93 protein-coding genes and 8 pseudogenes (2 of these 101 running past the window's edge) are annotated in these 112,424 nt (G+C 69.8%); 68 read left to right on the top strand and 33 right to left on the bottom strand.

Going from position 1 to position 112,424, the window contains the following annotated elements:
* The 4 genes and pseudogenes from ACN28I_RS27240 to ACN28I_RS27225 form a co-directional block, all read right to left on the bottom strand.
* Positions 1-802: the 5' portion of an FG-GAP repeat domain-containing protein gene (locus ACN28I_RS27240; RefSeq protein ID WP_420944854.1), read on the bottom strand. 26 nt of this gene lie to the left of the window's left edge; only the first 802 of its 828 coding nucleotides appear in the window; the start codon lies at positions 800-802; the stop codon falls past the left edge of the window.
* 73 nt (positions 803-875) lie between these two features.
* Positions 876-1,805 (bottom strand): annotated as a pseudogene (locus ACN28I_RS27235) (fibronectin type III domain-containing protein); the annotation flags it as partial.
* 406 nt (positions 1,806-2,211) lie between these two features.
* Positions 2,212-3,246 carry an AmmeMemoRadiSam system radical SAM enzyme gene (amrS, locus tag ACN28I_RS27230; protein WP_420948723.1) on the bottom strand — a complete coding sequence of 345 codons (1,035 nt, stop codon included), beginning with the start codon at positions 3,244-3,246 and terminating at the stop codon, positions 2,212-2,214.
* 66 nt (positions 3,247-3,312) lie between these two features.
* Positions 3,313-3,780 carry a ferritin-like domain-containing protein gene (locus tag ACN28I_RS27225; protein WP_420944853.1) on the bottom strand — a complete coding sequence of 156 codons (468 nt, stop codon included), beginning with the start codon at positions 3,778-3,780 and terminating at the stop codon, positions 3,313-3,315.
* Positions 3,781-3,994: 214 nt separating this feature from the next.
* Between ACN28I_RS27225 and ACN28I_RS27220 the strand changes: the two genes are divergently transcribed.
* Together ACN28I_RS27220 and ACN28I_RS27215 are read left to right on the top strand one after the other, a co-directional pair.
* Positions 3,995-4,738, top strand: coding sequence for a hypothetical protein (locus ACN28I_RS27220; RefSeq protein WP_420944852.1), 744 nt, complete (start codon positions 3,995-3,997; stop codon positions 4,736-4,738).
* 50 nt (positions 4,739-4,788) lie between these two features.
* Entirely contained in the window at positions 4,789-5,712 is a 924-nt protein-coding gene (locus ACN28I_RS27215) for a WD40/YVTN/BNR-like repeat-containing protein (RefSeq protein WP_420944851.1), read from the top strand.
* A gap of 84 nt (positions 5,713-5,796) precedes the next feature.
* On the opposite strand, the gene ACN28I_RS27210 is transcribed toward ACN28I_RS27215, so the two are convergent.
* Entirely contained in the window at positions 5,797-6,483 is a 687-nt protein-coding gene (locus ACN28I_RS27210; RefSeq protein WP_420944850.1) for a suppressor of fused domain protein, read from the bottom strand.
* A 267-nt stretch (positions 6,484-6,750) separates the two neighbouring features.
* Between ACN28I_RS27210 and ACN28I_RS27205 the strand changes: the two genes are divergently transcribed.
* The 3 genes from ACN28I_RS27205 (at position 6,751) to ACN28I_RS27195 (ending at position 11,860) form a co-directional block, all read left to right on the top strand.
* Entirely contained in the window at positions 6,751-7,734 is a 984-nt protein-coding gene (locus tag ACN28I_RS27205; RefSeq protein WP_420944849.1) for a hypothetical protein, read from the top strand.
* A gap of 39 nt (positions 7,735-7,773) precedes the next feature.
* Complete coding sequence (locus ACN28I_RS27200) at positions 7,774-8,313, top strand: hypothetical protein (RefSeq protein ID WP_420944848.1); 540 nt, start codon at positions 7,774-7,776, stop codon at positions 8,311-8,313.
* Positions 8,314-8,542: 229 nt separating this feature from the next.
* Entirely contained in the window at positions 8,543-11,860 is a 3,318-nt protein-coding gene (locus ACN28I_RS27195; protein ID WP_420944847.1) for a hypothetical protein, read from the top strand.
* A 1,056-nt stretch (positions 11,861-12,916) separates the two neighbouring features.
* Here ACN28I_RS27195 and ACN28I_RS27190 read toward each other — a convergent pair.
* Positions 12,917-13,102, bottom strand: coding sequence for a hypothetical protein (locus ACN28I_RS27190; RefSeq protein WP_420944846.1), 186 nt, complete (start codon positions 13,100-13,102; stop codon positions 12,917-12,919).
* Between the two features lie 159 nt (positions 13,103-13,261).
* On the opposite strand from ACN28I_RS27190, the gene ACN28I_RS27185 reads away from it, so the two are divergent.
* Positions 13,262-14,542: a hypothetical protein gene (locus tag ACN28I_RS27185; protein ID WP_420944845.1), complete on the top strand. Its 1,281-nt coding sequence runs from the start codon at positions 13,262-13,264 to the stop codon at positions 14,540-14,542.
* Between the two features lie 173 nt (positions 14,543-14,715).
* Here the strand turns inward: ACN28I_RS27185 and ACN28I_RS27180 are convergent, their stop codons facing one another.
* The gene (locus tag ACN28I_RS27180; RefSeq protein ID WP_420944844.1) at positions 14,716-15,405 is read right to left on the bottom strand and encodes a glycosyltransferase; all 690 of its coding nucleotides are present in this window, start codon (positions 15,403-15,405) and stop codon (positions 14,716-14,718) included.
* A 246-nt stretch (positions 15,406-15,651) separates the two neighbouring features.
* Positions 15,652-16,830, bottom strand: a complete 1,179-nt coding sequence (locus ACN28I_RS27175) for a GNAT family N-acetyltransferase (protein ID WP_420944843.1) — start codon at positions 16,828-16,830, stop codon at positions 15,652-15,654.
* A 119-nt stretch (positions 16,831-16,949) separates the two neighbouring features.
* Here ACN28I_RS27175 and ACN28I_RS27170 point away from each other — a divergent pair, with 119 nt between their 5' ends.
* Both ACN28I_RS27170 and ACN28I_RS27165 read left to right on the top strand, forming a co-directional pair.
* Complete coding sequence (locus ACN28I_RS27170; RefSeq protein WP_420944842.1) at positions 16,950-19,253, top strand: AAA family ATPase; 2,304 nt, start codon at positions 16,950-16,952, stop codon at positions 19,251-19,253.
* Entirely contained in the window at positions 19,217-22,366 is a 3,150-nt protein-coding gene (locus tag ACN28I_RS27165) for an ATP-binding protein (protein ID WP_420944841.1), read from the top strand. The genes ACN28I_RS27170 and ACN28I_RS27165 overlap by 37 nt, the downstream gene beginning before the upstream one ends.
* Before the next feature lie 8 nt (positions 22,367-22,374).
* On the opposite strand, the gene ACN28I_RS27160 is transcribed toward ACN28I_RS27165, so the two are convergent.
* A complete protein-coding gene (locus tag ACN28I_RS27160) occupies positions 22,375-23,199 on the bottom strand; it encodes a class I SAM-dependent methyltransferase (RefSeq protein WP_420944840.1) in 825 nt (274 codons plus the stop codon).
* Between the two features lie 207 nt (positions 23,200-23,406).
* On the opposite strand from ACN28I_RS27160, the gene ACN28I_RS27155 reads away from it, so the two are divergent.
* Positions 23,407-24,669 (top strand): M20/M25/M40 family metallo-hydrolase, encoded by a 1,263-nt coding sequence (locus ACN28I_RS27155; RefSeq protein ID WP_420944839.1) that lies wholly within the window; start codon positions 23,407-23,409, stop codon positions 24,667-24,669.
* Positions 24,670-24,803: 134 nt separating this feature from the next.
* Here ACN28I_RS27155 and ACN28I_RS27150 read toward each other — a convergent pair whose 3' ends face one another.
* Positions 24,804-25,175, bottom strand: coding sequence for a DUF3565 domain-containing protein (locus ACN28I_RS27150; RefSeq protein ID WP_420944838.1), 372 nt, complete (start codon positions 25,173-25,175; stop codon positions 24,804-24,806).
* Entirely contained in the window at positions 25,172-25,654 is a 483-nt protein-coding gene (locus ACN28I_RS27145) for a c-type cytochrome (protein ID WP_420944837.1), read from the bottom strand. The genes ACN28I_RS27150 and ACN28I_RS27145 overlap by 4 nt, the downstream gene beginning before the upstream one ends.
* Positions 25,655-25,817: 163 nt before the next feature.
* Here ACN28I_RS27145 and bioA point away from each other — a divergent pair, with 163 nt between their 5' ends.
* From bioA to ACN28I_RS27100, 9 genes and pseudogenes are all read left to right on the top strand, one after another.
* The gene (gene bioA, locus ACN28I_RS27140; RefSeq protein ID WP_420944836.1) at positions 25,818-27,155 is read left to right on the top strand and encodes an adenosylmethionine--8-amino-7-oxononanoate transaminase; all 1,338 of its coding nucleotides are present in this window, start codon (positions 25,818-25,820) and stop codon (positions 27,153-27,155) included.
* Between the two features lie 60 nt (positions 27,156-27,215).
* On the top strand, positions 27,216-28,349 hold the full coding sequence (locus ACN28I_RS27135) for an NIF family HAD-type phosphatase (protein ID WP_420944835.1): 1,134 nt from the start codon (positions 27,216-27,218) through the stop codon (positions 28,347-28,349).
* 117 nt (positions 28,350-28,466) lie between these two features.
* Positions 28,467-28,718, top strand: coding sequence for a GlsB/YeaQ/YmgE family stress response membrane protein (locus ACN28I_RS27130; RefSeq protein WP_420944834.1), 252 nt, complete (start codon positions 28,467-28,469; stop codon positions 28,716-28,718).
* Positions 28,719-29,216: 498 nt separating this feature from the next.
* Positions 29,217-29,954, top strand: coding sequence for an alpha/beta hydrolase-fold protein (locus tag ACN28I_RS27125; protein WP_420944833.1), 738 nt, complete (start codon positions 29,217-29,219; stop codon positions 29,952-29,954).
* 99 nt (positions 29,955-30,053) lie between these two features.
* A complete protein-coding gene (locus tag ACN28I_RS27120) occupies positions 30,054-30,746 on the top strand; it encodes a DUF1338 domain-containing protein (RefSeq protein WP_420944832.1) in 693 nt (230 codons plus the stop codon).
* A gap of 136 nt (positions 30,747-30,882) precedes the next feature.
* Positions 30,883-31,233, top strand: a pseudogene (locus tag ACN28I_RS27115) (PAS domain-containing protein); the annotation flags it as partial.
* 20 nt (positions 31,234-31,253) lie between these two features.
* Positions 31,254-31,496 (top strand): annotated as a pseudogene (locus ACN28I_RS27110) (PAS domain-containing protein); the annotation flags it as partial.
* A gap of 28 nt (positions 31,497-31,524) precedes the next feature.
* Positions 31,525-33,276: pseudogene (locus tag ACN28I_RS27105) on the top strand (PAS domain S-box protein); the annotation flags it as partial.
* 373 nt (positions 33,277-33,649) lie between these two features.
* Positions 33,650-34,519, top strand: a complete 870-nt coding sequence (locus ACN28I_RS27100) for a GAF domain-containing sensor histidine kinase (RefSeq protein ID WP_420944831.1) — start codon at positions 33,650-33,652, stop codon at positions 34,517-34,519.
* Here the strand turns inward: ACN28I_RS27100 and ACN28I_RS27095 are convergent.
* Entirely contained in the window at positions 34,482-35,066 is a 585-nt protein-coding gene (locus tag ACN28I_RS27095) for a GNAT family N-acetyltransferase (RefSeq protein ID WP_420944830.1), read from the bottom strand. The genes ACN28I_RS27100 and ACN28I_RS27095 overlap by 38 nt on opposite strands.
* A gap of 111 nt (positions 35,067-35,177) precedes the next feature.
* On the opposite strand from ACN28I_RS27095, the gene ACN28I_RS27090 reads away from it, so the two are divergent.
* The 6 genes and pseudogenes from ACN28I_RS27090 to ACN28I_RS27065 all read left to right on the top strand — a co-directional run bounded on the left by ACN28I_RS27090 (position 35,178) and on the right by ACN28I_RS27065 (position 39,033).
* A complete protein-coding gene (locus ACN28I_RS27090; RefSeq protein ID WP_420944829.1) occupies positions 35,178-35,645 on the top strand; it encodes a macro domain-containing protein in 468 nt (155 codons plus the stop codon).
* A gap of 27 nt (positions 35,646-35,672) precedes the next feature.
* Positions 35,673-36,410, top strand: a complete 738-nt coding sequence (locus ACN28I_RS27085) for a TIGR02269 family lipoprotein (RefSeq protein ID WP_420944828.1) — start codon at positions 35,673-35,675, stop codon at positions 36,408-36,410.
* A gap of 7 nt (positions 36,411-36,417) precedes the next feature.
* Positions 36,418-37,137, top strand: coding sequence for a double-CXXCG motif protein (locus ACN28I_RS27080; RefSeq protein ID WP_420944827.1), 720 nt, complete (start codon positions 36,418-36,420; stop codon positions 37,135-37,137).
* 26 nt (positions 37,138-37,163) lie between these two features.
* Positions 37,164-38,051, top strand: coding sequence for a 5'-3' exonuclease (locus tag ACN28I_RS27075; RefSeq protein WP_420944826.1), 888 nt, complete (start codon positions 37,164-37,166; stop codon positions 38,049-38,051).
* Positions 38,052-38,115: 64 nt separating this feature from the next.
* Positions 38,116-38,574 (top strand): group II truncated hemoglobin, encoded by a 459-nt coding sequence (locus tag ACN28I_RS27070; protein ID WP_420944825.1) that lies wholly within the window; start codon positions 38,116-38,118, stop codon positions 38,572-38,574.
* A 4-nt stretch (positions 38,575-38,578) separates the two neighbouring features.
* Positions 38,579-39,033 (top strand): annotated as a pseudogene (locus ACN28I_RS27065) (YaiI/YqxD family protein).
* Here ACN28I_RS27065 and ACN28I_RS27060 read toward each other — a convergent pair.
* On the bottom strand, positions 39,020-40,177 hold the full coding sequence (locus tag ACN28I_RS27060) for a hypothetical protein (protein ID WP_420944824.1): 1,158 nt from the start codon (positions 40,175-40,177) through the stop codon (positions 39,020-39,022). The pseudogene ACN28I_RS27065 and the gene ACN28I_RS27060 overlap by 14 nt on opposite strands.
* A 289-nt stretch (positions 40,178-40,466) precedes the next feature.
* On the opposite strand from ACN28I_RS27060, the gene ACN28I_RS27055 reads away from it, so the two are divergent.
* Positions 40,467-44,117 carry a hypothetical protein gene (locus ACN28I_RS27055; protein ID WP_420944823.1) on the top strand — a complete coding sequence of 1,217 codons (3,651 nt, stop codon included), beginning with the start codon at positions 40,467-40,469 and terminating at the stop codon, positions 44,115-44,117.
* 161 nt (positions 44,118-44,278) lie between these two features.
* On the top strand, positions 44,279-45,049 hold the full coding sequence (locus ACN28I_RS27050; RefSeq protein WP_420944822.1) for a DUF4184 family protein: 771 nt from the start codon (positions 44,279-44,281) through the stop codon (positions 45,047-45,049).
* On the opposite strand, the gene ACN28I_RS27045 is transcribed toward ACN28I_RS27050, so the two are convergent.
* Both ACN28I_RS27045 and ACN28I_RS27040 read right to left on the bottom strand, forming a co-directional pair.
* Positions 45,044-47,212 carry a response regulator gene (locus tag ACN28I_RS27045; RefSeq protein WP_420948722.1) on the bottom strand — a complete coding sequence of 723 codons (2,169 nt, stop codon included), beginning with the start codon at positions 47,210-47,212 and terminating at the stop codon, positions 45,044-45,046. The genes ACN28I_RS27050 and ACN28I_RS27045 overlap by 6 nt on opposite strands.
* 328 nt (positions 47,213-47,540) lie before the next feature.
* Positions 47,541-48,329: pseudogene (locus ACN28I_RS27040) on the bottom strand (PAS domain-containing protein); the annotation flags it as partial.
* A gap of 192 nt (positions 48,330-48,521) precedes the next feature.
* On the opposite strand from ACN28I_RS27040, the gene ACN28I_RS27035 reads away from it, so the two are divergent.
* Genes ACN28I_RS27035 through mtnC form a run of 4 tightly spaced genes read left to right on the top strand, consistent with a single transcriptional unit; the run spans position 48,522 to position 52,444 of the window.
* A complete protein-coding gene (locus tag ACN28I_RS27035) occupies positions 48,522-50,543 on the top strand; it encodes a S9 family peptidase (RefSeq protein ID WP_420944821.1) in 2,022 nt (673 codons plus the stop codon).
* Positions 50,544-50,602: 59 nt separating this feature from the next.
* Positions 50,603-51,223 carry a methylthioribulose 1-phosphate dehydratase gene (locus tag ACN28I_RS27030; protein WP_420944820.1) on the top strand — a complete coding sequence of 207 codons (621 nt, stop codon included), beginning with the start codon at positions 50,603-50,605 and terminating at the stop codon, positions 51,221-51,223.
* Complete coding sequence (locus ACN28I_RS27025; protein WP_420944819.1) at positions 51,220-51,762, top strand: 1,2-dihydroxy-3-keto-5-methylthiopentene dioxygenase; 543 nt, start codon at positions 51,220-51,222, stop codon at positions 51,760-51,762. Before ACN28I_RS27030 ends, ACN28I_RS27025 begins: the two co-directional genes overlap by 4 nt.
* Positions 51,763-51,766: 4 nt before the next feature.
* Positions 51,767-52,444, top strand: a complete 678-nt coding sequence (gene mtnC, locus ACN28I_RS27020; protein WP_420944818.1) for an acireductone synthase — start codon at positions 51,767-51,769, stop codon at positions 52,442-52,444.
* Between the two features lie 15 nt (positions 52,445-52,459).
* Here mtnC and ACN28I_RS27015 read toward each other — a convergent pair whose 3' ends face one another.
* The 3 genes from ACN28I_RS27015 to ACN28I_RS27005 form a co-directional block, all read right to left on the bottom strand.
* On the bottom strand, positions 52,460-53,140 hold the full coding sequence (locus tag ACN28I_RS27015; protein ID WP_420944817.1) for a hypothetical protein: 681 nt from the start codon (positions 53,138-53,140) through the stop codon (positions 52,460-52,462).
* 366 nt (positions 53,141-53,506) lie between these two features.
* A complete protein-coding gene (locus ACN28I_RS27010) occupies positions 53,507-53,770 on the bottom strand; it encodes a DUF378 domain-containing protein (RefSeq protein ID WP_420944816.1) in 264 nt (87 codons plus the stop codon).
* Positions 53,771-53,878: 108 nt separating this feature from the next.
* The gene (locus ACN28I_RS27005) at positions 53,879-57,160 is read right to left on the bottom strand and encodes a GAF domain-containing protein (protein WP_420944815.1); all 3,282 of its coding nucleotides are present in this window, start codon (positions 57,158-57,160) and stop codon (positions 53,879-53,881) included.
* 266 nt (positions 57,161-57,426) lie between these two features.
* Between ACN28I_RS27005 and ACN28I_RS27000 the strand changes: the two genes are divergently transcribed.
* Positions 57,427-59,340 (top strand): potassium transporter Kup, encoded by a 1,914-nt coding sequence (locus ACN28I_RS27000; RefSeq protein WP_420944814.1) that lies wholly within the window; start codon positions 57,427-57,429, stop codon positions 59,338-59,340.
* On the opposite strand, the gene ACN28I_RS26995 is transcribed toward ACN28I_RS27000, so the two are convergent.
* On the bottom strand, positions 59,341-60,192 hold the full coding sequence (locus ACN28I_RS26995) for a class I SAM-dependent methyltransferase (RefSeq protein ID WP_420944813.1): 852 nt from the start codon (positions 60,190-60,192) through the stop codon (positions 59,341-59,343).
* 301 nt (positions 60,193-60,493) lie between these two features.
* Here ACN28I_RS26995 and ACN28I_RS26990 point away from each other — a divergent pair, with 301 nt between their 5' ends.
* Complete coding sequence (locus ACN28I_RS26990; RefSeq protein WP_420944812.1) at positions 60,494-62,710, top strand: HYR domain-containing protein; 2,217 nt, start codon at positions 60,494-60,496, stop codon at positions 62,708-62,710.
* A gap of 49 nt (positions 62,711-62,759) precedes the next feature.
* Here ACN28I_RS26990 and ACN28I_RS26985 read toward each other — a convergent pair whose 3' ends face one another.
* Positions 62,760-63,494, bottom strand: coding sequence for a metallophosphoesterase (locus tag ACN28I_RS26985; protein WP_047854606.1), 735 nt, complete (start codon positions 63,492-63,494; stop codon positions 62,760-62,762).
* 206 nt (positions 63,495-63,700) lie between these two features.
* On the opposite strand from ACN28I_RS26985, the gene ACN28I_RS26980 reads away from it, so the two are divergent.
* The 4 genes from ACN28I_RS26980 to ACN28I_RS26965 all read left to right on the top strand — a co-directional run bounded on the left by ACN28I_RS26980 (position 63,701) and on the right by ACN28I_RS26965 (position 67,889).
* Positions 63,701-65,302 carry an N-acetylmuramoyl-L-alanine amidase gene (locus ACN28I_RS26980; RefSeq protein WP_420944811.1) on the top strand — a complete coding sequence of 534 codons (1,602 nt, stop codon included), beginning with the start codon at positions 63,701-63,703 and terminating at the stop codon, positions 65,300-65,302.
* A gap of 12 nt (positions 65,303-65,314) precedes the next feature.
* Positions 65,315-66,463 (top strand): TolB family protein, encoded by a 1,149-nt coding sequence (locus tag ACN28I_RS26975; protein WP_420944810.1) that lies wholly within the window; start codon positions 65,315-65,317, stop codon positions 66,461-66,463.
* Positions 66,464-66,750: 287 nt separating this feature from the next.
* A complete protein-coding gene (locus ACN28I_RS26970; protein ID WP_420944809.1) occupies positions 66,751-67,266 on the top strand; it encodes a hypothetical protein in 516 nt (171 codons plus the stop codon).
* Positions 67,263-67,889, top strand: a complete 627-nt coding sequence (locus ACN28I_RS26965; RefSeq protein WP_420944808.1) for a hypothetical protein — start codon at positions 67,263-67,265, stop codon at positions 67,887-67,889. The genes ACN28I_RS26970 and ACN28I_RS26965 overlap by 4 nt, the downstream gene beginning before the upstream one ends.
* On the opposite strand, the gene ACN28I_RS26960 is transcribed toward ACN28I_RS26965, so the two are convergent.
* From ACN28I_RS26960 to ACN28I_RS26930, 7 genes and pseudogenes are all read right to left on the bottom strand, one after another.
* Positions 67,882-68,247 (bottom strand): hypothetical protein, encoded by a 366-nt coding sequence (locus tag ACN28I_RS26960; protein ID WP_420948896.1) that lies wholly within the window; start codon positions 68,245-68,247, stop codon positions 67,882-67,884. The two genes, ACN28I_RS26965 and ACN28I_RS26960, sit on opposite strands and share 8 nt — an antisense overlap.
* Positions 68,248-68,317: 70 nt before the next feature.
* A pseudogene (locus tag ACN28I_RS26955) lies at positions 68,318-68,935 on the bottom strand (NAD(P)/FAD-dependent oxidoreductase); the annotation flags it as partial.
* Positions 68,936-69,019: 84 nt separating this feature from the next.
* Positions 69,020-69,457, bottom strand: a complete 438-nt coding sequence (locus ACN28I_RS26950) for a hypothetical protein (protein WP_420944807.1) — start codon at positions 69,455-69,457, stop codon at positions 69,020-69,022.
* A 154-nt stretch (positions 69,458-69,611) separates the two neighbouring features.
* Positions 69,612-70,361, bottom strand: a complete 750-nt coding sequence (locus ACN28I_RS26945; protein WP_420944806.1) for a carboxypeptidase-like regulatory domain-containing protein — start codon at positions 70,359-70,361, stop codon at positions 69,612-69,614.
* Positions 70,362-70,651: 290 nt separating this feature from the next.
* Positions 70,652-71,941 carry a hypothetical protein gene (locus ACN28I_RS26940; RefSeq protein ID WP_420944805.1) on the bottom strand — a complete coding sequence of 430 codons (1,290 nt, stop codon included), beginning with the start codon at positions 71,939-71,941 and terminating at the stop codon, positions 70,652-70,654.
* Between the two features lie 137 nt (positions 71,942-72,078).
* On the bottom strand, positions 72,079-72,750 hold the full coding sequence (locus tag ACN28I_RS26935) for a DsbA family oxidoreductase (protein ID WP_420944804.1): 672 nt from the start codon (positions 72,748-72,750) through the stop codon (positions 72,079-72,081).
* Between the two features lie 138 nt (positions 72,751-72,888).
* Positions 72,889-73,929: an ATP-grasp domain-containing protein gene (locus tag ACN28I_RS26930; protein WP_420944803.1), complete on the bottom strand. Its 1,041-nt coding sequence runs from the start codon at positions 73,927-73,929 to the stop codon at positions 72,889-72,891.
* 69 nt (positions 73,930-73,998) lie between these two features.
* Here ACN28I_RS26930 and ACN28I_RS26925 point away from each other — a divergent pair, with 69 nt between their 5' ends.
* The 10 genes from ACN28I_RS26925 (at position 73,999) to ACN28I_RS26880 (ending at position 88,392) form a co-directional block, all read left to right on the top strand.
* Positions 73,999-75,447 (top strand): sigma 54-interacting transcriptional regulator, encoded by a 1,449-nt coding sequence (locus ACN28I_RS26925; protein WP_420944802.1) that lies wholly within the window; start codon positions 73,999-74,001, stop codon positions 75,445-75,447.
* Positions 75,448-75,549: 102 nt separating this feature from the next.
* On the top strand, positions 75,550-76,221 hold the full coding sequence (locus tag ACN28I_RS26920; RefSeq protein ID WP_420944801.1) for a TadE family protein: 672 nt from the start codon (positions 75,550-75,552) through the stop codon (positions 76,219-76,221).
* A 135-nt stretch (positions 76,222-76,356) separates the two neighbouring features.
* The gene (locus ACN28I_RS26915) at positions 76,357-77,952 is read left to right on the top strand and encodes a pilus assembly protein TadG-related protein (RefSeq protein ID WP_420944800.1); all 1,596 of its coding nucleotides are present in this window, start codon (positions 76,357-76,359) and stop codon (positions 77,950-77,952) included.
* Complete coding sequence (locus ACN28I_RS26910; RefSeq protein WP_420944799.1) at positions 77,946-78,905, top strand: hypothetical protein; 960 nt, start codon at positions 77,946-77,948, stop codon at positions 78,903-78,905. Before ACN28I_RS26915 ends, ACN28I_RS26910 begins: the two co-directional genes overlap by 7 nt.
* Positions 78,902-79,630: a hypothetical protein gene (locus ACN28I_RS26905; protein WP_420944798.1), complete on the top strand. Its 729-nt coding sequence runs from the start codon at positions 78,902-78,904 to the stop codon at positions 79,628-79,630. Before ACN28I_RS26910 ends, ACN28I_RS26905 begins: the two co-directional genes overlap by 4 nt.
* Positions 79,631-79,731: 101 nt before the next feature.
* Positions 79,732-82,626: an isoleucine--tRNA ligase gene (ileS, locus tag ACN28I_RS26900; RefSeq protein WP_420944797.1), complete on the top strand. Its 2,895-nt coding sequence runs from the start codon at positions 79,732-79,734 to the stop codon at positions 82,624-82,626.
* A 167-nt stretch (positions 82,627-82,793) separates the two neighbouring features.
* A complete protein-coding gene (locus ACN28I_RS26895; RefSeq protein WP_420944796.1) occupies positions 82,794-83,921 on the top strand; it encodes a hypothetical protein in 1,128 nt (375 codons plus the stop codon).
* 181 nt (positions 83,922-84,102) lie between these two features.
* Positions 84,103-85,365 (top strand): ABC1 kinase family protein, encoded by a 1,263-nt coding sequence (locus tag ACN28I_RS26890; RefSeq protein ID WP_420944795.1) that lies wholly within the window; start codon positions 84,103-84,105, stop codon positions 85,363-85,365.
* A 14-nt stretch (positions 85,366-85,379) separates the two neighbouring features.
* Positions 85,380-86,837: an FAD-dependent oxidoreductase gene (locus tag ACN28I_RS26885; RefSeq protein WP_420944794.1), complete on the top strand. Its 1,458-nt coding sequence runs from the start codon at positions 85,380-85,382 to the stop codon at positions 86,835-86,837.
* 13 nt (positions 86,838-86,850) lie between these two features.
* A complete protein-coding gene (locus ACN28I_RS26880; protein WP_420944793.1) occupies positions 86,851-88,392 on the top strand; it encodes an FAD-dependent oxidoreductase in 1,542 nt (513 codons plus the stop codon).
* A gap of 10 nt (positions 88,393-88,402) precedes the next feature.
* Here ACN28I_RS26880 and ACN28I_RS26875 read toward each other — a convergent pair whose 3' ends face one another.
* Positions 88,403-89,413 carry a hypothetical protein gene (locus tag ACN28I_RS26875; protein ID WP_420944792.1) on the bottom strand — a complete coding sequence of 337 codons (1,011 nt, stop codon included), beginning with the start codon at positions 89,411-89,413 and terminating at the stop codon, positions 88,403-88,405.
* Between the two features lie 98 nt (positions 89,414-89,511).
* Between ACN28I_RS26875 and ACN28I_RS26870 the strand changes: the two genes are divergently transcribed.
* The 5 genes from ACN28I_RS26870 (at position 89,512) to ACN28I_RS26850 (ending at position 93,649) form a co-directional block, all read left to right on the top strand.
* Positions 89,512-90,270, top strand: coding sequence for an SDR family NAD(P)-dependent oxidoreductase (locus tag ACN28I_RS26870; protein WP_420944791.1), 759 nt, complete (start codon positions 89,512-89,514; stop codon positions 90,268-90,270).
* Between the two features lie 105 nt (positions 90,271-90,375).
* On the top strand, positions 90,376-91,128 hold the full coding sequence (locus tag ACN28I_RS26865; protein WP_420944790.1) for an AHH domain-containing protein: 753 nt from the start codon (positions 90,376-90,378) through the stop codon (positions 91,126-91,128).
* Between the two features lie 45 nt (positions 91,129-91,173).
* Entirely contained in the window at positions 91,174-91,764 is a 591-nt protein-coding gene (locus ACN28I_RS26860) for an imm11 family protein (RefSeq protein ID WP_420944789.1), read from the top strand.
* Positions 91,765-91,840: 76 nt separating this feature from the next.
* Positions 91,841-92,875, top strand: coding sequence for a hypothetical protein (locus ACN28I_RS26855; protein WP_420944788.1), 1,035 nt, complete (start codon positions 91,841-91,843; stop codon positions 92,873-92,875).
* A gap of 75 nt (positions 92,876-92,950) precedes the next feature.
* Positions 92,951-93,649, top strand: coding sequence for an Imm49 family immunity protein (locus ACN28I_RS26850; RefSeq protein ID WP_420944787.1), 699 nt, complete (start codon positions 92,951-92,953; stop codon positions 93,647-93,649).
* Positions 93,650-93,732: 83 nt separating this feature from the next.
* Here the strand turns inward: ACN28I_RS26850 and ACN28I_RS26845 are convergent, their stop codons facing one another.
* Positions 93,733-94,485, bottom strand: a complete 753-nt coding sequence (locus ACN28I_RS26845; RefSeq protein ID WP_420944786.1) for a Mut7-C RNAse domain-containing protein — start codon at positions 94,483-94,485, stop codon at positions 93,733-93,735.
* Entirely contained in the window at positions 94,482-94,829 is a 348-nt protein-coding gene (locus ACN28I_RS26840) for a hypothetical protein (RefSeq protein WP_420944785.1), read from the bottom strand. The genes ACN28I_RS26845 and ACN28I_RS26840 overlap by 4 nt, the downstream gene beginning before the upstream one ends.
* A 138-nt stretch (positions 94,830-94,967) precedes the next feature.
* Between ACN28I_RS26840 and lspA (ACN28I_RS26835) the strand changes: the two genes are divergently transcribed.
* The 9 genes from lspA (ACN28I_RS26835) (at position 94,968) to ACN28I_RS26795 (ending at position 101,102) form a co-directional block, all read left to right on the top strand.
* Entirely contained in the window at positions 94,968-95,591 is a 624-nt protein-coding gene (gene lspA / locus ACN28I_RS26835) for a signal peptidase II (RefSeq protein ID WP_420944784.1), read from the top strand.
* Positions 95,592-95,600: 9 nt separating this feature from the next.
* Entirely contained in the window at positions 95,601-96,230 is a 630-nt protein-coding gene (gene lspA / locus ACN28I_RS26830; protein WP_420944783.1) for a signal peptidase II, read from the top strand.
* A 111-nt stretch (positions 96,231-96,341) separates the two neighbouring features.
* On the top strand, positions 96,342-97,640 hold the full coding sequence (locus ACN28I_RS26825; RefSeq protein ID WP_420944782.1) for a prolipoprotein diacylglyceryl transferase: 1,299 nt from the start codon (positions 96,342-96,344) through the stop codon (positions 97,638-97,640).
* Positions 97,641-97,681: 41 nt separating this feature from the next.
* Complete coding sequence (locus ACN28I_RS26820; RefSeq protein ID WP_420944781.1) at positions 97,682-98,740, top strand: MXAN_5187 C-terminal domain-containing protein; 1,059 nt, start codon at positions 97,682-97,684, stop codon at positions 98,738-98,740.
* Between the two features lie 11 nt (positions 98,741-98,751).
* Complete coding sequence (locus tag ACN28I_RS26815; protein ID WP_420944780.1) at positions 98,752-99,231, top strand: hypothetical protein; 480 nt, start codon at positions 98,752-98,754, stop codon at positions 99,229-99,231.
* Between the two features lie 201 nt (positions 99,232-99,432).
* Positions 99,433-99,801: a hypothetical protein gene (locus ACN28I_RS26810; RefSeq protein ID WP_420944779.1), complete on the top strand. Its 369-nt coding sequence runs from the start codon at positions 99,433-99,435 to the stop codon at positions 99,799-99,801.
* A gap of 86 nt (positions 99,802-99,887) precedes the next feature.
* A complete protein-coding gene (locus ACN28I_RS26805; RefSeq protein ID WP_420944778.1) occupies positions 99,888-100,145 on the top strand; it encodes a hypothetical protein in 258 nt (85 codons plus the stop codon).
* Positions 100,145-100,861 (top strand): hypothetical protein, encoded by a 717-nt coding sequence (locus tag ACN28I_RS26800; RefSeq protein ID WP_420944777.1) that lies wholly within the window; start codon positions 100,145-100,147, stop codon positions 100,859-100,861. Before ACN28I_RS26805 ends, ACN28I_RS26800 begins: the two co-directional genes overlap by 1 nt.
* Positions 100,862-100,886: 25 nt before the next feature.
* Positions 100,887-101,102, top strand: a complete 216-nt coding sequence (locus ACN28I_RS26795) for a hypothetical protein (protein ID WP_420944776.1) — start codon at positions 100,887-100,889, stop codon at positions 101,100-101,102.
* A gap of 1 nt (position 101,103) precedes the next feature.
* Here ACN28I_RS26795 and ACN28I_RS26790 read toward each other — a convergent pair whose 3' ends face one another.
* Positions 101,104-102,033 carry a DUF6929 family protein gene (locus tag ACN28I_RS26790; RefSeq protein ID WP_420944775.1) on the bottom strand — a complete coding sequence of 310 codons (930 nt, stop codon included), beginning with the start codon at positions 102,031-102,033 and terminating at the stop codon, positions 101,104-101,106.
* Between the two features lie 110 nt (positions 102,034-102,143).
* On the opposite strand from ACN28I_RS26790, the gene ACN28I_RS26785 reads away from it, so the two are divergent.
* Together ACN28I_RS26785 and ACN28I_RS26780 are read left to right on the top strand one after the other, a co-directional pair.
* Positions 102,144-103,595 carry a WD40 repeat domain-containing protein gene (locus ACN28I_RS26785; RefSeq protein WP_420944774.1) on the top strand — a complete coding sequence of 484 codons (1,452 nt, stop codon included), beginning with the start codon at positions 102,144-102,146 and terminating at the stop codon, positions 103,593-103,595.
* The gene (locus tag ACN28I_RS26780) at positions 103,573-105,126 is read left to right on the top strand and encodes a hypothetical protein (RefSeq protein WP_420944773.1); all 1,554 of its coding nucleotides are present in this window, start codon (positions 103,573-103,575) and stop codon (positions 105,124-105,126) included. Before ACN28I_RS26785 ends, ACN28I_RS26780 begins: the two co-directional genes overlap by 23 nt.
* A 25-nt stretch (positions 105,127-105,151) precedes the next feature.
* On the opposite strand, the gene ACN28I_RS26775 is transcribed toward ACN28I_RS26780, so the two are convergent.
* Positions 105,152-106,282, bottom strand: coding sequence for a HEAT repeat domain-containing protein (locus ACN28I_RS26775; RefSeq protein WP_420944772.1), 1,131 nt, complete (start codon positions 106,280-106,282; stop codon positions 105,152-105,154).
* Between the two features lie 3 nt (positions 106,283-106,285).
* Complete coding sequence (locus ACN28I_RS26770; RefSeq protein WP_420944771.1) at positions 106,286-107,329, bottom strand: hypothetical protein; 1,044 nt, start codon at positions 107,327-107,329, stop codon at positions 106,286-106,288.
* Between the two features lie 184 nt (positions 107,330-107,513).
* Here ACN28I_RS26770 and hemL point away from each other — a divergent pair.
* The 6 genes and pseudogenes from hemL to ACN28I_RS26740 form a co-directional block, all read left to right on the top strand.
* Positions 107,514-108,810, top strand: a pseudogene (gene hemL, locus ACN28I_RS26765) (glutamate-1-semialdehyde 2,1-aminomutase).
* Between the two features lie 73 nt (positions 108,811-108,883).
* Positions 108,884-110,188 carry a serine/threonine-protein kinase gene (locus ACN28I_RS26760; RefSeq protein ID WP_420944770.1) on the top strand — a complete coding sequence of 435 codons (1,305 nt, stop codon included), beginning with the start codon at positions 108,884-108,886 and terminating at the stop codon, positions 110,186-110,188.
* Between the two features lie 195 nt (positions 110,189-110,383).
* The gene (locus ACN28I_RS26755; protein ID WP_420944769.1) at positions 110,384-111,253 is read left to right on the top strand and encodes an STAS domain-containing protein; all 870 of its coding nucleotides are present in this window, start codon (positions 110,384-110,386) and stop codon (positions 111,251-111,253) included.
* A 14-nt stretch (positions 111,254-111,267) separates the two neighbouring features.
* Positions 111,268-111,669, top strand: a complete 402-nt coding sequence (locus ACN28I_RS26750; RefSeq protein ID WP_420944768.1) for an STAS domain-containing protein — start codon at positions 111,268-111,270, stop codon at positions 111,667-111,669.
* Positions 111,670-111,673: 4 nt separating this feature from the next.
* The gene (locus ACN28I_RS26745; RefSeq protein ID WP_420944767.1) at positions 111,674-112,054 is read left to right on the top strand and encodes an anti-sigma regulatory factor; all 381 of its coding nucleotides are present in this window, start codon (positions 111,674-111,676) and stop codon (positions 112,052-112,054) included.
* Positions 112,045-112,424, top strand: partial view of an ATP-binding SpoIIE family protein phosphatase gene (locus tag ACN28I_RS26740; RefSeq protein WP_420944766.1) — the beginning only. Its footprint extends 634 nt past the window's final position; the window shows 380 of its 1,014 coding nt (coding positions 1-380); it begins with the start codon at positions 112,045-112,047; the stop codon falls past the right edge of the window. Before ACN28I_RS26745 ends, ACN28I_RS26740 begins: the two co-directional genes overlap by 10 nt.

Raw genomic sequence — 112,424 nt, 5'->3', positions numbered from 1 at the left:
CGGTGACGGTGTTGCTGCCGTAGTTGGCGACAACCAGGTCCGGCCTGCCATCGGCGTCGACGTCGGCGGCGCTGAGCCCCACTGGCGACGTGCCGACCGCGGCCGTCCGCGGGGCCATGAAGCCGCCGGCGCCGTCGCCCGCGAGCACCAGCACGGAGGCGGTCCGGTAGCTGGTCATCGCGACGTCGAGGTGACCGTCGCCGTTGAAGTCCGCGCTGGCCAGCGCGGTCGGGCTGTCGCCTTCGCGGAGCGGGACCACCGGCTCGGCGAAGCTGCCGCCACCGCTGCTCCACAGCGCCTCCAGGCGGTTCCAGCCGCGCGGGTTGTCGAGGAAGTTGGCGCTGAGAATGTCGAGCCAGCCGTCCGAGTCGAAGTCGGCGGTGACGAAGTCCTGGACCCACGGGCTCGCGTCCACCAGCGTCGTCGCCCAGAACTCGCCGCGCGAGTAGAAGATCAGCGCCACCCGGCCGAGGATGGAGAAGGCCGCGAGGTCGGGCCTGGTGTCGCGGTCGAAGTCGCCGATCGCGAGACGGTCGGTCCCGGAGCTGGTGCCGGCGTAGACGTTGCGGTACGCGGCGAACGTGCCGTCGCCCCGCCCTGCCAGGAAGCTGATCGCACTGGAGCCGGAGCAGCACCCGGCGCCCGTGTTGGCCACCGCGAGGTCCAGCTTCCCGTCTTGATTGAGGTCGGCGGAGACGATCGAGGCCGGCCTGGGGCCGGTGGCGTAGCTGGTAGCGGCGCCGAAGGCGCCGGCACCGTTGCCGAGCAGCACGCTGATGGTGTCGCCGCCGAAGTTCACCACCGCGAGGTCCTGCAGCTCCGTCAGCGTCGAAGTCTCGAGCCACCAGCGAATGCGGCCTCGTGCCCACGATGTAATTGCTGGCGGGGGCCAGCGCGCCGCCTCCGGTGCCCAGGAACACGCTGACGGTGTTGGTCCAACTGTTCACCGCGGCGACGTCGAGAATGCCGTCCGCGTCGAAGTGCGCGGTGATCACGTCCTTGGGCTCGACCTCGGTGGCCGCGGTCGCTGCGGTCGAGAACTGGATGTCGCAGGGGGTGGTGGCGCGGGCTGGCGTGGACGCGGGCCCTTCGCCGGCGGCGTTCGTGGCGCGCACCGTAAAGGTGTACTCCGTGCTGAAGCCCAGCGGCTCGATGGTGGCGGACGTCGCGGTCGCAGGCAGCGTCACGTGGCCTCCGCCCGGCTCGTACGAGACAACGTAGCCGGTGAGCGGCGTCCCTCCGTTGAAGGGGGGCGCGCTCCAGGTCAACCGGGCGCTGCCCGGGAACACGGTGGCCGCCAGGCCGCCAGGCGGCGAGGGCGCTGCGAACGTGGTCAGCTCCGGGGTGGCGACCGCCGCCGACTCGGCGAGACCGTTGAGCGCGACGAGCTCCACCACGTACGGTGTCCCGTCCCGCAGGCCGGTGATTTGCGCGGTCGTGCCCGAGATGGCGATCATGGCCGCCGGCTCCGACGGCACCGAGACGCGGTAGGTGACGGGTGGGCCGCCGGAGTCGGCGGGCGCCGTCCACGAGAGGCTGATGGAGCGCACGCCGGCGGTGGCAGCGACCTCGGTGACCGGCCCCGGCGGACCGTACGGGCGCAGCGGCCGGGTCGGCGCGGAGGCCTCGCTCGTGCCGTGTGCGTTGCTCGCGGTGATCACGAACGTGTACTCGGTGGCGCGCGACAGCCCGTCGAAGGTGAGCGACGTTTGCTCGGTGGTGCGGGACAGCGCGCCCGGCGTGGCCACCACGGTGTAGTGGGTCACCGGCGACGTCCCCTCGTCCCGCGGAGCCTGCCAGGTCATCCGCATCCCGCCGAGCGTCGGCGTCGCCTCCACCTGCTGGGGCGCCGACGGTTTGCGCGGGTCGTCCGCCAGCACGCAGCGGCGCTCCACGCACTCGAAGTGCTGGCCGGTGGGAGGCGGCTCGCGGCACTCGCTGGCGTCATCGCAGCCGGGCTCCGGGTCCACGACTGTTGGGCAACCGATCAGGAATAGCGCGGCAAGGACCACGCTGAGGCAATACGCGGACGTGCTCATTCGAAGCTCAGGCGGAGACTGCGGCAAGCGGACGGTAGCACGCCGACGGGTCGCAGAACCAATCAGGGCAGGTTGAGGAGGCCTGGCAAGTAGACTTCATGTTCCAGCCTGTGCAGACGCGCCGGGGTGCCGAGCAGTACGAGCGCGAACCAGGTGGGGCACCTGGGCGGAGTCACATCACCGCGATGGGGACGCGGCGGCGCCCGAAGTCTCCCGGCTTCGCGTCGAAGTGGCCCGGAATCTTCGTTCCGCAGTCCGGGCACTTGCCCTCCTCCGTCAGCCGGTAGGTGAGGATGGAGTGCCAGTCCCGCACGATGAGGTCCTTGCCACAGTCCGGGCACAGCGTCGTCTCGCCCGCCGGGTCGTGCGTGTTCCCCGTGTACACGTAGCGCAGCCCCGCCTTGCGTGCGATGTCCCTCGCCCGCCTCAGCGTCTCCGGTGGCGTCGGCGGGAGGTCCCGCAGCTTGTAGTCCGGGTGGAACGCCGTGAAGAACAACGGCACGTCCGGGCCCAGGTGCTTCAGCAGCCACTCGCTCATCGCCCCCACCTCCGCGTCCGAGTCGTTCTTCCCCGGTATCAGCAGCGTGGTGATCTCCAGCCACGTCTTCGTCTCGTGCCGCAGGTACTCGAGCGTCTCCAACACCGGCTTCAGGTGCGCCGCCGTGAGCTGGAAGTAGAAGTCCTCCGTGAACGCCTTCAGGTCCACGTTCGCCGCGTCCATCTTCGCGTAGAACTCGCGGCGCGGCTCGGCGTGCATGTACCCCGCCGTCACCGCCACCGTCTGGATGCCTCGCGCATGGCACGCGTCCGCTACGTCCATCGCGTACTCGGCGAAGATGACCGGGTCGTTGTACGTGAAGGCCACGCTCCGGCAGCCGTACGCCTCCACCGCCCGCGCAATGGCCTCGGGGCTCGCCTCGTCCGTGAGCCGGTCCATCTCGCGCGACTTGGAGATGTCCCAGTTCTGGCAGAAGCGGCACGCCAGGTTGCACCCCGCCGTCCCGAACGACAGCACGCTGCTGCCCGGGTGGAAGTGCGCCAGCGGCTTCTTCTCGATGGGGTCCACGCAGAACCCCGACGAGCGCCCATACGTCGCCAGCACCATCCGGTCACCCGTGCGCTGGCGCACGAAACACATGCCCCGCTGGCCTTCGTGCAGCTTGCAGTCGCGCGGGCACAGGTCGCACTGGAGGCGCCCGTCCTCCAGGCCGGGCCGCCGTCGGGCGGCCTGCTTTCCACCCAGGCCGCCCTGGCTCCCGGTGCTCCGGATGCCCTACGGCTGCACCGGCGTCTGCTCCCAGATGCGGTTGCGCAGCGCCGCCTCGATGAAGGCCAGGTGCCGCTGCTCGTCCGAGAAGTTGCGCTCGATGATGGCGCGCGTCTCGGGGCTCCACTCCTCGTCCAGCGCCATGCGGTAGGTGCGGTTGGTGAGCAGCTCGTTGCCCCGCATCGCCTGGAGCGCCGCCTCGTTGCCCATCATCGACGTCACCGCCGTGAAGCCCTTGAGGATGAAGCCCATGGTGTCCGGCTTCGTCCGGGGCGTGCCGCCCAGGGTCACCACCACCCGCGACAGCTCCTGGATGTGGCGCTCATGGTCCGCCTGGAATCCCCGCAGGCTCATGCGCAGCGACTCCACGTCGATGCGGTTGATGGCCGCCTCGTACGCCCCCACCGCGTCGTGGTCGAGTGCGATGAGGTCATTGAGCCGTTCGATCATCCTGTTCAGGTCCATCGCCGCCATGCCGTCCTCCTCCTGAGTGACGCGGGAAGTCCCGCGCCGCGCAAAACTGGGGCGGTGCACGAGGCGTCTCAAGGGGCCCTGGAGGACAATTCCCTACTTCCTGGACGCGCGGTTGCCCGGCGAGCGGGCAGGCCCAGGCCCTCGGCGCACACTCCGCGTATGAGTTGCCACCCAGGTGGAAACTTCTGGAGGGATTTCGCGATAATCCCAAATCATGAGGATTCAACGCCCGGCGATCTCCCCCCCCCGGACCCAGGCTACCCCCACGGAGCCTGCTGTCACCCAGAAGAACACGGTCCGCTCGCCGGCCACCGCCTCGCCCGCGGCCCCGGCGCATTCCACCGATGCCTTCGAGACCACCACCCGCGCCACGGCCCGGGCGGTCACCCCCGGCCGCAGCAACGCCGCGCGCAACCTCCCCGCCGAGATTCCCACCGGCACCCGGGACTACTACAAGAAGCGCTACGACGACTTCGTCCGCCGCAACCCCGGCATGAAGCCGCCCGACTACTACCTGGAGTACGGCCAGAAGTACTGCGACCGCTTCTCCAAGCTCGGGCCCAAGGACCTCACCCCCCAGGGCCTCGAGTGGCGCGACCGCTGCCTCAAGTCCCTCCAGGAAGCCATCGAGACCAAGCGCATGGAGGACCCGGTCGGCTTCGCCCAGCTCGAGCGCGACCCCGAGGCCTTCAAGAAATTCGCCTACGACTCGCACCCGGACGCCTACGTGCAGTCCGGCCTCTACGACCTGCCCGCCCAGGATCTGTTGAAGATCGGCACCACGCCGGACCTCAAGGACCTGTTCACCAAGGACGGCGTCCGGCAGATCTTCGTCGCGCTGGGCAAGATGCGGCCCGGAGACGTGGCGGACGTGGCCAAGGAGTCCGCCAAGGAGGCGTGGAAGGACGTCAAGAGCACGTTCACCGACCTCATCAAGCTGCCCAAACTTCCCTGGTAGCCGGAGGGCTGGCATCTTCGCTCCCGGATTCGAGCTTCCGAGGTTGACGCGTGCCGGAGAAAGACTGGGAGAGGCTGGGAGAGCTGTCCGAGGGACTGAAGGTCGGAGCGGTGGCCGCGAGCCGTGAGGGCTTCGCCCTCATCGGCGCCGTGGCGGAGCCGCCCGGCATCAGCCTGCTGGAGCGGATGAAGGCCCGCCGCGGCCAGATTCATCGCGCCACCGCCGGGGCCGTGACGAAGACCTGGGAGGGCCCGGGCTGGATTCAGGCCCTGGACTGCCACGGGGCGCTGTGCGTCGCCATCGGCGGCTCGCTCAAGCCCTCGGGCTCGGGCTCGGACTACCACCTGCTGGTGTCCACGGACGGTGGCCAGCAGTGGCAGGGCCGCGGGCTGGTGGGCGCGCCGAGCCTCGGCCAGGTACTGGCCCTCGGCGAGCGGGACATCTGGGTGCTGGGCGCCTTCTTCCTGGGACGCACCACGGACGGCGGCGCCTCGTGGATGGAGCTGGAACTGGAGGGCGAGCGCAACCCGCACACCGAGCGGCTGCGGCGCGTGGAGGGCGGAGTGGCCCTGCTGGGCAAGACGCTCTCCGTCAGCACGGATGGCGGTGCCACATGGAGCCAGCTCAACGTGGGCGCGGCCCGCGTGGTGGACGTGGACGGGGCCTTCGTGGCCGCGGTGGTGGACGGACAGGCCCGCGTGGGCGAGCGCCAGGGCTCCGAGGTTCGCTGGCTGGAGCCGCTGCCCCAGGGCCGTGAGCCGCTGCGCCTCGTGGCCACCGAGGGCGTGCTGCGCCTGCTCACCCGTGGCGCGGACCCCTCGAAGGGCGCGGACCCGGCGCTCCATGTGAGCGAGGACGGGGGGCGCACGTGGGCGAGCTACTCGCTGCCGCTCGGGCCCCAGGTGGACATCGCCGGCCGCGAGTGGGGCGTCGGCGTGGACATCCGTGGCGGCATCTACGGCCGCGTGGGGTGAGAGGGTCCCCGGACGGGGAGACCCTCCGTCCCGCCCCTCTCCCCGTGAGGAGAGGGGGCTGGAGGTGGGGGGGAAGCGCGGGGACTAGAGCTGCACCTGCTTGCGCTCCGGGTGGGTGATGTAGCCGGTTCCCGCGGCCACCAGCTTCGCCATCAGCCGATCCATGCCGTTGGAGCGCGAGAAGGCCATCTCGTTCTTCGTCACGCCCACCAGGGTGAGGAGCTGCACCTTCCCCGACTCGAGCTGGAAGTGCGAGGGGCGCGAAGGGTCGGTTACGAAGACGAAGCCGTTGAGCTCGGACTCACCGCCCGTCAGCGTGCCCTCCACCGGGTAGCGATGCCCCACCGCGAAGGCCCGCATGCACACCAGGTTGTAGGCCATCATGTCCAGCAGTCGCAGCACCGGCCACTTCGCCTCCTCGGTGGTGTGGATGACCATCTCGTACCCGACGCCGCTGGGGCCGTTGGGGTCCACTTCCTCTCCCGGGGCCAGCGTGATGGGGTTGGACAGACCGCTCGTCACGTACGTCCAGTAGGGGTACTCGGGGCTCGGCGGCGCCACGCGCACGCCCATGCCTCCCCAGTTGGGATCCAGCTCCTTCACCTCGGCCAGCTCGCTCTCGAGCCAGGCCTCCAACGCACCAGTCTGCTCCAGCGTGTAGACCTCTTCGCTGATGGTCCCGAAAAGCTTCGGGTACTCCACCTCGTCACGATCCGCCCAGCAGTCCTCATACCACTGGCAGAAGGCCTCATCCGTCTCAGGCGCTTTCATAGCCAGGGGACTCTAACGGGTTGTTCCCTCGCGATTCACTTTTCCTTCGTGTGGAACTGTTAGCTCCCAAGGTGGGCAACCTCCTTCCCACCCCGTGGCGCACCGCTTCCCAACCCAGGGCAGGCAGGCAAGCACCGGTGTCGCACGCTGTACCCACGAGGCGACCTCCGGTGGACGAAGTGGGTGTCCGGGTGCCCGGTATGGGTCGTGAAAGGGAGTGGAACGACGAGCAGCCAGGGCGCTCGGGTCCACAACTGGAGGAGCGACATGCAGAGGGGATGGAAGGCCATGGCCATGGCCGTGGTGCTGGGCGGGGCGGGGGCGGCGAGTGCTCACGAGTTCACCTGTGACAAGCGCGTCCACGTGAAGGGCGAGGGGCAGCCCAGACCGGGCGAGGCGCCCCGGGTGACGAAGTTTCCGGCCACGCTGCGCTTCCAGTACAAGCTGAGGAACGTCCACCCGAAGGGGGAATCGGTGGCGGACCTCGTGGAGGACCCGCTGCTGGCGCCCTACGGCTTCGGCTCGCCGTTCCCCACGCCCATGGCGATTGGGGTGGGGGAGGGGCGCGACGCCACCTTCGAGCTGAAGCTGGACTCGCCCGAGGCCTGCCAGGCCCTGGCGGCGAGCGATGGCCGGGTGGATGACAGCTTCGACAGCGCGCTGCGGGTGAAGTGGGCCCTGGGCGAGACGCAGTGCGCCGCGCGCGTCACCTGCTGCGAGCCCTTCGTGGACTGCGAGCTGACGTGCCCGCCGGATGATCCGTACTGCGCGGAGCCGCCGGGCCCGGGAGCGCGGGGGCCCTCGCGCAACGCGGGCTTCTTCAAGGTGCACGAGCAGGCGCTGGGGCAGTGCGTGGCCGCGGGCCGCATGGACCTGGGCGTGGCGCGGGTGGAGACGCTGGAGCAGGCCCTGGGCCTGTTGTGGGCGAGCCCCGGCCTGGACCGCAATGGAGGGGTGCGCAGCGAGGCGGACGCCCGGCGTTTCGAGCTGGCGCGCGAGGCGCTGGTGGCCACGTGCAACGAGCGGCTCTTCGGTGCGAGTGAGAAGCGGGGCCGGGCGCTGGACGAGGCCCTGCGCACCCTGCGGGGCGCCTCGGGGGACGAGGGGCAGGCGCGGCTGGTGAGGGAGCTGGGCCGCCACAACGACGCGGGGATGCGCCAGCCGCTGCCCGGGGGCTTCGATGCGGGGCGGGCCACGCCGGCGCACGCGGCCAGCATCGCCACGGATCCGCTGGAGCCGGGCCGCGAGTAGCGCCGCTTCCTTCACACACCTTCCAGGAGAACACTCACCATGAAGAAGCTGATGCTGTCGGTGTTGGGAGCGGTGGCGCTCGGGCTCGGGGGCTGCGGTGGGGCGTCCGGGACACAGGAGGCCACGGGCCCGCGCCCGGACTTCCCCGCGGATGCCCAGGGCCAGCGTTTCGAGCTGCGCCTCAAGGGGGTGAACAACCCCGGCTATGACTCGGCGCTGGTGCAGGTGCGCCGTCTCTCCGTCACCACGGAGAAGGGCGAGGCGCTGCCGGTGCGCCTCAAGTCCCGCTTCCCGATGGAGCTCACGCACGCGGAGCAGGCACACCTGGTGGGCCTCTTCCTGGTGCCCGAGGGCGTGGAGCGGGTGAAGGTGGAGGTGACGTTCGACGACTTCGGCGGCTACGAGGCGGCGTCGGAGGGCGGAGTCATCGACACGCGGGTGGCGCCGCTGCGCTTCGAGGCGCCGTTGGCGTACCTGTCCGAGCACGGCCGCGCGGTGGTGCACCTGGACCTGACCCAGTCGCTCCAGGCCCAGGGCGAGGCGAAGCTGCTGATGCCGAGCCTGGACGTGCGCTACTGAGCGGGCCGCCCGCCGTTCCAAGAGACCCTCGGCGGGAGTGTCCAGCGGGCCTCCTCGCCGAGGATGAGGTTCCTCCTCGCACTTTCGCTCCATGACCACTTCCGATCCTGATGGGCCCGGGCATCTCCGCCGTGAGGCCGCGCCGCTCGATTTCGAGCAACTGACCAGCGACCAACAGCGTGCCGGAGTTCAGGCGGCTAGGCTCCTCGCGGAGATGTCCGAGAGTAGGTTGAGCGAGCCGGAGAGCAGCAGCCGGCATTCCTATCTGCCGGAGATCGATCCCATCCGGGACAACCACGTGGTCCTGATCGATGGGCGGCGTGGCTCGGGCAAGTCCTTGTTGCTGCTCACGTTGTTGAAGTCCTACCGGGATGCGGCCACGGAATCTGAGGTGGTGGCGGATTTCGAGGGCCACATCCGCTCTCGGCATTCCATCATCCCGGTGGGGTTGATCGACCTCCAACCGCTCCCAGAAGACACGAACCTGCTCTTCTACATCCTGGGGCACCTCGAACGCGTGGTGGAGGCCATCGAGGGCAATCAGGGAGAGCCACGCCAGCGGGTCCCCGAAGCCTGGGAGGAGGTGGATACGCAGGAGCTGCAGTCGCGTCGGCGCTGGCGTGAGCTCGCCCGTGCGGCGGCCTTTGGCTGGGGAGGCAATCTCAAGGAGCGAAAGGCCCGGCTGGATCCCGAGTCCTATGCGGTGGAGATGGAGCACGGGGAGCTGCAGCGCCTCGATGCCATGCACCGCTTCCGGCTGTTCATGGAAGCGCTGGTCTCGGACTATCAGCAATGGAGGCGCTGGGAGCGCAACCGCCTGCCCTTCTTTCTGCTGACCATTGATGACGCGGACATGAATCCAGATCGCTCCGGAGAGCTGTTGGAACTCGTCCGCAAGCTCTGGCACCGGCGGCTGGGATTCCTCCTCACGGGGGATAGCAACCTGTTCATCGCCAAGCTGCGGGCCGAGTTCGAGACGAAGATGAGCAAGGGGGACTCGAGTCGGGCACAGCATCTGGCGTACGACGTCTACGCGAAAATCATCCCCATACGGCAGCGCTGCGCACTCCCTCCGATCGATCTAGACGAGGTGTTGCTGTTGCCACAACCCACCCCCATCCGGACGACCCTCCAGCAATTTCCCGTGCGGAGGGGGCTGGGGGTCATGGCCGCGCAAGGAGTGCAGGAACTGGCGGCATTCTTCGACGAGAGTTCGCAGATGCGCGCGGCCCTTCCGGATCGGATTCGCAGCCTCCTGTCGATGCAGGAGGAGTTGAAGTCTCTCCTCCACCGGCGGGACGGGGCTGCCACGAGCACGTGGGCCGTGCTCAAGATCTGGGAGAATGCGCTGAACTCTGCACGCGGCGCTGGCTTCGAAACCGAACGCTGGCGGGAGTTGGTACGTTTCGAGGCCGAGAACAAGCTGTTGGTCGTGAAGTCGACCCCCCTGGAAGCGAGCTTCGAGGGGGCTTTTTGGGGGTCCACACAGATTCGGCCACAGTGGGAATACGCTATCAGCGCACCAGGCAATCTGCGGGTCTTCGGGCCCATGCCGAACCGCAAGAATACAGTCGAGTTTCCGCCTCGCGTGTTGGGCTCTTTCCTGCTGGCACACGAGTTCGTGCACGTCGATGAGAATGGTTCGTACGAGGGCTCGATTGTCCCGGAGAACGCGCGGAACTTCTTCGTGGAGATCAGATGGGTACGAGGGGGGTATCAGCCCACACTGGTGTTCAACTGGGTCCTGCCGATGTGGAGTTCCTTTCTCGACTTCCATCGGTTCGTGAAGGGGTGGAAGCGCCTGCTCGAGGCCATTCCTAGTGATAGCTCCCAAAACCTGGATCGACTCGGATGGGGCTTCCTCCAGTTGGCGGTCCAGGTGGCGGCGGGCTCCGAGCGCGAGCCAGGAATCCCCACAGGAGAACCTGACTGGACTCGATGGGGAGAAGCCGTTGTCGAACTGTCGAAGCACCAGAAAACCGAGCGTGCGGTTGCGATGAGGGATTGGGCTTTGAGGCATTCCGCCCAACTCGCCACTCCCGAAGCTGGAACCTCTCCCGCATTCGCGGGGAAGCTCCTAGGGGCGCTTGCAAGCGCTTACGGCCGGGACTGGAAGCAGGTCTCGGAGATACAATACCGGGCGCGCTTGCAGCGCACGGAGCAGGCGCTGGAAAGGGGGCGTGCAAGAGGTGCGCAGCATGCAATGTTCCAGACGGTGACTGCGGATGGTGTCCAGGGAGAAATTGATAGTCAATTCCCCGACCATCCGTTCATCCGCCGTGTTGTGCGTCGCTCCCGCTTACGTTCGGGTGATAAAGAAGAGGCGATCAGAAATCTAGTTGACAATACCCTGGCAAGCATCCGTGTGCCCCTGGCCGAGGAGTGGTTTCGAGCTGGGGATACATCGTTGAGGCTTTATGTCAATTCGTTGAGGCGACGCCTGCTGGAACTCAATCCGCCAAACGTCTTGAGGCAGGCAAGCAAGGCCGTGTACGGGTACACGGAAATCAATCGCGGTGTGGCCTACGCTGTGGTGGCTCTCTGGGAAGAGTTGGTTGTTGCACGCAACCGGAAGAACTTGAAACCGAAGGTCGCATTGGCCGGCGATCGGGTACGCATCAGAGATGCACAATTGCGCCAGGAACTGCACGACAGAATTCGAGCACAGTGGGCACAGGTGCCAAAGTACTCCTGGCAATTGAGAGTTGAGCATGGTCTGAGATTCCATCTCAGCAAGCTAGGTCCGGAGAAGCCCCTGACTCCGTCTGTGCCACTGGGGTTGGAAGCTGTGCTACGGCTGGCTTTCGACTATTCGATGGATCAGGATGACCTCGAAAAGGCACTGCCCCCATCGAACGAGTGGTGGCCGTATGTAAAGGTCACACTTCCAGAAGCAGGAACTTTCGCGCCGTGGCCTGCGATTCCATGGCCTTCTCTTTGGGAATGGGAGGAGCTTCAAGAGACCTGGAAGGAGATATTGAAGAAAGGCAGGTTGCTGGCTCGTCAGGGGGCTGCTGAAACCCTGATCCTTGATGCGCTCGCTTCCTGGCTCGTCAGTGCATATCTCTCATGCAAGACACGCGGCAGGCCGGGGTCCTATCTCCGCGTATCCCAGACCAGGGATGATTGGGTAAGAGCCGCAGTACAATGGAGCGATAACCTCAAAGGGGAGAAGGAGCATGCCAATGGACGGCGGGCCCGCGCCATGCAGGTGGGCCTGGAAAGTCTGATCTTGTTGGCTACTCCTGAGTCGGGTTTGAGCACCGATTCCGCCGAGGGAATTTTGATCGTCCTTGGTCCTGGTTCCCAGCGCGAGGTGACTGACATTGGTCCTGGTTCCCGACGCGAGGTGCCCGACATTTCCCTGCTGAATCAGTTGCGGCTCCGGCGGATGCTGGATGCGGGGATTCCCGAATCAAAGGCTAGGGCTGCGCTGGAGTCCTTGGATCGTGGCTTGGAGGAGCATCCCTGGGTAAAGCGGATGGGCGCGTTCCAACTCCCGAAAGAGGGCGGTGGCCGACGCCCCAAGCCCTCTGACGGGGAATGACGCACAGGACGAAACACCGTGCCGGGTGATGATCGATACCAACGCCTCGTGGCGGAAGCGGAAGCCTGGCCCGTGACCTCGCGGGTCGCGTACGCGCTGCGTGTCTTGCGCCTTGGCCATGCCGCTGCCGGTGTGCTCGATACCAGCACCGCGCGGCTCGCGGATGCACTCGAGCTCCATCTCCGTACCCGGGCGGAAGGGCGGTCACTGGAGACCCTGAGGGGGCTTCGGGAGCATGCGTGGTTCGGAGAGGGGCGTGGCGCGGCGCGGGCGGGAGAGGCCGTGCCGCTCGCGGTCTATCTCCGCACCCTCGCCGGACGATACCTCGCCTGTGACGGGCAGCGGCTGGCCCTTCGAAGCGAATCCATTGGAGGCCGTTCGGACCTGCCCGAACGTGTGGCTCACTGGCGTTGGCTGTCGCTCCGGTTGCCGCCGGATCTGCTCATCGCGGCGCTCCATTCGACCCGAACGGACGATCCGCCTGGGAGCAGCGTGAGCCTGGGCACACCGCACCTGCGGGAAGTGCTGAGCGCGCCCGTGGCGGAGACTCATCTCCATGCGGGAGCCGCCTTCACCTTCACCCAGCTCTGGACGTTCTGGATGGGCTGGTTCACGAAGGATGTACCTCCGGTTGCTCGTATGCGGGGCGACGAGCATTACCCCTTCGGTTCGGCTCGCGGTTTCGTCGCCATGCTCTTCTCTGCGGCGACCGTCCGGTTACTGCTCGCGGCCTTCCTGCGGCAAAGGGACCGGGGCCTCCCGGACTTCTCCTGGTTCTGCGGTGAGGGCCTGCAGCGGCTCTCCCAGCGTGCTCTCTGGCCCCTGGGTGCTGAGGATTGCTACCGGGAATGCCGTCGTGCCATTCGCAGGGTCGTCACAGGGGCCGCGGAGCAACCCCTGGCCGTGTCCCAGCGGCTGTATGGCGCGCTCGCCAGCAGCCCGCTCGGACAGCCGCGGAGCCGGGAGGATATCCACCAGGGGGATCCGCTGTCCCGATGGTTCGCCGCCCTGCCAGGGGAGGCGGTTCCCGAAATCCGCTTCACGAGCTGTGGGCTGTCATACCTGCTGGACGAGGGGCGAGCGGATGCCGCGTTCGCCACCGTCTTCTGGCAGTACCAGCGCGTCCGGTGCGAGGCTCATGCCTTCCTCGTCGAGGAGCCCGGGACGGCGGGGCTCGATTGGTTCCAGACGCACTACCGACGGTTGTCCGCACTGAGGGGGCCGCTCGACCTGCATCTCCATGAGAGCGCTCTCGAACTCGACAGCGAGGATCTGAACCTCGGCTCGCTGGAGGTCCGCACCTCCCCCTCCGATCAATGGTACGCCATCCGAGACGAGGTCCGGCGGCTCGCGAGTAGCGGGCACTCCCGCCGGCCGCCCTTCCCCTCGCACACGCAGGAGGTGCGGCCTCCACAGCGGGGACTGATCCTCCACTTCATCAAGGAGCGGGAGAACCTGAAGGGACGGGGCAACCGGCCGCGGCTTCATGCGGACCCCGCTGGCAGCAGCACCGGCTTTCGTTTTGGCGCCTGGTATCTGGATCGGCGGCGTCAGGCGGATGCCATCGTGTTCGCGCTGGAGAAGCACCCCGAACTGTTGCTCCTCCTCCGCGGATTGGATGTGGCCAGCGCGGAGCTGGCGACGCCGACCTGGGTGACCCTTCCACTCATTCAACACCTTCGGGGTGCTTCCCGGAAAACGGCGGCGATTCTCCGCCGCCAGCGACCCCACTGGAACGTTCCTCCGCTGCGTGTCACCTACCATGCCGGAGAGGAATTCCGCCGGTTGGGGGAGGGCTTCCGCCGGGTCCACGAACTCTTCGACTTTGGGGTCATGCGCGCGGGGGACCGCATCGGTCATGGCCTGGTGCTCGGTGTCCATGTGGCATCCTGGGCGGAACAGGCTCGCCGGGTGGTGCAGCCTGCGGAGGAGCGGCTGGACGACCTGCTCTGGGAGCTGGATCTGTATGGCTCGGGAGTGCTTCCAGCCAACGGGGCACGTGTCGAGCGTACGCGCACCGAGGCCCTGGCACTGGGTCAGGAGATCCATGCCTCGAAGGAGATCAGCCTTGAAGCACTCATCCGGGCCCGCCGCCTCCGGCACCAGCCCGGGGTCCTCGCACGTCTTGGATTTCCCTACCGACGTGCGGAGCCGGTGGGTGTACGCGATGGCTCCCTGCTGCTTGTCTGGCGGCACCTCACCGACGTCGGTGCCTTTCAGCGAGGGCAGCGTCCCGTGGAGGTTCGGGTAGACGAGCGGGAAGTCGCTTTCCTGGAGGATGTCCGGCGTTGGCTTCGCACCCTGCTGCGCGACCAGGAGATCACCATCGAGACCAACCCCTCGAGCAACCTGTTGATCTCGAACATGGTGGGCCTGGAGGACCACCCCGCGCTCTCGTTGGGTCAGGCGCCTCCGATGGTGACGCCGGAACGGGAGTCGGTTCCCCTGCTGCTGTCGATCAATACGGACGACCCCATCACTTTCGCCACCTCGCTGGCGGATGAGTTCGCCTACATTTACTTCGCCATGCTTCGCAGTGGGCTGACCGCCAGCGAGGCTTTGCGCGCCATCGACATCCTGCGGAAGAACGGCTGGCGCTCGCGCTTCACGTTGCCGGCGAGCGCGGATCCGGTTTCCCTCCGTGTGTTCAAGCCTCTCATTCCCGGAGCAGGGACTTCATGAGCCTGCTCAGCTCCCCTGTGGTCCAACCCGCCCAGTACGAGGCGCGTTGAGCGATCCGCAGTCCCAGGAATGCCGTGGCCTGGAGTCGTGCCATCCCATCGTCGCGGTAGGCGTGCCAGCACTCCACCAGATCCCGGGAGAGGTTCCACGGGGAGGGCACCCGGGGACGTAACTCATCTATCCATGACAAGGCGACACCCCTTTCCATAGCGGAAGAAAGTCCGGGCGAAATCGAGCAGCCCCTCACGGTAGTTGTGCCGGACGACTGCCTGGTCCGTGAAGCCGAAGCGGTAGCCGCGTTCACTCAGTGCGAACGAGAGGCCCGGGTCCTCGCCTCCCGCGGTCCTGACGCGCTCGTCGAATCCGCCCACCTCCTCGAGCGCGCTGCGCCTGTAGATGCAGTTGGCGGTGACGAGGTACGAGCACGAGGGTGGTGGCTCCAGGATGCGGTGGTAGGTCATGTAGCGGGAGATCAGCCCGTCTGTTGCTGGCTCCACCCGGCCACCGATTCCCGCGATGTTTGCTGCCGCGTCCGTCAGGGACTGGACCAGGAGCGGGAGCCAGTCGGGATCAGGTTCGCAGTCATCATCGGTGAAGGCGATCAGCTTGCCTCGAGCGGCCCGCCATCCCTGGTTCCGCGCGCAGGCAGGACCCTGGGATTGGGACTGGCGCACGTATTTCAAGTCGAACGGGAGTTCCTCCCGCAGTCTCATGGCAGCCCGTGGCGTGTCGTCGGTCGAGCCGTCATCCACGAGCACGGCTTCGAACGCATTCATGTGTTGCCTGGCCAGCGCGGTCATACAGCGTTCGAGCAGGGCCCGGCGATTGTGCGTGGGGACGACCACCGAGACGAGGGGCGGCATGGCCTCCAATGTATTCATTGCCGCCTGGGCCAATGGTCAGCAGGGTGCTCTAGAGCACATGCCCTCCGGTCCCCTCATTCTGTTCGCTGCCCGACCTGTGAACTCGAGGTGGCAGCATCCGGTGGCGCGGCCGTGCCGTGGCCTGCCTCTTGTTCTTGAGCTCCTGGGCCGGGTGGAGAAGGGGCTGCGTCATGAGCCCATCTTCTCTCTTCCTGGCTTTGATTTCACGCTTGGCCTCGACGTACCTCAGCCGGTGGCGCGGCCCTGGAGGGGCCAGGGCTTGAGGCCGGCGACCTGCTCGGCCTGCTCGACGGCGGGACGCAGGTGCGCGTGCTCGCGACGCAGGAAGTCGCGCACCGCCTTGTCCAGCGTCCTGTCGAAGAGCAGGTGGGCGCTGTGCACCGCCGTGGGCTCGAAGCCGCGGGAAATCTTGTGCTCGCCGCCCGCGCCGGGCTCGAACACCTTGCGCCCCGCCTGGATGCACTCGTCCACCGAGTGGTACAGGCACACGTGGAAGTGCAGGAACGGGTGCTCCTCGTGGCACCCCCAGTAACGCCCATAGAGGCGCTCGGCGGTGACGAGATTGAAGGCCCCGGCGATCACCTTCCCCTTGTGCTCGGCCTGCACCAGCTCCACCGTCTCCGGCAGCGAGCGGAAGGCGCGCACGAAGAAGTCCTCGTTGAGCTGCACCTGGCCCCAGGGCCCCCGGCTCGCGCACGTGGCCTCGTAGAAGCCATAGGCGCGCCGCGCATGCTCGGAGCCCAGCTCCTCGCCTCGCACGGTGCGGATGACGATGCCCTGGTTGGCGGCGGCCCCTCGCTCGCGCTTGATCTGCGAGCGGCGCTTGGAGTCGAAGCGCGCCAGGTAGTCGTCGTAGCCGCGATAGCCCGGGTTCTTCCAGTGGAACTGCAGGGTGATGCGGCGGGCCAGTCCCTGCTCCTCGAGCAACTCCGCCTCGTCCTCGCGGGGATAAAGGAAGTGGACGGAGGAGCAGCCTCCCTCGCGAGCGCTCTCGATGGCGGCCTGGATGAGCGCGAGGCGCAGCGCGGGGACGTCCTCCCCGGCGGCGATGAGGAAGCGCGGACTGGTGGCGGGGGAGAGCGGGGCGCCGACGACGAGCTTGGGGTAGTACTCGATGCCGAGCCGCTCGGCGGCACTGGCCCACGCGAAGTCGTAGATGTACTCGCCCATGCTGTGGTGCTTGCGGTAGGCGGGCGAGGCGGCGACCAACTGCTTCCCGCGCCAGAGCGTCAGGTGCTGGGGCTCCCAGCCCGTCTCCAGCCGGGCGCTGCCACTCTCCTCCATGGCGGACAGCCATGCATGGCGGATGAAGGGCGGGGCGTCGGGTCCGGTGAGGGCGTCCCAGGCGGCGGCGGGGACATCGGCGATGGACTCGAGGATTCGGAGGCGGAGGTCGGCGGCCACGAGGACTCCTATTAACGCGGGTACGGGACGCTCGCCGTGCAACCTTACTTGGAGAGCAGGGAAGCATACGGGTGTTGAATCGGATGGCCGGGGCGGAGGGTTCAATGGAGAATTCCTCCATGAGGCAGTCCCTCGACGTCGCGGCGCCCCCGGCACTCGTCCCCTCCGTTCCTGGCTACCAGGTGGGCGCACTGCTCCACGTGAGCGAGAGGTCCCTCCTCTACCGGGGACACCGTCTGCGAGACAACGCCCCCGTCATCCTCAAGCTGCTGCGCGCCGAGCGGCCCTCGTTCTCCGAACTCCTCCAGTTCCGCAACCAGTACACCATCGCCCGCGGCCTGCAGCTCCCGGGCGTCGTCTCGCCCCTGGCACTCGAGCGCTGCCACAATGGCTTCGCCATCATCATGGCGGACGACGGGTATGTGTCGCTGGAGGACTACCGCGAGACCCATCCGCTCACCCCGCGCCAGGTGCTGGAGATCGGCATCGCGCTGGCCGGGACGCTTGAGGGGCTCTACCAGCACCGCGTCATCCACAAGGACCTCAAGCCCCACAACATCCTCATCCACCCCGGGACGCGCGACGTCAAACTGACGGACTTCAGCATCGCCTCGCGGCTGCCCCGGGAGACCCAGACGCTCGACAGCCCGGAGCTGATCGAGGGCACCCTGGCCTATATGTCTCCCGAGCAGACCGGGCGGATGAACCGGGGCATCGACTACCGCACCGACTTCTACTCGCTCGGCGTGACGCTCTACGAGCTGCTCACGGGCCTTCTTCCCTTCCAGGCCACCCACCCGCTGGAGCTCGCCCATTGCCACCTGGCGCGTCCACCGCTCCCGCCGCGTGCGCTCAATCCCGCCATCCCCGAGATGGTCGAGCGCATCGTCCTCAAGCTGATGGCCAAGACGGCCGAGGAGCGCTACGCGAGCGCGTACGGGCTCCGGCACGACCTGCGCACCTGTCTCGACGCCCTCCAGGCGCAGGGCAGCGTCCCGCCCTTCGAGCTGGCGCGGCGCGACGTCTCCGACCGGTTCCTCCTCCCGGAGAAGCTCTACGGCCGGCGCGAGGAGGTCCGCACGCTGCTCCAGGCGTTCGACCGGGTGTGCCAGGGGCGGATGGAGTTGCTGGTGGTGGCGGGCTTCTCGGGTATCGGCAAGACGGCCGTGGTGCAGGAGATCCACAAGCCCGTCGTCCGCTCCCGGGGCTTCTTCGTCTCGGGCAAGTTCGATCAGCTCGGGCGGAGCATTCCGTACTCGGCCCTGGTGCAGGCCCTCTCCAGCCTGGCGCGGCAGCTTCAGGCGGAGAGCGGCGAGGGTCTCGAGGCGTGGAAGCGGCGGCTCCAGGCGGCCCTGGGCGGGGAGGGCCGGGTGGTGGTGGACGTGCTGCCGGAGCTGGAGTGCATCCTCGGCCCCCAGCCCGAGGTGGCGGAGCTCGCGCCCGCCGCCGCGCAGCAGCGCTTCCACCGGCTCTTCATCCGGCTCTTCCGCGTGTTCGCGACGGAGGAGCACCCGCTCGTGGTGTTCCTCGATGACCTGCAGTGGGCGGACTCGGCCTCGCTGAACATGCTGCACCTGCTGGCCACGGAGCTGGGCACCGCACGGCTGCTGGTGATTGGCGCGTACCGGGACAACGAGGTGGGCCCGGCCCACCCCCTCCTGCGGACGCTGGAGGAGATCCTCCAGGCCGGCGTGCCGGTCCACCCCATGACGCTGGCGCCGCTGACCGAGGCGGCGGTGAACGAGCTGGTGGCGGAGACGCTCTCGTGTCCGCTGGAGCGGGCCCGGCCCCTGACGGAGCTGCTCTACCAGAAGACCCTGGGCAATCCCTTCTTCACCTCCCAGTACCTCAAGCTCCTCTTTCAGCAGGGCCTGGTGAGCTACGACGCCGCCGAGCACATGTGGCAGTGCGACCTCGCCCAGGTGCGCGCGCTGTCCGTGTCCTCGGACGTGGTGGAGTTCCTCGCCGGCCAGCTCCAGCGCCTGCCGGAGGAGACGCGGAAGGTGCTCGAAGCTCGCCGCGTGCATCGGCAACCGGTTCGAGCTGGCGACGCTCTCCCGGGTGTATGGGCGCCCGGAGGCGGACACGGCGGCGGCGCTGTGGCACGCGCTGCGGGAGGGGCTGATCCTCCCCACCTCGGAGGTCTACAAGTTCTACCAGGAGCCCCTGGGCCCGGGCGCTCCCGGCGTGGAGCCCCTCCCGGCGCGCTACCGGTTCCTGCACGACCGGGTGCAGCAGGCGGCCCACTCGCTCATCCCCGAGCAGGACCGGCGGCGGACCCACCTCGACATCGGCAGGCGCCTGCTCGCGACGGCCTCCGCGCAGGAGCGGGAGGCGCACCTGTTCGACATCGTGAACCACCTGAACCTCGCCCGGGAAGCTCCTGGTGGAGGTGGGGGAGCGCCACGTGCTCGCGGGGCTGAACCTGCAGGCCGGCAGGCGGGCCCTGGCGTCAGCCGCGTATGACGTGGCCCGGGAGTACCTGGAGGCGGGGCTGTCGCTCCTGACGCCGGGGAGCTGGGAAACGGACTACGCGCTGACGCTCGCCCTCCACGAGGAGGCGGCGAGCGCGTCCTGGCTCAGCAGACGTTTCTCCCGTCAGGACGAGCTGGTGGATGCCGTGCTGTCCCACGCGCGCACGGTGTTGGACCGGGTGCGGGTCCATGAAATCCGCATCCAGACGGCCATCGCCCAGGAGCGGATGGCCTACGCGCTCGACACGGGGTTGCACCTGCTGAAGGCGCTGGGGGTGGAGTTCCCGGAGTCGCCCCAGCCCGAGGACCTCCAGCGTGGACTCGAGGAGGTCCGGGCCGCGGTGGGAGAAGGGGCCCCGGAGCGCTTCCTCTCCCTGCCGGAGATGACGGATGCCGGGCGGCTCGCGGCGGTGCGGCTCATGACCCTGCTGGCGCCGCCCGCCTACCAGACGAGGCCCGCGCTGTTGCCGCTGCTCGTCTTCCGTACGGTCGTGATGACCACGCGGCATGGAATCTCGCCCATCGCGGCCTCCACCTTCGCGATGTTCGGGCTCATCCTCTGCGGGGTGTTCGACGAGCTCGACGCGGGCTACCAGGCCGGCCAGCTCGCGTTGACGATTCTGGAGCGCTTCAACGCCCGGGAGCCCCGCGCGAAGACGCTCTACGTGGTCAACGCCAAGACGATCCACTGGAAGCGCCACGTGCGCGAGACGTTGCGGCCCCTGCTGGACGCGTATGCCAGCGGGCTGGAGACGGGAGACCTCGAGTTCATGGGGTGGGCGGCGGACTTCTACTGCCACCACTCGTATTTCCTGGGGCGGCCGCTCGGCGCGCTCGCCGGGGAGATGGTCGAGTACCGGCAGGTCCTCGAGCACCATCACCGCGCCGTGACGCTCCGGCAGTACGCGGTGTACCAGCAGGCGGTGCTGAACCTCTCGGGCGAGGGCGAGACGCCCTGGCGCCTGGTGGGGCGGGCCTGGAACGAGGACGAGCAACTTCCGCGCTACCTGGCGGACGGCGACGGCACGGCGAGCTGCATCGCGTACGTCAACAAGCTGATGCTGGCCTACCTCTTCGGGCAGTACCGGCTGGCGGTGGAGAGCGCCGACGCGGCGGAGCCGTTGCTGCCCACGGTGGCGGCCCAGCTCCTCGTTCCCCGCTACTTCTTCTTCGACTCCCTGGCGCGGCTCGCCGTGCTGCCCGGGCTGGAGGCGGCGCAGCGGAGCGCGGCGCTGGAGCGGATTGCCTCGAACCAGCAGCGGATGGAGCGCTGGTCCCGCTCGGCCCCCATGAACTTCCTCCACGCCTACCACCTGGTGGAGGCCGAGCGCTGCCGGGTGCGCGGCGCACGCGCCGAGGCCCTGGAGCACTACGATCGGGCCATCGCGCTCGCCCGGGAGCACGACCAGCCCAACGACGAGGCCCTCGCCCACGAGCTGGCCGCCCGGTTCTTCCTCGAGTGGGGGCTGGGGCACCGCGCGAGGCCCCACCTGCACGACGCGTATGAGGCCTGCTCGCGCTGGGGCGCGCACGCCCTGCTGCGCCACATCTCCGCCCGCTACGCGGAGCAGGGCCTGCCCGCCCATCCCGCCGGAAGTCACGAGCCGCGCGCCTCGGGCGAGACCCGGACCGAGCTGGCCCTGATGGATCTCCAGAGCGTCCTGACGGCCTCCCGCGTGTTCTTCTCGGAGATGCACCTGGACCGGCTCCTGGAGCGGGTGGTGGTCATCCTCTGCGAGAACGCCGGGGCCCAGCGCTGTGTCCTGCTCCGGGAGGAGCGGCAGCACCTCTCCCTGGTCATGGAGCACACCGCCCTCACGGGGGAGACCCGCCGTTACGCGAGTGGCACGCCCGCGGGGGCCGAGCACGTGCCCGCCTCGATCGTCCGGCTCTGCATCCGGACGCAACAGCCCCTGCTGGTGCAGGACCTGTCGCGCGACGAGTTCCTGGGCGAGGACCCCTACGTCCACCGCCAGGCGCCTCGCTCCGTCCTGTCGCTCCCCATCTTCCACCAGGGCCGGCTGCTGCTCGTCGTCTACCTCGAGAACAACCTGGCCCCGGGCGTCTTCACCTCCCGGCACCTGCAGATTCTGACGCTGCTGGCCTCGCAGCTCGCGCTCTCGCTGGAGAACGCGGCGCTCTACGGGAGCCTGGAGCAGCGCGTCCAGGAGCGCACGCGCGAGCTGGAAGCGGCCCACAAGCAGCTCGTGGACATGGCCCACCGCGCGGGCATGGCGGAGATCGCCAGCGGGGTGCTGCACAACATCGGCAACTCCCTCAACTCGCTCGTGGTGACCACCGAGAGCCTGACCCACGATGTGACCCACCTGCCCGTGGACCAGTTGAAGAAGAGCGCCCGGTTGCTCGCGGGCGAGGAGGCGCGCGCCGCCGGGCTGTCCGAGCGGAACTCCCGGACGCGGCTGCTTCCCGAGTACCTCGACAAGCTGGGCGACCGGTTGCGGCGGGACGCCGGCCTCATGCTCGAGGACCTGCGCTCGATGAAGACCAACCTCGAGCAGATCGGCGCGACCATCCAGGCGCAACAGGCATACGCCCATGGCCCGCGGCTCGTCGAGCCGGTGGACGTGGCGGCGCTCGTCGAGGACGCGCTCCGCATGCAGCGGTCCTCGCTGAGCCAGCACCAGGTGCGCATCGAGCGCGACATGGCGCGGCTGCCGGCCGTCTCGCTGGAGCGGCACAAGGCGCTGCACATCCTGGTCAACCTCATCAGCAACGCGAAGCAGGCGTTGCTGGAGACGGGGCGGGAGGACAAGCGCCTCCGCATCGAGGCGCGCCCCAGTGGGCCGGGGCACTTCCAGCTCGTGGTGCGCGACAACGGCGTGGGAATTCCGGCGGAGGACCTGCAGCGCGTCTTCCAGTACGGCTTCACCACGCGCCAGGGGAGCCTGGGCCATGGCCTGCACTGGGCGGCCAACACCGCCCGGGAGATGGGCGGCACCCTGGTGGCGGCCAGCGAGGGGCGCGGGCAGGGCGCGAGCTTCACCCTGGAGCTGCCCCTGGGAGGCCCCTCCGCCGCCGAGTCGCTCCGCCAGACGGTTTGAGCGGCCCTCTACGCCTCCTGCCGGGGCAGGGACGCCTGCGTGCGGCGGGGCAGCCCCACGAGGGTGAGCAACGTCGCGGGGCCGCCAGGCGCCCGCGGGTGGGCGATTTCCCACTGGTAGTCCGGCGCCTCCAGCCCGGCCAGGAGCTCCCTCAGGTCCTCCTCGGTGTACGTGCGCGCGTTCGACACCGCCCCGTCCCAGGCGATGAGCGGCGGGAGCACGGGGAGCAGGTAGGTGAACAGCACCTGCCGCGGCCGGAGCGGGCGGATGAAGGGCGTCAGCAGGAGCACCATCAGGATTCCGATGGGGAAGGCCGTCCACCAGAGCCAGCGCGGCTGGGAGTTGTCGCTGATCTCAAGCACGCAGAGGGCCTGCCGCTTCTCGAACGCGTCCTGGAGGATGCGGCGCGCGACCGGCGGGGGCATGTGGTGGAAGCTGCAGATCATCGTCCGGACGCCCTGGAGCGTGTCGGGGACCTGGCCCGCGTCGACCGGGCTCGGGAGGTAGCGGACCTGCGCCGAGTCCCCTGCCGCGTTGATGCGCGCCGCGGCGTCCGTGTTCGGGTAGAGGTCGGTGAGGGTCACGCTCGGCCGGAGGCCGTGGTCGGCGGCGAGCCGTGCGGTGGTTTGCAGCAGGGGCCCGCCACCCCCGGAGCAGAGGTCCACCACCCGGTCGGTGCCCGAGGCCTCCAGGGCCCGCGCCAGCAGGGGCGCCAGGATCCGCTCGGTGCCGAGCAGGCGGTGCATCGCGGCGATGTAGAGCGTCAGGCACTCCCGGAGGCCGCCCGGGAACCAGTGGAAGTCCTCGAACTCGAACAGCGACATGCGCTTCATGGCGGTGTCTCCCTCTCCGCCCGCGTTCTAGGCCACTGCGCGAAGGAGCAGGTAAGGTTGAAAATCCTACATCGTCGGTTTTTTCAGGACATGTAGGGATTGGACCCCACGCCCTCCGCGGATGCATAAACCCGGCTTCCCTGGGGGCCGGGAGAACTCCGCCCAGCGGAAACCCTTCGAAGAAGCATCCAGACCGAGGAGCAACACATGAGGACGACGAAGTTCGGTGCGGTTGCCTTGATGTTGGTGTGTGCCACGCCGGCGTTCGCGGAGGCCCCCGAGAAGGACAAGGACGTGTGGATCTCCATCGGTGCGGACGCGCTGGAGACGGCGCGGGGCTCGTTCAAGGCGCAGGGCGAGGAGCTGGCCGCGGCGCGCGAGAAGAACGGGGTGGCGGTGCTGCGCGTGCGCGAGTCGCAGCTCGAGAAGCTGTCCAAGGTGATGCACGACAAGCTCAACCGGTGCGCGGGCTTCATCTCCCATGACACCGAGGAGCAGGCGCTGGCGGCGGTGGAGTCGAGCACCTCGCAGCAGGCGGTGGCGTCGCTGATCAGCTACACCATCGACAACGGCACGACGGCCAACTCGCTGATGTCGGCGGTGACGGAGAGCGGCATCCGCAGCACCATCACCACGCTGTCGACGAGCTGGACGACGCGCCGCTACAACCTGCAGTCGGGCATCGACGCGGCCAACTGGCTGAAGAGCCGGTGGACGACGCTGGCCAACGGGCGCACGGACATCACGGTGGCCAACTTCGTGCACCCGACGACCACCTCGCCGCAGCCGTCCGTCATCCTCACCATCCGGGGCACCACGCTGCCCAACGAGGTGGTGGTGCTCGGCGCGCACCTGGACTCCATCAACGGCAGTGGCTCCTCCTACGCCGCGCCCGGCGCGGACGATGACGCCTCGGGCGTGGCCGCGCTCACCGAGGTCATCCGCGTGGCGGTGGCCAAGGGCTACAGGCCGGCGCGCACGGTGAAGTTCATGGCGTACGCCGCCGAGGAGATCGGCCTGAGGGGCTCGGGGGCGATCGCCGCCAACCACAAGAGCACCGGCGTCAACGTGGTGGGCGTGCTGCAGCTCGACATGATCAACTACCGGGGCTCCAGCTACGACATCGTCATGGTGTCCGACTACACCAACGCCGCGCAGAACACCTTCATCCGCAACCTCATCACCCGGTACCTGCCGGGCGTGACCGCGACGAGCACCACGTGCGGCTACGGCTGCTCGGACCACGCCTCGTGGCACAACCAGGGTTACGCGGCCTCCATCCCCTTCGAGGCGCTGATGGGCCAGGACAACCCGTACATCCACACCACGAAGGACACCCTCGCGCAGACGGCCGGCACGGCGACCAACTCGGTGAAGTTCACCAAGCTCGCCGCCGCCTACGTGGCCGAGCTGGCCAAGGGCACCACGTCCATCGCCCTGCAGGCCGAGGACGCCGAGGAGAGCCGCTAGGCCAGGAGGGGGAGGGCCTGTCAGGGGGGAGGTTCCGGCCGCGATGGGGAGCAACTGGTCCGATTGTTGGACCAGTTGGTACGCCGCGCGGCCGGAAGGCTCCCCGTGCGTTCCCGCTGGAGGGGTGTGCCGTTTCAGCCCTCCCGGGGCTTCTGGCCGAGCGCGCGGAGGATGACGGGGGTGAGATCGGCCGCTCTCATCGCATCCAGCGCGAGGTCCCAGCGGCCCTCGGCACAGAGGCCGCTCATGCCGCCCTCCTCGTAGGCTTGCCGTGCCACCGAGGCCAGCGCCTCGCGCACCGCCTCGGCGACCGCGCGGCCGGCCTCGTCGCAGCGTTTGCACTCGAGCTCGATGCCCAGACGGCTGCGCCGGCCCTCTTCCGTGAGGATCCACGGGCGCTCCATCCACGGGGGGTCATGGCGCATGTGCTGCCGGTGGCCACACGCGAGGTCGGCGACCCAGTGGTTCTCCTCGTCGAGGTGGAAGCCTGTGATGGGCTGCTTCATGGAGCGGGGTTGCCGGCCTTGATCCACTGGGCGAGCGCGAGGGCTTCCGCGGTGGAGAGGCGGCCGGTGAAGCTGGGCATCAGCGTCCCGGGTTTGACCTTCTGGGGATCGAGGATCCACATGGCGACCACCTCCGCCGGTCTGCCGCGGGAGTTGGCGAGGACGGGGGCATAGGCCCTGCCCGGCCCATGGCAGGCCGTGCAGCCCAGGCTGAAGAAGAGCTGCTCCGGCGTCCGCGCGGCGGCGGCGGGAGGCTCGCTGGCCTGCTGCGGCGTGGGCGTGGGGGCCGGAGTGCCCGTGGGCGCTGGAGCGTCCGTGGGCGCCGCTGGGGTGGGCTGAGCGGGAGCCGCCGGCGGGGGGGCATTCCGGGAGACGGACGAAGGTGGCTTCTCCTGCCGCTCGGAGCAGGCGGAGAGGGCCAGGGCCATCGACAGGGACGCGGTGCGCGCCAGCAGGACGGAGGGGTGCTTGCGGTTCAAGGTCGTTCCCATACGGGCGAGGTGTTGGCTCGACGAGCCGTCTCTCTACCGCCCCGGTGCCAGGAGCGCCATGTCCGGGTGGCACGTCCCTGGGAGATTGTCAGGCTCCAGTCCCTTCGCGGTGCGTGATAGGGAGGGCCGCGCAGCGGGAGGAGCAACCGGCATGGAGCGCGCGGACATCGTCGCGTTGGACAAGCGGTACGTGTGGCACCCGTACACCGCGATGGACGAGTACATCGCGAAGACGGACCCGCTGGTGGTGGTGGGCGCCGAGGGGCCGTACCTCCACGACGCGGACGGCACGCGCTACCTGGATGCGAACGGCTCGTGGTGGGTGTCCACGCTGGGGCACCGGCACCCGAGACTGGTGCGCGCGCTCACCGAGCAGGCCGGCACCTTCCCGCACACCTCGCTCGCGGGCGTGACGCACGAGCCGGCGGCGCGGCTGGCGCAGGAGCTGGTGGCACTGGCACCGGGCGCCGGACGCGCGGACGTGCCGGAGGGGGAGCGGCTCTCGCGCGTCTTCTACTCGGACAACGGGAGCACGGCGGTGGAGGTCGCCATCAAGATGGCGGCGCAGCACTGGGCGCAGAATGGCCGGCCCCGGCGCACGCGCTTCATCACGCTCTCGGGAGCCTTTCACGGCGAGACGATCGGCTCGACGAGCGTGGGCGGGGTGGAGCTGTTCCGCGACATCTTCGGGCCGCTGCTCTTCGACGTGGTGCACGTGCCGTCCCCCGCGGAGCCGGAGGGCTGGGAGCGTGCCTTCGCCCGGGTGGAGGCCGCGCTGCGCGAGCACCCGGACGAGATCGCCGCCGTCATCCTCGAGCCCGTCATCCAGGGCGCGGCGGGCATGCGGATGTACGCGCCCGAGTTCGTCCGGGCGGTGCGCGAGGCCACGCGGGCGGTGGACACCTTCCTCATCGCCGATGAGGTCTTCACGGGCCTGGGACGCACGGGGGCGCGCTTCGCGTGCGACCTGGCGGGAGTGGTGCCGGACTTGCTGTGCCTGGCGAAGGCGCTGTCCGGAGGGCTGATGCCCTTCGCGGCGACGCTGGCCACCGAGCGGGTATTCGCGGGCTTCGGCGGGGGGCGGGAGCGGGCGCTGTATTACGGGCACTCGTACTGCGGCAACCCGCTGGGCGCGGCGGTGGCGCGCGAGGTGCTCGCGGTGTACCGGGACGAGGACGTGCTGGGGCAGGTGGCGCGCAAGGCGCCGAAGGTGAAGGCCGCCTTCGAGCGGATGGCGGCGACGATTCCCGGGGTGAAGCAGCCGCGGGCCCTCGGCATGGTGGGCGCGGTGGACCTGGGCGGTGGTGGCTACCTGGCGCGTGGGGGTTGGCGCGTGTACGAGGCCGCCCGGCGCCGGGGGCTGTACCTGCGCCCCCTGGGAGACACGGTATACGTAGCCCCCGCCCTCAACATCCCGGACGCCGCCCTGGACGAGCTGCTCGCCGGGGTGGAGGCCAGCCTCCGCGAGGTGGCGGCCGGTCAGTCCTGAGCATTGCCCGACTGGTCCGATGGTCGGACCAGTCCGAGACCTTCGATTCCCGGAGACCCCATGCCCCGCTTTCCCCTGCTCCTGCTGCTCACCGCGCCGCTCCTGGGTTGTGCGGCGGGCTCGTCCTCCCAGCGCGCCGAGGCTCCACCCGCCGCCACGTCCACCTCCACCACCGGCCTCACGTCACGCGCCGAGCTCGACGCGCTCACCATCCCGGCGCTGCCCGGCTGGGTGGACAAGTACGCGGGCCCGAACGAGGAGGAGCGCCGCTTCTTCAACATCAGCCGCCTGATGGAGCGCTTCCAGCTCGCCCGGGTCCAGGCCGTCGAGCTGCAGAACCACTACCGCGACCTCATCCGTCTCGAGCCCGCCCCCGGCCCGGTGGACGCCTTCAACACCGCCCTCGAGCGCGTCCGCCGGGGCGAGCTCGAGAGCCGGCTCCAGCCCGAGAAGCTCGCCAAGGCCCGTTTCATCGTCGTCTTCGACCTCGATGAGACGCTCCTCAGCCAGTACTACCCCGCCAAGGTGGGCGAGGGCTGTCACGACCTCGCCATCCCGCGCAAGGACGGCGTCCGCTACGTGAAGCTCGTCCCGGGCTGGCAGCAGGCCTTCGCGCGCATCCAGGAGCTCGGCGGCGCCGTCGTCCTCTTCTCCGCCAACGTGGACACGCTCACCCTCGAGAACGCCGCCTACTGGAAGCTCGACGGGGTCTCGCTCACCGAGCACCCGGCCATCTCCGGCCTGCTGACCAACAGCCACCTCGTCCTGCAGGAGAAGTCCGAGGGCGTGACGGACCCCCGGAAGGGCAACCCCGTGCGCGAGCCGTCCAAGGATCTGCGCGTCTTCGACGAGACCCTGCGCCGGGTCATCATCGTGGATGACAACCCCACGCGCCTCTTCCAGATGCGCAACGCCCGCATCTTCAAGAAGTTCGAGGCCGAGCCCTTCTGCACCACCTCGGACCCGGCGCTGCGCCGCGCCTTCGAGCAGGCCATGCCCACCGTCGTGCAGGAAATCGAGGACTCGGTCCGGTACATGGACGCGCAGGGGACCGGGTTCGCCGAGGCCTATCTGCCCTACACCTCGCTCGGGCAGGTCACCGTGCAGTTCCTCGTCGACAGCGGCGGCTTCGACCGGGCGCGGGCCATCGAGTACGTCCGCCGCAATCCCCAGGCCGTGGATCCTCGTTACTGAGCGGCTCCCGGACAGGGGGTGAGGTGCGCTTCACGCGCCGCCCGGGTGCAATGGAGTTCGCCCGGGGGCGTAGTTCATTGCAGACTGGGGCCTCATTCCAGCGCAACCGAGGACGGCATGGGCAATCTGTGTGGGTGGATCATCTTGGGTTTCGTGGCGGGGCTGATCGCCCGCGCCGTCATGCCCGGCCGGCAGCCGATGGGCCTCATCGCGACCACCCTGCTGGGCATCGCCGGCTCGTTCATGGGCGGCTTCCTCGCCTCGCTTCTCCTGGGCGGGAGCTGGCGCGTGCTGCAGCCCACCCAGCTCGTGGGCTCCACCATCGGAGCCATCGTGCTCCTCTGGCTGGGGCGGCAGTTCGGACGTTAGGCGCCGGCCCCGGGATGTCCGCGCCACAAAGAGATGGGCACACAACCCGCCATGGTGTAGGCTAATGGGGCTGGCGAGTGGCTATAAGCGAGTCTGATGGGTGAGGTAATGCCCCCCTCATGACCTCGCGGGCCAGGGGCTGGCTTTCCTCGTCATTTTTTCTTATCTGCGCCCGTGAGTGAATTTCGGGTGGAACTGGCGTGTTCTCCCCGTGCAACCCGCCCGCGGAGGAACCCCTCCAAGGTAAGCCGCGGTTCGATTGGGTTGCTGAAGACTGCGCGCGTCCTCGGGGTGCTCAACCCCTCCAAGGTCAAACTCCGAGGACGCGCGCAGCCAGCAGTTTCCCACCTGCGCGGTCAGATGCAAGCGCGAGGTGATGGAAACGCAACCCTTGGCGGCCAGTTCGCGCGCAGTGCGTCCCGTCCCCTCTAGCGGAGGGGTACCTTCAAGGCTTTCCAAGACCCGAGACAGGACCTGTGCGGGTATGCGAGGAGGCTCATGGGTACGGTGACGATGGCGCTGGTGGCGTGGCTGCTGACAGGGACCCCTGGCACGGGTGGGCCTCCAGCCGAGTCTCCCGGCACGTTCGTGGCGAAGACGCTCACCGTCGGAGGCGAGACGTACGTGTACTCGGTGTACCTGCCACCGGGGTACCGCGGGGGGCAGGCGTGGCCGGTCATCCTCGCGCTGCACGGAGCGGGCTCTCGGGGAACGGATGGGCAGCGGCCGAGGACGCAGAGTCTGGCGGAGGCGGCGCGCCTGCACCCGGAGCGCTATCCGGCCGTGCTGGTGCTGCCGCAGTGTCCGCCCGACAAGGAGTGGAGCGGGACCGTGGCGGACTTCGCGCTCGAGGCGCTGGAGCGCACCGTCAACGAGTACGGAGGAGACCGCAAGCGGGTGTACCTCGCCGGCCAGTCGATGGGGGCGCGGGGCGTGGTGCAACTGGCCGCGCGCTACCCGGAGCGCTTCGCGGCGGTGGTGGCCGTGGCCGGGCGCTACCCGGACCGCTCGATGGTGGGCAAGCTCAAGGGCCTGCCGCTGTGGATGTGGCACGGAGACGCGGATGCCGTGGTGCCCGTCGCCGAGAGCCGCGCCCTGGTGGAGCAGCTCAAGTCCGCGGGCCACCACTCCGTGCGCTACACCGAGCTGTCCGGCCTGGGCCACGACATCTTCGACACCGTGTACCTGGATCAGGCCGTGAGCACCTGGCTGCTGTCACAGAAGCGCGGGAAGTAGGGCGCGCACGCCGGACCGTCTTGCGGCTATGACTGCGCGTCATGAGCCTCTGACGCCACCCGACTCCTGGACCTGCTGTGGGAGCGCTACGCCGCGGAGGTGCCCTACGCGCGCACCTTCGCCCAGCTCTCCGGCGGCAGCTTCCGCAATGACCACATCGCGCTGCGCTCCCTCGCCCGGCCCGGCGGGGGCATCGCCCTCTTCTCCCGCGTCTTCGAGCGCTTCGGCTGGAAGCCCGCGGGCCAGTACACCTTCCCCGATACGCACCTCTCCGCCATCTACATGTCCCATCCGGAGGGGCTGCCCCGCGTCTTCATCTCCGAGCTCCTCTCCGACAAGCTCTCGCCCGAGGCCCAGCGCCTCCTCGCCGCGCTCCCGGCGGATCCTCCCGCCCCCGACTCCATCGAGGCGCTCGCCGGCTGGTTCTCCGCTCCGCCTCCGCCCGAGGAGTCCGCGCTGCTCACCCTGGAGAAGGAGTCCCAGTACGGCGCGTGGCTGCTCGCCTTCGGCCGCAAGGTGAACCACTTCACCGGCGCCGTGGATGACGTGGAGGTGTGGCAGCGGCGCATGCGCGAGGCCGGTGTCCCCATGAAGGCCGACATCGAAGGCGAGCCGGGCACCGCCCTGCGCCAGACGGCCACCAGTGCCGCCCCCGTCACCCTTTCGCTCGCTGACGGGCGCACGCGCACCTGGCCCTATGCCTACTTCGAGATCGCCCAGCGCTCGCCCGGCTTCGACGGCTTCCTCGGCCCCCAGGCCCGCGCCCTCTTCGACATGACGAAGCGCTCCTAGGAAGCGGCGCGCTCGCTCCCAAAGCCCCCGCTTCGCCTCGCCAGCCAGTGGCCGTCCGGCCGGGCCCCTCTTGCATTCCGTGGGCACGTGGCCAGATCCACAACCTTGAGCCCCGCACCTCCTGCCCTCGCGCCAGGTGGGGGCCGGCGGGTGGTCCGAAAGGAGGCCTCTCTGCTTGTCCCCGACCATCCACAGCGCTCCTGGTGAGCCGGAGGAACCCGGGAAAGCGGCCCGCCAGGACGATGCGCCCTGGACCCGCAGTGCACTCGCGCTGCGACTTCTGGAGCAGGCGGAGGTCTGTGCGCTCGCAGGCCTGGATGTGACGGGCCGCATCCACCTCTGGACACCGGGGGCGGAGCGGCTCACCGGACATGCGAAGGCCGACCTCCTCGGAGAGCCGCTCTCCGCGCTCTACCCGCCCGAGGATCGGGAGCTGCTGGCGAGGGACCTGCGCCAGGCCGAGCAGGAGGGCCGCTGCGAGCCTCGAGGGCTGGCGCGTGCGGCGCGATGGCACCCGCTTCCGGGCCTCGCAGGTGCTCACCGCGTTGCACGACGCGGACGGCGGCCTGGCCGGGTTCGCCTGTGCGCTCGGTCCCGCGGAGCCGCGCGGAGAAGCTCGAGCTGCTGCGCCACCTGGGCGAGCTCATCCTCTCCTCCGTGGACGAGGGCGTGTACGGCCTGGACATCGAGGGCCGCACCACCTTCGTCAACCCGGCCGCGGCGCGCATGTTGGGGTGGAAGCCGGAGGAGCTGCATCGGCAAGCCCCAGCATGCGGTCATGCACTACAAGCGCCTGGACGGGACGCCCCTGTCCGAGTTCGAGTGCGAGACCTACGCCCCCCTCCGGGATGGCCGGACGCACCACGTGACGGACGAGGTGTTCTGGCGGCGGGATGGCAGCTCCTTCCCCGTGGAGTACCGCAGCAGCCCCGTCCGGGATGGGGAGCGCATCATCGGGGCGGTCATCGCCTTCACCGACATCACCGAGCGGTTGCGGGCCCGCGAGCGAGAGCACCAGCTCGAGCGCGAGCAGACCGCGCGGCTCCAGGCGGAGGCGGTGGAGCGGCGCGTGCACGGGATGCTGGAGAGCATCTCCGATGCCTTCGTCGCCCTGGACCGGGCCTGGCGCTACACCTACGTCAACCGCCGCGCCGAGGAGCTGTCGCACCGCTCGCGCGAGCAGATGCTCGGGCGCACCCCCCTGGAGGTGTTTCCGGGTTTCACCGGCTCGCGCTCCGAGCAGGGATTCCGCAAGGCCTTCACCGAGCAAACCGCCGTCCACTTCGAGGAGCACGATCCGCCGCGCGACACCTGGGTGGAGATGCACGTCTACCCCTCCGAGGAGGGGCTCGCCGTCTACTTCCGGGACATCACCGAGCGCAAGCGCACCGAGGAGCGGCTGCGCCTCTTCGAGTCCATCGTGGTGAACGTCTACGACGGCGTGGTCATCCTGGAGCCGGAGCGACAGAACGGGCACAGCACCCGGCGCATCCTCTATACCAACGAGGCCTTCTCTCGGATGACGGGCTACAGCGCGGAGGAGATGCGGGACTCGGAGACGCTGCTGCTGATAGGGAAGGACACGGACACGGCGGAACTCGAGCGCATGCGCGAGGCCCTGCGCCGCCAGGAGCATGTCCGCGTGGAGCTGCTCCTCTACCGCAAGGACGGCTCCTCCTTCTGGACGGAGAGCACCGTGGTTCCCGTGAAGGACGAGGAGGGCGTGCTGCGTCACTGGGTGTCGGTGACGCGCGAGGTGTCGGAGCGCAAGCGGACGGAGGAGGCGGCGCTGCGGCTGGCCCGCGAGGAGGCGGCCCGGACCGAGGCCGAGGCGGCCCACGCGCGCATCGAGGCCATCCTGGAGAGCATCACCGACGCCTTCTTCGCCCTGGACCGGGAGCAGCGCTTCACCTTCGCCAACCGCCGCGCGGCCGAGGTGCTGCGACACTCGCGGGAGCGGTTGCTGGGCCAGCCCCTGGACGCGATGTTGCCGGAGGACGCACTGGCCGGGCTGGCCCAGGCGGTACGGCGGGTGCTGGAAGGAGGGGGCGCCACGGAGTGCGAGATGTACCTCTCCTCGCTCGCGGCGTGGTTCGAGTGCCACACCAGCCCCTCCGGAGAGGGCGTCTCCGTCTACCTGCGCGAGGTGACGGCCCGCAAGCGCGCGGAGGAGGCGCGCCGCAGGCTCAGTTCCATCATCGAGGCCACGCCGGACTTCGTGGGCAGTACGGACCCGCGGGGGCGGGGCCTCTACCTCAACCGCGCGGGCCGGCGCATGGTGGGACTGGCGGAGGACGAGGACGCCAGTGCCTGGAGCATCGCCTCGGCGCACCCGCCCTGGGCCGCGCGGCGCCTGCTGACCGAGGGCGTGCCCACCGCGCTGCGCGAGGGCGTGTGGATGGGCGAGTCGGCGTTGCACTCCCCGGACGGGCGGGAGTTTCCCGTCTCCCAGGTGCTGCTCGCCCACTGCGAGGCGGACGGGAGGCTGGAGATGCTCTCCACCATCATCCGCGACATCTCGGACCGCCAGCGCGCCGAGGAGTCGCAACAGTTCCTCTCCGAGAGCAGCCGGGTGCTGGTGGCCGCGCTGGAGTACGAGGCCACGCTGCGCAGCCTGGCCCGGCTGGTGGTGCCGCGCCTGGCCGACTACTGCGTGGTGTGCATGCTGGAGGGCGGAGAGGTGCACCGCACGGCCATGGCCCACCGGGATCCCACCCAGGAGCCGCTGTTGCTCGCGCTCGGGCACATGCGCTCCGTGACCCATACGTTGGTGGGGGTGCAGAGCGTGCTGCGTACCGGCGAGCCGGAAGCTCGTCCCCGAGGTGACGGAGGCCTGGCTGCGGGCCTCCGCCGAGGACGAGGAGCACTTCACCGCGCACCGCGCCCTGGCGCCGCGCTCGCTGATGATCGTCCCGCTGGTGGCACGCGGGCGGACGCTCGGCGCCATCACCTTCGCCTCCACCGCCGCGTCGGGACGGCGCTATGGCCCGGCGGACCTCTCGCTCGCCGAGGGCCTGGCTTCCCGCGCCGCCCTCACCCTGGACAACGCCCGGCTCTACAAGGAGTCGCAACAGGCGACGCAGGCGCGCGACGAGGTGCTCGCCGTCGTCTCGCATGATCTGCGCAACCCCCTCAACGTCATCTCCCTGGGGGCGAGCTACCTGCTCAAACGCTTGCCCCAGGGCGCGGAGGGGACGTCATGGCGCAAGCAGGCGGAGCTCATGCGGCGCTCGGCGGACCAGGCCGTCCACCTCATCCAGGACTTGCTGGAGGTGGCGAAGCTCGAATCCGGGCGGCTGTCGGTGGAGTGTCAGCCGCAGGAGGTGGGCCGGCTGGTGGACGACGCCATCGAGCTGCACCGGCCCCTGGCGGAGGCGCGGCGGTTGCTGCTGGAGCGGGAGCTGGGGGCGGAGCTGCCGCGGGTGCAGGCGGACCGGGGCCGGGTGCTGCAGGTGTTCTCCAACCTCATCGGCAATGCGTTGCGCTACACCTCCGAGGGCGGCCACATCACCGTGCGGGCCCGGCGCGAGGGCCGGTTCGTGCGCTTCTTCGTGAGCGATACCGGCAAGGGCATCACACCGGAGCACCTGCCCCACCTCTTCGAGCGGTACTGGCAACCGAAGGGGGCCCGGGAGGGAGCGGGGCTGGGGCTGCCCATCGCCAAGGGCATCATCGAGGCTCACGGCGGCTACATCCTGGTGGAGAGCGAGCCGGGCAAGGGCAGCACCTTCTCCTTCACCCTGCCGGTGAGCGAGGCGCCACCAGCGCGGTGAGGACGTGGTCGCGCCAGCGGCCGTCGATGAGGACGAGCTCGCGGGCGAGGCCCTCGACGGAGAAGCCCACGCGGCGCAGCACGGCGGCACTGCGGTGGTTGTCCGGCAGGTGGTTGGCCTGGACGCGGTGCAGGCCCAGCAGGCCGAAGGCGTAGTCGCACACGGCGCGCACGGCCTCGCTCATGAGCCCCTGTCCCTGGACGCGGTGGTCGAGCCCGAAGCCCAGCTCGCCCGACTGGAGGGGCCCGCGGCGGATGTCGGTGAGGGACACGCTGCCGAGCACCGGCGCGGAGGTGAGGGGAGCTTCGCGGGACAGCATGAAGAGGCGCAGGGCGAGGCCGCGGCGCCAGTCCTCGGCGTCCTGGGCCAGGCGCGAGCGCCACCAGGTGACGGTGAAGAAGTTGTCGGGGCGCGCGGGCGAGACGGGGCCGAGGTGGTCGCGGTTGGCCTCGTGGTAGGCGAGCACGCGCGCGGCGCCATCCGGAGGGAGCAGGGCGAGGTTGAGGCGCGGGGTGGTGAGGAGGACGGGCGGATGGTCCGAGGGCATGACGGGCAGCGGGGAGGCTAGCGCGTCCAGGGGCGCTCGCGTGCGCCGTGAAGGGGAGGCTCGACAGGGGAAGGCCGCTCACGTTGACTGGTGGAGGTTGGAGCCCGCCATATGACGCCGCGCATCGTCGAGGGAGATCTGCTGGAGCAACAGGCCGACGCCATCGTGAACGCCTGGAACCGGAACATCATCCCCTGGTGGCTGCTGCTGCCGCAGGGCGTTTCGGGTGCCATCAAGAAGCGGGGAGGGCTGGCGCCGTTCCGCGAGCTGGCGCGGGTGGGGCCGATGCCACTCGGCTCGGCGGTGGTCACCTCCGCGGGCCGCCTGCCCTACCGGGGCATCATCCACGTGGCGGGCATCAACATGCTCTGGCGCTCGTCGGAGCGGTCCATCCGGGACTCGGTGACGAACGCGCTCGCACGGGCCCGGGAGCACGGCTTCGGCTCCGTGGCGTTCCCGATCATCGGCGCGGGCAGCGGTGGCTTCGACGAGGCCCGGGCACTCGAGGTGATGGTGTCCACGCTGGAGTCCAGTGACGCGGAGCTCGCAGTCACCGTGGTCCGCTACCGCGGGCGCTGAGGCGGCTAGGGCATGAGAGAACACATCATGAAGACGATGAGATGCTGGGGGCTGCTGCTCGGTGTGTTGCTGTCCGGATGCGCGGCCTCGGGTCCTTCCTCGGCCACCTTCCAGGAGGCAGAGAGGGAAGAGGCGGACGTGTGCCTCGCGCTCCTGTGCGACGAGGAGCTGTGCGACTTCTTCCGCTGCGAGGACGTGACGGCGGACGTGGTGTCCGCGAGCGAAGGCTCGGATGGGGCGGGCGCGGAGCCCGGGCGGGTGGTGCTGGCCCGCACCGGGAGCACGAGCACGACGGTGGGCATCCGTCTGCCTTCTCCCGTCACGCCCATGAGGTACCGGGGCTGGCCACTGCGGTACCCGGGGGAGCGCGAGCCCATCTTCGTCATCCCCTGGAAGAACCACCACCTGCGCAACCTGCTGCCGAGCCAGAAGCAGCTCATCGCGGAGGCCAACGCGAGGCTGAACCGGCCTCACGAGAAGCATCACATCTTCCCGCAGGAGTTCAGGGAGTGGTTCAAGGAGAAGGGCATCGACATCCATCAGTGGACGATGCTCATCGAGAAACAGCTTCACGAACGCATCCACCGGGGCGCGAGGGGCGGTCCCTGGAACGATGCCTGGAGGCAGTTCAAGAACCTCAATGGGGGAGCAACCCAAGAGGAAATCTGGAAGCACGCTTGGGAACTCTGCGTCCGCTTTGGTCTGTATAGCCCCCTCCAGCCATATTACGGTTCCGTCCGGCTACCGCCTCCCATCCCGTTCTGAGGAGCGCATGAGGTTCTATCGTCTGTGGCCCGTGGCGGTGGGCGAGCTGCGTTACACGGGGGAGTACAACGCCTCGCGCCAGTGGAGGCTCCCCGGTGTCCACTGTCCTGCCTGCGGAGCCATCTGGGGGGGAGGTCTGGTCTTCCCCTGCGTGGACTTATCGGAACTGCCGGTGGCGAAGATGCTCGGCGAGGCCAGGCTGGAGGAGGACTTCGAGGCTTTCGAGCGTCTGCGTGAGCAGGTGCGGCCCATGGTTCCCACTGGAGCACCCTTGTGGCCGGGAAGCAGTTTCGGCCCGTTGAGGGGGACGGCCCAAGGACGTTTTGGTCAGCTCCAGATGCAGTACGCCAACAGCCTGCTCATCCGCCGTGAGGCGTTGGAGCAGTTGCAGGCCGAAGGCATCCGGGGGCTCATCAGTTGCCGCACGGAGCTGCGCTTCCGGCAGAAGCAGGCTCCAGAGCTGCTGGAACTCCAGGCCGAACCCCACGGGCGGCTCCACCCGGACTGCATCCCGCACGACAAGAGGACACCGTGTGCACGTTGCGGCCGATGGGGTTTCGCCATCCCGGATGAGCCCATCCTCGACAGGGCTTCGCTTCCAGAGCACCTGGATTTCTTCCAATTGTCTCAGCTCTCCACGCTGGTGGTGGCCAGCGAGCGCCTCGTGGAGGCCATCCGCCGCCTCGGTTTCGAAGAAGTATCCATCCGCGAGCTACCCCTGCGCTGAGGCGGGGATTGGAGTAGACAGCGGCCATGCGCCTGCACCTCGTCGACGGTACCTATGAGCTCTACCGTGCCCACTTCTCGCCTCGTCCCGGGGCCACCGCGCCGGATGGCCGGGACGTGAAGGCCACGGTGGGGCTCGTCTCCTCGATGCTCGCGTTGCTGCACGACGCCCATGAGTCGGTGACGCATGTGGCCCTGGCCTTCGACAATCCCATCCGCTCGTTCCGCAATGCGCTCTTCGCCGGCTACAAGTCCGACGACGGCGTGCCCCCCGAGCTGCACGCCCAGTTCGACCTCGCCGAGGAGGCCATGCGGGCGCTCGGGCTCACCGTCTGGTCCATGAAGGACTTCGAGGCCGATGACGCGCTCGCCACCGCCTCCGCGCGCTGGGCCGGGCAGGTCGAGCAGGTGCGGTTGCTCACCCCGGACAAGGACCTCGGGCAGTGCGTGCGCGGCCGCCACGTGGTGCAGGTGGACCGCAAGCAGCAGAAGGAGCTGGACGAGGACGCGGTGCGGGCGAAGCTCGGCGTGCCCCCGGCGAGCGTGCCGGACCTGCTCGCGCTCGTGGGTGACGACGCGGACGGCATCCCCGGCCTGCCCGGTTTCGGAGAGAAGGGCGCCTCCTCCCTGCTCAACGCCTACGGCCACCTGGAGGCCATTCCCGCGGACGCGAGCGCCTGGTCCGTGCGCCCCCGCGGCGCGGACAAGCTCGCCGCCACCCTGCGCGAACACCGCGAGGAAGCGATGCTGTACCGCAAGCTGGCCACCCTCGTGACGGATGCGCCCCTGGCCGAGTCCCTGGAGGACCTCGCCTGGGCCGGTGTCCCCAAAGCCCGCTTCCTCGCGCTGTGCGACTCCCTGGGACTCACCACGCTCAAGACGCGCCCCAAGCGCTGGGCGCCGGAGCCGGGGTGAGGCCCACTCGGCGGTTGCATGGCGCCCAGAAATGGCGCACATGGGCTCGGGGTTGAACACCGCTATGTCCACCGAGATGAAGCCCATCGGGCTGAACGTTCCTGGCACCGACGACAACTGGGTCCCCTCCATGGAGGACATGCCCTTCCACCGCCTGGGCGGTGAAGCCGGCGTGCAGGCCCTGGCCGAGGCCTTCTACGACGCCATGGATGCGAGCGAGCCAGCGCTCGCCCGCCTGCATGAGCTGGATGAGCAGGGCAAGGTGTCTCGCGGCATGCGCGAGCGCTTCGGCCTCTTCCTCATCGGCTGGCTCGGCGGGCCCCAGCACTACATGGAGAAGCACGGCCACCCGCGCCTGCGCATGCGCCACGGCCATGTCCCCGTGGATGTCGCCCAGCGCGATGCCTGGCTGCGCTGCATGCAGCGAGCGATGGATGCCCGGGGCGTGAAGGGCAACGTGCGCCGCTTCCTCGACCAGCGTTTCTCCGACGTGGCCGACTTCCTGCGCAACGTCGAGGGCTGAGCACGTGAAAATCTGGGTCGACGCCGATGCGTGTCCGGGGCCGGTGCGGGACATCCTCCTGCGCGCCTCGCAGCGTCTGGGGATTCACACCGTCTTCGTGGCCAACAAGCGCCTCACCCTGCCTCGCTCGGAGCTCGTCTCCTCCGTGCAGGTGGGCGCCGGGCTCGACGTGGCGGATGGCTACATCGCCGCCTCGGCCCAGGCCGGAGACCTCGCCGTCACCCAGGACATCCCCCTCGCCGCGCTGCTCGTTCCCAAGAGCGTGGTGGTGCTCGACCCCCGGGGCGAGCCTTCAGCGAGGAGAACATCTCCGAGCGCCTCTCCGTGCGGAACTTCATGCAGGAACTGCGCGACAGCGGCGTGACGACCGGCGGTCCCAGTGGGTTCTCCAACCAGGACCGCCAGCAGTTCGCCGCCGCGCTGGACCGTGAGCTCACCCGGCTGCTCAAGGCCCGTTAGCCGCGCCCGCTAGAAGCGCATCAGCAGGCCCGGCCCCGCCGTGAGCGACTCGTTGCGCCGGCCCGAGCGCATCAACACCGGCACGGGGACGGCCTTGAAGGTCTCGGACGTCTGGCTCCGCAGACCCGGGGAGGTGGGCGGATAGGGCACCGGGTCCTCGGCGGTGACCAGCGCCGTGATGACGAAGGTGGCCGCGATGCCGCCGATGGCCGAGAGCGGAACGGCCGGGCCATCCGCGAGCGCCGTGCCCGCCAGCAGCAGCACCGCGCCCACGCCCAGCGGCAGCGCCGTGAGCTTGAAGACGCGCGACGCCGAGAAGCTCGAGGGGCACCGCCAGCAGGCCACCCACGCCCATGCCAAGCAAGGGCGCCACCAGCGCCGGCGAGAGGTTCGGGTCCTGGTCCCCTTCTTGCGAGAGCAACACCGTGGACTGCACGAGCCCCGTGAGCACGAAGGCGTAGAGGGCGCTCATCCCCACGAGCGACGCATCCCCCTCGCTCACGTCACCGGGCATCGCCGTGGCCGCCAGCACGCCGATGATGCCGGCCTGCGTGGCGAGCAGCGAGGCGATGGCGCGGTCCCGCCCGCTGAGGTCCTGCTCGGTGCCGTAGCCAAAGCCCGCGAGGAAGCCCAGCGCGGCGCCTCCCGCGGCGAGCAGGGACTCGTTGCGCTCCACCGGGACGTAATACTGGTACAGGGCCGCGGCGGTACCGAGCGTCAGGCTTCCGAGCACCGCGCCCACGTAGGTCCCGTTCTCCGACTCGAAGGTGTTGCCGAGGATGCCGCCCGTCACCGCGCCGCTGAGCAGCTCGGTGAAGACGAGCAGCATGCCGCCCGCCCCGGAGGAGAAGCGGCTGTAGCGCGTCGCGCGCTCGGCGGCGGTCTCCACGGGACCCTGGGCGGGCTGGACCGCGGGCGGCGGAGGTGGCGGAGGCGCCGGCTGCACCGCCGGAGGTGGAGGCGGCGGTGGTTGGGTCGTGGTCGCGGGCGGCTGTGTGGCGGCCGGAGGCGGCGTCGCGGGCGGTGTCTGCACCGTGGGCGAGGCCGGTTGGGTGGTCGTGGTTGTGGTGGTGGTGGACTGCGCCCGCGCGACGCCATTCGCGGTCAGCAGGCCAAGACACATCAGGGAAACGACGAGCCGCATACACAGGTCTCCTGGACGTAACGTGGGGGGAAGATGAGTCGGGCGGCCCGGGGGTGCATCGTTCAATCCCTGGCGCTCTCTCGTCCCGTGGGGCGAGGCCGTGTCGGGTGGCGCGCGCCCGAGGCTCGGGACTGTCGGGTCCTGGTTCCTCCCAGCCGGTCCGCGGGGCATCCCGCTTCCCCGGGGCCGGTTTTTTCGTTGGGGCTCCGGGAAGGGCGGGCCGGCAGGCATCCTGGCGGGCAGGCACGCCTTCGACGCGGGACACTTGTGCCAAAATACGTCCCTGGCCATGACGACTTCCTTCCGTGCCCGGTCCTTCCGGCGGAGCCCGGTCTCCCCGGGACTGTTTCTCGCGAGCGCCGTGCTCCTGTGGCTCGGGAGCGTGGCGGGCTGTGCCCGGAGTGAGGCTCCGCCGCCGCCCGTCGAGGCGAAGGTGGAGGGCTATTGGCTGCAACCTCTCGCGAGCGGCAGCCAGATGGTGCCGTGCCGCCATGGCCACCACGCCTGGGCCTGGACGCCGGGGCGGGACGGCTTCTGGCTCGTGGACGAGGAGGGCCGTGAGGCCGCCATCGAGGGCTTCGGCGACGCGCACGTGCGGGTGGAGCAGGTCGTGCCCACGGAGAATCCCGAGCGGGCCTGGGTCTTCGTGCAGGTGCCGTCGCCCTACAAGCCGAGCCGGGCGCTCTACCTGGTGGACCACCAGAAGCTCATCCGGCGGCTCGCGGTGTCAGCCCAGGAGTTGATGCCCGTGCCGTCCGAGGGACACGAGCGGCTCTGGGTGGTCTCCTCTCTCAACCTGCAGCACCTGATGGTCTTCGATGCCTCGGGTGAGGAGGGAGAGCGGGTGGCGCTCACCACCTCGGGGCAGGGGTGGATCACCGCGCGCCAGGTGATGCCCGTCGCGGAGGGCCGGCAGGGCTGGCTCGTGTTGGACCAGAGCCTCGTCCACGTGGAGGCGCGTGCGGGTGCCAACCCCATCTCGCGGCCGATTCCCGTACGGGACGTGATGACCCTGCTCCCCACCCGGCAGCCCCACCGGGCCTGGGTGCTCGCGGAGCTGCCCGGAAAGAGCGAGCCCCAGTTCTTCCTCGCGAGCCGGGAGGGTGTGAAGACCACCGCGACACCCCTGCTCGGAGACGTCCGGCGGCTCTTCGCGCACCGTGACGCCAACTTCGTCTGGGCGTTGCAGTCCGCGAGCCCTGGCGGGGCGCAGCACCCGGTCTTCGAGCTGAAGCTGGTGGGGCTCGACGGGAAGGGGGTGGGTCCGGGCGTGAAGGTGGAAGGAGCGCCCGTCGTGGAGCGCTCGCCGGACGGGCATGTCTGGGTGCGTGACGAGCGGCGCGTCTACGTGCTGGGAGATGGGGGCGAAGAGGTGGCGCGCAGCCCGGACGCGGAGGGGCTGGGACGTGCCGAGCTCCTCCCGCTCTCGGCGGAGCTCGCCTGGGCGGTGACGGAGGACGGCGGGGTCCGCCTGTTGTCGGTGAAGGGACGGCTCATCACCTCGGGCGACCAGGCGGTGACGGGATTGCACCTTCCACGCCTGGGGGCCTTGGACGAGCATGGGGGGTTGGTGCTGTCGGACGGTGGGACCCGGCTTCACCGGCTCACGCGCGGTCCAGCCGGGCTCCAGACCTCGCAGGTGCTCGAGGGCGCGGGGCTGAACGAGGTGTTCCCCATCCAGGGGACTGGCCGCGCCTGGGTGACGGGCATCCCGAGGGGCTCTCTGTACGGACCGGCCTCGGAGGTGGGGCGCGTGCGGGTGGGCTTCGCGGGCGGTGCCCGGCTCGAGCGCGACGCGAAGGGCAAGGTCCAGGTGGAGGGCCGTCTGGAAGCGGGCGCGCCGCTGGAGTCGCTGGAGCTCGACTGGCCCGGGCTCGCGCAGGCGGCGGGAGCGGGGCGCACGCTGCGGCTCGAGCTGCGCGCGGAGGAGGGCAAGGGCGCGCTGGTGGGGCAGGGGCTGCGGCGTCTCGCGGAGCCGGCGGGCCTGCTCTTCCAGTGGACGGAGCCGCCGGGAAGCGCGGAGCACCTCTACCGTGCCGTGGTGACGCACGAGGTGGAGAATGGCACCCGCCTCACCGCCACCTTCCAGCACGTGCCCTTCGGTGTGCCGCTGCTCGACCGTGTCTGGGTGCGCACCGCGCTCGCGTGTCTCGCGGTGACGCTGTTGCTGCTGTTGCCCATGGTGTTGCTGCGCCCCTCGGCCGCGTCCCGCCGGTGGCTGCCGCTCGCCGCCTATGTCGTCACGGGAGTGGGGGCGGGAGGTGGCGAGCTGCTGGGCCTGCTGGGCGGGCTGCGCATCCACCTGCCCACGCTGCTGGCCATGACGTGCGCGGAGTTGGTGCTGTGCGCGGGCCTGGGGCTGCTGTCGCCGGCCGTGTTCCGCCGGCTCGTCTTCACCCATCCGTTCTCCTGGGCCGCCGCGCCGCTGCTGCGCTGGCCCGCATTCCGGCGCCGCTTCTTCGCCGCGCATGTCCGGCAGGTCCGCCGCCGGGTGGACGTGGCCTCCGCCCAGGCCAACGGCGAGGTGTTCGTGGAGCTCTCCTCGCACGTCACTGAATACGCCGGGTCCGGGGTGCCGCCCTCGCCCTCGGAGCGCACGGCCGAGGAGCTGTGCGGGCTGCTCACGCGTGGACGCGCCCACCTGCTCATCCAGTGCGCGGGAGGCCGGGGGAAGAGCGCGCTCCTGAGGCGGCTGGTGCGGCTGTCGCTGGAGCACTTCGAGAAGCAGCCGTCCTCGCCGCTGCCCGTCTTCATCGACCCGGCGGCGGAGGACCTGGAGACGGCCGCGAAGGAGGCGCTGCAGGAGCTGGGGCTGCCGGAGGGGCTGCGGGACGCGCTGCTGGAGTCGGGAGACTTCTTCCTGGTGCTGGACGGCCTCACCGAGTCGAAGCTGGAGCCGGAGGCGCTGCGCCGCTACCTGGAGCGGGAGATGGGGCTGCACGCGCCGGTGTTGCTGTCGGCGAGGCCCAACGAGGCATACCGGACGGCGATGGCGCACGCGCTGCGTTGGATGGCGGTGGAGCCGAAGCGGCTGGACGCGGCGGGGCTGGAGCGCTTCCAGGCGGCGTACCCGGGCCCGGACGGCAAGCCGGTGCCGCTGTCCGAGTCCCTCCTGCGCATCTGCCGGGGGCGTGCGGCGGACGGGACGTACGTGCCCATCCTCGTGCGGCTGGCGCTGCGTTTCGGCGCGGGTGGGGTGGACAGTGTCATCAACCTGTACCGGGCCGTCTTCGCGGGGCTGTTGAAGCAGGAGCCGGACGACGCGACGACGTCGGAGATGCTGGGCTTCGCGGAGGCGCTGTGCCTGGGCAGCTACTGGGAGCACCGCAGCCGGCTCATCGTCTTCCGCGACAGTCCGGACGAGCCGAAGCTGAGGAGGCTGCTGGACGCGGGGCTGCTGGTGGCGGCGGACGCGAGGCCGGGCCCGGTGCCCACGCACGTGCGCTTCTTCCACGACTCGATGCAGAGCTACCTCACGGCGCGGGCGCTGTACGCGCGGTACGCCTCCCAGGCGAGGTGGGACTGCCTGTGGCGGGCGGCGGGCGAGCCGGGCTTCGCGCGGGAGCAATCGGACCTGATGACGGAGGCGGGCTCGGAGCTGTTCCAGATGTGCTCGTACGTCTTCGGGTACGACGCGCGGCTGAAGGCCGAGCTGAGCCGGCACCTGGAGCTGTGCGCGGAGGCGAACGACGAGCGGCTCAACAAGGAGGGCATCCTGGCGGCGGTGCCGGAGGAGCTGAGGCCCGCGCTGCGCAAGTCGGGCCGGGTGCTGTCACCGGGACTGCTGTTGAGCGAGGCGAGCCGCGTCTGCGGAGAGCATACGGACGGGGAAGCCCTGTTCCTGCTGTACGCGCGAATCGCTCCGCTGGCCTGGCCGTGGAAACCCGAGGACGCGAGCACGGCCCGGTCGCAAGAGGACAAGGACGCGGACGCGGCCTGAGCACCCCCTCTCCTGTGCCTCCCCACCCGCGCCTCCCCTCCCTCGCCCTCCGGGAGAGGGTCGGGGTGAGGGTATCTCGTGTCCAGAGTTCCCCACTCGGGCCCCCACGCGAGCCGACGGTGACACACGGGGGTTCACCGCGAGCCCGCGAGTGACTAGGGATGGCGGCGTCCACCGTGCCCGTCACCCTGCCAGCCCATGCCGCCGCGGTGCTCCCGTTCTTCCGGCTGTCCCGGAGGGGAGTGCTGCCCACCGCGCTCGTCGTCGGAGCCTGTGCGCCGGATCTCTCCTACGTGTACGCGGTGCGCGAGCTCGGTGACTACGCGCACGAGTTCCCCGGCTTCATCCTCTTCTGCGTGCCGGTGGGGCTCGTGGTGCTGGCATGGCTGGAGATGCTCATCCTGCCCGCGTTGAAACGGGCCCTGCCCGAGGTGCTGGGCGTGCAGTGGGGCCGCTTCGCGCGGACCGAGGGCGTGCCGGGAACGCCGCTCGCCTGGGTGGCCACGGTGGCGGCGCTGGTGCTCGGCGCCAGCACGCATCTGCTCTGGGATGGCTTCACGCACGCCAGCATGTGGCCCGCGGACGTGCTCTACCCGGACGTCCTCGTCCCCGTGGGAAGCAGGGAGCTGCCGCTGGCCCGGGTCCTCCAGCATGCCTCCTCGCTGGTGGGCTCGCTCATCGTGCTCGGGTACATGGCGAGCCGCTACCGGCACCTGGAGCCCGTGGCGGGAGGCTCCTGGGCGGACTTCCTCCGCGTGCTGCTCCCCATGGCGGCCGGGGCCGTGGTGGGGCTGGTGCTGCGGCTCTCCCGCTTCCAGGACATGGGGGCGCTGGAGGCGCAGCTCTGGTGGGCCTTCTGGCCCACGGTGACGGGGGCGCTCGCGGGGCTCACCGTGGGGTGCGCGCTCGTCCGGTGGCGCGGGCGGTCATGACTGGCGGCGCTCCACCTGCGCCAGGGCGCTTCGGATCTGCGGCAGGGCATACGGCTTGGGCAGCATCACCGCCCCCTCCAGTCTCTCAGTGCCGCCGGAGAGCGCCGCGTTCCCGAGCCCCGAGGCGATGATGACCCCCATTCCGGGCCTGTGCCGCACCGCCTCCCGCGCCAGCTCCACGCCCGACGAGCCCGGCAGCGTCACATCCGTGAACAACACGCCGAAGCCGCCGGCCGCCAGGGCCTCGCGGGCCTCTTCCGCGCTCGACACGGCCAGCACGTCGTGCCCGAGCAGGCCCAGGAGCTCGCACGCCGAGGTGCGGATGTCCTCATCATCCTCCACCAGCAGCACGCGCTGCCGCCGGGGCGCGTCCGGTACCGTGGGGGACGCCGTCCGCCGCTGACGGTGGTCGAGCAGATGCCGCACCTTGCGAGCCATGTCCTCCCGGCGGTGGGGCTTGCTCAGCAGGTGGACGCCCGGGTCGAGCCGTCCTCCCTTGGCGATCTCATCCTCGGTGTAGCCGGAGGTGAAGAGCACCTCGAGGTCCGGCAACAGCGCCCGGGCCTGCCGGGCGAGCTCGGCGCCGCGGACGGGGCCCGGCATCACCACGTCGGTGAACAACAGGTCCACGGCGATGCCGCTCCGGAGGATGGCCAGCGCGCTCTGGCCATCGGCGGCCTTGAGCACGCGGTAGCCCAGCTCCGTCAGCATCTCCACCACGGTGGCACGCACCTCCGGGTTGTCCTCCACCACCAGGAGCGTCTCGGTGCCTCCCTCGACGGGGCCGGTGGGGAGTTCGGTGGGCACCGTCTCCTCGGTCTGCAACGCGTGGGGCAGGTAGAGCTTGATGGCCGTGCCCACCCCCACCTCGCTGGAGAGCTGGATGTGGCCGCCACTCTGCTTGACGAAGCCATACACCATGCTCAGGCCGAGCCCCGTGCCACGGCCCTCGGGTTTGGTGGTGAAGAAGGGCTCGAAGACGCGCTCCAGCACCTCCGGGGACATGCCGCAGCCGGTATCGGAGACGGTGAGGAGCACGTACTGGCCGGGCACCACCTCCGGGTGCAGCCAGGCGTCGCTGTCCTCCAGCCGGGCGTTGCTGGCTTCGATGACCAGCTTGCCGCCATTCGCCATGGCATCCCGGGCGTTGATGGCCAGGTTGAGGAGGACGTTCTCGAGCTGGTTGGGATCGGCGAACGTGTTCCACAGGCCGTTGGGCATGCGGGTTTCGATCTCGATGCGCTCGCCCAGGGTGCGGCGCAACAGGTCATCCATGCCGTGCACGAGCCGGCCCGGGTTGAAGACGAGGGGCTGGAGCGGCTGGCGGCGCGCGAACGCGAGGAGCTGGGAGGCGAGCCGGGCGCCCCGGTCGACAGCGCCGATGGCGGCGCGCAAGCGGCTCAGGGCGCGCGGGTTGCCGGCCGTGTCGCGCTGCAGGAGCTGGAGGTTGCCGCCGATGACCTGCAGCAGGTTGTTGAAGTCGTGCGCCACGCCGCCGGTGAGCTGGCCCACGGCTTCCATCTTCTGCGACTGGCGGAGCAGCTCCTCGGTCTGGCGCTGCTCGGTGATGTCTCGCGCGACGGCGTAGAGCACGCCGTCCTCGGGCACCGCGGTCCACGACAGGCGGTGGTAGGTGCCGTTCCTGTGCCGCAACGAGTTCTCGAAGCGCAGCGTCGGGTGGCCCGCGGCCAGCTTCGCCACCTCGGCCCGCGTCTTCTCCCGGTCTTCGGGGTGCTCCAGCCAGGAGGGGGTCTTCCCCAGCAGGTCTTCCTCGGCCCAGCCGAGCAGCGTGGTCCACGCCGGGTTGACGCTGAGGAAGCGGCCCTCGAGGTCCGCCACCAGCAGCAGATCCTGGGAGACGTTCCAGATGCGGTCGCGCTCGCGCGTGCGTTGCTCGACGCGCTGCTCGAGCGTCTCGTTGGCCCGCCGCAGCTCCTCCACCGCGGTGACGCGCTCGCTCGCCGCCCAGATGCGATCGGCGACGTTGCGGGTGAGCTCGAGCTCGTCCTGGGTCCAGCCGCGGACCTTCGTGTCATGGAGGAACAGGACGGCGGCCAGCCGCCCCTGCTCCACCAGGGGCACGTTGAGCAGGGCCCGGATACCGGAAGCCAGCAGCTTGCCGGAGACCGCGGCGGTCCTCGGGTCCTTCTCGACGTCCGGGATGGCGACCGTCTCGCCCCGCTCGAGGTTTTCGTAGTGGGCGCCGTATCCCTCGAACCGGTGCAGGCCGGCCGTGCTGGCGATGCCGGGGCCGGAGCCTCCAGTCCCGTTCTATCTTGAAGAGCCGCTGGGCCGCATCGAAGGTGCCGTAGCCGGCGCGCGGCACACCGAAGAGGCGCCCGACGATCTCCATGGCGGTGCCCGCGATGCTGGCCGTGTCGCCCAGGTCTCGCAGCCGGTCGCCGAGCTCGACGAGGGCGGATTGGCGCAGCTCCGCCTTCTTCCGCTCATCGATGTTGATCATCACGCCGGGGAAGCGCAGCGGCTTGCCCTCGGCACTGAGCTCGCAGTGGCCGCTCGCTTCAATCCAGACATAGGAGCCGTCGAGCTGCCGGACGCGGTACTCGGCGCGGTAGGGGCCGCCGGACTCCATCGTCCGGGCAATCCGCGGGAGGACCCTGGCGCTGTCCTCGGGGTGGAGGCACTCCGCGAACACGCTGAGCGGCAGTCCCCGGGCGGCCCGCTCCGGATCGATCGACAGGGACCGTGCCAGCCGCTCGTCGCCCGTGAGCCGGTCGGCTGGGATGTCCCAGGCCCAGGTGCCAATCACGGGGCCCGCGTTGAGCGCGAGTTGGACCCGCTCATTGGCTTCGCGGAGCGCATCCTCGGCCAGCCTGCGGGAGGTCACGTCCTGGACGACACCGCGGAGCCGGACGGGCCTGCCCTCGGCATCGCGGAGGAACTCGGCACGCCGGGAGATCCACCGCAGCTCGCCGGTGTCATGCCGGCGGATGCGATACTCGACGGTCGTCCTCGCGAGCCCCATGGACCGGCTCACCGTGGTGGAGGCGACGTTCCGGTCCTCGGGAAGGATGAGGGCCTCGATGTCGGTCACGGGCATCACGTCCATGGGCGCCAGGCCATACAGCCGGCAGAACTCCGGAGTGACGGTCATCAGATCCGTGGAGATCTCCACCGTGAACAGGCCAACGCCGCCCGCCTCCTGGGCGAGCCGGAGCTGTTCCTCCCGTTCCTGGAGGTGCTCCTCGGCCCTCTTTCGCTCGGCGAGGCCAGCCGCGGCTTCGAGGGCTTTTTCTCTGTCTGACAGGGGAAGGCTCATGGGGCGGTGCCGCACGGCGAGGCGTCACGAGGACTGTTGCCGTGCAATGCACCGGGGGCAAGGGGGCACGCGTGCGCGTGGCTCGCTGGTTGACGTGGAGCAGGGGCCCCGGCCCCGCCAGTCCGTCAGGAGAAGAACGTTGTGTCGCCCAGCGGTGTGAGGCCATGGGTGAACGGCTAGGGTTCGCGCACCATGACTCTCCGAACCCTCACTCCCCTGCTGGTGTCGCTGCTGACGGGTGCTCCCGCGGCGCTCGCCCAGCCCGCGCAGAAGCCCGCCGCCCAGGCGCCCACCACGGTGCAGGGAGCCGCTCCGCTGCCCGGCCAGCCCAACCTCCTCGCGAGCGGCGTGCCCGCGATTCCTCCCGAGCTGCGCAAGCGCGTCCTGCAGTACCTCGAGTCGCGCTCGGCGAACCTGCTGGACGTGAGCCAGGACGGCAAGCAGGTGCTCATCTCCACGCGCTTCGCGGACACCAACCAGCTCCACGTGGTGGAGCAGCCCCTGGGCGCCCGCTCCCAGCTCACCTTCACGCCCGAGCCCATCAACACCGCGCGCTTCCACCCCAAGGACCCCAACACCCTCTTCTTCCTCCAGGACGTGGGCGGCGGCGAGTTCTTCCAGGTGTACCGGCTCGACCGGCGCAACGGCCGCTCCGAGCTGCTCACCGACGGCAAGAGCCGCCACGAGGTGCTCTCGCTCTCGGATGATGGGAAGTGGCTCGCCTACGGTGGCACCGGCCGCAACGGCAAGGACACCGACGTCTACGTGGCGCCCATGGAGAACCCCAGGCAGGCCCGCCGCCTCACCGAGGCCGAGGGCACCTGGTACCCGGGCCACTTCTCCCGCGATGGCTCCAAGCTGCTCATCACCCAGTTCCGCGCCGCCGATGACTCGGACCTGCACGTGGTGGACGTGAAGACGGGCGAGCGCCGCCAGCTCACCCCGAAGGAGGGCAAGGGCAGCATCGACGAGGCCCTCTTCACGCCGGACGGCAAGAGCGTCTACGTCGTCACCGACCGCTACAGCGACTTCTCCGAGCTCTACAAGCTGGAGCTCGACAAGGCGCCCTCCACCACCGCGCCCCCGTCCCTCACGAAGTCCATCCGCTGGAACGTGGAGGGCATCGCGCTCTCGCAGGACGGCAAGACGCTCGCCGTGAGCGTGAACGAGGACGGCTACAGCCGGTTGTACCTCCTGGACACGAAGCGCGGCTCGCTCACCCCGGCGGAGGTGCCCCGCGGCGTGATGGCGAACATGGTCTTCCCCCGGGGCCGCTCGGACGTGCTCGCCTATGCCATCACCACGTCGAAGTCTCCCGCGGACGCCTACCTGCTGGAGCTGCGCACGAAGAAGAGCACCCGCTGGACGCGCTCGGAGGTGGGCGGCCTGGACACGGGCACCTTCGTGGAGCCCGAGCTGGTGCGCTACAAGTCCACGGACAACGTGGAGGTGCCCGCGTTCCTCTACATGCCGCGCGAGCGCAAGGGCAAGGTGCCCGTGGTCATCATCTTCCACGGGGGCCCCGAGGGGCAGAGCCGCCCGTACCTGAGCACCTTCACCCAGTTCCTCGCGGTGGAGCTGGGCATGGCGGTGCTGGTGCCCAACGTGCGCGGCTCGGACGGCTACGGCAAGGCGTTCCGCGCCATGGATGACGGGGTGAAGCGCGAGCAGAGCCTCGCGGACATCGGCGCCACGCTGGACTACATCGCCTCGCGCCCGGAGCTGGAGGCCTCGCGCGTGGGCGTGTACGGCGGCTCGTATGGCGGCTACATGGTGCTGGCCAGCGCCGCCTTCTTCCCCGAGCGGATTCGCGCCGCGGTGGACGTGGTGGGCATCTCCTCGCTGCCCACCTTCCTGCAGAACACCCAGGCCTACCGCCGCGACCTGCGCCGCGCCGAGTACGGGGACGAGCGCCAGCCGGAGGTGCGCCAGGTGCAGGAGCGCATCTCCCCGCTCAACGCGGTGGACCGCATCAAGGCCGCGCTCTTCGTGCAGCAGGGGGCCAATGATCCGCGCGTGCCCCAGTCCGAGGCGGAGCAGATCGTCAAGGCGGTGCGGGCCCGGGGCGCGGACGTCTGGTACCTGCTCGCGCTCGACGAGGGCCACGGCTTCGGCAAGAAGGCCAACCGGGACACCATCACCATGGCCACCTTCCTCTTCCTGGAGAAGCACCTGGGCGCGCCCGCCGGCACGCCTGGAGGCGCCGGCAAGTAGGAGGGCGGGCGAGGGGAGGGACATCCTCCCGGGGCGGAGTCCCTGTAGACTGCTCCACCATGTTCCGTACTGAGGACCTCGAGGCCCGGACCGAGGAGCTGATCCGGGCCGGCCGCCTCTTCTTCGAGCGCGGCTGGGTGCCCGCCACCGCGGGCAACTTCTCGGCGCGCCTGGATGAGCGCCACCTCGTCATCACCGCGTCCGGCCGTCACAAGGGCGAGCTGGACGCGGAGGGCTTCCTGGCGATGGGGCTGGAGGGCGAGGTGCTCTCCCCGGGCCGCAAGCCCTCGGCGGAGACGGCGCTGCACCTGCAGCTCTACCGGCGCGAGGCGTCCATCGGCTCGGTGCTGCACACGCACTCGCGCACGGCCACGCTGCTGTCGAAGCTGAGTCCCGGGGGCGTGGTGCTCGAGGGCTACGAGGTGCTCAAGGCGCTGCCCGGCGTGGAGACGCACGAGGTGAGCCTGACGGTGCCCGTCTTCCCCAATGACCAGGACATCCCCCGGCTGGCGGGGCGCGTGGAGGCGTACATGCGCGAGCACCCCGGCCTGCAGGGCTACCTCATCGAGGGCCATGGCCTGTACACGTGGGGACGCACGGTGGCGGATGCCCGGCGGCACATCGAGGCGTTCGAGTTCCTGTTCGAGTGTGAGTTGGAGTTGAGGAGACTGAAGCGATGAGCGAGCTGAAGGTGTTCGACGAGGGAGATGCGTCCCGCGCGCGGGTTCACACCCGGGACTTCGAGGCGATCCGGCGCGAGCTGGGCGCGGTGGGCATCCGCTTCGAGCGCTGGGAGGCGCGCCAGCCGCTGAAGCCCGGGGCGAGCCAGGCGGAGATTCTGGAGGCCTACCAGGACTCGGTGGAGCGGCTGAAGCAGGAGCGGGGCTTCAAGACGGCGGACGTGCTGAGCATGGTGCCGGATCACCCGGACAAGGCGGCGCTGCGCAACAAGTTCCTCGAGGAGCACACGCACAGCGAGGACGAGGTGCGCTTCTTCGTGGAGGGCCAGGGCCTCTTCACCATCCACAAGGCGGGCCGCGTCTTCAACGTGCTGTGCGAGAAGGGGGATCTCATCGGCGTGCCGGATGGGACGCCGCACTGGTTCGACATGGGGCCCCAGCCGCGCTTCACGGCCATCCGCCTCTTCACCCACACCGAGGGATGGGTGGCCCACCACACGGGCAGCGACATCGCCTCGCGCTTCCCCCGGTTCGAGTAACGCCATGGTCCAGGCCATCGTCACCGACATCGAGGGCACCACCTCCAGCCTGTCCTTCGTGAAGGAGGTGCTCTTCCCGTACTCGGCGCGCGAGCTGCCCGGCTTCGTGCGCGCGCACGGGCAGCGGCCCGAGGTGCGCCGGTTGTTGGACGAGGCCCGTCAGATGGCCGGTGGGGCGCTGGATGACGAGCAGTTGGTGGCCACGCTGCTGCGGTGGATTGAGGAAGACCGCAAGCTGGGGGCGCTCAAGGGTTTGCAGGGGCTGCTGTGGGAGGCGGGCTACCATCAGGGCGACTTCCAGGGCCACGTCTACGAGGACGTGCCGCGCCGGCTGCGCGAGTGGAAGGAGCGGGGGCTGCGCCTGTATGTCTATTCCTCGGGCTCGGTGCATGCGCAGACGCTGCTCTTCGGCCACACGCGCTTCGGCGACCTGACGCCCCTCTTCAACGGGTACTTCGACACGGCCGTGGGGGGCAAGCGGGAGGCTGCTTCCTACGCGGCCATCGTGGAGGAACTGGGGCTGCCCGCGGCGCAGGTGCTCTTCCTCTCGGATGTGCGGGAGGAGCTGGATGCGGCCGCCGCGGCGGGCCTGCGCACCGCGTGCCTGGTCCGGGGCGAGGGCCCCCAGGTGGACCCGGGCCCCCACCCGGTGGCCCGGAGCTTCGACGACGTGCACCCGTAGGGCACGCACTCCGGCTCACCTGGCGCTGGGGAAGTGCACCAACACTCGCTGGTCACGCTCGCGCTGGTAACCCACGGTGAGCACTTCCTCACCCACCTGCACGGTGGCGCCATTCGGAGGACGCGGGTGATTCCTCAACCATGCTTCCGCCTCATCGCGTGTGGCGAAGGAGCAGAGGGGAGGCAGCGGCTCATCGAGGTGGGTCAGGAACCGCGCGAAATCCCGCGCGCAGCCTGCTTCGTGGATGAAGTGAAGGGCCAGTGCGGCGGAGTGGAGTCCTTCCAGATCCTCCGGTGAGGAACCGAGCACGGCCTGCGCTTTGTCGAGCGCGAGCCAGAGCTGCTCTTTCTTCTCCACGCCGTCTGGTCTTCTCAAGTCTTCGACAGAGGGGAGCCGCAACAGAAGGGGTTGGCCACTCGCGCGGGCATAGCCGAGGGCGCAGCGCTCCCCCGCGACATGCACGATGCCTGTGGGAGGAGGCGCGAAGTGGGTCTTCAACCAGGCGTCGAACTCCTCCCGGTTTGAGAAGGCGCCGAGGTCCGGAAGGGCGGTGCCGCGGAAGGCGGCGAGGTAGTCCTCGAAATTGTGCCGATGACCATCGAGCAGAAAGTAGGAGACGTTCAAGGCTGGCAGCAGGGCTTCAACGACCACGGGTGAGGCACCGAGGTGCTCCTGGGCCTTGCGGATGGCTCCCACCATCCTGTCCACATCGAGACTCATTGCCAGCCTCCCGCACACAGTGGTGCCTCTGCGCTGTCGGCCAACTTGTGGAGCTCCCCGGGCTGCGGGCTAGGGACCGGCCGGATCATGCTGCTACCGCAGGAAAGCAGAAGGGTAGCTTGCGCCAGCCAGACAAGGCTCGAGCACCGAGGAGAAGGACCCATGCGAGATGAACGTCATCGCTGATACCCCTAGGGGGCGCAAGCCCCATCTGGTTTCCCGCGCAGCGATAGCCCCGCTTCCGCGCGCGCCCGGTTGAGCAAGTCCTGCTCCTCCGCCGTGGCATCGCGGGCGAGCCTCACGCTCGAGCCCTTCTCCGGGTTGAAGGCACTCCCAGGCTCTTCAGGAATGGACTTCCCGGCGGGGGCCGCCCCTGCTCCTCCACGGGAAGGTGAAGGCGAACGCCACCCCGGCTAGACCCACCAGGATGTAGATGAGCTGGCTGAGGCTGCTCGCCTCCTCTGGCCGCGCGTCACCTCCGAAGAGGGCCGCCACCAGGTTCCACTCGAACAGACCGATGAGCCCCCAGGTGATGGCGCCGACGATGACCAGCACGGCCAGCAGTTTGTTGAAGGTACCCACTCCCAGCGACGTTCTCGCGTCCATGGCTCGTCCTTTCCAGAATCGGTCCGCCTTGGATGGAGAGCTCTGGCCGGGAATGTCTCGCCGGTGGCGGGGCCTCCCGCGGGCCCGCTCGGCTGGCCGCCTTCCGCCTCAGCCCGGCGCGAGGGGCAGCTCCACGCGGAAGGTGGAGCCCACGCCCAGTTGGCTGCTCACGCTGATGTGGCCGCCCATGCTCTCGATGATCTCCCGGGCAATCCACAGCCCCAGGCCGAAGCCGCCGTAGTGGCGCTCGGAGACGGCGCGCTCGAAGCGGCCGAAGACGCGCTCCAGGTGCTCGGGGGCGATGCCGAGCCCCGCGTCACTCACGGCCAGCCGGGCGCTACCGTCCGCCGCTTCCACCGTGAGGCCGATGGGCTTGCCCTGTCCGTACTTCACCGCGTTGGAGATGAGGTTGGTCACCACCTGCTCCAGCCGCAGCCGGTCCCACCTGCCGGTCACCGGGGCCGGGGCCTCCACGGTGAGGCGCGAGCCCGTGCGCGCCAGCTCCTGCTCGAAGCGCTCCGCCACCTCGCGCACCAGGACGGCCAGGTCCACCGGCTCCGGCCGCAGCACCAGCCGGCCCGCTCCCATCCGCGACACGTCCAGCAAGTCGTTCACCATGTGCATCTGCCGCTTCACCTGCCGGTCCGCCACCTCGAGGCTCCGGCGCAGGCGCTCCGGGGCAATCCCCTCGGGGTGGCGCGCGAGCGTCCTCAGCAGCTCCTGCACGTGCAACTGGATGGCGGTGATGGGCGTGCGCAGCTCGTGGCTGGCGATGGAGAGGAATTCCTCGCGCAGGCGGATGGAGTCCCGGGCCTCGCGATAGAGGCGGGCGTTGTCGATGGCCAGGGCGGCGTGCCGGGCCAGCTCCTGCGCGAGCGCCAGGTGCTGCGCGTCATAGCTGTGCCGCGAGGAAACGAAGGACAGCGCCCCGATGGGCTGGCCGCGCACCAGCAGCGGCACGCACAGGTAGGCGCGCGCGGCCTGCTCGCACGGCAGCAGGACGTCCCCGGCTGGCACGGGAGGGGGGGCGCCACGGTCCGCGCACAGCTCCGGCCTCCCCGAGGTGATGACGCGCGAGACGGCGGACTCCCCCGGTGCCAGCGGCCCCAGCTCGCGGGGCAGCTCCCTCTGCTCTCCGGCCCGGGCCGTGGCCACGCAGCTCACCGCGCCGTCCTCGCCGAGCAGGTACACGTAGCAGCCGTCCGCGTACGTGGGCACGGCGAGGTTCGCCACGCGCTCCAGCGTCACCTCGTGCTCCAGCGAGCTGGCCAGCACGGTGCCGGCCTCCGCGAGGAAGCGCATGGCCTCCTCAGCGCGCTTGCGCTCGGTCATGTCCGCCACCACCGAGAGGCACAGCCGCTGGCCGCCGGCCGCCTGCAGCGCGGTGGCCCACATGGACACGTCGATGGGGGTGCCGTCGCGGCGGTGCCGGCGCGTCTCCTGGCCGAGGATGGACTCGCCCCGGGCGATGCGCGCCAGGTTGTCGCGCAGCTCCTCCAGCTTTTCCGCGGGCACCACGGGGGTGAAGCGGCCGAGCACCTCCTCGGCCTTCCAGCCGAAGATGCGCTCGGCGGCGGGGTTCCACAGGCGCACCGTGCCATCCAGCTCCAGCAGGGTGATGGCGGTGGGCGTGGACTGGATGATGGCCTGGAGGGTGTGGTGGGCGTCGTGCAGCGCCTCGCGGGCCGTGCGCTCCTGGGCGCACAGCCGGGCGTGCTCGAGGGCCTGGGCGGCGTAGTGGGCCAGCAGCGTGAGGAAGACGCGCTCGTCGTCGTCGAAGTGGTGCACCCCGGGGAAGCCGAAGATGAGCACGCCCAGGGCGCGCCCATCCACCTGCAGGGGCAGGCAGGCCGTGGCCAGCGGGCGCGTGGACGGGGCCAGCGTGCGCATCCGCTGCTCCGTTTCGGGGTAGCGGCGGACGAGCTCCTCGTGTGACTCGAGCAACACCGGCTGGCCCCGCTGGAGGGCGTCATCCAGGGGCGTGCCATGTCCCAGCGGCAGGGTGGCCACCCGCCCGGTCACCTCCGGTGGCAGTCCCACGCTGCGCAGCAGCCGGGCCTGGGAGCCGGCGTCGTCCACCAGCCACAGGGCCGCGAGCTGGGCGCCGATGGCGGCCACGCCCTGGTCGATGACCACCTCCGCCACGCGGGGGGCGGTGAGCACCTGGGCGAGGGCGGCGTTGAGCGTCTGCAGGCGGGCGGTGCGCGCGGCGACGCGCTCGGCGCGGGTGCGGGCCTGCTGCGCGGCCTCGTAGAGACAGGCCCGCTCCAGGGCCTGGGCGCTCTGCCGTGCCAGGTCCAGCAGCAGGCCGCGCTCGTCGGCGCTGAAGGGCCTGGGCGCGTCGAAGCCGAAGGCGATGGCCCCCAGGGTGCGCCCGCGGGCCCGCAGCGGCAGGGCGGCCGCGGCCCGCGTCACCTCCGGCTCCAGGATGAGGGACTCCGGGAAGGCACTGCCGAGCGCCTCGCGGGACTCCAGCCACACCGGCTCACCCGTGCGGTACGCCGCGGCCACGGGCAACTGTGTGGTGAGGGGGAAGCGGGGCAGGCGCGCCAGGGTTTCCGGGGCGAGTCCCCGGTGGCTCACCACCTCGAGCTGCTCGGGCGCGTCCGCCAGCGGGAGGACGGCGGCGGCCCGGTTGGCGCCGATGGCGGAGACCATCTCCTCGACGACGACGCGCACCACCTCGGCGGGGGTGAGGGCCTCGCTGAGGGCCACGGTGACGCGCTGCATGCGCTCGAGCCGGGCGGCGGCCACCTCCGCCGCGTGCCGGGCCCGGCGCTCGGACGCGTAGGCGTGGGCCAGGTCCAGGGCCAGCCCCGCGCGGTCTCCCAGCTCCTGCAACAGCAGCCGCTCGGCGGTGTCGAAGGGGGGCTCGTGCGGCTCGCGGTAGACGGAGAGCGTGCCCAGCGTGCGCTGGCGTGCGCGCAGGGGCAGCAGCAGCAGGTGGGCGGTGAGGGGACAGGGCACGGGGGGCAGGTGCCCGGCTGGAATCTGGCGCTGCAGCTCCGCCAGCTCCGCCGCCGTGCAGACCAAGGCGCGGCCGGTGCGCAGCACCCCCGCGTAGGGGTTGTCGCCGGCGCGCCGGGGGCCAAAGACGAGGCGCTCCAGCAGCTCGTGGGGCCACGCGTCCGTGTGGGCCGAGGCCGCCGACTCCAGCCAGCGGCCGTCCGCGGACAGCAGCCGCACGAGGCAGGCCGAGCCCAGCCGGGGCATCACGAGCTGGCACAGGCGCTCGAGGACGGCGGTGGGCTCCAGGCCGGCGTCGGCGAGTTGTTGAGATGCGTCGGCGAGCAGGGCCAGACGCTCGGCGTCCGGCGCTCCCACGTGTGTGCGCGCCTTTGTGGCTCCAGCTCCCACCGGGGTCTCCGACATCCGCTTGAGCTGGCGCATGTGAGCACGAAAACGGGGGCCCCGGAGATTCCATGAGGTTGGCTCCCCCGCGCGCTACCCGGCAAACGATGGATTCCCGACGGATGGAGCCCTTCCCGCGGACCCGTGGCGCTCCCGCGGGAGGCGGGGAAGGGGCGTACAGTGTGCGCCAGCGGTGACTGGGCGTGTCGAGACCAGCCAGGAAGTCCTGGAAGTCCTGAGTTGGAGGGGCCCGGAGGATGTCAAAGGGCTGTTCCCGGGCCGGGGTTGGGCTAGAGGGGCGCTCTATGAGTGCACCGTCCCGCTCCATGCCCGCCGTCCCTGCCGCCCCGGACACGCCCAAGCGTGTCGCCACGCTGGCGCTGGGCGCGTTGGGCATCGTCTATGGAGACATCGGTACCAGCCCGCTGTACGCGCTGCGCGAGTGCTTCAGCGGTCCGCACCGGGTGGAGCCGACGCACGACAACGTGCTGGGGGTGCTGTCGCTCGTCTTCTGGGCGCTCATCATCGTGGTGTCGGTGAAGTACCTCGTCTTCGTGATGAGGGCGGACAACCGGGGCGAGGGCGGGATTCTGGCGCTGATGGCGCTGGCGATGCAGCGCAAGCGGGGCGAGGAGGTGAAGGTGCGCCCGGTGGTGGTGACGCTGGGCGTCTTCGGCGCGGCGCTGCTGTACGGGGACGGGCTGATTACGCCGGCCATCTCCGTGCTGAGCGCGGTGGAGGGCCTGAGCGTGGCCACGCCCTTCTTCGAGCCGTACATCCAGCCGCTGACCATCATCATCCTGGTGGGCCTGTTCATGATTCAGCGCCGCGGGACGGCGGGGATCGGGGCCATCTTCGGGCCCTTCATGATGGTGTGGTTCCTCACGCTGGCGGTGCTGGGCATCAAGGAGATGGTGACCTACCCGGCGGTGCTGTGGGCGGTGTCGCCGCTGCAGGCGGTGCGCTTCTTCCTGAACAACCAGGGGCACGGCTTCCTGGTGCTGGGCGGGGTGTTCCTGGTGGTGACGGGCGGCGAGGCGCTCTACGCGGACATGGGCCACTTCGGCTGGAGGCCCATCCGGTGGGCGTGGTTCGTGCTGGTGCTGCCGGCGCTGATGCTCAACTACATGGGGCAGGGGGCGCTGCTGCTCAGAGACCCCGGCAAGGCGTCCAACCCCTTCTTCTACCTGGCGCCGACGTGGGCGCTCTACCCGCTGGTGGCGCTGGCCACGGGGGCGGCGGTCATCGCCTCGCAGGCGCTCATCTCGGGGGCGTTCTCGCTCACGCAGCAGGCGATCCAACTGGGCTACACGCCGCGCCTGGAGGTGGTGCACACCTCGGCGGAGGAGCGGGGGCAGATCTACCTGCCGGGCATCAACCTGGTGCTGCTGGTGGGCATCATCTTCCTGGTGCTGGGCTTCAAGTCGTCGAGCAATCTGGCGGCGGCGTACGGCATCTCGGTGACGACGACGATGACCATCACCACGGTGCTGGCGTACGTGGTGGCGCGCGAGCGCTGGAACGTGCCGCGGGCGGTGGCGTTGCCGGTGGCGGCGGTGTTCCTGGTGGTGGACCTGTCCTTCTGGGGGTCCAACGTGGTGAAGATCGCCGCGGGCGGTTGGTTCCCGCTGCTGATGGCGCTGGGCGTGTTCACGCTGATGACGACGTGGAAGAAGGGCCGGGACATCCTGGCCAACCGGCTGCGGGGCAACAGCCTGCCGCTGAAGCAGCTCCTGGACAGCTTCGGGGAGCACCCGCCGGTGCGGGTGCCGGGGACGGCCATCTTCATGACGGGCAACCCGGAGGGCACGCCGCCGGCGCTGCTGCACAACCTCAAGCACAACAAGGTGCTGCACGAGCAGGTGATGTTGCTGACCATCGCCTCGGAGGAGGTGCCGCACGTGCCGCCGGAGGACCGGGTGGAGGTCATCAAGCTGGAGGAGGGCTTCGTGCGGGTGATTGCCCGCTACGGCTTCATGGAGAACCCGAGCATCCCGGACATCCTCAAGCGGGGGCGGGAGAAGGGGTTGCAGTTCAACCTGATGGGGACGTCGTTCTTCCTGGGCCGGGAGACGTTGATTCCGAGCAAGAAGCCGGGGATGGCGGTGTGGCGCGAGGCGCTGTTCTCGTGGATGTCGCGCAACGCGCGCAGCGCGACCTCGTTCTTCCGGATTCCGCCCAACCGGGTGGTGGAGCTGGGCGCGCAGGTGGAGCTGTAGTCACCCCGCCTTGCGGACGGACAGGCCGAACATCAGGGGCAGCTCGGGGACGCCCTCGGGCAGCAGGTAGCGGTGGCCGGGGGCCTCGCGCATGCCCTCGAGCATCTTGCAGCCGTTGGCATAGCAGTACTCCTCCAGCCGCTCGAGCTGGAGCCCGTGGCGCAGGAGGGGGTTGATGACGTCGCCGAGCCCCCACTGGAAGCCGTGGCTGGGGTGGGGATTCTTGAAGTCGCGTTCCCCCTCCTCGTAGCCCCAGGGCACGAGGCCCTCGCCGGACAGGGCGACGTAGTCCCCCACGCCGACGGCCTCGGGGATGTGGTGGCCGCCGCCGTAGGGGTAGGTGAGGTGCAGCTTCTCGTTGAACATCCAGAGGACGGGGTGGAACTCGACGAGGACGAAGCGGCCACCGGGCTTGAGGACGCGGGAGATGCCCTCGGCCCAGGGATTCAGGTCGGACAGCCAGCCGATGACGCCGTAGGAGCAGAAGACGAGGTCGAAGCGGGCCGGGGGCGCGGAGGCGAGCCAGTCGTAGACGTCGGAGCGCTCGAAGGTGCCGGGGAGGCCGGAGTGGGCGGAGAGGGCGCGGGCGAAGGTAATGGCCTCGTCGCTGATGTCCACGCCGGTGACGGCGGCGCCGCGGGAGGCGAGGCTGAGGGTGTCCTGCCCGGAGTTGCACTGGAGGTGGAGGAGCGAGCGTCCGCGCAGCTCGCCGAGCAGCTCGAGCTCCTCGGGGAAGAGGGTGGAGCCGCCCTCGCGGAGGAAGCGGGCCTGGTCGCCCTTGTGGCTGTTGTGGGCGCGGGTGGCGGCGTTCCAGGAGAGGCGGTTGGCCTCGTGCAGGTCCTTCTTCAGCATGGGGAGTCTCCGGGCAGAGAGGCGAGATTACCGCCGGGAGACGCGGGAGCGCGCGGCGGACTGACGGCGGGGGTCCCGGATTGCCGGCGCGTGAGAAACGTTCGTCCGTGACAGTGCCACGGCCCCACGGGACGGGGTGGACGTCACTGGTGGACGAATGCCCCGCGGTGTCCGTCAGGGAGCGGACGTCCCGCGTGCGCTCGCTGGACATTGCACCGCGCGCACGCTCCTCGCGCGGGGCACACCGTCACTACTGATTTGCCCAGCGTGGGTGCCGCGTTGCCCACGTTGGGGAATCTTCATGCTCGATACGTGTCCGCCTGCTCGCTCGCTCGGCGTCTTCTCCGGCCTCGGTGTCTCCTTCCTGGCGCTCGTCGGTCTCGTGTCCGGCTGTGGTGGCTACTACGTGGACCGGGATTCGTACTCCCAGGGCGAGCCCGCGCCCGTGGTGGAGCACCAGCGGCCTCCTCCCGGGGTTCCCACCTCCTCCGCGCCGCCTGGGGGTTCCACCTCTTCCGAGCCACCCCCTCCTGGGGTTCCCTCCCGCGGCGGCTTCGTCGTCGTGACGGGCGATGACGCGGATGACATGTGGCACTGCGAGGAGAGCCGCTGCGGCGGCCTCTATCCCTCGCTCTTCCGCGCCGCGCTCTCCCGCTCGCGCTCGGGCGGCAAGGGCATCCTCGCCATCGGCGTCAACGGCGGGCAGGCGCTGGCCACCTTCAACAGTTGGAACAGCCCCACCCACGGTGGCCCCAACGCCCGCGTCACCCACGTGCTCTCGGCCGGGGACATCTCCCGGGTGGACTTCAACCGCTTCGCCTTCGTCTACCTGCCCTCGGCGGAGCGGCACACCCAGGGGGGCCTCTCGGACGCGCAGATCGCCGCGCTCAACGCGCGCCAGCCGGACCTCGCGCGCTTCGTCAACGAGCGGGGCGGCTCGCTCATCGCGCTCACCCAGGCCGAGGTCCCCGGGGGCTGGGGCTTCCTCCCCATGCCGCTGCAGACCCACGACATCCCCTTCGATGTCGCCGAGCCCACTCCGGCCCTCCTCGAGTTCTCGCCCGCCCTCAGCGCCTTCGAGCTCAGCCACAAGTCCTTCCACAACGTCTTCACCGGGCCGAGCGGCTTCTCGGGCCTGCGCGTGCTCGCCTACAACAACGAGGCCTTCAATCCGTACTCGGGCGCGCCGGTGATGCTCGGAGGCTCCGCCGTCATCCTCACCGCCGAGGACTGCGCCGACGGGCGCGACAACGATGGGGATGGCGCGGTGGACGGCCAGGACACGGACTGCCACGTGTGCGGCAACGGCACCGTCGACCCGGGCGAGGCGTGTGACGACGGCAACCAGGCCGGCGGGGACGGCTGCGGCGCCACGTGCCAGAAGGAGAACCGCGCGCCCGAGGCCACCTGCCACGATGTCTCGGTGTGCACCGATGCCGGCGTGTGCGCCGCCAACGTGCCCGCCAGCGTGGCCACCGCCACAGACCTGGATGGGGATGCCATCTCGTGGGACCTGCACCCGCTGGGCCCGTATGCCCCGGGCACGCGCAGCGTCCGTGTCACCGCCTCGGATGGGCAGGCGCAGGCCGCGTGCTGGTCCCGGGTGACGGTGCGCGACTGCGAGGCCCCCGCGCTCGCCTGCCCCGCGGACTTCACCGTGGAGTGCTCCGGCCAGGGCCGCGCCGCCATCTCGCCGCCGCCCGCCACCGCCACGGACAACTGCGGCACCGCCTCCGTGACGCAGCCGGAGGCCCGCACCCTGCCGCTGGGCTCGCACACGCTCGCGTACTCGGCGGTGGATGCGTCCGGCAATACCGCCACCTGCGCTCCCAAGGTGACGGTGGTGGACACGCTCCCGCCCTACGTCGTGTGTCCCGAGCGCATCGTCGCCGAGTGCACCGGCCGCAACTCCGCCTACGTGGTCCCCGGCATGGCCACCGCCATCGACTCCTGCACCGCCGCCCAGGTCTCCGGCCCCATGGCCGACTGGTACCCGCTCGGCTCCAACGTCGTGCGCTACAGCGCCAAGGACACCTCGGGCAACGAGTCCTCGTGCACCTCGGCCATCGAGGTGGTGGACCAGACGCCTCCCACCGTCACCCTGTCTCCGCCCGCGCCCCTCTGGCCCGTCGACCAGCAGTACCGCACCGTCCGCCTCGAGGACTGCATCGTCGTGCACGACCAGTGCAGCGGCGGGCTCACGCAGACCGGGGCCTCGGCCTCCATCTCCTGCGTCTCCTCCGATGAAGCGCGCAGCGGCAGCGAGCCGGACGTTGTCTTCGTGGACGCCACCACCGTGAAGGTCCGCGTGGACCGCGCCGCCACCGGCAATGGCCGCGTGTACTCGCTCCACTTCGAGGTGCGCGACACGGCGGGCAATCTCACCCGCGGCATCTGCCCCGTGGGCGTGCCCCTGGAGCGCGGCGGTGCTCCCGTGATCGACAGTGGCGAGAGCTGGCGCTCCTGCCGCCCCTCGGGTGAGGGCCTTGCCTGGAAGCCCATTCCGGTGGCCGGGTAGAGGGGGCCCGGGGGAGCGTGGCACCCTCACCCCGGGGGCTTCACGGGCGCTACTCGTCGAGCAGCATCGGCGAGAAGCCCGCCGCGTCACACGAGGCCAGCACGTAGCGGATTCCGGCCCGCTCTCCCGTGAAGCCCGCCGGGATGCCTCCCGCGTGCAGGTGCCCGTACACGCACACCTTCGGCTTGAACGCCTCGATGGGGCCCAGGAACGCCGTCGTCTTCTCGTTCGCGTACAGCGGCGGGAAGTGCACCGCCACCACCCGCGTCAGCGGCTCGGCGCTCTCCTTCTCCTTCTTCTCCGCGTCCGCGATGGAGGCCGCCAGCCGCCGCGTCTCCCGCTCCACGTACCCCGCGTCCCCCGACTCGTCCCCCATCTCCCCGCCCGGCATCGGCGGGGCCTCGGGCGCCGTCCACAGCCGCGTGCCGGCAATCACCCACCGCCCGATGACCACCGAGCTGTTGTGGAGGAAGTTCTCCAGCGTCTTGTACGGCTCCAGCAGCCTGCGCAGCTTCGACGCCGAGTCTCCCCACCAGTAGTCGTGGTTGCCGCGCACCAGCACCTTGCGCCCCGGCCGCTCGTCCAGCCACTTCAAGTCGTCCAGCACCTCCGTGGGCCGCGTCGCCCACGAGATGTCCCCCACCACCAGCACCACGTCCTCGGGCCGCACCTTCTCGTCCCAGGCCCGCTGCAGCGGCAGCGGATGCTCCGCCCAGCCGAAGCGGTGCATGTCCTTGTTGCGCGTGGACGGCAGATGGGTGTCCCCGATGGCGAAGAGGCGCATGCCCTTCTCCTAACCCAGCCCGCCTCCCACGTCGCCCCTCCTCTCGCCCCGCCCCAGCCCGCCCCTCGGGCGCTCGTGGACCAACCGTTCAACATACTTGGGACCACAACTGAATTCCTAGAAAAACATGCTTCCCTTGCGCTCTCAGAAAGTGCATCTTATCGCGCCAGTCCCCCCTGCTTCGTTTGTCCCGAGGAGTGCTGTCCATGCACCCGTTCCGTAAGCCGTTGGCCACCCTGGCCGCCGCTCTTGCCCTGGCTGCCTGTGGTCCGCAGGAGCCCGTCCCCACCCAGACCCCGGCCGCCACCGAGGATTCGCGTACCCCCGCCCAGCGCGAGGCCGAGCGCACCCCGTACGAGCTGGAGGCGGCCTTCGCGAAGGCGGGCGCGGACTTCGGCGTTCCGGCCGATCTGCTCAAGGCCATCTCCTACACCGAGACCCGGTGGGAGATGGTGCGGGGCGAGGTGGAGTTCGAGGGCATGCCGGCGGCGTACGGTCTGATGGGCCTGCGTGGCGAGAAGCTTTCCGAGGGCGCGCGCCTGGCCGGCGTGTCCGAGGAGGCGGTGCGCACCCAGCCCGAGGCCAACATCCGGGCCGCCGCGGCGCTGCTCTCCTCCTATGCCAGCGAGCTGAAGCTGGACCGTGCGGACGTGGGCGCGTGGGCCCCGGCCGCCGCGAAGCTCAGCGGCATCGACAACGCCGAGGCGCAGGCCCAGTACATCCACCAGGGCGTGTATGACGTGATGCGCAAGGGCGCGGTGGCCCAGACGCCCGCGGGCGACCTGGCCGTGGCGCTGATGCCCACCCAGGCGCAGGCGAAGTTCCCCTCGCCCGGCGTGGTGAGCTCGATGAGCGCGGACTACGCCCCCGCCATCTGGCGTGCCTCGCCCAACTACAACGCGCGTCCGGCGGGCACGGACGTCTCGATGGTCGTCATCCACACCTGCGAGGGCAGCTACTCGAGCTGCTGGAGCTGGCTGGTGAACAGCGCCTCCGGCGTGAGCGCGCACTACGTGGTGAACGAGAGCGGCTCGGAGATCTCCCAGCTCGTGCTCGAGTCCAACCGCGGCTGGCACGTGGGCGCCACCTACGACTGCAACCTCAACGGCGGCGTGATGTGCAACCTGCAGGGCGCCTCGGTGAACAACTTCTCGGTGGGCATCGAGCACGGTGGCTTCGCCAGCCAGACGTCCTTCCCGGCCGGGCAGATCGACGCCTCGGCGCGGCTGACGTGCGACATCACCAAGGGCCAGACCATCGTCCGCGACAGCTACCACATCGTGGCGCACGGCCGGTTGCAGCCCTCCAGCCGCACGGACCCGGGTCCCAACTGGCCGTGGAGCAGCTACATCAGCAAGGTGCAGGGCTACTGCGGCGCCAGCGGCAACATCGTCATCGACAGCAACCAGGCCAACAACGACACCGCCAAGGGCTACGTCGAGGTGACGGGCACGAGCTGGGCCTCGTCCTCGAACGTGGGGGGCTACTACGGCTCGGGCTACTACGCCTCGCCCACGGCGGCGGTGTCGGAGCCGGTGACGTTCTACTTCTACCTGCCCGCGGCGGCCACCAAGACGATCGACGCCTGGTGGACCTCGGCGACGGACCGCTCGACGACCGCGCCCTTCATCATCACCAACGCGAGCGGCACCCGGCTGGCCACGGTGAACGTGAACCAGCAGATCAACGGTGGCAAGTGGAACGCGCTCGGCACGTGGAGCTTCCCGGCTGGCTGGAACAAGGTGCAGCTCAGCCGCTGGACCACGGCGGGCTACTACGTCATCGCCGACGCCATCCAGGTGCGGTAATGATGTGACGTGATGACTCGGGACTTCGCGAAACAGATGTGGCGGGGCGGGGTGCGGCGGTTGGCCGTGCTCGCCCTGCTCGGGGTTGGATGCAAGGCGGGCACGTGTGGCTCGGGTGCATCTGGCTCCGGGCCCCTCTCCGAGGAAGAGCGGAGGGGGATGCCGGGAGTGATTGCCTTCGTGTCGGAGCGTGCGCCCCAGAAGGATGTCTGGTTGGTGCGGCCCGCCACGGGAGAGCAGACGCAGCTCACGCGAGGTCCCGAGGACGAGTACCCCGGCGCGCCGTCTCCGGATGGCGCGTCGTTGTTGGTGGTGGCGGCGGCGGAGATTCAGGGGATGCACGTGGAGCAGTTGAGGCTGGCGCCGCTGGACGGTGGACCGGTGGTGATGCTGGCGCCGCCGCGGGGCCGGGCGCGCAACCCGAGCTGGTCGCCGGACGGAAGCTGGTTCGTGGCCGAGTCGGACGCGCAGAGCTTCAGTGACGTGGTGAAGCAGGCGCCGCGCGCGGACGCGGAGGTGGCGCGGCTGACGCAGGCGCCCGAGGGCAACTTCGAGCCGAGCGTGTCACCGGACGGGACGCAGGTGGCGTTCGTGTCCAGCCGCACGGGCGATCCGGAAATCTACGTGATGAAGGCGGACGGGACGGACGTGCGCCGGCTGACGTCCTTCCACAAGGAGGACATGGCGCCGAAGTGGAGCCCGGACGGGAAGTGGATTGCGTTCCTGAGCGACCGGGAAGGGCGGGTGCGGGTGTTCGTGGTGAAGCCGGACGGGACGGAGCTGCGGGCGGTGTCCGGGAGCCAGCAGACGGGCGAGGAGCGGGAGCCGGCATGGAGTCCGGACGGGAAGAAGCTGGCCTTCGTGGGGCGTGCGAAGGACCAGAAGGCGCGCATCTGGGTGGCGGACATGGCGGGAGGGGAGCCGGTGGCGCTGACGGATGGGAAGAGCACGGATGACCAGCCGGAGTGGAGTCCGGATGGGAAGTACCTGGTGTTCCCGTCGGAGCGCACGGGAGACGTGGAGCTGTTCCTGATGAGGGCGAACGGGAGCGGCCAGACGCAGTTGACGAATACGAAGGGCGCGGACTGGTTGCCGCGCTGGTTCGTGCCGAAGAATCCCCTGCCCGCGGGGCTGGGAGCGGGCCGGACCGAGGGCACCTGAGTCCCGGCCCTCTCGCCAACCACCCCTCTCCCCTCGGGAGAGGAGCCCCCCGTCGTTCAAAGGGGGGGCAAGCCCCCCGGGGTGAGGGTATCCGTCCCCCGGGTTCCCCCCCCTCTGAAGAAGACCCCCGGGTCATGAGCCCACCAGGCGCTCCCCGGGGACACCTTGCCATTCCCGTGAACGAACCGCAGACTACCTGACCTGAGACGTCAGGCCCTCCGCTATACTGAGCAGGTTCAGTGAGGGAGAGGCCAGGGGGCCTGTCCGGGAGGGGAGGTGCGGGGGGAATGGGACGCGGGAAGGCCGCCCTGCGGAGGGAGTACGAGGCGCTGAAGCGGGGCCAGTTGGAGGGACACGAGCGGGGCCGCAGGCTCGAAGCCCTCATCTACGAGCTGCTGGAGTCCGAGTCATTGCATCCCCGGCGCAACAGCCGGCCGCCCGGGGAGGAGATCGACATCTCCTTCACGGATGGACACCGGCACTTCCTGCTGGAGGCCCGGTGGAGAAAGCGGGTGGCGGTGGGGGATGTGTTCGCCTTCCGGGGAAAGCTCGAGGGCAAGTTGGCGGGGACGCTCGGGGTCTTCCTCTACCTCGGAGCGGAGTTCAGCAAGGGAGCCATCCGGGCCCTGACCTGGGGCAAGGGCATCAACACCTTGCTGTTCAGCGAGCACGACCTGGATGACGCGCTGTCTCCCGCGCGCTCGTTCCGCGAAGTCCTCGAGCTGAAGCTCCGGTACGCGGTGAGTTACGGGCAGTGCCATACGACCTACAGGGTCATCAGGGATTATTGGGGGACTTCATGAGAAGACCGTTCAAGCGCCCGACGCAGCGGAAGATTGCCTTCTTCGTCGATGGGGACAAAGAGAAGCTGCTGGTGGAAGCACTGGCGCGAAAGGTGATTGAGCGGCATCGCCCCACCTGCCAGCCAGTCCTCGGGACCCTCCGGCTCGCGGGCACTCCGCGCGAAGGCGTCTATTCGCTGGTGGAGGTGATGCTCACCAAGGACTACCAGCGGTTCTTCATCCTCTTCAACACGCGCTCCACCAGTCGACGGCGCATCTCCCTCATGGCCGGTGAGCTCCACGAGCCGCTCGTCCGGGTGAGACTGGAGGACAAGGTGTCCATCATTCCCCTGGTGCCCTCGATCGAAACCTGGGTGCTCGCGGACGAGGAGGCGCTCGCGCGGGCCGCGGGGAAGCGCTGGACCGGAGAAGTGCCCCAGGAGCGGAGCCAGCCCGAGGACGTCCTGCGGGAACTGCTCGGAGGGTGGGGGCCGAGGGAACAGAAGCGGGTGGCTCGCTACCTGGACCCGGAGCGGATCCGCGCCCGGGACAAGAGCTTCGATGCCTTCGCCCGGGCGCTCCAGCTGGCGCTCGGGGCCCGCGCCAGTCCCTCGTCCGAGGCGCAGGAACCCGCGTTCACGTGAGGGGCGGGGCCAGCCGCTGGAAGCGCTCCATGAAGCGCCCGTCGATGAAGTCCTTCAACCGCCACATGGCGCGGCCGTGGAAGGCCAGTCCCTTCCACGCGCCCACCGCCGTGCCGTCTCCCGCGTTGAGCAGCGAGAGGAAGCCGGATTGGGCCCGGTAGGGCCTCGGTGTGCCCGTGCCCGTGAGGAACACGTGCAGGTTGTGCCGCAGCACCGGCCCCTGTCTCACCGCGTACACGCCGGCCTTCGGCACGTGTTGTCCGCTGAGGAAACCCGCGCAGTCTCCCGCCGCGAAGAGTCCCGGGTGCGAGGGGCTCTCCAGCGTCTCCCTCACCGCGAGGTAGCCCCGTGCATCCACGGCCGCGCCGCTCGGGGTGAAGAGCCTCCGGTGCCCGCGCTCCCGTCGCCCACACGCACGTGCCGAAGGCGAGCCGCTCGCCCGAGTCCAGGTGCGCCACGCCCGCTTCCACCGCCGTTACCCGGGACTCCAGACGCAGGTGGATGCCCCGGCGCTCCAGCAGCCCCCGCACCTGGCGCGCGGCCGCGCGGGAGGCCCCCCGGGGCACCTGCGGCCCGTCCTCGAGCAGCACCGTGGGCCGGCCCGTGCGCGCCTGGAGGCACAGCGCCAGCTCCACGCCCGCCGCGCCACCGCCCACCACCAGCAGCGTTCCTGTCTCCTGGCTCGACGCGAGGCGGGAGAGGGCCCCTTCCAGCGGTTTGAGGGACACCGCGTGCTCGCGCACCCCGGGCACCGAGTCCCCCGCGGGCAGTGAGCCGATGTCGAAGCTCGCCGCGTCGTATGTCAGCGTCCGCCCGTCTCCCAGCCGGAGCTCGCGCCGGTCCGCGTCCAGGCCCGTGACGCCGCCCGGCTCCAACCGGGCCCCGGCCGCTCGCGCCAGGGCCTCCAGGTCGAAGCGCAGTGCCTCCAGCGCGTACTGCCCCGCCAGGTAGCCCGGCACCCTCCCGCTGTAGAGCTGCGTGCGCCCCCGGGACACCAGCACCGTCTCCACTCCCGGCCAGCGGGCGCGGGCCAGGGCCTCCAGCACGAAGAGGTGCGCATGGCCGGGGCCGGCGAGGACGAGGCGTTTCACGGAGGGCCACCGTACCTCACCGCGCACCGCGGACCGGGCTCACACGATCAACTCGCGCCGGACGACGCGGTCGCGGTTGGCCCCGAGCATGCCGCCGAGTGCGGCACCGAGGAACAGGCCCACCTCGGAGAGCGCCACCGCGAGGCCGATGGCCGCTCCCGCCAGCATCCCGATGAGGGGGAGGTTGAACACGGCGAACATGACCCAGAGGCCCACGGCGATGAGGACGGCGGGCAGCACGGCGGCGGCGAGCGCGCGGCCGACGGTGCCGACCTTGTAGCCGCCGACGAGGCCTCCGACGAAGCCGTTGACCAGGGGGAAGAAGAAGAGCACGAGGCTGATGAGGACCATCCACAGGGTGCCCGCGACGATGCTGCTGCGCCGCGGGGGAACCGTCCGTGGGGCCATGCGGGCCCGGTCTCCCGTATCGAGTCGTACCAGCCGCTCTCCGTATCCCGTCGTATCCCGTCGTTCCATGTGCGCCACCTCGTTTCCCCCAAGCTTGGGGTGGGTGGACACACGAGGCCCGCCCCGTGGCCGGAGCGGCGAGGCAGACCGCGAGGGAGCGCGAGGCGGCTCGGGGGGCTACCGGGTAGCCGAGCCCCCGCGAGGCCGTCTGCCCTCCTGGAAGCTACCGAGGGATGCTGCCCGGGTACAGGGTGAGGACGAGCCCCGTCCCCGCGGTGGCTCCCGCGCTGCGGGCCAGGTAGTCCCTGGAGCCCAGGATGGAGAGGCTGAAGGTCTCCGCCGCCTCGCCGGAGTGCACGTAGACGAAGAGTCCGGTGGCGCTGGTGGCCTCCTGGGTGGAGCCCAGGAAGTCCGGGGCGGGGTAGTAGACGCGGTGGGCGAGGTCGCCCCGGTCGAGCACCACGCGGGCCCCCGCGACGGGCGCGCCCGAGGCATCCACGACACGGCCGAGGATGAAGCCGGCCTCGCGCAGGGTGCGGGCCCGGTCCTGGGTATGGGCGCGAATCCACGACTCGCCGACGGCCCGGGTGAGGGCGTCGTGGAAGGACGTGGGCAGCGCCCAGACGCGGGCGCCGATGATGTCGGTGCGCGGCCGCGTGCGGGTGAAGACGGTGTCGAAGACGACCGTGGAGCTGCGCACGAAGCCCTCGTGCTCGAAGCTGGCGGCGAGGCTCATGTGGATGTCGCGCACGGGCACATCGGGCACGGAGAACTCGCCCGCGGAGCCGATGGCGCCCCGTCCGAGCACGGAGTCCGCGTCGCTCACTCCGACGCGCAGGGGCTCCTCCATGATGAGGGAGAGCCCATCGAGCGAGGGCGCCGCCTGGCCCTGGGCTTCGAGCAGGCGGGCGGCCTCGGGAAAGAGTTCGGCGCGACCGGTGACGGTGATGGCCAGGTGGTCGAGATCCACCATCGTGCTGTCACTGCGGTCAACACCAGGATCCGGGTCCACGGGACCGCCACAAGCGGCCGGGGCAAGCCCGAGAAGAGCACAGCAGAGGACGAAACTCGGACGCTTCATGACTGCGCACCAAGTTCTCCACGCCCCCGCGCATCGGCAATCCACCCCGGGGCCCCAGACGTCCCGTGGGAGACGGAACACTTCGCCGCCAGGTGCTCACCAGTGAAAAACACCGAGGGCCGCCCCTGCCTCGCGAGAGGAAGGAAGCGGCCCTCGAGTCACGGACTGCTGGAAGTCACGGCCTACCGGCGGCCCCATCCATTGCCGTTGCCCTTGCCACCGCCGCTGTTGCCACCGCCGCTGTTGCCGCTGTTGCCACGGGGAGGAGGCGGGGCGCTGTTGCCACCGCCGCTGTTGCCGCCACCGTTGCCCCAGCCACCGCCGCTGTTGCCACGGGGAGGAGGAGGCGGGGAGCTGTTGCCACCGCCGCTGTTGCCACCGCCGCTGTTGCCGCCACCGTTGCCCCAGCCACCACCGTTGCCACCGCCGCTGTTGCCGCCGTTGTCACGGGGAGGAGGAGGCGGAGGGCTGTTGCCGCCGCCGCTGTTGCCGCCGCCGCTGTTGCCACGAGGAGGACGGTCATCGTCCCGGCCACCGCCGTTGCCACGAGGAGGACGGCCCTCGTCCCGGCCACCGCCGTTGCCATTGCCGCCGCCGTTGCCCCAGCCGCCACCCCGAGGAGGCGGCGCATCACCATGGCCCGGGTTGTTGGTGTGGCCCGGCGGGTTGCCCCAGCCGCCCTGTCCGGGCGGAGTCCCACCGTGTCCCGGAGGCGTGCCACCGTGTCCCGGCGGAGGGTTGTTGCCGCCGTTGTTGGACGGAGGCCGGTTGGGGCCGCCCTGCTGGTCGCCCACCGGCGGGCGCGAGCCGCTGCCGCTGCCCGGAGGGGGCGGGGGGGTGTTGCCCCAGCCGCCACCGTTGTTGGGCGGATTCGGGTTGCCCCAGCCGCCACCGCTCGCCGGCGGGCGCGAGCCGGTGCCGGTACCCGGGGGCGGAGGCGAGGACGGGTGGGAGTTGCCCCAGCCGCCACCGCTCGAGGGAGGAGGCCGGTTGCCGCCGTTGTTCACGGGCGAGGCGTCGTGCGAGTTGCCCCAGCCCCCGTTGGAGGGCGGCGGAGGCGGCCGGTAGTTGCTGTAGACGTACACGGAGCGGTCGCGGTCCCAGCGGTGCGTGCTGCCCGAGTACGTGTACGGGAAGTAGTCGTGGCTGTGCCGGCCGTGCGTGTAGCAGTGATGGCCGCCCGGGATCGGGTGGTAGTCCTGGTACCAGATCACCCGCGGCGCCCGGTAGACGTACACGTCTTCCGAGTACGTGTAGTCGTTCACCTCGGAGGGCGCGTAGCCGTGGACGTGGCTGTGCGACTCGGTGCACCACCCGCCGTACGCATCGGGGTGGGCCCCCGAGTAGCGGTACTGGTAGACGGTGGCCGGAGGGGTGTTGTCCGAGTAGTAGCCGGGTTGGTGGTAGTGAGCGACACAGCCGGAGCCCATCACCAGGGCGGTTGGGACTGTGAGGAGCAGAAGGCGGCGCATGGAGTTTCTCCGGGGCCGGCGGCAGAGCCGGCCCGCCCATTTCATCACGGTGACGACAGGGAAGCAGACGGGCGGGCGCGAAAGAAATTCAACACCCTGTTTCCGGTATTTCCCCCAGCCCGTGGCGGCCGGGGTGGCTAGTGCACCATGCGCGCGGACGAGCCGGCGCGCGGGGCGTGCAGCTTGCCAAGGCAGGTGAGGATGTGCTCGCGGTATTCGGACACGTCGCGCAGGCCGCACACCATCCACCGGCCGGCGATGACGAGCGTGGGCACCCCGCGCACGCCCCGGCTGGCGGCGAGCTGGTGCTCATCGAGGATGAGCTTGCGCGTGTCATCCGAGTGGTACGCCGCCGAGAAGGGGCCCATGTCCAGGCCCACGCGGGTGGCCAGCTCGAAGATGACGTCCGTGCGCGTGACGTTGACGCCCTGCTCCAGCGCCGCCTTCTGCATGGCGCGCGCGAGGTGGCTCCTGGCCGCGGGGCTCTGCAGCCGCGCCGCCTCCAGCGCCGCCAGGGCCGGGATGCTGGTGCGCGGCGCGTCTCCGCCCTGCCACAGCTCCGTCGTCAGCAGCTTCGCCACCGGCTCCGGTTCCTCCTGGGCGCGGCGGACTTCTTCCGTCAGCCCTCGCAGCTCCTTCTCGGTGGGCCTCTTGTCCTGGACGCGCAGCGGGTACGGCCGCACGCGCCAGCGAATAAGGTCGCCGAACTCCTGTTTCAGGGTTTCCAGCCGCAGGTCGGCCAGGTAGCACCAGGCGCACAACACATCCTGGTAGACGGTGATCTGCAGCGGCTTGGGGAGGGGCTTCATGTGCGAGCGCCGGGGAGATTACGAAGGTCGCGCTCCCACTGCCAATCCCCTCCGGCATTTTGCGGACGTGCCCATTCCCAGGAGAGCCGAGCAAGAGGCTCGGCCGTCCGCCTGCCCCACGAGCCTCACGGCCGTCCTTCACACTGCCTGTAGCTGGCCTCCAGCCGCCGCGTGCGCCCGCGCCAGGGCGAGCGCATGGTCGACGATCGCCCCGGCGATGTCCTGCTTCGTCGCTCGCTCCAGGCCCTCGAAGCCCGGGCTGGAGTTGAGCTCCATCAACCGCGGCCCCGCGTGGCCCTCGAGCATGTCCACGCCGGCGTTCTCCAGCCCGAGCAGTTGCGCGGCCCGGACCGCCACCTCGATATAGGAGGCGGGCAGCTCCACCGGGTGGCCCTCGCCGCCGCGGTGGATGTTGGAGCGGAACTCGCCCTTCTTGGCCCGCCGCTGCATGGCGCCCACCACCTTGTCCCCCACCACTAGGGCGCGCACGTCCCGGCCCTTGCTCTCGGCGACGAACTCCTGGAGCACCACTTCCTGCCCCAGGTCCCAGAAGGTGTTGACGATGGTTTGCAGCTCCTGAAGGGAGTGGGCGATCATCACCCCCACGCCCTGGGTGCCGCGCAGCAGCTTGATGATGACGGGCAGTCCGCCCACCTCCTCCACCAGCTTGCGCACGTTGCTGCGGTCATGCGCCATCACCGTGCGGGGCACGTCCAGCCCGGCCGCGCACAGGAGCTGGAGCGCCCGCAGCTTGTCGCGGCTCTGGGAGATGGCGCTGGCGCCGTTGAGCACCGCCACCTTCATCATCTCGAAGTGCTTCACCACCGCCAGGCCGTAGCCGGTGATGGAGGCGCCAATGCGGGGGATGACGACGTCCACGCCCTTGATGTCCACCCCGCGGTAGAGCATCCGCGGCTGGCCCGGGGCGAGCACCATGGTGCAGCGCAGGGTGTCCAACACCAGGGGCCGGTGGCCGCGCTGCTTGATGGCCTCCACCAGCCGCCGGGTGGAGTACAGGGACCGCTTGCGCGAGAGGATGACCACCGTCTGCTTGGCCCGGGGCCCGCGGGGAGCCGCCGCGGCCCGCGTATCGGACGGTGGTGGCTCCACGGGGCGAGCGGGGGCCTTCGGGCGGGCCCGGGCGGGCGCCTTCTTGGACGAGACCTTCTTGTCGGGCATGGAAGGGGGGCGAGCCTACCACGGGCGGGGGCGGGTGGCGTCGGCCGTGTTTGCTATCATCGGAAAGTGATGAATCCCAAGGAACAGCACCCGGACGACGTCCTCACCAATCCGGGAGAGAACGGTCTCGACTCCATCGTCGCGCCACCCGACGGTGCCATCGGCTCGGGCACCGAGGTCCTGGTGCTCGAGTCGCGCACCACGCTCAAGCTGCGCAAGTGCCGGATTCAGGTGTCCGCCGGGCCGGACGAGGGCAAGTCGCTCGTCTCCGACAAGGAGCGCCTGCGCTGTGGGGCCCACCCCACCAACGACCTGGTGCTCGCCGAGGATCGGACCGCCAGCCGCCACCACTTCGAAATCATCAACACCGAGCGCGGCTGGCTCCTGGTGGACCTCAACTCCACCAACGGCACCTTCCTGGATGGCCGGCGGATTGAACGCGCCTACCTCTCGGCCGGCGCCCAGATTCGCGCCGGCTCCTCCACCCTCACCTTCGCCCCCATCGACGAGGAAGTCACCGTCGAGCCGGACCGTGAGGGCGAGCTGTGTGGGCTGGTGGGGCAGAGTGTGCAGATGCGGCAGATCTTCGCGCTCATCAAGAAGATCGCCCCCATGGACGTGTCCGTCATCATTGGAGGAGAGACGGGCACGGGCAAGGAGCTGGTGGCGCAGGCCATCCACGAGCTGAGCGGGCGCAAGAAGGGGCCCATGGTGGTGCTGGACTGCGGCGCCATTCCGCCCAACCTCATCGAGAGCGAGCTGTTCGGCCACGAGAAGGGCTCCTTCACCGGGGCCATGACGGCGCGGCCGGGCGCCTTCGAGCGGGCGCAGGGGGGCACCATCTTCCTGGACGAGCTGGGCGAGCTGCGCCTGGACTTGCAGCCCAAGCTGTTGCGCGTGCTGGAGAACCGCGAGGTGCGGCGCGTGGGCGGCAACGACACCCTGGAGGTGGACTGCCGCGTCATCGCCGCCACCAACAGGGACCTGCCCAAGGAGATAGCGGCGGGCAACTTCCGCGAGGATCTCTTCTTCCGCCTGTCCGTCATCAACCTGCAGCTTCCGCCCCTGCGCGAGCGCCGCGAGGACATTCCGTTGATCCTCAAGCGGGCGCTGGCGGACCCGGAGGTGCTGGCGCGGCACGGCCGCAAGCGCATCTCCCCCGAGGCCCTGTCGCTGCTGATGGCCTACGCCTGGCCGGGCAACGTGCGCGAGCTGATGAACGTGCTCTCCCACGTGCTGGCCTTCAGCGAGGGCGAGGAGGTGCTGCCCGACAACCTTCCGCCCCGCGTGCGCGGCCAGCAGCGCGAGGGGCCGCTGCCCTTCAACGAGCACCTCACCTTCAAGGACGCCAAGGAGCAGCTCCTGGAGAACTTCGAGCGCGAGTACGTCACCAGCGTCCTCACCCGCTGCGAGGGCAACCTCTCCCGCGCTGCCCGTGAGAGTGGCCTGCACCGCAAGTCCATCGAGCGCCTGGTGAAGAAGTACCACCTCGACGCCAAGGGCATGAAGCCGCGTTGACGCGGCGTGTCACGTTTGGACCGCCGAGCGGCCGGGCGGGCCCCGGCCCGGTCCAGTTGACCGATGGGAAAGGCAGCGCCGGAGTGGGACAAAGGCCCTGTCATGAGTACCGAGTCCCATCCCCCCCAGGGACGTCAATCCGGTCAGGCGGCGGTGGAATCCGCGCTGACGCTTCCGCTCGTCATCTTCCTCGTGCTGGGCACGCTGCAGCTCTTCATGATGCTGCAGGGCCGCATCATGGCGGAGTACGCGGCCTTCCAGGCGGTGCGTGCGGGCAGCCGCAACCACGGCGACTGTGTCCCCATGGTGCACGCGGCGCTGGCGGGGCTGATGCCCAGCGTGACGTCCTACCTGGGGGGCTCGGGAGGTGGCTCGCCGGGGGAGAAGCTGGCCTCGGCGTGGAAGGATCGCATCGGCTCCAACGCCCAGGCGCCGGACCCGAAATACGTGGAGGGGAAGGACGGCGCGAGTGACGGCCCCATCTTCTGGCTGGTGCGCGAGTCGCCCCGGCCCGGTGACTGGAATGGCGCGGAGGACCTCCGGTTCGACCTGCCCGAGGGAGATGGCTCGGGGGCCATGCGCCTGGAGGTCCGCCTCATCTATTGGTATCGGCTGCGCATCCCCTTCGCGGACTGGGTCATCAGCCGCATGCTGCTGGCGCACCTGGGCTTGAAGGACTACGACGCCGCCAACCCGCTGATGCCGGCGGACGCCAAGGCGGGCTGGAAGCAGAAGCTCCGCGACGGTCACCAACCTGGATCCGCTCATCCGTGACGAGCTGAGCACCCGGGTCAACTCCAAGCAGTACGTCTTCCCCATCCAGGCCACCTACGGCATGCGGATGATGACGCCGGCGCGCAGGGAGTACTTCGAGCAGCAGAACTGCGCGTCCACTCCGGAGGGGCTGTGATGAGACGCCGTGGCCAGACGCTGGTGGTGTTCGCGCTCACCCTGCTGTTGCTGGTGTTGATGGTGACCATGACGCTCTCCATTGGCATGAAGGCCAAGGAGAAGATGGAGCTGCAGACGATGGCGGATGCCGCCGCCTACTCCAACGCGGTGGCCACCGCGCGCGCCTTCAACTCCATCTCGCTGATGAACCGGGCGCTGATGGGGCACATGGTGGCCATGACGGGCGTGGAGAGCCTCATCTCCTGGAGCAGCTACTACCGCGCCGCCATCCACGGGGCCAAGGATGCCTACACGAAGGGCCCCCTGGTGGTGTACGGGGCGATCCTCGCCTCCTGTGGCGCCAACGTCTCGATGTGCGCGTGCGCCACCAAGGCCATCCTGGACATCGAGAAGACCCAGAGCGAGCTGGAGCAGAAGGACAGCGAGCTCGACGCCGAGTGGAACCAGCTGGACAAGAATGCGGGCGACGAGGCGAAGGCACTGCAGCTCGGCTCCATCTCGGATGAGCAGCAGGAGCAGGTCCTCAAGCAGCTCAGGGAGAAGGTGATCCAGTCGGGTCTGGCGAAAAGCATCGTCACGCAGGCCAAGGAAGGCTCGCGTTTCCCGGATGAGCTCCTGGCGCAGGTGACCAAGGTCAACGAGACCGAGCTCGAAGGCGGGTGGGGCTGCTCGGGCCCGGGCGCCGCCTGCTCCCGCCGCAACGCGGGCAAGAAGCTGCACTTCATCGATGCCGCCATGGGCAGCCGCGGCTACTCCTTCGTCACCGGGCGCGGGGCGGGCGCCGCCATCCAGCGCAAGCTCAAGACGGTCATGAACTCGCAGGACACCCTCGTGAGCGTCACCAACAGCGGCAGTGGCTACTTCCCCGGCGAGGGACAGGAGTCGCACTCCGGGCCGACCATCGACGGCACCGAGGTGTGGGGGGACGATCACGGCACGGTGAGCATCATCTTCAACCGGGGCCAGGCGCCGTGCCCGACGTCCGTGCCGGGCGCGGCCGGGACCTATGCGCGCGTGCGCAGCAACCACCTGGGGGACACCGGGGACAAGCACGAGTGGAACGGCGGCAGCGACAACGACGCGCAAACCCGGCACACCATGGGGGAGTGCACGCAGTGCCCCGGCATCTGGCCCTCGCACATGGACTACAACTACAACCTGGTGACGCAGGAGGCGAACAACTGGGGCCAGCCCAAGAACTACGCCGTCATCCAGCGCAACTACAAGGCGCGCCCCGGCAAGCAGGCGGACCCGTGGAACCTCCTGTTCCGCTTCCGCTTCTCCCCGAATCGGGCGGGGGTGGAGTTCGACAACCGCGGCATCGAGCTGTCCGAGGCCAACGGCGGCACGGACATCTCCAAGGCCACGGCGCTCTCGGCGGGCATCACCTACTACAAGCGCGCGGGTGACTTCTGGCAGGAGCCGCCCAACTTCCTCAATCCCTTCTGGCGCGCCACGCTCGTGTCGGTCCACGTGGACGAGGACGGCAAGAACAAGGACGTGCAGGAGACGCTGGAGGACGACGAGCTCGACATAGAGTTCGCCGCCGAGGCCTACGAGGCGCTCAAGAAGAAGGGGTACGAGGGATGGTAAGGCTCCGCGGCAGGGCATCACAGCGCGGCCAGGGCACCACGGAGCTGGCGCTCGGGCTGCTGCTCTTCGTCACCGTGCTCATCTTCGGCATCCACTTCGCCGAGATTGGCTACCTGTCCCTCAAGGTGCAGGAGTCGGCCACCAGCGCCTTGTGGGACACCACCAGCGCGAAGATGCACGAGCTGCCGAAGAACTTCGACGCCCTCACCCAGCTCATCGAATCCAACAAGCCGGGCAAGCTCGCCACCGAGCGCTACAAGGACTTCGATGGGCGCACCTCCAAGCAGGGGCGGACCAAGGTGGTCCAGCTCTTCACCTCGGCCGAGGGCCTGAACGTCACGTGTAGCGAGGCCGGAGACATCGCCTTCGAGCCCTCCTCGTCCACCAACGGCGGCGTCTACAGGAACGTGGGCGGGATGCGCTGCAACTCCCGGGCGATCCTCTCCCCCGTGCAGAAGTTCACCCGCAGCTTCCTGGACCGGGGGCAGGGCGCCTTCTTCGACGTGCCCCACTACGCCGCGGGGGCCATCCCCGTGTGTGGCATGGGCCGGGCCAAGGGCGGCCGGTGCGAGGGTGGCTTTGGCATCCTCCTGGACGACTGGGCGCTGTCCAGCGAGGAGGAGTCCCGGGAGTGCCACCTGCTGGGCTGTGACAACAAGGCCTACTTCGATTCCGCCCAGACGGTCTTCAACAATCACGGCTGGGGCAACAAGGGCGATGCGATGACACTGGCGAGCCGCATCGTGGGAGAGGCTCCCATCGATTCGGGCAAGTTCTGGATGAGCTTCCGCGGGAAGCCCAGCGGCTTCCTGGAGGAGGACGAGCCCGGCGGCGACCAGGACACGCGGGATTGGGAGACGACTCCGGGCAAGAACAGCCGCAGCCAGGAGTACGACACCGCTTTCAGCAACCGCAAGCCGTGCTTCCTGGGGAACAAGTGCTCCAAGCAGTGAGTGTCCGGTGGGGTGTGCTGCTGCTGGCGGTGCTGTGGGGCGCGGGTGCCGCGTCCGCGCAGCAGGTGCCCTTCACCTGGGACGTGCCCAAGGTGCTGGAGGCGGTGGCGATGCCGGGGGTGATGCGGGCCGATGGCATCCCGGTGAAGCTGCGCTCGGTGAAGAGCGCCGAGAAGCCCCAGGTCATCCTCCAGCACCTGGTGAACCGCTTCGAGGCGGCGGGCTTCTACATTCCGCCGGACAAGCACCGCACCCAGTGGCTGGCCGAGCCGGCGCTCACCGCGCTGGATACGGACCGGCTCATCTCCTACACCTTCGCGCTGCAGCCCAACCGGGATGGCACCACCACGGTCATCCTGGGCGAGGCCAACCTGGGCATGGCCCGGCGGGAGCAGGCCGCCTTCGCCCCCGTCTTCCCCGGGGGCAAGGACATGATGCAGAGCGAGATGGAGGGCGCGCGCACGATGACGTACCTGGCGGAGGCCGAGCCGGGGAAGGTGCGGGACTTCTACGTGGCGCAGCTTCGCGAGGCGGGCTTCTCCGAGACGTCCGAGGGGACGTGGCGCCGCAACGGGGAGGAGCTGCGGGTGGCGGTGCGTCCGGTCAAGCCGGGCAGCGTGGCGGTCATCGTCCTGCGCCGCACCACCCTCGAGAACGTGAGGGAGTCCGACGTCCGGGAGGGCCCCCAGCCCATTCGCTCGCAGGCCTCGGCGGGCAAGCCCTGAAGGCAGGCGGGCGTCCCCGCCCACCGGAGCCGTGCCGGGGATGTGACGGACGCACGCTCGCGGATTGAAGCGCCTGCGGGCCCGTGTTACGGCCGGATGTCATGAGCGACACCGGCACCCCTCCGAAGGACTACAAGGATTCGGTCAATCTCCCGAAGACGGACTTCCCCATGAAGGGGAACCTGGCCCAGCTCGAGCCGAAGATGCTCGGCTGGTGGGCGGAGAAGGGGATTTGGGGGAAGATTCTCGAGCGGCGCGCGGCCGCCGAGCCCTTCGTGCTGACGGACGGGCCGCCGTACGCCAACGGCCACATCCACGCGGGCCACGCGCTCAACAAGATTCTCAAGGACATCGTCGTCAAGTACCGCAACCTCGCCGGCCGCCAGTGCGACTACATCCCCGGCTGGGACACCCACGGTCTGCCCATCGAGCAGGCGGTGGAGAAGCGGCTCAAGGACAAGAAGATCGACAAGCGCACGCTGGACCGGGAGTCCTTCCTGGAGCAGTGCCGCACGTACGCGATGGAGTTCATCGACATCCAGCGCACCGAGTTCAAGCGCCTGGGCATCCTCGGTGACTGGGAGAACCCGTACCGCACGCTCGACTTCTCCTACGAGGCGCAGGAGATCCGCGAGCTGGCCACGTTCGCGAAGCGGGGCATGCTCTACCGGCGCAAGAAGCCGGTGTACTTCTGCGTGTACGACCAGACGGCGCTGGCCGAGGCCGAGGTGGAGTACGAGGACCACGCCAGCCCCTCGGTGTACGTGGCCTTCCCCGCGGGCCCCGAGGTGGCCGAGAAGGTGCCGGCGCTGAAGGGGAAGAACGTCTCCTTCGTCATCTGGACCACCACGCCCTGGACGCTGCCGGCCAACCTCGCCATCGCGATGAACGCCGAGTACGAGTACGTGTTCTACACGCTCGGCGAGCGCGTCATCTGCGTGGCGAAGGATCTGCTGCCCAAGGTGCTGGCCGAGGTGAAGGCGGACGAGCTGGCGGTGAAGAGCGCGAAGCTGCCGGGCGGCGGGGAAGTCGCCGCGGCCTCGCTGGTGGACCCCGAGCGCATCGTCGCCTACGCGCGCGGCGACGAGCTGGAGGGCTGCACCTACCGGCACGTCTTCTACGAGCGGCAGGGGAAGATCCTCCTGGGCGAGCACGTGACGCTCGAGGCCGGTACGGGCCTGGTGCACACGGCGCCGGGACACGGCCAGGAGGACTACGAGGTGGGCCTGAAGTACGGGCTCGACATCTACAATCCGGTGCGCCTGGACGGCCGCTACGACGAGACCGTGGGCGAGTGGCTGACGGGCAAGAAGGTCTTCGAGGCCAATCCCATCATCGTCGAGGCGCTGGCCGGGAAGGGCGTGCTGCTCAACGACAAGTCGGACAAGGTCGAGCACAGCTATCCGCACTGCTGGCGCTGCCACAACCCGGTCATCCTGAGCGCGACGTACCAGTGGTTCATCCCGCTGGACAAGCCGGTGAAGGGCGAGAAGACGTACCGGCAGCAGGTGCTGGACGAGGTGGACAAGGTGCAGTGGGTGCCCTCGTGGGGGCAGAGCCGCATCCGGGGCATGCTGGAGACGCGGCCGGACTGGTGCATCAGCCGCCAGCGCACGTGGGGCGTGCCCATCCCCATCGCCTACTGCGAGGGGTGCGAGGAGTCGGTCATCTCCGCGGAGCTGATGGAGAAGGTGGCGGACGCGGTGGAGAAGGAGGGCGCGGGCGTGTGGTACCGCACGCCGGTGAAGGAGTTCCTGCCCGCGGGCTACACGTGCCAGAAGTGCGGCAAGACGGAGTTCCGCCGCGAGACGGACATCCTGGACGTGTGGTTCGACTCGGCGTGCGCGTTCAGCGCGGTGTCCGAGCGGCGGCAGCGGGTGCCGGCGGACCTGTTCCTGGAGGGGAGTGATCAGCACCGCGGCTGGTTCCACTCGTCCATCCTGGTGGCGGTGGGGACGCGCGACACGTCGCCCTACAAGGCGTGCCTGACGCACGGCTTCGTGGTGGACGGCAAGGGCGAGAAGATGAGCAAGAGCCAGGGCAACGTGGTGGCCCCGGAAAAGCTCATCCAGCAGTACGGCGCGGAAGTGCTGCGGCTGTGGGTGGCGAGCAGCGACTACCGCAACGACGTGCGCCTGTCGGATCAGATCATGAAGGGTCTGAGCGAGGGCTACCGGAAGATCCGCAACACCATCCGCTACGCGCTGAGCAACCTGTACGACTTCGAGCCGGCGAAGGACTCGGTGGCGCCGGGCGAGCTGTTGCCGCTGGACACGTGGGCACGAGGCCGGCTGGCGGAGGTGGTGGCGCGGGTGCGCAAGGCGTACGACGCGTACGAGTTCCACCTGGTGTACGCGACGGTGGTGGACTTCTGCGCGGGTGACCTGTCGGCGGTGTACTTCGACATCCTGAAGGACCGGCTGTACACGACGAAGGCGGCGGGCCACGCGCGGCGCAGCGCGCAGACGGTGCTGCACGAGGTGGCGACGGTGCTGCTGCAACTGCTGGCGCCGGTGATGAGCTTCACCTCGGAGGAGGCGTGGCAGTACCTGCCGGGGAAGAAGGCGGAGAGCGTGTACCTGACGGACTTCCCGGAGCCGGCGGTGAAGCCGGACCCGGCGCTGTCCGAGCGCTACGAGAAGCTCTTCGCGGTGCGCGGCGCGGTGCAGGGCCTGCTGGAGGCGGCCCGCCGGGACAAGATGATCGGCGCGTCGCTGGAGGCGCGGGTGGTGCTGAGCGCGAGCGGCAAGGCGCTGGAGTTCCTCAAGGCGCACGCGGCGGAGCTGCCGGGGCTGTTCATCGTGAGCCAGGTGGAGCTGGCGGGCGCGGCGGGCGAGAAGGCGCAGGCGCTGAACGTGGCGCAGGCGCTGGGCGAGGACGTGAAGGCGGAGGTGCTGCCGGCGAAGGGCGAGAAGTGCCCGCGCTGCTGGACGTACTCCGAGAAGGTCGCCTCGGGCACGCCCGTCTGCGAGAAGTGCCAGGAAGCGCTGAGCTGAGGGGGCGCTGGAACGGGGTGACGCATCGCGTCGCCCCCGTCTGGCCCCGGCTTGTGACAGGTATTCACGCCAGCTAGCCTCAGGTCATGCGATTGACTTTGTTGGCGTGTTCCCTCGTTCTCGTTGCCTGTCCCGGTTCGCCTGATCCCGCGCCCTCGGCGCCAGTGATGAAGGACAACCTGGGGGTTTCCTTCTCGAACATCCGAGGCCTGGTGATTGGCGCCGCGCCGTCCTCGACCTCGCTCGTGGCCGGTGCCACCACGGTGGCGGAGCAGCAGCTCTTCACGCTCGACGCGAGCAACACGCTGCTGCCCGTGGATCTCACCACCTCCGGTTCAGGCAATCCCACCGAGATCCACGACACCCCCAAGTTCGTCCTCATCGTGGCCACTGGCGTGACGCACGAGGACGAGTCCTGCGCGTCCGTCCTGGTGCGCAAGTCCGACTCGGCCCTGTTTTGTGTGCCCGTGGCCCCCACCGGCCCCGGGACGAACAAGGCGGCCCGGGTGCAATGGGGGAGCACGGGCGACGTCGTGACCCTGGACAGCAGGAACGTCCTGCACCGGCTCGAAGCCGCTGGCGACACCCTGCAGATGACGACGCTTCGTTTTGACGGGGCGGAGCTCGTGAACTTCGCCGTGAACGCGGCCGATGACGTGATGGTGAACCTGCGCCAGGACAACGGCACCATCATTCGTGTCTATCCGCGCAGTGGCGCCCCCCTGTTCATCACGGCCAGGAGAGAGAGCTGCGTGTTTCCGGGGCTCGTGGGGAGCCGGGACTTCCATCTCGCGCTGGGCTGGTCGGACAGGACGACCGTCGACCATGTGGTGGGGCGGGAGGATGGGACGTATTCGGAGCCCGTGAACGTCTGGGCGGCGGGGTCCTCGGTCTGGGACGACTGCGGAGTCGTCTATCGCGATCAGTCCCGGCTCGTCGTCCGGGCTTCGACCCGCCTGCTCGAGGTCGTGAATCCGTCCGGGGCTCCGCGGGAGCTCTCCGTCTCGATGAAGGTGGCTCGAGGTGGGGCCTTCTTCGACTGGGGGCAGGACGCGGAGGGGCGCGCCTACGTGACCCGGTATGACCTGCCGGACCTGGTGCCGGTGGAGCTGCTGACGGCCGCGCCCTACCGGTTGGGGACGGTGGATGTCAGCCCCACGGGCGAGGTCTCGTTCGTCGCGACCCGGCTGTCCGACGGGGTCCGTGTGGTCGGCACCCTCCAGGACGGCACGCTCGCGGTCTCCGAGCTGACGCAGTCCCAGCCGGAAGTCGTCACGCTGGTGCGCATCAACTGACGGACGCGCTCGTGGCCACCAGCGGCGAGAGCATGCCTGGTGGCCGGCCGACGTTTCCGGCGGGCGATAGCGGTCCGGGGGCCCCTGCACCTGCCTGCCCTGGCTCCTTATCCTCGATGGCATGGCCAGATCGAGGAACCCACCGAGTGGCAGGCTGGCCCGGCTCGGCAAGGTGGCCGCGATGTCCGCACGAGGCTCCGCGGGGCTGGCGGTGCGCGCCCTGCGCAAGGTCACGGGCTCCGATACCCAGGAGACCGAGCGCTCCGCGCTGGGCCACGTCGTCCAGGCCCTCGGGGAGATGAAGGGCGCGGCGATGAAGCTCGGCCAGGCGCTCTCCATGGAGGTGGATGCGCTGCCCCCCGAGCTGCGGCAGATCGTCGCCCGCCTGCAGAGCGAGGCACCGCCCATCGACTCCGAGGAGATCGCCGCCATCATCGAGGACGAGCTCGGCGCTCCCCCGGAACGGCTGTTCGCCGAGTTCGACCCCAAGCCCCTGGCCGCCGCCTCGCTCGGTCAGGTGCATGCCGCTCGCCTGGAGGACGGGCGGGAGGTCGTGCTCAAGGTCCAGTACCCCGGCATCGCCGAGGCGCTCGAGTCCGACTTCTCCAACCTCTCGGTGGTGGCCCGTGCGGCGGGCTTCACCTCGAAGCTGCTCGATGGCCGTGACTATGTGGAGGAGCTCCGCCGGGAGATCTCCCTGGAGACGGACTACTTCCTAGAGGCCGAGCGGGCCCGCGCCTTCCATGCGCTGCTCACGTCCGAGCCGGACCTGCTCGCCCCCGAGCCCATTCCGGAGCGCTCGACGTCCCGGGTGCTCTGCCTCACCCGCGTGCGAGGCCAGACGCTCCAGCGCTTCCTCGACTCGAACCCGGATGCGAGCGCGCGCTGGCGCGTCAGCGAGCAGCTCATCCGCGCCGTGCATGGCCCCTTCTTCTCGGCGGCGCGCATCCACGCGGACCCGCACCCGGGCAACTTCCTCGTCACCGAGGACGAGCGGCTGGCCCTGCTCGACTTCGGGTGCGTGAAGTCCTTCCGCCCGGACTTCGTCGAGGCCATCCGGGTCTTCATGCGCTCCGAGGTCCGGGGCGAGCGGTACGATCCGCTGGCCGGAGTGCGCGCCGCGGGCTTCCAGGTGGACATCGACGAGGCCGCCGCCCGGAGCCTGCTGGCGGAGACGGTGGAGATCGCCACCCGGCCCTTGCGGACGGATTGCTACGACTACGCGCAAGACACCTCGGTGCCGGACATGCGGGCGCTCGGGCTGCGCCGCACCGGGGACTTCCTGCGCATTCGTCCTCCAGCCGAGGCGGTGATGCTGGGACGCGCGGTGGGCGGCTGCGCGCAGAACCTGCGGGCGCTCGGGGCCCGGGGCGACTTCCGCTCAGTCTATGCCCGGTTGCTCGAGCGCAGGGGTCCGCCAGCCTCTCAGGAGGCGCGGAGCTAGGAGAGGAGGGGAGCATGGTGGGCGTCGAGGAGCTCGAGTCCCGGGTGCGCGAGGCGGGTGGGCCGGAGTTGCTCGAGCGTCTGAAGTGGCTCGACGCGGAGCGCGTCCGTCCCCCCGTGGAAGAGCGGCCCCTCCCCACGCCGGACAGGGGAACCCGCGCCGACTTCGACGTGGTGCTCGTGGGCGGTGGCCTCTCGTTGCTGTTCGCTCCCGTGCTGGCGGATCTCGGCCTGAAGGTCGGCGTGTTCGAGCGGGGCCGGGCCGGGGTGGTGCATCGCGAGTGGAATATCAGCCGCTCGGAGCTCTGGCCCCTGACGGCCAGTGGCCTCTTCCAACCGGAGGAGGTGGAGTCGCTCATCGTCGCCCGCTACGAGCACGGCGTGTGCCGCTGGCACGGTGGGGGCGAGTACCCGGTCCGGGGCGCGCTCGACCATGCGCTCGACGCGGGGCGATTGCTCGCGGAGGTCCGCCGCCGCGCCGAGCACCGGGGCGTCCGCTTCCACGAAGGACACACGCTGACGGCGCTGGGGGAAGGGCCCGAGGTGGTCCGCCTCCGCTTCGATCTCGCCGGGGGCGGACGGGCCGAGGTGACCGCGCGCCTGATGATCGACGCACGCGGCGTCTCCAGTCCCCATGCGACGGCGGATCTCCTCTGTCCCACGGTGGGCGGGGTGCTGACGGGGCTGCGGGAGGGCACCGCGCCCGATGAGCTCAACCCCCGGGTGGGCGACATCCTGGTGACCACGGAAGGAGTGGAGGAGGGGCGCCAGCACATCTGGGAGGGCTTCCCCGGGCGCGCGGGCGAGGCAACGGTCTACCTCTTCTATTACGCGCCGGCGCGCGAGGTCCGCGGCGAGCACGCGCTGCTGCGGTTGTATGGGCGCTTCTTCGAGCGGCTCGGGAGGTACAAGCGAGGCGAGCCGCGCCTGCTGCGGCCGACGTTCGGGTACATCCCGGGCTGGTCGCGCCTGGTGCCACCGCCTCGCGCACCGGGGCCCCGGGTGGTGCTGGTGGGGGACGCGGCCGCGCGCCATTCACCGCTCACCTACTGTGGCTTCGGCGCGATGATGCGCTCGTTCCTTCCGGGCGCGAGGGCCATCGCCGCCGCGCTCCACGAGGGCCGGGTGCCCACGGGCCCGGTGGTGCATGACACCCCGCTTCACGCGGTGACGGGGGCCCTGGCGCTCTTCATGGCCCGTCCTTCACGAGAGCCGGAGCGCCGGGACGAGGTGAACGCGTTGCTCGACACCGCCTTCGCCGCGCTCCACGCCATGGGCAACGACGCGTACGCGGCCCTCATCAAGGACCAGATGACGGGGACGGACTTCCTCCGCTTCCTCCAGCGCATCGCGCGGCGGAGGCCCCGGGTGTACCGGGACGCCCTCACGCTCGCGGGCTTCGGTCCCCTGGCCGCCGTGCGGTGGCTGGAGGGACTCACCCGCGCGGTGCTCCCTCTTTCCGCTTCGCCGTGACCGGGAGGAAACCATGCGCTTTGCCCTCGAAATGCCGGAGCTGTCCCTCGGGAGGTTGAGGCCCGAGCGGCTTCCCCCTTCACCGCGGGCCCGGTTGCCACGAGCGCCTCCGGGGCGGAGCGTGGCGGTGGTGGGCGGAGGGCTGGCCGGCATGGCGGCGGCGACGTTGCTGGCCGAGCGCGGCGTCTCCGTCACCGTCCTGGAGCGCGAGCCGTTCCTCGGGGGCCGGGTGGGCGGATGGATGGAGCGGCTGGAGGGCGAGTCCGTCGAGATGGAGCGAGGCTTCCATGCCTTCTTCCGCCAGTACTACAACGTGCGGGCGCTGCTGCGGCGGGTGCATCCCCAACTGGAGTGTCTGCGGAAGCTGGAGGACTACCCCATCCTCGGACCCGGCGGGAGCATGGAGTCGTTCTCGCGGCTGCCCGCGCTGCCGCCCTTCAACGTCCTGGGGCTCGTCCTGCGCACCTCGACGTTGAAGCTGATGGACCTCGTCCGGATGGACCTGCGCTCCTCGATGGCGATGCTCTCCTTCGACATGGAGCGCACCTACGCCGCGTTCGACCAGCGCACCGCGCGCGAGTACCTGGACTCGCTGCGCTTTCCGCCCCATGCGCGGCGGATGCTGTTCGATGTCTTCTCCCACTCCTTCTTCAACCCGGAGGAGGAGATGTCTGCGGCCGAGCTGCTGATGATGTTCCACTTCTATTTCATGGGGAACCCGGAGGGGCTCGTCTTCGACGTGCTCGACGAGCCGTTCTCCACGGCGGTGTGGCTGCCGCTGCGGCGCTACCTGGAGGGCCTGGGCGTCCGGTTCCGGCTGGGCGAGGCGGTCACCGCGGTGGGCCCACGCGCGGGCGGTGGCGTGTTGGTGCGCGGCGAGAAGGGCGAGCCCCTCGAGGCGGATGCGGTGGTGCTCGCGACCTCGGTGGCGGCGCTGCGGCGGATCGTCTCCGGCTCGCCGGAGCTGAGCGACAGCGGGTGGCGCGAGAAGATCGACGCGCTGGAGCTCACCTCGCCCTTCGCGGTGTGGAGGATGTGGCTGGACAAGCCCTCGGCGCCGGGCCGGCATCCCTTCGTGGGGACCACGGCGATGGGGATGCTCGACAACATCTCGCTCTACCACCTGTTCGAGGGAGAGAGTCGGCGCTGGGCCGCACGCACGGGGGGCTCGGTGGTGGAGCTGCATGGCTACGGCCTGCCCCGGGGCGCGGACGAGGCCTCGGTGCGGCGCGAGCTGCTGGAGGGGCTGCACGAGCTCTACCCGGAGCTGCGGGGGGCGCACGCCGTCGCGGAGCGCTTCCTGATGCGCCAGGACTGTCCGGCCTTCGCGCCGGGCTCGTTCCGGAGGCGGCCCACGGTGGAGACACCCTTCCCCCAGGTGGTGCTCGCGGGAGACTTCGTCCGCCTGCCCATTCCCACGGCGCTGATGGAGCGCGCGGCGACCTCGGGCTTCATGGCGGCCAACGCGCTGCTCGCGGGCTGGGAGGTGCGGGGACAGGACATCTGGTCCGTGCCCCGGCGGGGACTGCTGGCCGGCCTGCCCGTGGGGGGGTGAGCGCTGGGGCTCAGGCCTCCGCTTCCAGCACCTCGGGGGCGACCTCGAGCGGGTTGTGCAGCACCATGTCGTCCAGGCCTTCGAGCTCCAGGGTCAGGGTGCAGTGCGCCTTCAGGTGCGTTTTGAAGGTGGGGGTGAAGTCCCGGGGGATGGGGATCTCCACATCGAACTGGTGCGGTCCCGCGGCGAGGTGTACCGGCACGTCGACCGGCACCGGGCCCACGGTCCGCCGCTTCGAGAGCATCTCGTAGGCGGTGAGCTCGAGCCGGGCCTTGCGCACGGTCAGGGGGGTCGTGAGGTCCACGAAGGCCCGCAGCCGCGCGGTCGAGCCGAGAGGGAAACGCTCGGCCAGGGGCTTGAGCGCGGCTGCCTTGAACTTCGACACCGTCCGCGCCTTGCCGAGGATCCACCAGGTGATGACCACGCCCGCGATGACCGATACGACGCCGTAGATGATTCCGGCGATCCGCCCGTGGGCCGGGTTCTCGCTCACATCGCGCATGTTGCCGGACAGCATGCAGAGGGGAATGGAGAAGCATCCCAGCAGGGGAAAGAGCAGGCATCCCCAGGTGCTGGTGGCCGTCAGGGAGGAGCCTCGAGGTGTGCTCGGCTCGAGCCTCGGAGGGGGATGCGCCGTCCGGCCCGGTTCGAGTTGGATGGGCTGGCTCCACCTCGTCAACTCCTTGCCGTCGGCGCTGTGCAGGGTGGCAATGAGCTCCCAGGCTATCTGGACGTCCTTTCCCTGGTAGCTCGGAGGGAGGTCCCGCGCCAGGCTCAGCTCGAAGGGAATCCGGCCTTCTCCCTTGAACGGAGGGTGCACGGTGGCCCCAGGGCCACCTGACAGCTCCTCACGCTGCTTCGTTTCCGTATCGTCGTAATCGAGCTGCCCACGGGCCCGGATCGTCACGCGAACAGCCTGGGACAGTCCGTGTGTCGTCTCGCCGAGGACCAGCTCACCCCGGAGTTTTTCGCCCGTCCTCACGGGAGAGGTGTGGAGCTGGAGGGGCGAGGGAGCGTTCATGCGTTCCATGTTAACCCGCCGTCGCTTGCGCGAGCGCGGCACCGGGAGTGACAGTGGGGCCACCATGCCAGGGGGGCGTGGCCTTCAGGGAGCAAGACATGCGCTTCGCGGGAAAATCGGCGGTGATCACCGGTGGAAGTGAGGGGATTGGCTTCGCGATCGCGGCCGGGCTCGTCGAGGAAGGCGCGCGGGTGGTGCTGGTCGCGCGGCGTGAGGACAAGCTCGAGGAGGCCGTGCGCAAGCTGGGGCCCCGGGCCTCCTCTGTGGTGGGCGACGCCGCGAAGCAGGAGACGGCCGCGCGCGCGGTGGAAGCGGCGGTGAGCCGCCACGGCGGGTTGGATCTGCTCGTGAACAACGCGGGCATCCTCCGCCCCGGGGCGATCGGCACGATGTCCCTGGAGGACGTGGACGCGATGTTCTCGGTGAACCTGCGCGGGACGGTGGTGTTCACCAACGAGGCCGTCAAGGTGATGAGCGGGCGCAAGGGCGCGGCCATCCTGAACATCTCGTCGGCGGCGGGGCGCCGCCCCCTGCCGATGATCTCCATCTACGGAGCGACCAAGGCGGCGGTGCAGCACCTGACGCAGACGTGGGCCATCGAGCTCGCCGCGCGCGGGATTCGCGTGAACTGCCTGTGCCCTGGCGCCATCGAGACACCGGCCTTCCGCTCGGTGGCGGATGTGGTTCCGGGCTTCGAGCAGGCGGCGATCGACAAGAGCCTCATCAAGCGCATCCTCCCCGCCGAGGAGCTCGCGCGGCATGCCCTGACGCTGCTCGACGAGCGGGATGGGGGCTTCGTGACGGGCGCCATCTGGGACGTGGATGGCGGCTACCAGCTCAACCGCTTCGTGGACTGAGCGCCCTGTCTTCCACCGTTACAGGTGGGGGGGCTAGATCCTTGAGTGGGGTTGGTGCTTGCTGAGACAATACCCAGCGGACGGCACGGAGGATTGAGTTCAGCCATGTCGGAAGAGCGCCATACACGTGACCTTGAAGAGAAACTGGATCATCACGAGGCCCAGGGTACGGAGGGAGGGCGGTGCCTGAACAGGCATGCTCCGCGCAAGGAGAACAACTCCTGCAGTCACATCTGGCAGGCGTTGAAGAAGGCCGAGTCCGACCGGACGTTGTACGACTGGCCCCGGTACAAGGACATGCCCTATACCCGCCAGGTGTTTTACGGCGGCCATGTGCGCGACGCCGGGGCACCCAAGAAGGGCGACTGGGACATCAAGCCGGGCAACTTCGACACCCACTGCGATGTCCCCTACTTCCACGAAGCCCACCACATCATCCCGAACTCTACCCTCAGCACCACGATCGCGAGCTACTTCGGCAATACCGCCGAGGGCGGCTCTCCCGAACTGGTGGTTACCGTGCGCGGTGGCTTGTTGAGTGCGGGCTACAACCTCAACCATCTGGACAACATGATCATGCTCCCTCTTGACGCGGTCGTCGCGAGGGTGCTCCGCCTGCCTCGTCACCGCACCCTTCCCAATTGGCACCATGGTGTGTACAGCAAGCATGTGAAGGAACAGCTCGAACAGATCCTCGGAGATCACGCCGAGGATCTGGTGGACCACAAGTCCCCCAAGTACAAGGACTTCAAGGCCAAGCTCATTGCCCTCTCGAAGCGGCTCTACGCGACCATCAAGACAGCGGGCGACGACGGAGTGAATGCGCTCGACAACATTGATAGGGCATTCTTCCTGTGACGAGCGAAATGGCACCGGACTCCGGGAGCCGCTGCCGAGGAGACGATGAACTACTTCATGTTGGATAAGAAGGGTGACCTGAACAACCAGGATCTCTGCCTGGTTGAGGATCCTCCCAAGGGCATCGGACTGCGCAGGTTCATGATGGCCAAGGGCAAGCCGGCGAAGCCGTTCTATCCTGCCGAGCCGAAGGTCTTCCTTCGAGAAGAGAACCCGGGCCTGAAGCTCTCCTCGCTGCTGGGGAACACGTTGAGCTATCTCATGGTCTCCTCGGAGATGAAGAAGGTCATCGAGGAGCTGTGCGTGGGCAGTGAGATCGAGTACCTGCCCATCGATCTCTACGACCATCGAGAGCGGCTCTACAGCAAGGACTACTTCATCATCAACCCGCTAGGGGCGATTGACTGCCTGGACGAGGCGGCGAGCGGCATCTCGTATGGGGAAGAGGGCAGTGTCATCGACATCAAGCAATACGTGCTCGACGCAGCGAAGCTGAAGCAGGCTCCCAGCTTGTTCCGCATCGACAAGCAGCCGGGTGAACTCGTGGTGGACGAGCGCTTCGCCCAGGCCGTCAAGGAGCGTGGCTTCACCAACGTGCTGCTGCGCCCTCTCACCGTCTCCACGCCGCGCCAGTAGCGGACGCACGCCGCATGGGCCTCGCCATCGCGGGATTGGGCATGGTGTCGAGCCTGGGGCTTGGGGTCATCCAGGCGTGTGCGGCGCTTCGGGCGGGCTCGTTCGGCCCCGGGAGTTGGTCTACTTCCAGGTGTTGGAGGAGGACTCCCAGGAACTCGTGCCCTTGATGGGCCATCCCATCCATGGCTTCACGGATGGCTTCGCCCCCCTGGGACGATGGCTCCGGTTGGCGCGGGGCGCGGTGGATGATTTGCTGGCTCAGGGGCGCGTGCCGGGCGGTACGGACAAGGGCTTCTGGCAGCGCACGGGGCTGATCTGGGTAGGCCCCGTCCTGGATGAGGCTCGCTTCCTGGAGCCGCGACAGCTGGGGCCGCAGGTGTTGAAACAAGCGTTCCTCCAGCAGCTCCTCCAGGTGTTGGAGCTGCCGCTGGCTCCCGGCGGGTTGCACTCCATCCACCTGGGACATGCTGGCACCGCGGCGGCGCTTCAGCTCGCACGAGAACAGCTCGCCAGCGCATCCGTCGAGCGCTTCCTCATCGTCGCCATGGACTCCTACCTGGATAGGCTCAGCCTGGAGTGGCTTCATGCCCACCGGCGGCTGAAGGCCCCGGATATGCCCGTGGGTCTGATGCCGGGTGAGGCCGCCGTGTGCGTGCTGGTGGAACCCCTGTCGCGTGCACGACGGAGCGGCACGCCTGTCCAGGGCTTCGTGACCCACGCGGAGGTCGGACAGGAATCGCACCCCTTCGCCGCCAGGTCCCGGAACCTTGGGGAAGGGCTCTCCCAGGTCATCGGCGCCGCTCTCGCCAGAGGGCTTCCACCCGGAGTGGCCTTCCAGGGCGACGTCATCAGCGATCTCAACGGCGAGTCCTGGCGGGCTTCCCAGTGGGGGCACACGGCCGTCCGGCTGCGGAGTCAGTTCCAGGGGCGCACGCGCTTCGTCCTCCCCTGTGCATCACTCGGCGACACCGGGGCGGCCAGTGGTGCCGTCGGTCTCTGCTCGGCCATTCGCTCCTTCGCCCGGAGATACGCGTCAGGACCTCACAGTTTGGTGGTCTCCAGCGCGGAGCATGGTGCTACCGGTGCCTTCGTCGTCAGTGCTGGGGGCTAGCCACATATGTCATCCAAGTTCCTTCAGGTCTTCGTCAGCAACGCTCGTTTCGACAACGCGGAGTTGCTGAAGGCCATGGCGGAGGAGCCGGCGCTCACGCAGGTGCTCACCTTCTGTGAGAACTATCGGATCCAGGGAATCGGCATGTTCCTCCTCTACGGGGATGCCGATGCGCTTCAGCTGAGCCTCTACAAGAGCGGTCGCGCCTACCTGTCCTTCCTGGATCGCTTACGAGAGGCGCAGTTGGTGACGAGCCGCGCCGGCCCGTTCTTCGATGCGCTGGCGGCCCTTGATCTCGACGGAGCCCAGGGGGTGGCCATGCGCTCGCGGCGCACCTGGCACCCTGGCATGGAGTACAAGGAAGATTTCCTCTACGTCCATTTCCTGATGAGCCACTTCTTCCTGGGTGCGGAGAAGCCGCAGCTCCTGCCTCTGCTGGAGGAGTATGAGCAGGTGCTCCAAGGCTCCGATGATGCCCGCCTGGAGATCTGCCGGGCCTTTCTGGAGGGTAATGCCGAGGGCTTCGAGGCGGGCCTGGCGCGTCACCTGGCCGCGGAAAAGCAGCGTCACGATCGTCTCCTGAAGCGAGAGGCGATTTCCGAGGAGTGGTGGGCCACGATCGGACAGGTGTCCGTCGAAGGACTGGCGCTGCTGACCCTCGCGACGCGTGCCGGGCTCCGCGTGAGCCGGGAATACCAGTGTGTGCCCTCTCTCGCCCGTGCACGCGGCGCGCCACGTCATCCGGCGGACGCGTGGCGCAACGTCAGTGAGTGAGCCCGACCCCTCGGGCAGCACAGGGGAAGAGGACAAGGCGAGCCCCGTTTTACATCTGGCACCGTGCCTGATGAAGCGCGCCCCTACGGGTGCTGCTCCAGCTCGCGCAGCTTGTCGATGATGACCTGCATGCGCTCGTGGTGCGAGCCCGCCCAGAACACCCGCTTGCACTCGGGGCACTGCTGGAAGCGGGTGAACGTGGCCTGCACGCGCTCGGGCACGCGGCCCTGCACCTCCTCGGACGAGGCCGCCGAGAGCGCCCCATTGCACGGGATGCACCGGGAGAAGGGGCGCATGTGCGCGGTGAGCTGGAAGCGCCGCACCACCTCCACCAACTGCTGCGAGGGGTCCGTCTCGCGGGGGAAGTACCCATGGAGGACCTCGGAGCGCTTGAGCAGGCCGATGTCCCTCGTGAGCAGGATGCGCTGCTCTTCACGCGACAGGCGGGCGAGCACGTCATCCGCGTAGTCGTTGCGCCACAGCGTGTCGAAGCCGAGCATGCGCAGCAGGCCCGCGAGCCGGCCGAGCCCCACGTCCAGCAGGAAGCGCGGCTCGGGCAGGGCAGGGGGCCCCACGCGCACCAGCGGCGTCACATCCATGGAGGTGAAGGCGGGATAGACGGCCAGCCGCTGCCCGTGCTCCACGCGGTGGGAGAAGTCCACCGCCTGCCCGTCCACCAGCACCACGTCCACCTCGGGGTGGGGCGGGCCGAGCGACTCGATGAGATCCTTCACCGAGGGAGCGCCCTGGACGGTGTGGAGGAACTCGACGCCGCGCCGCTCGGGGGCCAGGAAGTCGTTGAGCGAGCCGTAGAAGCGGACCTGGAGCTGCGTCATGGGCCAGCGGGCGGGTCGGCCGGGTTCGGCCCCTTGTTGCGCAGTCGCCGGATGAGCTTGTCGAGCAGCGGCGTGAGCGCGAACGTGGCGGCGAAGCGCGGAATCTTGATGACCTGGCAGGCGAGGTAGGCCCCGCCAAAGGTGCTCGCGTTGCCGACGGCGCCCTCCACCTGGAAGCCCGCGCGGATGAGCACCATGAAGCCCACCAGGCACAGGCCGAAGATGGCGTAGTGCACCACCAGGGCCAGCATGCCGTAGCGGAGGATGAACGCCTGCAGGCGGTCCATGAGCTTCGGTTTGGCCTGGTCCACGGCGGCGGGAGTCTCGTTCGGATTGGGTGTCACGGGTGGCTGAACAGTCTCCATCTCCCCCACCATGCCCCACTTCGGGCCTTCCAGCGAGTCGTCAACCGGTTGCCTGTCCGCCCGCCCTCCCGGCCGGGTTGTCAGGCTCCCAGTGGGCAAGGTAGACCTGAGGGTCTCATGGTGCACCGCTTTCGCGTCCTGATTCTCGTGGGCCTCGCCACACTCGCCGCCGACCAGGTGACCAAGTACCTGGCCGTGGCCCACCTGACGGAGGCGCTCGATGGGCGCACCGGCGGCATGGCCCGGCTCGAGGGCTTCGTCTCCGAGCAGAACCTGGACAACCATCCGCGGGTGCCCGGCGCGTACTCGCGCGCCACGCGGCCCTACCGCTTCATCGAGAACTACTGGCACTTCCGCTACGTGGAGAACCCGGGCGCCGCCTGGGGCCTCTTCGGCAACCTGCCCGAGTCCGTGCGCCGGCCCTTCTTCCACGTGGTGAGCCTGGTGGCGCTCGGCTTCATCACCTTCATGTACGTGCGGCTCACCCCGGACCAGCGGCGGGTGCGCTGGGCGCTGGCGCTCGTGGCGGGCGGAGCGGTGGGCAACTTCGTGGACCGCCTCCTGCGCGGCTACGTCATCGACTTCATCGACTGGCACTGGCGCAACCAGCCCGGCATGCGCTGGCCCACCTTCAACGTGGCCGATGCCGCCATCTGCGTCGGTGTGGGCCTGCTCCTGCTGGACTCCTTCCTGGAGCGCAAGCCCGTGGAAACCGTGACGCCGGGGGAGCAGGTGGTATAAGCACCTCCCGTGCCGCGCAAATACATCCTCCTGCTGACGGTGGCGCTCGGCGTCATCCTTCTCGACCAGTGGACGAAGTACCTCGTCGTCCGCGAGCTGACCACGCGCTTCGATGACCGGCCCACGCTGGGCCAGCGGCTGTCGGCGATGTACGGCGAGCCCCCTCCCCAGGGCTTCGATGGGCTGCACTACCGGTCCAAGCGCTACATCGAGGTCTCCGACTCCTTCTTCCGCCTGCGCTACGCGGAGAACCCGGGCGCGGCCTGGGGCCTGTTCCGCAACCTGCCGCCCGCCTCGCGCAGCCTGCTCTTCCACGTGGTGAGCATCGCCGCGGTGGTGCTCATCACCTGGTACTTCAGCAAGCTGAGCGGGAAGGACCCCCAGGAGAAGTGGGCCCTGTGGGGCCTGCCGCTGGTGCTGGGCGGGGCCATCGGCAACTACATCGATCGCATCGCCCGGGCCTTCGTCATCGATTTCCTCGAGGCCCATTGGTACGACAAGGCGGCCTGGCCGTCCTTCAACGTGGCCGACGCGGCCATCGTGGTGGGCGTGGGGCTGCTCATGGTGGACGCCTTCGTGCGCAAGGAGACGCCCACGGAGACGCCCAAGCAGGACAAGTCGGCCCAGGCCCGTCCCTGACGGCGGGCCGCTCCCCCCGCGGGCGGCCCCGGACCCGGGCCGCCACTCCCCACCCTCGCGGCGCCGTGAACGGGTAACCTGTGCGGCCTCGCGACCCCGAGGCTCCCGCCCATGCTTCCCGTCCTCGTCCACTTCACCTTCACCACCCTCTGGTCCCAGCTCCTCCTGTATGCCCTGGCGCTCGGCGCCGTGGGCTACATCGCCTACAACGGCTGGCGCGGCGCCGAGGGCACGCCCACTGCCCCTCCCACCTCCAGCGACCGCCTGCAGCGCGCGCTCGGCTACGGCGCCGTGGCCGCGGCGCTCGCGTGGTACGGCCTGCGCTATGCGCTGCCCGCGTCCGCCTTCCTGGGCCAGAAGGGCGAGGGCATCCCCATCCACACCTACGGGGTGCTGCTGGCCACCGGCTTCATGACCGCCCTGACGGTGGCGGCGCGGCTGGCCCGTGACGAGTGGCGCAAGCCCACGTGGGTGCCGGATGCCCAGGGCGGCGGCCAGTGGGTGGACACCGAGGGCCCTCGCAAGCAGGAGGCGATGATGGACTTCGGCTTCTACGCGCTCGTGGGCGGCCTGGTGGGCAGCCGCGTCCTCTTCATCCTCGTCAACTGGAAGGACTACTCGCGCGACTGGACGCAGGTGTTCTCCCTGGGCGGCGGGCTCGTCTTCTACGGCGGCCTCATCGGCGCGGCCCTGGCGTCCATGCTCTTCGCCAAACAGCACCACATGGAGTTCATGCGGCTGGCGGACCTGGCCATCCCCACCGTGTCGCTGGGCCAGTGCCTGGGGCGCCTGGGGTGCTACGCCGCCGGTTGCTGCTGGGGTGACGTCACCGCGGCCGGCGCGCGCTTCGCCGTGAACTTCCCCGGCGCGGGTCTGGCCAAGGACCTCTTCGGACGGCTCGGTGGCACCTCCAGCCTCGCCTTCCAGTCCCAGTCGCAGGACTCGCGCTACGTGGTGGAGGCCACCGGCGAAGTCCTGCACCACATGGCTCCCGGCGCGGTGCGCATCTCCGATTGGGTGGCCCAGCACGGCACCACGCTGCCCATCCATCCCACCCAGATTTTCGAGTCCGTGGGCCAGCTCGTCCTCTTCCTGGCGCTGCTGTACGCGCGCCGCTTCCGGCGCTTCCACGGGCAGATCTTCGCCCTGTGGCTGATGTGCTACGCGGTGCTACGCACCTCGGTGGAGCTGTTCCGCGGCGACACCGAGCGCGGCACCCTGCACGGCCTGCTCCAGTCGCTGGGCGCTTCCCGGATGGCGGACGCGGTGCCCCTGGAGGCCTGGTACAACATCTCCACCAGCCAGTTCATCTCCCTGTGCATGTTCACCTTCGGTGCGACTTTGCTGTACAGGCGGATCCGCCGAGCAGGCGAGGCGGCTGGCGTCGGCCCGACACCGAGCCCTGCCTGAGGTTGATCCCCGGGCGCGTCTTGAGGACACTCTAGGTACCCATGGCGTACGAGTCCCCGAAGTCGTCCACGAAGAACCAGGCAGCCAAGGCCGGTACCTCGGCGAAGTCGTCCGCCAAGCTGGCCGCGACCAGTGGCGACACCAAGTCCGGCATGCCCACGAAGTCGGGCAGTGAGATGGCGTTCCAGGAGTGCGACGCCATCGAGGCCGACATCGCCGCCCTCAAGGTGGCCTACGAGTTCTACTTCATGGGGAACGAGCGCCTGCCGCCCACGCGGGCGTACGAGGACCTCAAGAAGCGGCTGGAGCGGCTCAAGAACAGCTTCGTGCGCAACACCGCGGCCAAGTTCCGCGTGCAGGCCATCGCCACCAAGTTCGGCACGTACGAGCGGCTGTGGCAGCGCACGCTGCAGGAAATCGAGAACGGCACCTACAAGCGGGACGTCGCCAAGGCGAAGCGCCGCACGCAGCAGAAGCCGGCGGGCGACAAGTCCCGCAACACGGGGGCCTTCGAAATCCCCGACGAGGGTTTCGAGGTCGAGGAGGTGAAGCCCTCGGTGGTGCCGTCCGTGGCGCCGGTGAAGCCGGTGGAGCCGGTGCCCTTCCGGGGTGGGGTGCCGACGGTGGCGCCGCTGGTCCCGTCGGTGGCCCCGCTGGTGCCGTCGGTGGCCCCGCTCATCCCTCCCGTGGCGCCCGTGGCGGGAACGCCGGCCCGGGGCACCGGGATTCCGTCCATCCCCTCGGTGGCGCCGCGCGTGGCGCCCGTGGTTCCGCCGATCGCTCCCGCGGTGCCGCGCGTGGCGCCCGCGGTGCCTCCCGTGGCGGCCCGTCCTCCCGCGGCCAAACCCGCGGCGGCGCGTCCTCCCGTGGCGGCCAGCGGCGGCGGCATCCCCGACGACAAGATGAAGTCGCTCTATGACGCCTATGTCACCGCCAGGCGTCAGAACAAGGAGGACACCTCCAAGATGAGCTACGACTCCGTCGCCGCCACGCTGCGCAAGAAGGTGCCCGAGCTGATGAAGCAGCACGGCGGCAAGTCGGTGGAGTTCAAGGTCGTCATCCAGGACGGCAAGACCGTCCTCAAGCCCGTCATCAAGTAGGCCGTGCGCGGATGAACCAGAACCTCGAGTCACTGAAGGAGCGGGTGAGCCGGCTGTCGGTCATGATTTTCGACATCGACGGCACGCTCACCGACGGACGCATCTTCTGGGTGCCCAACTCGGGGTGGACGCAGATGTACAGCGTACGCGACGGCATGGGCATCAAGCGGCTGCAGGAGGCGGGGCTGGAGGTGGCGGCCATCTCCGGCGGCGACAGCCTGTCGGCGCAGATGCGGATGCAGTCGCTGGGCCTCAAGCACGTGCACTTCGGCAGCCAGGACAAGGTGGCGCACTTCGAGAAGCTGCTGGAAGCTCTTGAAGGTGACGGCGGACCGGTGTGGGTACATGGGCGACGAGACGGTGGATCTGCCGCTGCTCAAGGCGGTGGGTTTCTCGGCGGCGCCGCCCGAGGCCCCGGACGAGGTGCGTTCGCAAGTGCACTATGTGGCGCAGCGCCCGGCGGGTTTCGGCGCGGCGCGCGAGGTGTGTGAGTTCATTCTTCGTCACCGGCAGGCGCCGTAGCGCCCCGGAGGGCGGGGGAAGCGTCGTCTCCTGAAATCCGTTACATGCCGGGGAGATCAATCCGTTCCGGGGGGAGGTTGTCCCTGGGGGAAGGGCTCCCTAGTTTGCGCCACGCGTGAGGCCCTGCCGGGTGCGCGCGGGTTGGCAACTACCGGACTTCGAGGTGGGCGATGGCGGGTCGGACACGGCGCTGGGGGCTCGGGTTGGTGGCGGTGGCGCTGTGGCTGACGAGCGGGTGCGCCGGGCCTCCGGACGACGCGGAAGCGCGCCTGGCCCAGTTGGAGGCCGAGGACAAGCTGATGGACGCGGCGCTCGACACCGTGGAGACGCGGCTGCTGGGCAACCAGTCCAAGCTGCACCTGTGGCAGGAGATGGAGCGGCGGCACGAGCAGGTGTCGGCCATCCAGTGCCGGGTGGCGGACGAGCACCTGCTGGCGATCGCCAAGCACTACGAGAAGCAGGAAGCCAAGGCGCGCCAGCTCAGCAAGCGCCGCCGCATGGCCTCCGCGGACGCCGCGGTGCTGACCGGCAGCCGCTGAGCGGCAAGCTGGGAAGGGCAGGGAGCGGGCGGGCTCGCGCCGGGTTCCGTGACGAGGGCGCCGAATCCGGGTAGAACTTCCGCCTTGTGAGAACCCGGATTGGAGCACTCGTCCTTGCTGTCGTGGCCGGGCTCGCCGGCTGCGGTATCCCTCCACCCGAGGAGTGCGCCTCGAAGAAGGAGCCGGTGCTGGATGCCCATGGCGGCGTCTCCCGGTGCACCGCCGCCGAGGATTGCCCCCGCTCATCCCGCGTGTCCCTGTGTGTCGATGACATCGGGGGCCAGGATGCCTGCATCCGCTGCCTCGACACCGAGTGCTACACCATGCTCCCGGAGACCTGCTGATGCGGCGCGTGATGCTCGCCCTCGCCCTCGCGCTCGCCCCCGGGTGCTCCCGGGACGGCGCTCCCGACCACATGCAGCGCGCCCGCGACGCCATCTTCGAGAAGCGTCCCGATGAGGCCCTCGTCGAGTACCGCAAGGCGCTCGACGCGCTGCGGCTGGACGACTCGGCCCAGGCCCAGGTGCTCAAGGCCCGCGCCCTCAAGGGCGCCGCGGACGTCTACTGGCTCGAGCTGCGCAAGGTGAAGGAGGCCGTGAGCGTCTACAAGGAACTCATCACCCAGTGCCCCGAGTCTCCCGAGGCCCTGGAGGGCCGCATGGTGCTCGCCGAGCTGCTGCGCATGCACTTCCGCGACCTGCGCGGCGCCATCGACCAGCTCACCGCCGCCCTGGCCCGCAACCCGCCCCAGAGCGCCGAGCTGCACTACCAGGTGGCCAAGCTGTACTTCGAGCTGCAGGACTACCAGCAGTGCGTGCTCGAGTCGCGCAAGCTCGTCGAGCGTTTCGCCACCAGCGCCTTCGTGGATGACGCCATCTACCTGCAGGCCCAGGCGCTGCACATGCAGGCGCTCAAGGCCGAGCCCGGCTCCCCCGAGGTGCCGCGCTTCCGCCAGGAGGCCTCGCGCACGTACGCGGACCTCATCACCCGCTTCCCGGACTCGGAGCTTCGCCCCGCACGCCGTCTTCGAGACGGGCAAGCTCAAGGCCGAGTCGGGTGACAACGAGAAGGCCATCGAGACGTGGGTGCAGGCGCTGAAGACCCACCCGGAGCCGGCCACGGTGCAGGACGCCATCGCCCGGGCCCGGCGCCGCATCGCCGTGACGACGCCCGAGGGTGTCGGCTCGCGCGCCTCCGCCTTCGCGCGCCCCCCCCCGACCCGCCCGGCCCCTCCCCCGCGCACCTCCATTGAGGCCGTCGGCGGCTCGGCGGATGAAGCCGCCCGAGACCACGGCGACTGACTCAGGCGGGCACGCCCTCCAGCACCGTCTCGAAGAGGGGCGCGGCCTGGGCCGGGTCGTCCGCGTCCGCCACGAGCAGCAGGTGGATGCGGCCTCCCTCCACCCGCGCGTCCACGCCCTCCAGCTTCACCTTCGCGTCCACGCCATCGAGGAACATCGGCGTGCCATCCGGCGCCAGCACGCCCACCGCCGAGCCCATCACCGCGCCATCCGCGTAGGCGTCCCGGGTGTCCTCGGCCGCGGCGGTGAAGACCATGCGGCCGTCCGGCAGCGGCGCCATGTCCGTGAAGGACAGGCGCACCGTGCCCGCGCGGCCCAGCTCCCAGCGGCGCACGATGCGCACCACGTCCGGCTCCAGCGGCGCGCCCGCCTCCAAGGCTCGCACCACCCGGCCCGCGTCCAGGTCCACCACCGCGTCCTTGCCCTCATCCCCGTTGCCGCGGTTGAGCAGGCGCATGCGCACGCCCGCCATCGCCGCCCCCTCCACGTTGAGCGGGCCCAGCTCGCGCGCGAGCTGCGCATAGAGGCGGGTGAAGTCCACCTCGCGCACCGCGCCGCTCACGCTCCCGTCCGCCGCCAGCGGCACCAGCGCTCCCTTCTGCCTCACCGCCGTGCTCCCCGAGGGCACCGCCAGCAGCGCCCCGTGCGGCGCGCTCGGGAGTCCTTCCACGAGGCAGAGCGCCTCCATGTCGGGCTTCTTCGCCTTGCGCTCCTTGGGCTCCAGCGGCAGCTCTCCCGGCAGCAGGCGCAGGAACTGGCCCGGGGCCTCGCCTTCCAGGGGGAAGGAGGTGAGGAACAGCGAGTCGTCCGCGACGACGTGCAGCCACCTGCCCGCGCGCACCAGGCCGCTCGCGGCCGACACGTGGGCGTGGCCCCCGGCCGTCTCGGGTGCCTGCAGGGTCAGTTTCCGGCGCTGGATGAGGCGGAGCATGCGGGTCCTCGGGTGGGTTCCTCGACACCCTCACCCTAACCCTCTCCCAGGAGGAGAGGGGACTTCTCCGGGGCATGGTTCATCCGAGGGGCGGATAGAGTGGTGACTCCATGCCGCTTCGTCTGCTCCGGTATTGTCTCTGTCTGGTGGTGCTCGGTTGTGCCGGCACGCCCTCCTCGACGGGTCGCGCCCAGGCCGGCTCCGAGGTGCCGGCCTGTACTCCCGGGGAGCTGCTCTTCGCTCCCAGCTACCTCCCCCTGGACCTGGTGCTCACTCCCGAGGGCCGCTCGCTGCTCGTGGTGGACCGGGGCTTCCTCGCCCTGCGGGATGTCTCCACCCTGAAGGTGCAGCGCTACCTGTTGCCGCAGGTGGATGGCTGGGCATCGGCCTCCCTGTCCCCGGATGGCCGCACGCTGACCGCCCAGACCTTCGACGGCCAGCGCTACGCCTTCGACACCACCACCTGGAAGGCCGAGCGTCTGCCGGACGTGCGGGTGTTGAAGCACGAGCGGGAGGAGGCCGACATGGCGCTCATCACCGGCTCCGGGGTCCGCCTGGGTTCCTTGATGAAGGAGGCCCTCCCGCCTCTCACGGACGTGATGAAGGATCCCGAGCTCATCCGGGAGATGACGCAGAAGCAGATGTTCCCGCTCGCGGTCGCCCTGGACGCCCCGCGCCAGCGGATGCTCATCGGTGAGACGAAGGGCGCGCTCTCGCTGCTGGACATCCCGGGTCAGCGCATCGTGAAGCGCGTCCCATGCGAGAACTGCCCGCCGTATGTCTCCCTGTCGGCCGATGCGGAGGGCTTCCTGGGCGTGACGGCGGCGGGCCAGTTGCGCGTGCTCGACCGGGAGCTGAACGTGGTGCGGGAGGTGGCCTTCCTGCCTCCGGAGCAGGTCCAGGGGGAGGCCGAGCCTCGCACGCGGTTCGTGCGGCGGTTGCTGCGGGTCGGGGACGGCTCGCGGGTCGCGTGGCTCACCCGGGACCATGAGCTGGGCCTCTTCGACCTCGCGACGGGCACCCATGTCCTCCGGATGCCCGCCCTGGGCGTCGGGGGACTGGCCATGGCGGCTCTGCTGGATGCGCGGCGTGTGGCCCTGCTCTCCGAGGGGACGCTGCGCGTCTGGGACATGTTGGAGCAGCGCGTGCTCGTCGAGAAGCCGGGGCCCTACGCGAGCGCGGTGCGGCTCGACGCGGACCAGTGGCTCGCCACGCGCGAGGATGGGACCGCCGAGCTCGTCTCCTCCCGCTCCGGAGAGGTGCTGCGGAGCTTCTGTGCCACGCAGCGCCCCTGCGAGCGCGACCGGGCGGCGTTCGAGCGGCTGCTGAAGCGGACGGAGGAGCTGGAAGGAGAGGACGCGGAGGCGCTGTTGGCCGAGCCTCGACGTGTTCCATCGACCCCGGCACGTGGAGCTGCTCGTCTCGCCGGACCGGCGGACTCTGGTCGCCCTCTCGTATCCCATGCGCTCGGGTCAGGGTTCATCGACGGTCCCGGGCTCCATTGGCACGTGGCGCCTGCCCGGGCTGGAGCCCCTGGGCATGCGTGCCTTCACGCGGGATGACTTGGACGGGCAGGTCCGCTTCGGCGCCGGCGGGGTGCTCTACACCGGACGTGAGCCGCTGAGCGTCGAGGGGCTGCCCACCCGTGCCGCCGGCGTGGAATCCGGACGTGCCAGCGAGGCTCCGGACGAGGCAAACATCCGCGTCTACTCGGGAGGTGGGTTCTCCGTCCGGGTGAAGCCCGCCAGCGGCGAGGAGTTCTACGACCATGTCTCGCTCGTCGGGCCCGGAGAGCGGGAGTTGGGCTTTCTCTCGTTCATCACCGTGGACTCGCGGCGCTGGCCGCTGCGCCGTGAGTCGTTCGCCGACGTGCTCCCCTCCGGAGAACGCTTCCTCATCGCCAGCGTGGCCCGGGAGGAGGGCACGCCGTTCGGCTCGTTCCGCCGTCCCTCGGGTCCCGCCCAGGTGTGGTGCTCGCCCCGGGAGATGCCCCTGCCGCTCTTTCCCGAAGTTCCTCCGCCGCCCGCGGTGATGGAGGCCGGCGGCCTCACCGAGGTGAGCCTCGCGGGAGTGCCGCTCCACTACGAGGCGATCGCCCCCACGCGGGACGGCTCCGTCTACGTGATGGCCCGGGAGCAGGAGGATCCGTACTCCGCGCCCTCGGGCCCCTTCACGCTGTGGCGCCTCGGGCCGGTGAGTCCGGAGGCCGAGCGACTGGAGCCGCTTCCCGAGTCCGGTGGCTGGTACCGGCTGGCCACCGCGCCGGACGACGGTTCCCTCTGGGCCCTGGGCAAGGAAGCGCTCGCGCACCGCGAGGCGGACGGCCGGTGGACGGTGCACACGCTGCCGGGAGGCGCGGGGACCATGTTCGACTTCCTGGCGCTCCCCGGAGGCCGGGCGGTGGTGCTGCGTGGCTTCTTCGACGCCCAGCGGCCGGTGCAGTACCTGGTGCAGTTCGCCATCGCGGGCCCGGGCCCGGGCCTGGAGGTGACGGAGCATCCGAGCAGTGGGGAGCCGAGGCCGCTGGTTCCGCTACCGGACGGCTTCCTGTTCCCCGGGAGCCGTCCCGCGGCCTACGCCACGAGCGGCGTCTCCGTGCCGGGCTTCCGGTTCCGCGAGGGCAAGCGGTTCGAGGAGGACGCGCTCCTCGCGCAGGTGCGAGAGCTCCAACTCCGGAGCTCCTGGCTTCGTCAGGGCCGCGTGCTGCTGCTCGCGGAGAGCTCCACGGCCGCGTACTGGGTGGAGCTGGATGCGAGGACGGGCGAGGTGTTGAAGCGGCAGACGCTCGAGGAGCGGCTCCGCACACCGGGGAGCGCCGGGCTCGTGGGCGAGCCGGACACGGGGCCCGCTCCCAAGCTTCCAGGGTACGAGCTGCCGCGGTGGGTGGACCACCAGGGCCGGTTCCTCGCGATGCCGCGCCGGTCCATCCCCGCCTGGCTGCAGGTGGGCAATGCGGTGGAGGAGACCGCGAGCACTCCGAAGGGCACGTGGCTGCGGCTGAAGGGCGACGTGCTCCTCTTCTGGGATGGGACGCGGCTGAGCGCTTACTTCCACCCGAAGACCCGCCAGTACGGGCTCCGGTTCTCCAGGTAGGGAGCCCCTCCACCCGGCTCGGGGCTCAGCCCTTCTGGCCCCGGCCATGCTCCAGCGCCTGCTTGTCGCGCAGCAGCAGGTTCCATGTCTGCGGCTGCGAGGCCAGCAGCGTGAGCCAGGTGTCGATCTCCCCGTCCATCGCCGGGTCCACGCCCTCGAGCTTCTGAAGCACCGGCACCGCGCCCGAGAGCCCGAGCCGCGCGATGCTCTCCAGGATGGCACCGCGCACCTCGCGCGAGCCCTCCGTGGCGAAGCGCTCCGTCAGCGCCTTCATCGTCCGCTCGCGCTCCGGGGCCGCCACCGTGCCGAGTGCCTTCGCCGCCGCGGCGCGCACCTCGGGGTGCTCGGACTCCCGGAACAGCCGCCTCACGGAGTCCACTGCCGGTGGCCGCGCCGCTTCGATGGAGGACGCGCTTAGCAGCCCCGCCGCCGTCTTTGGATCGCCCGCCTCCGACGCGAGCGCCACCGCCTGCTCCGCCACGCCCTGGATGCGCCCGAAGCCGCGCTGGGCCTCCTCCGTCAGGTTGCCCACCACCGCCTCGCGCACCTCGGGCGCCGGGTCCTTCACCCACTGGCGATAGGCCTGACGCGTGGTCTCCGCCCTGGCCAGCACCTCGCTCGACGGCTCGTCCGAGGCCCTCAGCGAGCGCACCAGCACCGCCTTGTGCACCGGCTCCGTCTCGCGCCCCGCCTTCTCCAGCACCCGCTCCAGCACGGCCCTGTCCCCCGTCAGGTTGAAGCGCATCACCCACAGGGAGGAGAGCGCCTCCAGCACCTCCGGCTCCCGCTCCGCCTCCACCTTCGCCCACAACTGCTCGGGCGGCAGGCGCTCCAGGATGCCGCGCAGCTGCTCCATCACATAGCGCCGCCACGCCGGCGAGCCCTTGCCCTGGCGGTACTCCTCCACCAGCGAGTCCAGCTCACACGGCACCTCCCGCAGCATGTCCTCGGGAGGGGGACTCTTCGCGACGGGGCTCGGAGCCGGCGCCGGTGGTGCCTTCTGCCCGCCCTCCGTGCTCACGCCGTCCGAGGCCACGGGCGTGGGCACCTCACCGGAGGGCTTGTCCGCCCTGCCCAGCCACACCATCAGCCCCGCGAGCACGGCGATCAGCCCCGCGCCAACACCCACCCACTTCTTCGTCGCTCCCGTGCTCATCGCCTATCCCCCGCAGCGGTGGTGGTTGGCCTTGCCGAGGAAGACCCGGTCGAAGTCGGCGTGGCCCGCGTCGTACAGCGCCTTGAACTCGGTGTAGTCCCGCTGGAAGCGCGCATCCTGTTTCGCGAAGTCCTTCAGCAGCGGCAGGGCCCCGGCGCCCGCGGCCCGCACCGCGTAGCGGACGATGGCCCAGCGCACGCACTCGTTCTTCTCCCGGGGGAAGGACTGGCCGAAGGCCTCGAGCACGGCCCGCGTGTCCCGCCCCGCGGACATCACCAGCGCGGCCATTTCCCGCACGTCGGGGTCCGGATCCTCGCGCTGGAGCTTCACCACCTGCTGGAGCGACGGTCCGTCGATGCGGGCGTCCGGGTAGGTGCCCATCTCGAGGGCGAGGCCGCGCACGCCGGGCTCGGCGGAGTCGAGCGCCACCTCCAGCAGCCTGCCCATGTACGGCTCGATGCGGCCGGTGCGCCGGAAGTCGTTGTCCATCACCCGGCCGATGGCGCGCACCGCGTGCCTGGTCACGCCGATGGCGGGCGAGTCCTTCCGGGCCAGCGCGGTGAGGCGCTCCAGCATCGCGGGCTCGAGGCGGTGCTGCGTCTCCAGGGCGATGAGGGCGCTGACCTGGTGGCCGGGGTCCGGGTGTTTCTCGGCCAGGGTGGCGAGCCTGTCCACCACCGCGGGCGAGCGCACGGCCTCCGTCTCCCGCACCGCGCGCAGGTAGAGCGACATCTCGGGCTCCTGCGTGGTGTGGGCCCATTCAATCACCTGGAGCGCCGCCTGGGCGTCCTCGCCGATGACCTCGGCGAGCCGCTGCTCCAGGAAGAGCAGCGCGGCCTGATCATTCCGGGCAAGGGCCTGACGGAGGGCGGCGCGCACCCCCTCGAGCCCATGCGGGGCCTCGCGCTTCAGGTAGCCCGCGTAGCACGTGAGCGGGGGCAACCGGGGCCCGGCGATGGGCCGCTCGTCGGCGGCGAAGGCCGAAGCGGTTCCGAGCGTGGCGAGGAGCGCACCCAGGCGCCAGCACCGGGTGAGGGACGAATACATGGGCGAGGCCTTCACGTGACTCCCGGGGGGCGGGGTGTGCATCCGGACCCGAGAGCGTATAAAACCGCTGCCGGGGTTTTTTCTCCCACCCTCAAAAAACCAGCAAAACCTGGAATTTGCGGCGCCATGTAGAGGAACGCATGGTGGAAATCAAGCTGCACAGGCCGCGTGCTATGGAGCCCTCATGAACCACACGCAGAGCAAGGCCCTCTTCTCCCGAGCGCAGGAGCGAATTCCGGGAGGTGTGAACTCCCCGGTGCGCGCCTTCCGGGGTGTCGGCGGTGAGCCCGTCTTCTTCAAGGAAGGCGCGGGCGCGTGGCTGACGGATGTGGACGACAACCGGTACGTGGACCTGGTGGGGAGCTGGGGCCCGCTCATCCTGGGCCATGCCTATCCGCCCGTGGTGGCGGCCATCACCGAGGCGGCGCGGCGCGGCACCACCTTTGGTGCGCCCACGGACATGGAGGTGCAGTTCGCCGAGCTGCATCTGCGCCACGGTGCCGAGCGTGGAGAAGGTGCGGCTCGTCTCCAGCGGCACGGAGGCCACGGTGGCGGCCATCCGGCTGGCGCGCGGCTACACGGGCCGCGACCACATCCTCAAGTTCGAGGGCTGCTTCCACGGCGCGGGCGACCCCTTCCTGGTGAAGGCGGGCAGCGGCGTGGAGACGCTCGGGCTGCCGGACTCGCCGGGCGTGCCCAAGGAAGTCGCGGGCCTCACGCTGACGGCGCCGTACAACGACCTGGGCGCGGTGGAGCAGCTCTTCTCCAAGCGGGCCAAGGACATCGCCTGCGCCATCATCGAGCCGGTGGTGGGCAACATGGGCGTGCTCATCCCCGAGGAGGGCTACCTGCAGAACCTCCAGGCGCTGTGCCGCGCGCACGGGGTGCTCTTCATCCTGGACGAGGTGATGACGGGCTTCCGGCTGGCCCGCGGCGGTGCGCAGGAGGTGTACGGCCTGCGTCCGGACCTGAGCACCTTCGGCAAGGTGGTGGGCGGCGGCATGCCGCTGGCGGCCTACGGCGGCCGGCGCGACATCATGTCCAAGATTGCTCCCGAGGGCCCGGTGTACCAGTCGGGCACGCTGTCGGGGAATCCGGTGGCGGTGGCCGCGGGCATCGCGAGCCTCCAGGCGCTGCGCGCGCCGGGCGTCTACGAGCGCCTGGACTTCGTCGGCCGGGAAATCGAGGCGGGCCTGCGCGCGGAGGCGGAGGAGCACAAGATTCCCGTCACCATCAACCGCGTGGGCAGCATGTTCACCGTCTTCTTCACCGAGGGGCCGGTGTTCGACTACGCGAGCGCGAAGAAGAGCGACACGGCGCGCTACGGCCGCTTCTTCCACCAGATGTTGGAGGAGGGCGTGTACCTGCCGCCCAGCCAGTTCGAGGCGGCCTTCCTGTCGCTGTCCATCAACGAGCCCGAGGTGGCGCACATCCTCCGGGCTGCTCGCAAGGCCTTCCGCGCGCTTGGCCAGGGCGCCTGAGCCAGCGGCGGTAAGCCCGGGGCCCATCCCCTTCGGCCCCTATACCCTGGTGCGGCGCATCGGGTATGGGGGGATGGGAGAGGTGTTCCTCGCGCGCGAGGAGGAGCCGGGCCGCGCCTGCGTGGTGAAGAAGGTGCTGCCGGCCCTGGCGGGCAACGCGCAGTTCCTCGCCCGCTTCCGGGACGAGGCGCGGGTGGTGCTGCGGCTGTCCCATCCCAACATCGCCCGCGTGTGGGCCATGGGCGAGGTGGCCGGGGCGCTCTACCTCGCCATGGAGTACGTGGCGGGCAAGACGCTCAACCGGCTCGCCTGGCGGTTGCGCAACCGCGGGCAGACGCTCCCCCTGGGCCTGGTGCTGCTCATCGGCGAGCGGATGTGCGAGGGCCTCGCCTACGCGCACGACGCGACGGATGAGCAGGGCCAGCCGCTGCACCTGGTGCACCGCGACCTCTCTCCGGCCAACGTGTGCATCTCCTACGGGGGCGAGGTCAAAATCATCGACTTCGGCGCGGCGCAGTCCACGTTGAAGGAGGCGCAGACGGCGCCCAGCGTGGTGATGGGCAGCATCTCGTACATGGCGCCGGAGCAGGCCCGCAAGCTGCGCGTGGACCGGCGGGCGGACGTGTACGCCACGGGCGTGGTGCTCTGGGAATTGCTCGCCTGGCGTCCGCTGGCGCAGAAGGGGGATGTCGTCGAGCGGTGGAAGCGCGCGGCCTACCCCCAGTGGGAGCCGCCGGGCCGTCACCGCCCGGGGTTGCCGCCCGAGGTGGACGCGGCGGTGTTGAAGGCGCTGGCCACCACGCCCGAGGAGCGCTTCCCGGATGCCGCGGCGTTCGGGGCCGCGCTGCGGCGGCTGCGCGAGCAGTTCGCGCCCGGCGTGGGGGACGCGGACCTGGCGCGGCTCATGGCCGAGGCCTTCGCCAAGGAGAAGGGGGTGGAGGACGGCGTGCTCGCGGAGTTGCTGCGGCGCGATTCTCCCCAGCGCCCCATCCCCGAGAAGGAGCTGTCCTCCCTCGCGCCCCCCACCGCGCTGGCCTTCGAGCACCGGGCGCTGGATGCCCCCGCCGACTTCGTCCCCTCCGCCGAGGTGGAGATCGTGGAGGAGTCCCAGCCTCAGCCGAAGACCCAGCCGGAGGCCCCCGGGGCCCAGGCCCAGACGCCGCGCTCGCGCGAGGTGCGGGTGGCCTTCGACGTGGAGCAGCCGGGGGAGGAGTCCGGGCTGGTGCGCGCCATCGAGGAGGGCGGAGAGGAGGGCGGAGAGGCCGAGGGTTCCATCTCCACGGGAGCGTCCGTGCCGTCCTCGAGGAAGTGGCTCGCCGCCGGGCTGTTCCTCGCCGCGCTCGCCCTGGGCTTCCTGCTGGTGTGGCTGCTGCGCTGAGGCCCAGCCCATCTTCTCCCCGCTGTCAGCCAGGGGCCTTCACGCCACGTGCCGGGAAACCCGTACGGGAATTTCCCCATCCTCCCGCGTGCTATCGACGAGTGAACACTTGTCACGATCTTGTACCGACGGCGGAGGGTGGCTGACGAGTGCGCCAACCCTGTGTGGTAGAGGCCGGACCCTAGGAGGCGTTCGTTGACCACTCGTATCCACGAGATTCTCAAGAAATATCCATCCGAGCTGCTCACCGAGTGGCTCAGCGCCATGACGGCCGGTGGGGTGCGCCGTGACGCGCTGATGAAGGAGGCGGAGCTGCGCGAGCAGTGCGCCGAGTTCCTCCGGCTGCTGACGCAGGCCACGGAGCAGGGCAACCTGGCCGACATCACCTCGTCCACGTTCACCCCGGCCCGGGAGATGCTGGATCGGCTGTCGCGCTCGCGCAGCCTGCAGGGCTTCTCCCCCGCGGAGACGGCCACCTTCATCTTCAGCTTCAAGCAGCCCCTGTTCGACAAGCTGCGCAGCGAGTACGCCAGCCAGCCGGGGGTGGTGGCCGAGGAGATGTGGGGCGGCTCCCAGTTGCTGGACAAGCTGGGCCTGTACACCACCGAGGTGCACCAGCGGGCGCGCGAGGAAGTCATCATGCGCCAGCAGCAGGAGATGATGGAGCTGTCCACGCCCGTGGTGCAGTTGTGGGACCGCATCGTCTGCCTGCCGCTCATCGGCACGCTGGACAGCGGCCGCACCCAGACGGTGATGGAGACGCTGCTGCAGCGGATCGTGGAGACGGGCGCGGAGATCGCCATCATCGACATCACCGGCGTGCCCACCGTGGACACCCTCACCGCCCAGCACCTCATCAAGACGGTGACGGCCACCCGGCTGATGGGCGCCGAGTGCGTCATCAGCGGCATCCGTCCGCAGATTGCCCAGACCATCGTCCACCTGGGCGTGGACCTGGCCGGCGTGGTGACCAAGTCCAGCGTGGCCGGGGCCTTCAACTGGGCCCTCAAGCGCCTCAACCAGAGCATCTCCGCACCGGGCCAGCGTGTACCGGGCAAGGCCTAGCCGGAGCCATTCGAATGGAGCGCATTCCCATCCTCCGCATGGGGCGGGTTCTGCTGGTCACCATCCAGGTGGACATGCATGACCAGCTCGCGGTGACCCTGCAGGACGACCTGACCGCGAAGATCGTCGAGACCAGCGCTGGCGGGGTGCTCATCGACATCTCCTCGCTGGAGGTGGTGGACTCCTTCATCGGCCGCATTCTCGGCAACATCGCCACCATGTCGCGCGTGCTGGACGCGCAGACGGTGGTGGTGGGCATGCAGCCCGCGGTGGCCATCACCCTGGTGGAGCTGGGCATGTCCCTGCCTGGAATCCGCACGGCGCTCAATGTCGAGAAGGGCATGGCGCTGCTGCGAGCCTCCATGGAGGCCGACGAGGACGTGCCCGAGGTCGCGGATGCAAGTTTTGAGGACTGAGGTGATGCCCATCCGCTCGGCGCAGGACCTGGTGCTGGTGCGCCAGGCCGTGCGCACGTGGGCCGCCGAGCTGAAGTTCAGCCTCGTGGAGCAGACGAAGATGGTGACGGCCGCCAGTGAGCTGGCGCGCAACACCCTGGACTACGGCAAGGGTGGAAACGTCACCCTCCAGCTCCTCCAGGAGGGCTTGCGCAAGGGACTGCGCCTGTCCTTCGAGGACCAGGGCCCGGGTATTCCGGACATCGATCTGGCGCTGCGCGACGGGTACACCTCGGGCGGCGGCATGGGGCTCGGGCTGGGGGGCGCCCGGCGGCTCGTGAACGAGTTCGACATCGTCTCCAAGGTAGGGGAGGGAACACGGGTCACGGTGACACGATGGAAGTGAGCTCCACGGCGATTGCGGTGACGGAGAGCAGCCAGGCGGGCCATGCGCGCCGGATGGCGGCCTCCCTGGCCGCTCGCCTGGGGTTCAAGGAGGAGGCCCAGGGCAAGGTGGCCCTCGTGGTGAGCGAGGCGGCCAAGAACCTGGTCGCCCACGCGCGTGACGGGCTCATCCTCCTGCGCGCGCTCCATGCGGGCCCGCACGTCGGCGTGGAGATGCTCGCGCTGGACAAGGGCCCGGGCATGGCGGACGTGGACCGCTGCCTGCGCGACGGCTTCTCCACCGGAGGCACCAGCGGCGTGGGGCTGGGCGCCATGCGGCGGATGTCCGACCTCTTCGACATCCACTCCCTGCCGGGGGTGGGCACGGCGGT

Origin of the sequence: Archangium gephyra (genome assembly GCF_049060025.1) — a bacterium.
Lineage (GTDB): Bacteria > Myxococcota > Myxococcia > Myxococcales > Myxococcaceae > Archangium > Archangium gephyra_A.
The sequence above is the reverse complement of the archived record's forward strand: the minus strand, read 5'-3'. Positions and strand labels throughout refer to the sequence as shown.

What these genes read in the sequence shown, in the direction of transcription:
- ACN28I_RS26910 (WP_420944799.1), top strand. Translation starts at nt 77,946, where the DNA reads ATGGTAAGGCTCCGCGGCAGGGCATCACAGCGCGGCCAGGGCACCACG.
- ACN28I_RS27125 (WP_420944833.1), top strand. Translation starts at nt 29,217, where the DNA reads ATGGGTACGGTGACGATGGCGCTGGTGGCGTGGCTGCTGACAGGGACC.
- ACN28I_RS27210 (WP_420944850.1), bottom strand. Translation starts at nt 6,483, where the DNA reads ATGAAAGCGCCTGAGACGGATGAGGCCTTCTGCCAGTGGTATGAGGAC.
- mtnC (WP_420944818.1), top strand. Translation starts at nt 51,767, where the DNA reads ATGGTCCAGGCCATCGTCACCGACATCGAGGGCACCACCTCCAGCCTG.
- ACN28I_RS27130 (WP_420944834.1), top strand. Translation starts at nt 28,467, where the DNA reads ATGGGCAATCTGTGTGGGTGGATCATCTTGGGTTTCGTGGCGGGGCTG.
- ACN28I_RS27150 (WP_420944838.1), bottom strand. Translation starts at nt 25,175, where the DNA reads ATGAAGCAGCCCATCACAGGCTTCCACCTCGACGAGGAGAACCACTGG.
- ACN28I_RS26810 (WP_420944779.1), top strand. Translation starts at nt 99,433, where the DNA reads ATGGCGGGTCGGACACGGCGCTGGGGGCTCGGGTTGGTGGCGGTGGCG.
- ACN28I_RS26990 (WP_420944812.1), top strand. Translation starts at nt 60,494, where the DNA reads ATGCTCGATACGTGTCCGCCTGCTCGCTCGCTCGGCGTCTTCTCCGGC.
- ACN28I_RS26750 (WP_420944768.1), top strand. Translation starts at nt 111,268, where the DNA reads ATGGAGCGCATTCCCATCCTCCGCATGGGGCGGGTTCTGCTGGTCACC.
- bioA (WP_420944836.1), top strand. Translation starts at nt 25,818, where the DNA reads ATGGAGCGCGCGGACATCGTCGCGTTGGACAAGCGGTACGTGTGGCAC.
- ACN28I_RS27155 (WP_420944839.1), top strand. Translation starts at nt 23,407, where the DNA reads ATGAGGACGACGAAGTTCGGTGCGGTTGCCTTGATGTTGGTGTGTGCC.
- ACN28I_RS27010 (WP_420944816.1), bottom strand. Translation starts at nt 53,770, where the DNA reads ATGGACGCGAGAACGTCGCTGGGAGTGGGTACCTTCAACAAACTGCTG.
- ACN28I_RS26865 (WP_420944790.1), top strand. Translation starts at nt 90,376, where the DNA reads ATGTCGGAAGAGCGCCATACACGTGACCTTGAAGAGAAACTGGATCAT.
- ACN28I_RS26775 (WP_420944772.1), bottom strand. Translation starts at nt 106,282, where the DNA reads ATGAGCACGGGAGCGACGAAGAAGTGGGTGGGTGTTGGCGCGGGGCTG.
- ileS (WP_420944797.1), top strand. Translation starts at nt 79,732, where the DNA reads ATGAGCGACACCGGCACCCCTCCGAAGGACTACAAGGATTCGGTCAAT.
- ACN28I_RS26925 (WP_420944802.1), top strand. Translation starts at nt 73,999, where the DNA reads ATGAATCCCAAGGAACAGCACCCGGACGACGTCCTCACCAATCCGGGA.
- ACN28I_RS26890 (WP_420944795.1), top strand. Translation starts at nt 84,103, where the DNA reads ATGTCCGCACGAGGCTCCGCGGGGCTGGCGGTGCGCGCCCTGCGCAAG.
- ACN28I_RS27000 (WP_420944814.1), top strand. Translation starts at nt 57,427, where the DNA reads ATGAGTGCACCGTCCCGCTCCATGCCCGCCGTCCCTGCCGCCCCGGAC.
- ACN28I_RS27005 (WP_420944815.1), bottom strand. Translation starts at nt 57,160, where the DNA reads ATGCGCCAGCTCAAGCGGATGTCGGAGACCCCGGTGGGAGCTGGAGCC.
- ACN28I_RS26885 (WP_420944794.1), top strand. Translation starts at nt 85,380, where the DNA reads ATGGTGGGCGTCGAGGAGCTCGAGTCCCGGGTGCGCGAGGCGGGTGGG.
- ACN28I_RS26920 (WP_420944801.1), top strand. Translation starts at nt 75,550, where the DNA reads ATGAGTACCGAGTCCCATCCCCCCCAGGGACGTCAATCCGGTCAGGCG.
- ACN28I_RS27160 (WP_420944840.1), bottom strand. Translation starts at nt 23,199, where the DNA reads ATGAAGCGCATGTCGCTGTTCGAGTTCGAGGACTTCCACTGGTTCCCG.
- ACN28I_RS26980 (WP_420944811.1), top strand. Translation starts at nt 63,701, where the DNA reads ATGCACCCGTTCCGTAAGCCGTTGGCCACCCTGGCCGCCGCTCTTGCC.
- ACN28I_RS26895 (WP_420944796.1), top strand. Translation starts at nt 82,794, where the DNA reads ATGAAGGACAACCTGGGGGTTTCCTTCTCGAACATCCGAGGCCTGGTG.
- ACN28I_RS27030 (WP_420944820.1), top strand. Translation starts at nt 50,603, where the DNA reads ATGTTCCGTACTGAGGACCTCGAGGCCCGGACCGAGGAGCTGATCCGG.
- ACN28I_RS26800 (WP_420944777.1), top strand. Translation starts at nt 100,145, where the DNA reads ATGCGGCGCGTGATGCTCGCCCTCGCCCTCGCGCTCGCCCCCGGGTGC.
- ACN28I_RS27220 (WP_420944852.1), top strand. Translation starts at nt 3,995, where the DNA reads ATGAGGATTCAACGCCCGGCGATCTCCCCCCCCCGGACCCAGGCTACC.
- ACN28I_RS27095 (WP_420944830.1), bottom strand. Translation starts at nt 35,066, where the DNA reads ATGCCCTCGGACCATCCGCCCGTCCTCCTCACCACCCCGCGCCTCAAC.
- ACN28I_RS27170 (WP_420944842.1), top strand. Translation starts at nt 16,950, where the DNA reads ATGAGGCAGTCCCTCGACGTCGCGGCGCCCCCGGCACTCGTCCCCTCC.
- ACN28I_RS26860 (WP_420944789.1), top strand. Translation starts at nt 91,174, where the DNA reads ATGAACTACTTCATGTTGGATAAGAAGGGTGACCTGAACAACCAGGAT.
- ACN28I_RS26975 (WP_420944810.1), top strand. Translation starts at nt 65,315, where the DNA reads ATGACTCGGGACTTCGCGAAACAGATGTGGCGGGGCGGGGTGCGGCGG.
- ACN28I_RS27050 (WP_420944822.1), top strand. Translation starts at nt 44,279, where the DNA reads ATGGCGGCGTCCACCGTGCCCGTCACCCTGCCAGCCCATGCCGCCGCG.
- ACN28I_RS26820 (WP_420944781.1), top strand. Translation starts at nt 97,682, where the DNA reads ATGGCGTACGAGTCCCCGAAGTCGTCCACGAAGAACCAGGCAGCCAAG.
- ACN28I_RS27080 (WP_420944827.1), top strand. Translation starts at nt 36,418, where the DNA reads ATGAGGTTCTATCGTCTGTGGCCCGTGGCGGTGGGCGAGCTGCGTTAC.
- ACN28I_RS26875 (WP_420944792.1), bottom strand. Translation starts at nt 89,413, where the DNA reads ATGAACGCTCCCTCGCCCCTCCAGCTCCACACCTCTCCCGTGAGGACG.
- ACN28I_RS27180 (WP_420944844.1), bottom strand. Translation starts at nt 15,405, where the DNA reads ATGCCGCCCCTCGTCTCGGTGGTCGTCCCCACGCACAATCGCCGGGCC.
- ACN28I_RS27085 (WP_420944828.1), top strand. Translation starts at nt 35,673, where the DNA reads ATGAAGACGATGAGATGCTGGGGGCTGCTGCTCGGTGTGTTGCTGTCC.
- ACN28I_RS26790 (WP_420944775.1), bottom strand. Translation starts at nt 102,033, where the DNA reads ATGCTCCGCCTCATCCAGCGCCGGAAACTGACCCTGCAGGCACCCGAG.
- ACN28I_RS26985 (WP_047854606.1), bottom strand. Translation starts at nt 63,494, where the DNA reads ATGCGCCTCTTCGCCATCGGGGACACCCATCTGCCGTCCACGCGCAAC.
- ACN28I_RS27225 (WP_420944853.1), bottom strand. Translation starts at nt 3,780, where the DNA reads ATGGCGGCGATGGACCTGAACAGGATGATCGAACGGCTCAATGACCTC.
- ACN28I_RS26940 (WP_420944805.1), bottom strand. Translation starts at nt 71,941, where the DNA reads ATGCGCCGCCTTCTGCTCCTCACAGTCCCAACCGCCCTGGTGATGGGC.
- ACN28I_RS27205 (WP_420944849.1), top strand. Translation starts at nt 6,751, where the DNA reads ATGCAGAGGGGATGGAAGGCCATGGCCATGGCCGTGGTGCTGGGCGGG.
- ACN28I_RS27025 (WP_420944819.1), top strand. Translation starts at nt 51,220, where the DNA reads ATGAGCGAGCTGAAGGTGTTCGACGAGGGAGATGCGTCCCGCGCGCGG.
- ACN28I_RS26880 (WP_420944793.1), top strand. Translation starts at nt 86,851, where the DNA reads ATGCGCTTTGCCCTCGAAATGCCGGAGCTGTCCCTCGGGAGGTTGAGG.
- ACN28I_RS26845 (WP_420944786.1), bottom strand. Translation starts at nt 94,485, where the DNA reads ATGACGCAGCTCCAGGTCCGCTTCTACGGCTCGCTCAACGACTTCCTG.
- ACN28I_RS26965 (WP_420944808.1), top strand. Translation starts at nt 67,263, where the DNA reads ATGAGAAGACCGTTCAAGCGCCCGACGCAGCGGAAGATTGCCTTCTTC.
- ACN28I_RS26945 (WP_420944806.1), bottom strand. Translation starts at nt 70,361, where the DNA reads ATGGTGGATCTCGACCACCTGGCCATCACCGTCACCGGTCGCGCCGAA.
- ACN28I_RS26785 (WP_420944774.1), top strand. Translation starts at nt 102,144, where the DNA reads ATGCCGCTTCGTCTGCTCCGGTATTGTCTCTGTCTGGTGGTGCTCGGT.
- ACN28I_RS26780 (WP_420944773.1), top strand. Translation starts at nt 103,573, where the DNA reads ATGCGTGCCTTCACGCGGGATGACTTGGACGGGCAGGTCCGCTTCGGC.
- ACN28I_RS27070 (WP_420944825.1), top strand. Translation starts at nt 38,116, where the DNA reads ATGTCCACCGAGATGAAGCCCATCGGGCTGAACGTTCCTGGCACCGAC.
- ACN28I_RS27100 (WP_420944831.1), top strand. Translation starts at nt 33,650, where the DNA reads ATGATCGTCCCGCTGGTGGCACGCGGGCGGACGCTCGGCGCCATCACC.
- ACN28I_RS26935 (WP_420944804.1), bottom strand. Translation starts at nt 72,750, where the DNA reads ATGAAGCCCCTCCCCAAGCCGCTGCAGATCACCGTCTACCAGGATGTG.
- ACN28I_RS26930 (WP_420944803.1), bottom strand. Translation starts at nt 73,929, where the DNA reads ATGCCCGACAAGAAGGTCTCGTCCAAGAAGGCGCCCGCCCGGGCCCGC.
- lspA (WP_420944784.1), top strand. Translation starts at nt 94,968, where the DNA reads ATGGTGCACCGCTTTCGCGTCCTGATTCTCGTGGGCCTCGCCACACTC.
- ACN28I_RS27060 (WP_420944824.1), bottom strand. Translation starts at nt 40,177, where the DNA reads ATGCGGCTCGTCGTTTCCCTGATGTGTCTTGGCCTGCTGACCGCGAAT.
- ACN28I_RS26950 (WP_420944807.1), bottom strand. Translation starts at nt 69,457, where the DNA reads ATGGAACGACGGGATACGACGGGATACGGAGAGCGGCTGGTACGACTC.
- ACN28I_RS26870 (WP_420944791.1), top strand. Translation starts at nt 89,512, where the DNA reads ATGCGCTTCGCGGGAAAATCGGCGGTGATCACCGGTGGAAGTGAGGGG.
- ACN28I_RS26970 (WP_420944809.1), top strand. Translation starts at nt 66,751, where the DNA reads ATGGGACGCGGGAAGGCCGCCCTGCGGAGGGAGTACGAGGCGCTGAAG.
- ACN28I_RS26850 (WP_420944787.1), top strand. Translation starts at nt 92,951, where the DNA reads ATGGCGGAGGAGCCGGCGCTCACGCAGGTGCTCACCTTCTGTGAGAAC.
- ACN28I_RS26815 (WP_420944780.1), top strand. Translation starts at nt 98,752, where the DNA reads ATGAACCAGAACCTCGAGTCACTGAAGGAGCGGGTGAGCCGGCTGTCG.
- ACN28I_RS27055 (WP_420944823.1), top strand. Translation starts at nt 40,467, where the DNA reads ATGACGACTTCCTTCCGTGCCCGGTCCTTCCGGCGGAGCCCGGTCTCC.
- ACN28I_RS26760 (WP_420944770.1), top strand. Translation starts at nt 108,884, where the DNA reads ATGGGAGAGGTGTTCCTCGCGCGCGAGGAGGAGCCGGGCCGCGCCTGC.
- ACN28I_RS26825 (WP_420944782.1), top strand. Translation starts at nt 96,342, where the DNA reads ATGCTTCCCGTCCTCGTCCACTTCACCTTCACCACCCTCTGGTCCCAG.
- ACN28I_RS26915 (WP_420944800.1), top strand. Translation starts at nt 76,357, where the DNA reads ATGAGACGCCGTGGCCAGACGCTGGTGGTGTTCGCGCTCACCCTGCTG.
- ACN28I_RS27135 (WP_420944835.1), top strand. Translation starts at nt 27,216, where the DNA reads ATGCCCCGCTTTCCCCTGCTCCTGCTGCTCACCGCGCCGCTCCTGGGT.
- ACN28I_RS27075 (WP_420944826.1), top strand. Translation starts at nt 37,164, where the DNA reads ATGCGCCTGCACCTCGTCGACGGTACCTATGAGCTCTACCGTGCCCAC.
- ACN28I_RS27035 (WP_420944821.1), top strand. Translation starts at nt 48,522, where the DNA reads ATGACTCTCCGAACCCTCACTCCCCTGCTGGTGTCGCTGCTGACGGGT.
- ACN28I_RS26745 (WP_420944767.1), top strand. Translation starts at nt 111,674, where the DNA reads ATGCCCATCCGCTCGGCGCAGGACCTGGTGCTGGTGCGCCAGGCCGTG.
- ACN28I_RS26995 (WP_420944813.1), bottom strand. Translation starts at nt 60,192, where the DNA reads ATGCTGAAGAAGGACCTGCACGAGGCCAACCGCCTCTCCTGGAACGCC.
- ACN28I_RS27190 (WP_420944846.1), bottom strand. Translation starts at nt 13,102, where the DNA reads ATGGAGATGCAGGTCGAGCGGCCCCCTCAGTGCGGACAACCGTCGGTA.
- ACN28I_RS27200 (WP_420944848.1), top strand. Translation starts at nt 7,774, where the DNA reads ATGAAGAAGCTGATGCTGTCGGTGTTGGGAGCGGTGGCGCTCGGGCTC.
- ACN28I_RS27090 (WP_420944829.1), top strand. Translation starts at nt 35,178, where the DNA reads ATGACGCCGCGCATCGTCGAGGGAGATCTGCTGGAGCAACAGGCCGAC.
- ACN28I_RS26770 (WP_420944771.1), bottom strand. Translation starts at nt 107,329, where the DNA reads ATGTATTCGTCCCTCACCCGGTGCTGGCGCCTGGGTGCGCTCCTCGCC.